This is a genomic window from Collinsella sp. AF20-14LB, assembly GCF_003459505.1.
Taxonomy (GTDB): Bacteria; Actinomycetota; Coriobacteriia; order Coriobacteriales; family Coriobacteriaceae; genus Collinsella.
In genome coordinates, this window is record NZ_QRWD01000001.1 from 134,417 (window position 1) to 249,759 (window position 115,343).

Sequence of the window (115,343 nt, forward strand, 5' to 3'; positions counted from 1 at the left end):
CGTAGGCCTGGGCCACGCGGTCGGCGACTTGATCGACTGTCAGACCCTCAGGGATAGTCAGCGCATTGGAGCCCGCGTTGGGGCCTTCCATGAGCTGCTGAACAACCTTGGTCGCATCCATGAGTGTGGTGAACGAGTAGGTGCCAGGCTTAAGCGACATATCGGCGTTAAGCTTTTTCACCGCCGCGTAGTAATCCTTGGGATTTTCGACGATATGGTTCTCGGAGAGAATCGAGGCGATCGTATCGCCCGAAGCACCGTCGGGAATGGTCACCGTAACTTGCTGGCCAGCAGCGACTTTCGCATCCTCACCGGCAAAGAAGCCCTTAACGGCAGGTACGACAAAGAAAGCGATAGTAGCAAGCGCGATTACGGCCACCACAACGCCGATGATCATAGGAACCGGAGAACTCTTCTTTTGAGCACCGCGACGAGCATGCGTGTTGTAGCTCGAGCGAGTCGCCGGAGCAACGCCATGCGACCCGCGAGCGTGATGCGAATGCGATTGGGGGGCCTGCGTTCGCTGGGTAGGTGCCTGTTGCTTAAAGCGAGCACCGCCTGCAGGCTGAGCCGAACGAGCAGTGGGCTGCTGAGCCGCGTGAGAAGCCGGATACTGAACCGAACGAGCAGAAGGCTGCTGACCCGTCCGTTGAACAGGTTGGGCCGAACGAGAGGAGGACTGCACCGGGCGCGCGGCAGACTGAGCTGCGCGCTGGGTCGGCTGTGCCGGACGCTGGCCAGGCTGGGCAGGGCGCGACGCCGACTGACGTGTACAATTCGGCTGGCGCGGATCGGAAGCGCTAGGCATGCGAAACCTCCTCGTTTTTACGATCAAGCCACGTCTGCAAAAACAGGCTGGCGGCAATCATGTCAATCTTGCCCCTCATCTGCTTTTCGTTGAGGCCCTGCTCGCGCAGGATACGCTTTGCCTCTTGCGAGGACAGGCGCTCGTCCTCAAACTCCAACGGAAGATCGAGCTCGTCGGCAATCTTTTGCGCAACAGCGGCAACGCGCTCGGCCTGGGGACCGGGCTCACCGGCCATGGTCAGGGGACGCCCACTTACCAGGATATCGGGCTCATAGTCCTCAACCAGGTAGCGGAACGTCTTGGCCATACCGGTGACCTCTGCAGCCGGGAGCACCTTGACAGGCATCGCCATCTTGCCATCACGGCTCGAGACGGCGATGCCGATCCTGGTCTCCCCTATGTCCAGCGCAAGCGCGACCACAGCGACTACCTAGATTCTTAGGCGCCGAGCGCGGTCTTAGCGGCCGCGAGGGCATCGGCGATGCCGGCGGCGTTCTTGCCACCGGCCTGGGCCATGTTGGGACGGCCGCCACCGCGACCGTCGACCAGGCCCGCGATCTGCTTGATCACGTTACCGGCGTGGAAACCGGCCTTGACGGCGTCATCGGAGCCGGCGGCGAGCAGGGCCGGGGTGCCCTTCTCGGTCACGCTGGCGACGACGCAGGCGACAGGACCGGCGACCTTCTGGTGCACGGTATCCCAGACGTTGCGCAGGTCGGCAGCCTCAAGGCCCTGGAGCTCAGCGACGACGAGCTTGTAGCCGTCGAGCTCGACGGCGCCCTCGATGGCGCTGGAGATAGCGTCGGAGGAGCCACCGGTCAGTGCCTTCTTGAGCTTGTTGGAAGTCTCGCGCAGCTCGGCCTGCAGGTTCTCCACGCGGGCGGGAACCTCATCCACGCGGCACTTGAGCGCAGCAGCAGCGGCGTCGACGAGCGCCAGACGGTCGGCCATGTAGTCGAGAGCACCCTTAGAGGTCACGGCCTCAATACGGCGGACGTTGGAGCCCGTAGAGGACTCGGAAATGATCTTGAACAGGCCGATCTCGGCGGTGTTGGCGGCATGGGTGCCACCGCAGAGCTCACGGGAGAACGGCTGGTCCTCGGCGCCCACGGAGACAACGCGGACGACGTCGCCATACTTCTCGCCAAACAGGGCGACAGCACCGGCGGCCTTGGCCTCGTCGATGCCCATGACGCGGGTCACGACCGGCTTGGAGGCGAAGATCTGCTGGTTAACCAGGTCCTCGACAGCCTTGAGCTGCTCGGAGGACAGGGCCTCGAAGTGCGTGAAGTCAAAGCGCAGGTGCTCGGGCGTCACCAGCGAGCCAGCCTGGGAGACATGCTCGCCCAGGACCTGCTTAAGCGCGGCGTCGAGCAGGTGCGTGGCGGTGTGGTTGCGACGCAGGAAGCCACGGCGCTCGGCGTCGAGCGCGGCGGTCACGGTAGTACCGACGGTCAGCGTACCCTCGGTGACGTGGGCGACGTGAGCATACAGGCCGTTGTGGTTCTTGGTATCGGAAACGGTCAGCGCAACGCCCTCGGCGGAAAGCTCACCGGCGTCACCCTGCTGGCCGCCCATCTCGGCATAGAACGGAGTGTGGTCGAGCACGACCTCGACATCCTCGCCCGCGGCAGCGGACTCAACGGACTCACCGTTGCGAACGATAGCGACAACCTTGGCGCCCTCGATGACGTCGTTGTCATAGCCGTCGAACTCGGTCGCAGCGACCTTGTCCGAAAGCTCGACCCACACGTCATTGAAGCTGCCCCAGGCATCGCCCTTGGCGTTGGCGCGGGCGCGGGCCTTCTGGTCCTCCATGCAGGCGGTAAAGCCGTCCATGTCGACGTCGTGACCGGCGGCGCCGGCGATCTCGACAGTCAGATCAATGGGGAAACCAAAGGTGTCGTGAAGCTTAAAGGCAACATCGCCCGGAAGGACAGCGCCGTCGGCGAGCGCGGCCAGGGCCTCGTCCAGGTAAACGCGGCCGTTGTCGAGCGTCGTTGAGAAACGCTCCTCCTCGGAGGCGACGATGCCCTTAACGAGCGCGACGTTCTTGAGCAGCTCGGGATAGGCCTCGCCCATCTGGGCGTTGACCTCGTCGATAAACTTGGTCAGGAAGGCGCCCTCGATGCCCAGCAGGCGACCGTGGAACACGGCACGGCGGAGCAGGCGGCGAAGGACGTACTCGCGACCCTCGTTACCGGGCAGGATGCCGTCGGAGATCATAAAGTCGACGGCACGGGAGTGGTCGGCGATGATGCGCAGGGAGCGGCTGGCACCGGAGTAATCATCGGCGTCATAGGTCTTGCCGCTGATCTCCTCACCGAGCTTGATGAGGTGCTGCATCAGATCGCCGTCGTAGTTAGCGGTCTTGTGCTGCATGATGGCGGCCATGCGCTCCAGACCCATGCCCGTATCGAGGTTGCGGTGCGGCAGCTCCGGCATGGAGCCGTCCTCCTGGCGGTCGTACTGGGTAAAGACGAGATTCCAGAACTCCAAGAAGCGGTCGCAGTCGCAGCCGGGCTTGCAGTCGGGGCTGCCGCAACCGACCTCCTCGCCCATGTCAAAGTAGATCTCGGAGCACGGACCGCAGGGACCGGTGGGGCCAGCGGCCCAGAAGTTGTCGTCCTCGCCCAAGCGGGAGATGTGGTCCTCGGCAACGCCCAGGGAGCGCCATACGTCATGGGTCTCGTCGTCCTCGGTAAAGACGGTGAAGTACAGGCGATCGAGCGGCAGCTTAAACTCCTTGGTGATGAGCTCAAAGGCCCAAGCGCAGGCCTGCTGCTTTGAGACGCCGCCAAAGGAGAAGTCGCCGAGCATCTCAAAGAAGGACAGGTGACGGCCGTCCTCACCGATGCAATCGATGTCGTTGGTGCGGACGCACTTCTGGCAGGAGATTGCGCCGATCTCCTTCATGGTCTTCTTGCCCTGGTAATACTCCTTAAACTGATTCATGCCGGCGTTGGCAAGCAGCAGCGAAGGATCGTCGGGGACGAGGGACGAAGAAGGATAGAGCTTAAGACCGCGCTCCTCAAAGAAGTTGAGGAACTTAGAGCGAATCTCGGCCGTAGTCATTGACGGGTAGTCAGCACTCATAGAGGGAATCTCCTCGGTTTCACATCGAAACAGTTCAAACGTAACGATATTACCATCCCGCCGCGCCTGTGCAAAAAAGAGGGTCGCCAAACAGCGACCCTCCAGCGAAAGTGCACGTTATTTAGGACTAAGCAATCCTTTTAAAAAATGTTTTTAGTAAAATACATATAAGACTCACCCGGAAGGAGCGATCGATGAAAAGCAAACGATTTGTCCTGAATGCACTTCTGGTAGTAGCACTTTTAGCGCTCTTGGCCTTCTCCTGCTGGTACGCAAACCAACCAGCATTTGGTTACGTATTGTATGCAGTAATGTCCGGCGATAAGGCATATTTCACTCTACGCGCAATTGACGTTCTCTTTTTCTATGTAACCGGCCCCTTATCAATCGCTTTGCTCGCGTTTCTTGTCATTTATAACTTCAAGAAACGTTAATAGGACCTATTTAGAATCTGAATCGTCCATGGAGCCGTCGATGCCGGTTTTGGTGTCGTCATCCGTGTTGGAATCGTTATCCTTGGCGAAGGGGTTCTTGAAAAAACCTGTCGCGTCGGGCTGAAGACCCGAGAGCTTGATCCAGGGATTATCGAGCTCCGGCTTGGGCATGGCCTTGGCCTCGGGCGCAGTCTCGTTGCCGATGAGCTCGGACTCGTAGATGAAGGTGTCGTCGCCAAGCGCGTCGTAGGCGGCGACCGGGTTGCCATCGGCATCGCGGTACGGTGTGCCCTTAAACACGGCGCCGTCGTATGCCACAAGCTGGCGACCGGTCTCGTTCTCAAAGTAGTAGACGAAAATGCCCTTGAGGGCCGCGCACAGCGGAATGGCGATAACCATGCCGATGGGACCCATGAGTGCCGAACCGATAACGAGAGCCGTCAGGCTCATAACGGGATGCACCTGCACCGAGCTCTTCATGACCTTAGGCGAAATGACATTATCGGTGACGTTTTGAGCCACCATGGTCACGACAAGCGTCCACAACGCCAGCATGGGGCTGAACATAAAGCCGAGCACCGTGGCGATCGCCGCACTCACCCAGGGACCGACAACCGGAACCAGGTGCATAATGCCGGTAAAGATAGCCATGAGTGCTGCATACGGATGGCCGATGATCGTAAAACCAATAAAGGCAAGAAAACCGCCACAGATCGATGTGATGACCATGCCACGCATGTAGCCGCCGACCGAACGCGAAAGGATGGCCACCATAAAGCGGTACGAGGTCTCCTTTTCCTGCCCGATGATGGTGCAGACCTCGTGGTGCATGCGGGGATAATCGCAGGCAAGCCAGTAGGCAAGCACCAGACCCAGGAAGATGACGAACAGCTGCGAGGCCGTGTTGGTAATGAGCGGAAACACACCGCGGCCGAGCTCAGCAGCGATTTGCGAGACGTACTTAGACGCTACGGTAACCAACGAAGAAAGATTGTCGTCCAGATACTCCTTGAGCGGCGTGTTGTTGAGCGTCTTAGCGTGCGAGAGCATCTCGTTGAGATCGCCACCCGCAACACGAAGCTGCTCGGGCAGGCGGCTCAGGACTTCCATGATTTGACCGAGCAAAATAGGCGATAGGATGCAGACGACGCCGACGAGCACGGCAACAACCACAATGAGTGCGATGAGCGAACCGAGGCCACGTCCGACACCGTGATGCTCGAGCCAGTTGGTGATCGGAGACATCACAAAAGCGATGATGGAACCGACAGCGAGAAACTCGATGACCGGTGCCAGGATGCCCATAAGGTTAAAGATGACGGCAGCGATGACAATGCAGCCGACGACGCCCCAAATGCGCAGCGTCAGAATGCGGGTATCGCGAAGCGTGCGGTCGATTTGTTGGGGGTGCTCACTCATGAACGAACCATCACTCCGTCGGGATCAATCTTATCTTGAATCTTCTTAAGCGTGCGGCGCAGCAGGCGCGAGACCTGCACCTGCGAGATGCCAAGCTTCTTGGCAATCTCGATCTGGGTCATGCCCTTAACGAAGCGCAGCTCGATAACCTCGCGCTCGCGCGGCGAGAAATCGCGGATAGCTTCCTCGATTACCAGGCGGTCATCGGTAAAGTCGAGCTCGTTGTCGTCGTCGGCATAGCGATCGAGAATCGAAGGCGCATCATCGGAATCGGACGCACCGGGGGCCTCGATGGGCACCGAGGTGTAGGCCGAGGACGATTCCATGGCTTCGAGCACCTCGTCGACGGTTACGCCAAGGTAATCGGCGATTTCCTCAACCTTGGGCGAACGCTGAAGCTCGTTGGTGAGCTTGTCGGTGGCCTGGTTAACCTTGGCCGAGAGCTCCTGCAGTCGACGCGGCACGCGCACACTCCAGCCCTTGTCACGGAAGTGACGCTTGATCTCGCCCAAGATGGTGGGCGTGGCAAACGTGGTGAACTCGAGTCCGCGCTCAGGGTCAAAGCGGTCGATTGCCTTGAGCAGGCCCAGATAGCCGACCTGCATGAGGTCGTCGAGCGGCTCACCGCGATTCTTAAATTTGTTGGCAAGGAACCTTACCAGGTTCATATGGGACATGACGAGCTGCTCGCGGGCGTCCGGATCACCGGTCTCCTTGTAGCGACGAAACAGCTCGCGGGTTTTCTCCTTGTCCCAAGCGGTCTTGCCGCTCCGGGAACGTTCGGTCATATTAGATATCCGCCTTGAGATCGAGGGAAAGCGTCAGGGGCGCCGCAGTCTTTTCGTAGGAATCGCACACACTCGCCAAAATGAGCTCGGCATACACGGCAGCCTGGTCATCCTCATCGACAGTCGCCTGGTCGCCAAAGGTAAAGGTCATGCCCACATGCGATTCGTCGACATCGAATTTGATCGAGATATCGTCGGAATCAACAGCCGTGCAGCCAAAGATGAAGGCTTCTTCGGCAGCCATACGAATATCCTCGATGCGATCGACGGACATAGAGCACAGGGCGCCGACGTTGGCGGCCGTCATGCGCACCAAGCGCGCGAGACGCGGATCACCGGCAACGCTCAGCGTAATGGGGCAGGTTGCTTCGCTACTCATCGCAGGACTCCTCAGAGGACTCGGCGGGCGTATAGGTGTAATACTGAGCCGGCTTGGCTGCGGGCTTCTGAGCCGCATCCGCACCATCGGCGGCCTCGTCCTCGGCCTCACCGATCAGAACGCGCTCGGTAGGCTGCTCGGCCTCGGCGGCGGCAGCGGCTAGCTTACGATCGGCGTCGGCTGCAGGAGCCTTCACCTTATTGAAGAGCTTCTGCACGGCGCCAGCAGCAGAATCAGTCACGCTCGATACGGCATTGCTGGCCTCGGCCACGCTGCCCGTGACCTCGGAGATGTCGCGAACGACCGCCTCAACCTCAACGAGGTTAGACGTCAGAGCATCAACGGCAGTCTTGCTCGACTTGAGGAGCGGCTCAACCTGTGCCAGCGCGGGGGTGAGCTCATCGACAGCGCCATCGAGCTTTGCCACCACAGGCTGTGCCTCGGCGAGCGTATTGTTAAGGTCACTCACCGTCTTGTCGAGCGAGTCGACGACGGTGCGAGTCTTGCGCAGCGTGAGCGCGAGCTCGACAACAGCCCACACGCCGGCAACGGCGAGCACCAGCAGGGCGATTTGAATGGGACTCATGCAAGCCTCCCGAAGGAATCGAAATACAGACGTTTTTCATGGTACCCCAAAGAAGGGCAAAGATACCCAAAGGGAATGCGCGAGGCGCCAATGGCCTACTTGGGAGCGTTGCCGCTACGGTCGCGCTCGCTTTGCTCCACACGCCACTCTTCCCAACCGCGGCCGGCAGGCTGCCAGAACGCGCCGCGCTCCAACCCCTCGGGCAAATAGCGCTGATCGACCCAGCCTTCGGGATAATCGTGCGGATACTTATACACACCGTATTCATCGCTACCAGGGCGATGGCGATCGCGCAGATAACTCGGCACCTCGCGAAGCCCACTAGAATGAATATCGGCTAGCGCCGCATCGATCGAGGCCTCGCACGCATTGGACTTAGGCGCCAAGCACACATAGAGCGCAGCTTGTGCCAGGTTAATGCGACATTCAGGATAGCCAATAACTTCAGCAGATTTAAAGGCAGCATGCGCCACCAAAAGTGCCTGCGGATCGGCGTTGCCAACGTCCTCAGAAGCCTGAATCATAATGCGGCGGGCGATAAACTTGGGGTCCTCCCCCGCATCGATCATGCGCGCAAGCCAATAGATGGTGGCATCGGGGTCGCTGCCGCGCATGGACTTAATAAACGCACTAATGATGTCGTAGTGCATGTCACCGTTTTTGTCATAGGTAAAGCCACGACGCGGATTGGCAATCTTTACGTCATCCACGGTAATGGGATAGCGCTCCCCCGCCGTCGGTGCAGGCGTACCCTCGGTATCAGGGCGCGTCACGGCGATCTCACTTGCCAGCTCGAGCGTCGTCAGAGCCGAGCGTGCATCGCCCGCAGCCAGCGTGCAGATGGTCTTAACCGTATCCTCATCGGCCGAGAACTTGCCGCCCAAACCCTGCGGCGCCTCGAGCGCACGCTCAATGAGCGTGGCGATATCCTCGTCCTTCAGGTGATCAAGCTCTACCACGCGCCCACGCGACAACAGTGCGGAGTTGACCTCGAAGTACGGGTTCTCGGTCGTGGCGCCAATCATAATGACGGTACGGTTCTCAACCGCATGCAAAAGCGCATCCTGCTGCGACTTCGAAAAACGGTGAATCTCGTCGATGAACAAGATGGTACGGCGGTCATACGTATTCAGGCGCGTCTTTGCCTCGTCGATCACGCGACGCAGGTCCTTCACGGTGCCCGTCACGGCGCTGACCTCGACAAACTCACTCTTGGTATGGTTGGCGATAATATGGGCCAGCGTCGTCTTGCCCGTGCCAGCCGGGCCGTACAGAATCACGCTCGACAGCACGTCATGCTCAATCGCGGCGCGCAGCCACGAGCCCTTACCGACGGCCTTGTGCTGGCCCACATACTCGTCGAGCGAATTGGGGCGCATACGCACCGCAAGCGGCGCATTTTTAAAGGAGCGCTCGCGCGTCGAAGCAGAAAAAAGGTCGTCCATAGCCATCCCGTGCATTAATCAAAATCGTTGTTGACCAACAGTATACCGAAAGGATACGAACTACCGTTCGTTAATATAGGTGCGGTGCGGAAACTTTAGACCTGGGAACAATTTGCTCGTCAGCTCGCAGAAATAACCATCCGTCATGCTTGCGATGTAATCGACGACGGCCTGATCCTTGTCGTCCTGCCAGGCATAGGTGCGATCGTAGTAGGAAAGCTGCTGCTCAATGCGCGAAACATGATGCTTAAAGATGTAAGAGAACTCGTCGCCTTTATTTAGATCCTGCAGGCAACGGTCGTAGAGCTTTTCGAAGGCCTCACGCAACTCTGCCTCGGAATCGCCTTCGATACCGCCCTTGCTATAGATCTTCTCGTAGTTCTCGCGCTTCGCCCGGCGGATCTCCTCAAACAGGTCCTCGCTCATCTCGATACGCGGTTTGCCATAGCTATGCTCAACGATATCGATGGAAGCGTGCGTGAGAATCCAGCTGTTATAGGCGCCGCCCCGACCATCGTCAAAAGCGTCGGGCGACAGCAGGCCCGCCGCAATGGCGTCCTGACGATCACGACCGACGTAGGCGAGGATATCCGAGATACGCACCACACAGCCCTCGAGGGTCATGGGGCGCAGGTGCTCGATCGCGCCATAGCCCTTGGCAATGCAGTCCTCGACGGTACGGTCGAACTGGTCAAACGACGCCATGTCCGAGAGTTCAAAGACACGCTGCTCGTACTCGCCGTTATGGCACAGCACGCCGTCGAGCGTCTGGAGCGACACGTTGCGGCCGTACAGCGCGTCGAGCACGCGGACGGACTGCACGTTATGGAAAAAATAACGACCCGTACGCTCGTGATAGATATCGTTGAGGAAACGCTCGCCGGCATGGCCAAAGGGCGTGTGGCCCAAATCGTGGCCCAGGCCAATCGCCTCGATCAAATCGCAGTTGAGGCCCAGGGCACGGCCGATATCGCGGGCAATGCGCGAGACAAGCTGCACATGAAGGCCGCGCCGCGACAGGTCGTCGTTGCTGCGAAAGCTAAAGACCTGCGTTTTGCCTGCATAACGCGTGTACGCAGGAAGATGAAGAATCTTTTCGGTATCGCGCATAAACGCCGGACGCATGAGCGTGCCCTCGTCTGCGGCTCGATCAACGCGACGGATGACCTGGTCATCGTCGCAACGGTACGGGTTGACATAGCCCGAAGCACGATCTGCGGCAATGCGCTCGACAAGTTCGGGCGATAACGCCGAGGGAATACGGTCCATGCGCGCCTTAATGACGGCCGTTTCTTGATTAGATGCCATGGCATGCTCCTTAAGAAGGATGCGCAATCGGTTACAATGTGCAGCCCACGACCTCGATTATGGCAAAAATCGGCACCAAAAACGGCAGCAAAGGCAGGGAGCGCGATTTTGTGAAGAGGCAGGAGAGGGCAAGGGCCAGGAGCGCGACGGCAAATGCCACGATGCCGCCCATAGGGTCGAGCGTGCAAAGCGCGAAGAGCGCCTTGGCGTCCCCCATGCCAATGCCAGGGACGTGGCGAACACGACGCCAGAGTGACTCAGTAAGCACAAGGGCAAGGTAGACGATGACCGCAAGACCGGCGTGGTCAAACGCCGTGTTAACACCCTTGTCGAGCCAAACGCCTGCAAGCGCCGCCACCGCACACGCGCCGGCAAGCTGATTGGGAAACCGCCGCTCACGGGCATCAATCACCGCGCCGGCAAAGATACAAATCCAAAACGGGATATAGACCATCGTGCACCTCCATGAACAGCTGCTCAAAAGCAAAAACCACCACAAAGGTACAGGCACCTTTGTGGTGGTTTTGATGGTGGTTATTTGGCGCCTTGCATGACCTCGTCGAGGGTAACGTTGACGGCGTGCTGCGTCGGGACCCAGTCGACCTTTAGGAACAGCGCTGCCACCGTGATGGGGATATAGCTGAACATAAAGATCGGGAAGGTAAACAGGTTGGTCACCAGGCGCCACTTTTGCGCACAATGAATGTGCTTGTACTCAAAGATGGTCGTAAGTAGCGCCAGGATAAAGAAGGTCTGGTACATCATCGCGAAGGTCATAATGAGCGAGGCGGCACAAGCCTGCATCTCGACCTCGGTGGCCAAGAAGCCATGCGAAAGCCCGCCCACGATGAGAAAGGTAGCGTTGGCGAGCATGGAGATCAGGGACAGCAGCATGCCCGGAGCGATGGTCATAAACATGTCATATGCGGCAAAGCGATGATAGCGGAACGTCGATTTGACCAGATGCTTACCGTAGGTAAAGAACACCTGGTAGAAGCCCTTGGTCCAACGCATACGTTGCTTCCAGGACGCCTTAAACGTCACGGGCTGCTCGTCAAAAAACTCCGCCGGCGCATAGCCAATACGAATGCCGTGAATAGCGCAGAACGTGGTGAACTGAATATCCTCGGTCAGCGTATGGAACTGCCAGCCGTGCATGCCCTCAATAACGCTAGCCGAGATAAGGTAGCCCGAACCCGATACGGCGCAGGACGTCTTGCAGATGTTGCGCGCGTTGTTGAGGAAACGCGCCTCGCGCAGATACCAAGTGGCATTCGCTGCCGAGATCCACGAGCTTCCGAAGTTCTTGGAGTTACGATAGCTCGTGACCACATGGAAGCCCTGGTCAAAGGCATCATTCATCTTGGACACATAATCGCGGGCGATAACATTATCGGCATCGAAGATAAAGTAACCTTCAAAGGTGTCGGGATACTCGTTAAGGATACGGTCGAAACCAAAGTCCATGACCCAGCTCTTGCCTTTACGGGCCAGGTCGTTTCGCTCGTACACGACAGCGCCCGCCTCGCGCGCGAGCTGCGCAGTGTTATCGGTGCAGGCATCGGCGACCACGAAGACCTCGATGAGCTCGGACGGATAATCCTGGTCCTTGATGGAGCGAACGAGGTTGGCGATAACGGTCTCCTCGTTGTGTGCTGCAATAAAGAAGGCATACCGGTGGAGTTTTTTGGCCTTGGGAGGCGCGACCTCGCCGCGGAGAGCACCGATGACAAAGAAGACCACCTGGTACAAGAAGCAGACCGTGAGCAGCGTGACGACAATCTGGTTGAAGATCACGATGGGTGTGTTGGTTTGTAAAAAGGCGAGCATGCAGGCTCCCAGGAACGCGTTACGTAAACAACCGTATATCTTACCGCAGGCTAGGGGCGTTCAAGAAACCACCTAATACCGACTAGGCTTCGAGAAGACCGAGCTGAGGAACGATCTCGTCGCCGGCAGCAGTGCGACCAAGCGAACGCGGGGCTAAGTCGTCGAGGACGGCGGCGAGATCCCACGGCAGCTCGTCGCGGCACTCAATGCGCTCTCCCGTCACGGGATGATCGAACGCCACGCGCCAAGAATGGAGGAATTGCCTAGTCAGACCCTGATCGGCACGCGCATCGCACTTACCGTAGAGCGGATCGCCCACGCAAGCGTGGTTGATATGGCGCATGTGCACACGAATCTGATGCGTGCGGCCGGTAAAAAGGTGGCACTCGACGAGCGTGTAGCCGTCGTCGAAACGCGTGGAATCAAAGCGCTCGAGCACCTTGAAGGTCGTGATGGCCTGGCGCGCAAAGGGGTCATCAGAAACCGCCATCTTCACGCGGTCGCGCGTTGAGCGGGCAATACCGGTGTTGATAGTGCCCTCGTCCATGGCGATGTGTCCGTGAACGAGCGTAATGTAGCGGCGGTCGAGCGTACGCGTACGGATGAGATTTTGAAGCGCGCGCTGGGTGTCGTCGTCTTTTGCCGCGAGCATAAGGCCCGAGGTATCGCGATCCAGGCGATGCACGATGCCGGGGCGGTCCTCACCCTGCACGGTGCCCAGATGGTCGATACCGCAGTGATAGACCAGGGCATTCGCGAGCGTACCGCTCTCATGACCATGCGCAGGATGGCACACCAGGCCGCGCTGCTTGGAAAGCACGATGAGGTAATCGTCCTCGTAGCGGATATCGAGGGGAATGGCCTCGGGAATCACGTCAGTCGGATCGTGAGGCTCGGGCAGGTCAACCGAGATGCGGTCACCGGCGCGTACGGCATACTTTTTTGACAAACAGGTCTCGCCGTTCACGATTACGGCGCCGCCCTCGATCAGATGCGCGCAGGCAGAGCGCGTAGGGCAGCCGTCATTGGCGCCCAGATAGGCGTCAAGGCGCTGACCAGCGGCATCGTCGGCAACAAGGATATGGATGTCGGCCATTAGCGCTCATTCCTTTCGCGAATCTTGCGGGCACGCTCCCCACGCTGCTTGGCTTTGCGCTTGGCGCGGGCCTCGTCACGAGCGTTAAGCTCGGCGGTCGCATCGACCTCACGGGCCGCGGGGCTCAAGAACATGTAGCCAAAGAGGGCAAGCACGACGCCTACGGTGATGCCGATATCGGCCACATTGAAGACGGGGAAGTCGATGAAGGTGGTGGCAATAAAATCAGTCACGAAGCCAAAGGCCAAACGATCGATAGCGTTGCCAATGGCGCCACCCGCGACCATAGCCATGCCCACCACCTCCAAGCGAGCAAGCTGGGGCGTGCGAAGCAAGTACACGGCAATGGCGACAATGACCGCAAGCGCCAGCAAAGCGAACGCAACACCATGCCCCTCGCCCATGCTAAAGGCAGCACCGATGTTGCGCACGAAAAGGAAGTCAATCACACCGGGGATAACAGTCACATGGAGAGCATCGCCCACGGCACGAACCGCAAGCTTGGTCACCTGGTCAACAAGCAGCACGGCCAACGCCACACCGCCGGCAACACCCAACCGCCAACGCAAAGGCGGCGTCATATCCGCAGAACGACCCAAAGAAATCCCCTACCCTCAAGAACATCGAATTACGTTAAATGCAAGTAATCATCTTATAGTGACAAACGCAAAACGCACGGCATATTCGCCAACGAAAGCGAAATAACCAGCATAAAACGAAAGCGACATTCCGAAGAACGGAATGTCGCTTATTGTTAGCGAAGCAAATGAAGCAAAAGCGCCCCGATCATCCATAAAACGGAAGCGCTACTTTGCTGTAACCTACAGCGCTTCGGCACAACGTTTGCAAATATGCGCGTGGCCGTTGTACTCGCCGACGGTGGTGCGGTAGTTCCAGCAACGGTCGCAGCACTCGCCCTCGGCAGCCTCGATGGCAACGGAGAGCTCCTCGCCCTGGGTCAGTTCAACAGCGGAGACGATGTAGAACTCGGCCAGGTCGACGGCCTTGTCGCCGGTCAGCAGCGCATACATCTCGGCGGGAACGACCGCCTTGACGCGGACCTGTTGGCTCTTAGTGAAGGTGCCGGCGGAGCGGGCATCCTCAAGGGCCTTGGTCACGGCGCTACGGAGCTCGAGCGAAGCCTCAAGCACGCCCTCAAACTCATTGGCCTCGTCGACCGTAATGGGCGACTTATACCAATCGAGCAGCGCGGCGTACTTCTGGTGATCGACGCAGCCGGTGGGTGCATAGGCCATGGCCTCGTCGACCGTGTAGGACAGGATCGGCTGCAGGTCGCGCATGAGCATCGAGAAGAGCTCGGCAAGCACGGTCTGGGCGCTCCGGCGCTCGAGCGAGCCGGGCTTCTCGCAGTACAGACGGTCCTTCAGGGCGTCGAGATACACGTTGGACAGCTCGGTAACCACAAAGTCGTAAAGCGCACGGTAGGCGCGCGGGAACTCGTAGCTAGCGTAGGCGTCGTCGACCTCGGCCTGGACCTGGGTCAGGCGGGCAACCATGAGCTTGTCGAGCGGCAGCAGGTCGGCAAAGGCGACGCCGTCGGTCTCGGGCTCAAACTGACCCTCGAGCTCGGAGAGCAGGAAGCGCAGCGTGTTGCGGAAACGACGGTAGGCATCGGACGTGCGAGCAAGAATCTCGTGGTCGATGGACACGTCGGAGCTGGTATCGACGGAAGCAACCCACAGGCGGATGATGTCGGCGCCCATCTCGTCACAGACCTTGTTGGGGTCGATAACGTTGCCGAGTGACTTGGACATCTTACGGCCCTGGCCGTCGAGGGTGAAGCCCTGCGAGACGACCGCCTTGTACGGAGCGTGGCCGTTGGCGCCCACCGAGGTGAGCAGCGAGCTCTGGAACCAACCGCGGTGCTGGTCAGAGCCCTCGAGGTAGACGTCCGCCGGGTACTCCAGCTCGGGACGGTACTCGCAGACGGCCTTCCAAGACACGCCGGAGTCCCACCACACGTCAAGGATGTCCTTATCAGCCTTGAGGTGATGGCCACCGCACTTGGGGCAGACGCAGGCCTCGCCCAGATAGCTCTCAGGAGCGTCGGTGAACCAGGCGTCGGAGCCCTTCTCGTGGAAGAGCTTAATGACGGCGTCGAGCGTGGCGTCGTTCATGACCTTCTCGCCGCAGTCGGCGCATGTGTAACTGGGGATAGGCACGCCCCAGTTGCGCTGGCGGCTGATGCACCAGTCGGGACGCTGCTCGACCATGGCGCCGATGCGGTTGGCGGCGTGAGCCGGATACCACTTGACGTTCTCACGGACCTCCTTGCCAGCCTGCTCGCGCAAACCGGTCTTGTCCATCGAGACGAACCACTGGTCGGTAGCACGGAAGAGCACCGGGTGCTTGCAGCGCCAGCAGTGCGGATAGCTGTGCGTGATCTTCTTCTCGAGAACCAGGGTGCCGCGCTCGCGCAGGAACTCGATGATGTGCGGGTTGGCCTCATCGGTATCCATGCCGCTGAAGGGGCCGCCGGTGCCAAACTCCTCGCCGGTGTAGAACTTGCCGTCGTCATCGACCGGCATGCAGATGTCGGTGATGCCCTCCTTGAGGCAGGCGAAGTAGTCGTCGACGCCGTGGCCGGGCGAGTTGTGGACGATACCGGTACCGTCATCGACACCGACGTAATCGGCCAGCAGCGCCACGCCCTCAACGCCGTCAAAGATCGGCTGCTTGTAGTGGATGTGGTGGAAGGTCTCGGCGGAAACCACGTAGGGCTTGCCATCGACCATGACCGGGGTGTACTCCCAGCCAAACTCCTCACAACACTTAGGAGCCAGGTCCTCGAGCATGACCTCGGCACGGCCCTCGTGCTCAACGGCGACATAGGCGGCGCCGGGCTTAAGGGAAACGGCCTGGTCGGAGGGGATGGTCCACGGCGTGGTCGTCCAGATGATAAAGTCGACCGGGCCGTCGAAGTTCTCGAGGCCGGCGGGCTTGGAGGTCATCTCAAAGCGCACGAAAATGGACGGGCTCGTCTCGTCGGAATACTCGATCTCGGCCTCGGCGAGTGCGGTGTGGCAATGCTTGCACCAGTGAACCGGCTTGTGGCCGCGATAGATCATGCCCTTATCGAACATGGCCTTGAAGACCTCGATGTCGGCGGCATCATGCTGGTGATAGAGCGTCAGATAGGGGTTGTCCCAGTCGCCGAGCACGCCCAGACGACGGAAGCCGGCCTTCTGCAGCTCGATGTTCTCGACAGCGAACTTGTTGCAGAGCTCGCGGATCTTAGCCGTGGAGGTCTGGTTGAACTTCTCGGTGCCGAGCTTCTCCTCGACCTTGTGCTCGATCGGCTGACCATGGCAGTCCCAACCGGGGACGTAGGGAACCTCATAGCCCTGCATCATCCAGTAGCGGTTGATCATGTCCTTGGAGATCTTATTCATGGCGTGGCCGATGTGGATCGGACCGTTGGCGTACGGAGGGCCGTCGTGCAGCACGAACTTCTTGTGACCCTCGTTCTTCTTCAGAACCTGCTCGTAGACCTTGTTGTCCTGCCAGTCCTTGAGTCGCTTGGGCTCGGACTTGGAAAGACCGGCACGCATGGGAAAACCGGTCTTGGGCAGATTCATCGTCTGCTTGTACTCGTTTGCCACGGTACCCCTTTCATGTCGTGGGCGCGCACGCCCTCTGGGCACCAAAAAAGCGCCCGTCCCTACAAGCTGGGACGAAGCGCCACAAACGGGCTGCACGCCCGCAAAAGCTCTTCGCTTAACCACCCAGCTTAGATGCCCTCGCCCGCGTATTCGCGCGCTCGCATCCGTTACTCGGCTGGTCTGTATCGACGACCATCTCGGCGATGTCTACTAAGACGAACCTACGCGGCACGTCCGTTGGGACCGCAGCTCCGGGGTGATTTTCATCGGTCGCATGCACGGGTTCTCAGCGCTCCCCGCTCTCTGTAGCATGCGGACGGCCGACTACTCGTCCCCATCAACGCTTATACGGAGTATGCTAGCACGTTCCGCACCGGCGAAAAACCCTCAACACTGGTTTTATACGTTCGAAATTTCTTGCGGCCGTGGACCTTCTCTTGGAGCAAAATACCTGTAAGCACTTTATCGAACGAAAGAAGATTGCTATGCGCACGATCGGAATGAGCGACTATACCGTTGGCGAAGACTGCTTTGACGAGCTGCCCGCCGCACTGGCAGAGTACGGAGCGACCAAGGTCGCCATCATTGGCGGCAAGCGAGCCCTGGCTGCGGCGCTGCCGGGTATCGCGGCGGCGCTTGAAGGTACCGATATCGAGGTTCTGGAGACGCGCGTCTATGGCACCAACAGTACGCGTGCCAATATCGCCAAGGTCGTGAACTCCCCTGCCTGCCAGGAAGCCGACGTGCTCATCGCATGCGGCGGCGGCAAAGCGCTCGACACCGTCAAGACGGCGGCCATCGAGCTCAAGAAGATCGTCTTTACGGTACCGACGATCTGCTCCAACTGCTCGGCCGCGACCGCCATTGCCGTTGTCTACAACGACGACGGCTCGCTCGAGGGCTATTCGTACCCCAACCGCCCCGCGCACATCTTCATCAACCCCAAGATCATCGCCGAGGCTCCGGCGGAGTACTTCTGGGCCGGCGTGGGCGATGCCCTGTCCAAGCAGCCCGAGGTCGAATACGCCACGAGCGCCGGCAACCTGGAGCACACCGCCGGTCTTGGCCTGGCGCTCGCACACACCTGCTCCGAGCCGCTGTTTACCTATGGCGTGCAGGGTCTTGAGGACGTTCGCCAGCACCTGTCGACCGAAGCCGTCAAGCAGATCGCGCTCGATATCGTGGTCAACACGGGCTACGTCTCCAACCTGACCAACCAAAACGATTACTACTACAACTCGAGCGTGGCGCATGCGTTCTACAACGCCACCTGCAGCATTCCGCGCGAGGGCACCTACCTGCATGGCGAGGTCGTGAGCCTGGGCGTGCTCGTGCTTTTTGCCTACACGGGCGATACCGAGAACCTTGAGCGCTACTCAGCCTTTAACAAGCAGATGGGACTGCCCGTGACGCTTGAGCAGGTCGGGCTTTCCGAGTCCGATATCCCCGCCCTGTGCGAGTATGCGCACGCCACCAACGAGTGGAAGCAGGGAAACCCCGAGCCCTTCACCGACGAAAAGTTCGCCACCGCCATCAAGGCTGCCGACGCTTACGGCCACACGCTCTAGGACTGGCCCAAAACCACCACAAAGGGGACAGGCACCTTTCTGGTGGTTTTTTATTGCTCCAGCATTCAGTTCGTACTCGAACCCGATTCTTTACGAGAAAGGGTTCGGGTACGTTTTTTGTTTATCGGAAATTCTGCGGAAGGACTACTCGGAACGGTAAACAGAAACGAACAGAGGCAGGGTATCATCGTGGTGATGGTATCCTGCCTTTTGTTTTGCAGGATCAAGGTCGCTTTATGCGAACTTGATCGCCACTTATATGGCGCATTGATGGCAATTGCTTCGTACGTGCATACCGGGAGCCTGTACACCTCTGGCAAGGCGTAGCACACTAGACTTTGTTCCAAAGTCCGTGTGCTAAGGGGGCAGGCCCCTTAGAATTCCTGTGGAGTGTGTACGCACGTACGCAGGAAAACGGCAAAATTTCGCTATATCAGGGCGTTCTTTCATTGGAGAGTATGGTATACACGGCTTAGTTCAACAAATAAGAATTTATATATAAAGGAGAATACTGATGAAACTGTTTTTATGTTCTCACTTTTCAAGTGTAGGAAGTCTGATTAAGGAAGAAGTTGAAAGTAAAAAAGTCGCATTTATTCCAACAGCTTCGCTGCGTGAAGGCTACACCGGTTATGTCGGCTCGGCTCGAAAATTATTCAAAAAGTTGGGAGCAATCGTAACTGAAATTGATATTTCAACGGAGGCTTATTCAACGATACAGTCTCTTTTTGAAGATGCAGATGTGATCTATTTTACCGGCGGAAATTCTTTTTTCCTTATAGACCAGCTCCGTAAAACGGGAACGGATGAGCTGTTGAAGAAAGAATTGGCAAAAGGAAAACTGATGATTGGTGAATCGGCAGGTGCGATTGTATGCGCTCCAAGCATCCAATATATCGAGCAAATGGATGAAAAGCCGGAGGACTACTCACAAGAAGATGATGCAGGGCTTAATTTGATTGATTTCTATGTTCTTCCGCATTTTCTTACAGCACCATTTAAGAAAGTTACCGAGAAAATAATAACTGAGTTTTCGGATTTGAATCTATGCCCAATTAACAATCGTCAGGGAATTGTAATTGATGGTGAAGGTTCAAAGGTTATTTGCAAAGACTAATTTGAAAATTCAAGTTTGCTGTACTCGTTCCTAGCAGAGTTTGGGGCAGGAGGGGCGCAAGAGACGGGAAGGCCGTGTGCGCGTTCCTGCGCGAGGGCCGCGGGGAGGGGCTGCCTGGGTACGGCGCCTGTCAACTCGGTCTACGTCTTTGATGACCGGGTCGTACTCAATATCAACTTCACGGATGATGCCAAAACGGTCACCCGTGAGGAAGTGTTGGGTTCGAGTGCTATGGACAATGTTCCAGCATGCTGGGATCGAACTCGCTAGCCGGAATCACACGGTACCCGTGACGCAGCAGCAGATCGACAAAAACACCGTTGCCCGCGGTGAGCGTACCGCTAAAGGTGCCATCGTAGACGCGACCCGCACCGCACGAGGGGCTACGGTCCTGTAAGACGCACGCAGCGATCTCGGACGGGCCGCCAAAGTGCTCGCACATATCGAGCGCACGCTGGGCACCTAGGCGAAAATCGCGATCGACCGAGGCACCCTCGCAGGTACGGACCTCACCGTCCACAATCTCGGATGGCTTGCGCGGCGTAGGCAGACCGCCAAAAACCTCGGGGCACACCAGCAGGACCTCGGTCCCCGTACGCTCGCAAGCCTCGACCAGCTTGCGATGGTAATTGTCAAGTCCGTTATACTTGCAGCTCTCGCCCATCAAGCAGGCACTCACCACGATCTTCATTTGCATCTCCCTCAAGCAGAACGCCCCATTTGAGATGGACACTCAAATGGGGCGTTCGACACTGCGCAAGCAGCCTTACTGCTGCTTTGGCATCAGCGGATTCTCGCGCGTAAGAAGATTCATAAACTCCTCGCCCGTGATCGTCTCCTTCTTGTACAGATAACGAGCCAGCTCATGGAGCTTGAACTTGTTCTCCTTCAGAATCTGCAGGGCGCGGTCGTGCGCATCCTCGATCAGCTTGGCGACAATCGCGTCCACGCGCTCGGCCGTACCGGGGGCGCAGGTGAGCGACGTGTCCTGATTGAGATACGCGTTCTGCACGGTACCGAGCGCCATCATGCCAAACTCTTCGGACATACCAAAGCGCGTCACCATGTTGCGGGCGAGCTTGGTGGCCTGCTCGATATCGTTGGCCGCGCCGGTCGTCATCTCGCCAAAGATGAGCTCCTCAGCAGCGCGTCCGCCGCAATAGACGGCGAGCTTGTCCAAGACCTCCTGGCGTGTGGTCAAGAAGCGCTCATCCTCCTCGACCTGCATGGTGTAGCCAAGAGCGCCGCTCGTGCGCGGCACGATAGTGATCTTCGTGACCGGCGCAGAGCCCTTCTGGCGAGCGGCAACGATGGCGTGGCCGATCTCGTGGTAGGAAACGACCTGCTTCTCGTGGTCGGACAGCACCGTGGACTTGCGCTGCTGACCGGCGATGACGACCTCCACCGACTCCTCAAAATCGTCCTGCGTGGCGCGCTTGCGACCCTCGCGGACGGCACGCAGGGCGCCCTCGTTGATGATGTTGGCCAGGTCGGCGCCCGAGGCACCGGGCGTGGCGCGGGCAATCGCAGTCAGGTCGATCGGGGGCTGCGTCTTCACGCTCTTGGCATGGAGCTCAAGAATGTTCTTACGTCCGGTCAGGTCGGGCAGCTCAACGGGGATGCGGCGGTCAAAGCGGCCGGGGCGCAGCAGGGCCGGATCAAGGCTATCGGGACGGTTGGTGGCAGCGAGAACGACAATACCCTTGTGGTTATCGAAGCCGTCCATCTCGGTCAGCAGCTGGTTGAGCGTTTGCTCGCGCTCGTCATTGCCGCTAAAGCCGCCGCCGTCACGCTTCTTGCCGATGGTATCGATCTCGTCGATAAAGACGATGCACGGTGCCTTTTCCTTGGCCTGCTTAAACAGGTCACGCACCTTAGCAGCGCCGCGACCAACAAACATCTCAACAAACTCGGAACCCGAAATGCTAAAGAACGGCACGCCCGCCTCGCCGGCAACAGCCTTAGCAAGCAGGGTCTTACCGGTACCCGGAGGGCCAACAAGGAGAGCACCGCGCGGCAGCTTGGCGCCGATCTCCTCGTAGCGCTGCGGCTTCTCCAGAAAGTCGACAACCTCCTTGAGAGACTCCTTGGCCTCTTCCTGGCCGGCGACGTCCTTAAAGGTCACGCCCACGTCCTTGGAAGCGATCACGCGCGCGCCGGACTTACCTAGTCCGCCGCCGCCAAAACCGCCGCCGCCAAAGTTCATCGACGGACCGTCATCGCCCATAGCCTTCTTCATGCGGCGGTTGAGCCACCAACCGATGAGGAAGAAAATCGCCATGGGAAGAATGAGCGTAAGCAGGTAGTAGGTCATCAGACCCGAGTTTTTATCGGGAACGACCGACTCCAGCGAAGCACCAGACTCAAGCACGCGATCGGTAAAGCCCGCATCGTTCGGCACACCGGTCGTCTTATAGGCGATGTTCTCGTCCTCGCCCTTCTTGGTGTAATAAATCGAGTAATCGTCCGTGTTGTATTCGACCTTATCGACGCTCTTCTTATCGAGCGCTTTGACAAACGTCGAGTAATCGGTCTTCGTAATCTGCTGCGTGTGACCGATGTTGGGGAACAGAACGGTCGAGAGCACGAGGTAGACGACGAAGGCGATGAGCACGTAGAGGATCATATTCCGTCTACGTTTGTTGTCATCCATCTCCATCTGCTTGAACTCCATCTACTGGGGTTGATAATGCTATCTAGAATACCCAACCCAGACGGCGATAAACCGACGCCGGGCACGAAAGGACAGAGATGGCATCACTGGAAGTCGGCAAGGTTCAAATCTACACGGGCGACGGAAAGGGCAAAACCACGGCCGCCTTGGGGCTGGCTTTGCGTGCCACAGGTTATGGTCTCAACGTACTCATGCTGCAGTTTGCCCAGAAGCTGCACTGCGCCGAACATGACGCAGCTCCTCGATTGGGGCTACGCATCGTACAAGCCAACCGCGACACACCCGAAGCCTGCGCTGCACAGATCATGGAGCTGGCGCGCGAGCAGATATCACAGGTCGACGTTCTGATTTTGGATGAACTCGGCGAGGCCATGCGACGGGGCTTTGTGACGCGCGAAGATGTCGAAGCGTTGATCGCGATGAAACCAACCACCACGGAGCTCGTGCTCACCGGCCGCGGCCTGCTGCCCCTCGCCGACCTTGCCGACCTAGTTACCGAAATGCGCCCCGTCAAACACTACTTCGACGAAGGCCTCCTAGCTCGCCAAGGCATCGAATACTAGTCATTGCGGACGTCCCCAATGACTAGGCGGTGGCGCGACCGAGCCAGTTGCCGCTGTGATGGTAGACGGTGAACATCGCGGCGGTGATTACCCAGGTCATGGGGTAGACCAGCAGCAGATGCTCGAGCGAGGGGTCGAGCGGCATAATCGCGAACACCCACGCCACGCGGAGCACGACGGTGCCAAAAATCGTGAGCATCATAGGCTGGAAGCTCACGCCAGCGCCGCGGATGGAGCCGGACGCGTTTTCGATAATCGAGAAGATCGCGTAGAACGGCGCGATGAAATGAAGAATCGTCGTGGTGTAGGCCGAAATCGAAGCATCGTCGACAAACAGACGCGACAACGGACCCGAGAACACCAGTAGCACGGCAGACAGGCCACCAATGAGCATAAACGACAGCACAAGCGACGAATGGTAGCCCTTGCGCATGCGCTCGTAGTTGCGCGCGCCAAAGTTCTGTGCCGAGAACGTGGTGATCGAAACGCCAAGCGCCTCGGTAACCATCCAGACAATGCCATCCAAACGGCCCGAAAGACCCCACGCCGTGGTGACATCGGCACCAAACGAGTTGACCGACACCTGAATCAAAACGTTGGAAATCGAATACGCAGCAGACTGAAAGCCAAGCGGCAGACCACACGAGATCATGCTCTTACAAATGCCAGGATCAATGCAGAGTTTGGACAGTGAAAGCCGCCACGCACCCGGAGCGTGCATCATACGAATCACGATCATCGTGGCGTTGGAGCAAATGGTCAGCGCCACCGCGATGCCGCAGCCCAGAGCCTCCATATGAAGCACGGCAACGAAGATGACATCCAGCACCGCATTAACAAGGCAGCCGGATGCAATAATAACCGCCGGACCGCGCGTGTCGCCCACGGCGCGCAACAGCGCCGTCCCCATATTGAGCAGCAGCGCCGCAAACATGGCGGCAAAGTAGCAACGGGCATAGGCCACACCCTCGGCCAGCAGCTCATGCGGTGTATTCATCAACACAAGCATCGGCTCGACAAACACCATGCCCAGAATGGAAATGACAATGCCGCCCACCAGCGCGAGCGTCATAGCCGTATGGACCGATCGGCTCAGGCGCTCGTCATCGTGCTGGCCAAAAAACTGACCCGTGATAACGGCACAACCGGCGCCAACGCCAACGCAAAAACCAATGCAGAGCTCGGTGAGCACCATCGTGGCTTGAATGCCGCCAAGCGCAAGCTTGCCGCCAAACTGACCGACGATATAGGTACCGATAAGCGTGTATGCCTGCTGAAAGAACGAACTAAAAAAGATAGGGACGCACAGCGACAGTAGCTGCTGCCAAATAACGCCCTGCGTTACATCGATAGCCGTAGATTTCTTAGCCACACGCCCTCCCCACCAGCGTACGTCAAACAACAAAACGGCAATTTAAGACCAAAGCCAATACCAGCTTAGCACCGACCGACGTCGGCCGAAACGCCCCGAACCAGAGCCCGGTGCTAACTATCTGCCTAGTGATACAGCCCCGGCTGGTAGTGGTACTCGTTGCTCACATGCGGACACAGCCGCCAAAAGGCAACAGCACTTGCCGCGGCCACGTTGAGCGAATCGACCCCATGCGCCATCGGAATACGCACGGCGCGGTCGCAGCCTGCAATGGTCCTGGCGCCCAAGCCAGCACCCTCGGTGCCCATAAAGATTGCCAGGCGGTCAATCTCCTGGAGCGCGGGATCGTCCAGCGACACCGAATCATCCGTCAGCGCCATGGCAACACACGAAAAGCCGGCATTGTGCAGCGCCGCCAGCCCATCATGCGGCCATACGCGCGCCTCGCTGCCAATGCGCGTCCAGGGCACCTGAAACACCGTGCCCATGCTCACGCGGGCCGAGCGACGGTACAGCGGATCGCAGCACGTAGGGCTCACCAAAATGCCATCGACGTTCAGCGCAGCCGCCGAGCGGAAAATCGCGCCGACGTTGGTGTGGTCGACAATGCCCTCGAGCACGCACACGCGCACAGGGCGCTCCCCCGCCGCCTCGACAACGCCACCCAAGAACTCATCGACCGGAATCTGACGCGGGCGACGAAACGCCGCGAGCGCACCGCGCGTCACGTTAAAGCCCGTCAACTGCTCCATGAGCTCCATCGAGGCCACGAACACCGGGACCGGACCCGCTCCCTCGCGCACAACCAAGCGCTCAAACAGCGGCATCATCTGGTCGAGCCAGCGTTCACCCAAAAGAAAGCTCACCGGCTCGTATCCGGCACGCACCGCACGCTCGATGACCTTAGCGCTCTCGGCGATAAAGATGCCCTTCTGCGGCTCCAGTACGCAGCGCAGCTCACGCTCGGTCAGTCGCACATAGGCATCGAGCCGCTCGTCCTCGAGCGAATCGATTCGCAGCACCTCAACGGCATCAGTCATAGTAGCCAGCCCGCACCCTTCTTACAGCAGCATCTATATCAAACGAGGCGACGCCAAGCGCCGCCCCTCAATCATTCCAACCCGATAATACCGTGGGCAAATAGGAGATTTACGCCTCAACGCGACGATACGTCACGAACTCATAATCGAGGCCTTCGTCACCCTCGCCCGCGGCAATCGTGGCAACCCCTTCGCGCCGCGCAACTTCCCACGCGGGATCGGCGTCCAAGTCGGGAAAGTACGTGTCCACGGGATGGACGCAGTGGTTATGCGTGACCTCGGCCTCCACGCAGTACGGCAAAAACTGCCGATAGACATCGCCGCCGCCGATCACCCAGGCAACGGGCTCATCGGCAACCGCGGCGAGCGCCTCGCCGATACTATGCACCACGTCGACACCTTCGGGCGAAAAATCCTCGTCGCGCGTGAGCACGATATTGCGACGATTCTTGAGCGGACGCCCGCCGGGAAAACTCAGCAGGGTCTTGCGCCCCATAATAACCGGGCAACCTTTGGTGCACGCCACAAAATGGCGCATATCGGAGCGATTGGACACGACCATGTCACCCTCGCACCCAATACCCCAGTCATCGCACACGGCGACAATGGCAGAAAGCTTACACGTCATGCGCGTCACCTACACCGCAATGGGGATGTTCTTGACCTGCGGGCCGTGCTCATAGCCCTCGACAATCAGGTCGTCGGTCGTAAACGCATAGAAGTCATGCACATCGGGGTTAAGCGTTACCTTAGGCGCGGCAAACTGCGGACGCTCGATAAGCTCCCGGACGATATCGACATGACGGTCGTAAATGTGGGCATCGGCAATCACATGCAGCAACTCGCCGGGAATCATATCGACCGACTGCGCGACCATCATCAGCAAAATGGCGTACTGGCACACATTCCAGTTGTTCGCAGCCAAAATGTCCTGGCTGCGCTGGTTGAGAATCATGTTGAGCGTCGGTTTATCATCCTGCGGGCGCTGCGTCACGTTATACGTCACGCTGTAGGCGCACGGATACAGGTGCATCTCGGACAGGTCGCTAAACACGTAGGTATTCGTCATAATGCGGCGGCTGTACGGCGTATTCTTGAGGTCGTACAGCACACGGTCCATCTGATCGAAGTCACCCTCGGCATAATGGCTCTTCTGCCCAATCTGATACCCGTAGGCCTTGCCGATGGAGCCGGTCTCGTCGGCCCACTCATCCCAAATATGACTGTTGAGGTCATGCACGTTATTGGACTTCTTTTGATAGATCCATAGGATCTCATCCATGGCAGATTTGAGGGCCGTGCGACGCAGGGTAAGCGCCGGAAACTCCTCACGCAGGTCGTAGCGGGCCGTGACGCCAAAGTTTTTAATGGTATAGGCAGGGGTGCCGTCCTCCCACACCGGGCGGACCTTTTGGCCCTCGGTAGTGGTGCCATGGTCCAAAATATCGCGGCACATGGTTACAAACTGTTGATCAGCCTTGCTCATTGACCCTCCTGTCAGTTGCCTATAAGCGAGATTCATTGTAGCCCAGACACATGCGGCCCCACAGCCCAAACATAAGCCCACAATTTCTGGCATATGCCAGAAATTCATTCATAAATCTGCGCGTTCGCTATTCTATTGTTGACATATGTCAGATAAGGAGAGCACATGGCAGGAAGACGCGAAAAACTGCGCCGCGTCGGGATCATCCCCGAATACCGCGGCTTTACCACTGACGGCCTAGCCAGCGGAGACGCCATCGACATGACGGTCGACGAACTCGAGGCGCTGCGCCTGTGCGACCTGGAAGGCCTTAACCAAGAGGCAGTCGCACAGCAGATGGGTATCGCGCGCGCCACGGTGGCGGCTATTTGCAGCCGCGCGCATCGCAAGGTGGCAAACGCGTTGGTCAATGGTCGGGCGCTCATCATCGAAGGCGGCAATATTGCGTACTCCCCCATTACCACGGCAACGGCCGTATGGCCAGCAAAGGAGGTCGACACCATGAGGGTGGCAACCACGTACGACAACGGCAACATCTTTATGCACTTTGGCCGCAGCGAGCAGTTCAAGATCTACGACATTCAGGATGGCAAGGTACTCAACGAGCAGGTCGTGGGCACCGACGGCACCGGCCACGGTGCCCTTGCGGGCCTGCTCGCCAACGGTGGCGTGGACACGCTCATCTGCGGCGGCATCGGCGGTGGCGCCATCAACGCGCTTGCCCAAGCCGGCATCACGGTGTACGCAGGAGCTCAGGGCAGCTGCGACGCTTGTGTCGAGGCCCTTATCGCCGGAACGCTCGCACAGAACGGCGAGGCCACGTGCGGCTGCCACGGCCATGACCACGACCACGCCCACGAACATGGCGAGTCCTGCGGCTGCCACGGCCATCACGAGCACGAGGGCCACGAGGGCTGCGGCTGCCACTAACGGCACGGCACCGCGAGCTCGGGGCGCGACGCCAAACGCAATCCAACAATCAAAGCCAACAACAAAGGCCACCCGGTAGCTTCCGAGTGGCCTTTGCCATATCAAGCTGGAATTACAGCTCTATTTGTTATTACGCATCTGCGCTTCCATCTGGCGCAGCAGCTCCATATCGGACTTGGGACCGCCCGTACCCAGGCCGCCCATGCCGCCCAGACCCATAGCGTCCAGGCCAGGGATATTGGGCATGCGTATCTTCTTGCCCTTCTTTCCCTTTTTGCCCTTTTTGCCGCCGGCCTGTGCCTGATTGGCCATCGTGCGCATGCGGCCCATCATCTTATTCATCTCGCCCCACTGCTTCATAAGGCTGTTGACCTCGGTGGGGGTTACGCCGGCTCCCTTGGCAATGCGGGCGCGGCGCTGGCCGTTGATGATGGAGGGACGCAGGCGCTCCTCCTTGGTCATCGACATGATGATGGCCTCGTTCTTATCGAAGATGCCCTCGTCCAAGTTGCCGCCCATCTGGTTGAGCGCGCGCTGACCACCGGGGAGCATGCCCAGGATACCCTTCATGCCGCCCATCTTCTTGACGGCCTTCATCTGGTCGAGCATGTCATTCATGGTAAAGCCCTCGCGCAGCATACGCTCGGCAGCCTCGAGCTGCTCGGCATCGGCTGCCTCCTGGGCCTTCTCAATGATGCCGACGACATCGCCCATGCCCAGAATGCGCTTGGCCATGCGATCGGGATAGAACGGCTCAAGCGAATCGGGTTTCTCGCCCATGCTCACAAACTTGATGGGCTTGCCGGTCACCTGACGCACCGAAAGTGCGCCACCGCCACGGGCATCGCCGTCGAGCTTGGAGATAATCACGCCGTCAAAGTCGGTGCGATCGGCGAAGGTCGAGACGACGTTGACGATATCCTGGCCGGTCATGGCATCGACGACCATCAGCACCTGGTCGGGCTTGACGGCCTTCTTGATGTCGACGGCCTCCTGCATCATCTGCTCGTCGATCTGCAGACGACCGGCGGTATCGACGATGACCACGTCACGCAGGTGGTCGACGGCCTCCTGGATGGCGCCCTTTGCGATGTCGATCGGGTGCGCTCCGTCACCGCGGAAGACCGGCACGCCGATCTCGCCACCGAGCGTGGCCAGCTGGTCGGCAGCGGCGGGACGGTAGACGTCGCACGCGGCGAGCAGCGGCGAGCGGCCCTGCTTCTTGAGCAGGTAGGCCAGTTTCACGGCCGCCGTGGTCTTACCGGAGCCCTGCAGGCCCACGAGCATGATGACATTGGGAATGCGGTTGCTAAAGACGAGCTTGCTCTCGGTTGAGCCAAGCATCTCGGTGAGCTCGTCGAGCACGATCTTGACGACGTTTTGCGCCGGCGACAGCGACTCCATGACCTCGGCGGTCATGCAGCGCTCCTTGGTCTTGGCGACGAACTCCTTGACGACCTTAAAGTTAACGTCGGCCTCGAGCAGTGCCATGCGAATATCGCGCATGGCCGAAGTAATATCGGCCTCGGTCAGCTTACCCTTGCCGCGCAGGCGGTCAAATGTGTCGTTGAGGCGATCGCTCAGGGAATCAAACACTGGTTACTCCTTAGTTGGACTCGCCCACCAGGGCGCGGCAGAAATCTTTGGCGTTAAACTCCTGCAGGTCATCGACCTGCTCGCCCACGCCGATGCGCAGGATCGGGAGCTTGAGCTTCTCGGCCACGGCCATGGCGATACCGCCCTTAGCCGTGCCGTCGAGCTTAGTCATGATAATACCGTCCAGGCCCAGCGCCTCGTTAAACTCGAGCGCCTGGTTCAGACCGTTCTGGCCAGTGGCGGCATCGATTACAAGCACGACCGAGACGGGCATGGGGCCGGCGGCCATATTGGCGGCGCGCTTACGCGTCACGTTGACCACCTTGGCGAGCTCGCGCATGAGCTCGGGGCTCGTGTGCAGACGGCCGGCGGTATCGATGAGCACCAGGTCGCTGCCGCGCTTATCGGCCTCGTCGAGCACGTCATAGCACACGCTCGCCGGATCGGAGCCGCGGTCACGCTTGATAACCGGTACGCCGGCACGCTGGCCCCACACATCGAGCTGCTCGATGGCGGCGGCGCGGAAGGTGTCGGCCGAACCGATCACCACGTTCTTGCCGCGGGCGGCCATGGCGCTTGCAATCTTGCCGACCGTGGTGGTCTTGCCGGCGCCGTTGATGCCGACAAACAGCACACAGCTCGGCGTATCGGAAAACGGATCGCGCTCAACAGGCACAAAATGGCCCTCGAGCTGCTCGGCCAGGGCGCGGCGAAGCTGCGGGGCGGTCTTGAGGTTCTTCTTGGCCGCGGCGTCGCGCAGGTCATCGGAGACCTGAATGGCGACCTCGGCACCCATGTCACCCATGACGAGGGTGTCCTCAAGATCCTCCCAAAAATCCTCGTCGACCTCGCCGCCAAAGTAGAAGACCTCGTTGAGGGCCTCGCGGCTGCGCTCAAGTCCGCGCGAGAGTGCATCAAAGAATCCCATTATGCATTCACGACCTTTCCGGTTTCGCGATCGAGTTTTTGCGAGACGACGCGACTGACGCCGTCGGCTTGCATCGAGACGCCGTAGAGAACGTCAGCATCCTCCATAGTACGGCGCTGATGCGAGATTACCAAGAGCTGCGTATCGGAACGCAGCACATCGAGGGCGCCGATGAGCTTGGACAGGTTGGCGTCGTCGAGTGCCGCCTCGACCTCGTCCAGCACATAGAACGGCACCGTGCGCGTACGGTATACGGCAAAGAGCAGGGCGAGCGCCGTCAGGCTCTTCTCGCCGCCCGACATGAGCATCATCTTGGTGATGCGCTTGCCGCGCGGCTGCGCCACGACCTCGATGCCCGTCTCGGCCGGATGCTCGGGGTCGGTCATCTCCAAATGTGCCTGGCCGCCCGGGAAGAGCATGGCGAAGATCTCGCGGAAGTTCGCATCAACCTTCTCAAACGTCACTAGGAACGCCTTGCGCATCTTGCGATCGATCGCCACGGTGATCTTGGTAAGCGCCTTGCGCGCGCTCTCCAGATCGGCCAGCTGTTCCTCGATGTAATCGGCGCGGCGCTTGAGCTGCTCGTACTCTTCCATGGCAACCTGGTTCACAGGACCCAAGTTGTTGATTTGACGAACAAGCTGGTTGAGCTCGCGCTCGGCGGCATCGCGATCGGTGGGCGCCGGCAGCATGAGCGCTTCCTCGAGCACCGTGGTACCGTCGGCGGTGATGGCCTTGATGGCAGCCTCGACCTGCACCTCGAGCTTGCCGCGCGCCACCTTGAACTCATTTTGCGTCGTGGCGGCAACATCGACCCTCTCTTTGGCGCGGGCGACCTCGGTCTTGGCGTCCTCGATGGTCTTCTTAAGCGAAGCCGAGTCCGCCTCCTCAAGCGATGCCTGATCGCGCAGGCGCGCAGCCCAGTCCGAGGCGCGCTCCAACAGGGCAGAATAGCGCTCATGCATGGGATCGACGCGAAGGCGCAGCAGCTCGAGCGAGCGTGAGGCCTGACGCGTCCCGCGGATACGACGGTCGATACCCTCAAGGCGATGCTCAAGATCGGGCACGCGGCCCTTCAGCGAACGCAGGCGCTCGCTCGTCTGAGCCAGGCGCACCTTAGCGTCGGCGAGCTTACCGGCGGCCTCGGAGTCATCGCGCCGAACGCGATCGAGATCGTCGTTGGCCTCGGCAATCTGCAAGCCCAAGTCACTCGCCTGCGCACGGGCCTCGTCACGTGAACGGGTAAGATCATCCACGCGCGGACGTGCGGCACGTACGGCCTCGGCAGCCTGCTCGCGGCGCTTGGAAATCCGTACCCGCTCGACCTCGGCATTGTTGGCACTCTGCTCCAGGCGGCCGATCTCGGACAGCAGGGAGCGACGCTCGCCCTCAAGGCGGGCAATCTCGCCGGCAGCATCGCCCTCGGCAGCATGGGCCTCCTCAACGGCAGTATTGGCCTCGACGACCTGATCCGAAACATGCTCAAACACGGCAGCGAGATCGGGCTCCAGGCCTTCCAGCTCGCGGATACGACGTTTACGCTCCAAGGCACCCGAAGCCTCGCCGGCATCAAGCCCCACGCGAACCAGGCCGCCACAGCTCACGCGGGCACCATCGGGCGTCACGTAGGTCACACCGTCAACGACGGGCGCGGCCAGCGCGGTGGCCAAATCATCGACCACGTAATAGCCGCCGAGCAGTGCCTCGACAACCGGACCATAACCGGCGCGCACGGACAGGCGGTCAACAAGACGGGTACCGGCGGCACCCTCGGCGGCCGCAGAGCCACTCACGCCGCGCGCCACCAGCAGCGCCTCGCCCGAGGCCATCTTCTGGTCCAGAGCAGCACGACCGGCACGCTCGAGTGCGGCAGCGTTATCGAACAACAGGGCATCGATATCGCCGGCGAGCAATTGCTCAACCAGGCCCTCAAGCTCGCGCGGGACCTCGAGCACGTCGCCCAGACGACCCGAGACATCGTCGCCCAGCGCACCCACCAGGCGGCTCACGAGCGGCGAGCTGTCGGCCATGCGGGCATCGAGTTTCTTTTGACTGGCAAGCTCCGAGCGCACCTCGGACAGCTTGTTGCGTGCCTCGCCCTCGCGGGCACGCAGGTCCTTGAGGGCAGCGCGTGCCGTCTCGGTGGCCTCGCGCGCATCGACCTGAGCCTGGCGAGCTTCCTCAAGAGCGTACTCAAGCTCCTCGGCGCGGTCGCGACGGCTCTCGAGCGAGGCCGTGACCTCCTCGAGCTGCTCGTCAATCTGCTCCAGGCGCGAGGCATACATGTTGTCCTCGACCTCGGCATTGCTCAAGGAATCCTTCACCTTAGCAAGCTCGAGCGCGGCGTTATCGGCCACGCGCTGCACATCGCGTTGCTCGCGCGTAAGCTGCGAAATCTGATTGTCGAGCGCCACGCGCCGCTCGTGGAGCTCAGCGGCGGCAGGACCGGCGGCGTCAACGTCGTCCTGGGCCTGCATGTGCGCACCGGTCACTTCCTCAAGCTGGGCACGCGCGTCCTCGAGCTCCTCGACCACGCGACGACGCTGATGCTCGGAGCTCGAGATCTGACCGCGCATGTCAGACAGGCGCGACACCATGTTGTGGCCCTTTTCCTCGAGCAGGCGCATGTCGGAGTTAATGCGGCCGACCACATCTTGCATATGACGGCGCTGCTCGCCTAGGTCGCCCACAAACAGGCCCTTTTCCTCGAGCATGACCTGGAGCCTCTCGAGCTCGCGCTCCTTTTCGCCCAAGCGGTACTGCGCAAGCTCAAGCTCGGCCGCGCCCTCTTTGGAGCGGCTCTCCAGGTCGTTCCACTGCGACTGCAGCGAACGAAGCTCATCGACGGCCAGCATCTGCGTAAGCTCGTTCGCGCGCGAGGACAGCTCTTTGTACTTGCGCGCGCGATCGACCTGACGCTCCAGCGGTCGCAGCTGACGGGCGATTTCCTTATTGATGTCGCGGGCACGCGTCAGGTGCTCGTCCATCGACTTAATCTTTTTGAGCGCACGCTCCTTGCGGCGCTTGTGCTTGGAGATGCCGGCGGCCTCCTCGATGAGGGCACGGCGCTCCTCGGGGCGGCTCTGCAAAATGGCGTCGAGCTTGCCCTGGCTGATGATGGAATGCGTATCCTTGCCCAGACCCGAATCGTGCAGGATGTCCTGAATGTCCATCAGGCGGCACGGACTCGAGTTGATGAGGTACTCGCTTTCGCCCGAGCGATACATGCGACGGGTGATGGCGACCTCGTCAAAATCGACGGGCAGCATATGGTCCGAGTTATCGAGCACCAGCGTGACCTCGGCGACACCCACCGGCTTGCGCGCTGATGAGCCCGAGAAGATGACGTCCTCCATGGCCTGGCCGCGCAGCTGCTTGGCGCTCTGCTCGCCCAGGACCCACAGGATGGAGTCGGAGATGTTCGATTTTCCCGAGCCGTTGGGACCGACGATGACGGTCAGGCCCGGCTCAAACGTCATATGGGCGCGGTCGGCAAACGACTTGAACCCTTTGAGCGTGAGGGACTTGAGATACACGGTTCCTCGCTTAAACAGGCTTCTTGTTGAGAATCACGCCGTTGGTGGTATAGCCCATGCGGTCAAGTGCCTCGAGTGCAGCGGCTCCCTCGGCTTCCTTCTTTGAGGAGCCAGAGCCGCGACCCTGGCGAATACCATCGATCAACACCACGGCGGTAAAGGTGGGCGCATGCGCCGGGCCCTCGGAGCCAACGAGCTTATACGCCGGGGGTTCGTGACCGTCGGCTTGCACGCACTCCTGCAAAAACGACTTGGGGTTTGCAGGATGCTCGGCACGCTCGGAAGCCAAATGCGGCTTAAGCGTACGATGGATAAAGTCCGCCGCAACATCCCAGCCGGCATCCAGGTACAGCGCACCCACGAGCGACTCGTAGACGTTCTCGAGCGCCGAATGCAGGCCGCGCGCACCGGTACCGGTCTCTGAGGCACCAAAGATGATGATGTCGTCGATGCCCAGCTCGTGGGACACTTCCGACAACGTGGCGCCCGAGACGAGCGACACCTTTAGGCGGGTGAGCTTGCCCTCGTCAAACTCCGGATAGGACTCAAACAGGGAGCGTGCGACCACGGCGCCCAAAATGGAATCGCCCAAAAACTCCAAGCGCTCGTAGCTTGCCGAGACAGGCTGACCTTCGACGGCCGAAGGATGCGTAAGGGCCGCGCGCAGCAGCACCTTATTATTGAACTCGTGGCCCAGAATTTCCTGGGCGCGCGTAAGTCGTTCGGATAAAGCCAAGACCTAGGCCTCCCTGGCGTTTTCAATCGCGTCGACCGCGTCGGCGACAGAGTTGAGCGAGAGCAGGGTCTCGTCATCGATCTCGAGGTTGAACTCGTCCTCGATAGCCGTAACCAGCTGCAGGCGCTCGAGCGAGTTGGCATCGAGGTCGTCAAAGGTGGTCTCATCGCTAATTTCGGCAACATCGACGCCCAGAACGTCAGCAGCGACCTCGGCGATCTTGTCGAAGATTTCGGAGCGGTCCATAGCGCTTCCTCTCATAGTGCATGAATACCAAAAGATTGGCACCGCGCGGGCGGCACCAATACACGGTTTTGATTCTACCCCACGACGTGCGCCGTGAGGCACATAACAGCGCTCTAACTCGCTCTTATAAAACGATACTGTCCATAGAGTTGGCGACATTCTCGACCAGCCCGGCGCGCACGGCTTCGGCCGCCGCGAGCGTACCGTTTTTTACAGCCTCGACCGAGGTGGCGCCATGGCCGATCAGGACCACGCCGCGCAGGCCCAAAAGAATCGCGCCGCCCTTGGCGTCGCCAGAGAGCTTGGCCTTGATCTCGCGCATCTGCTTTTTAATGAGCAGCGCGGCGATCTTGGTGCCAAGCGAAGACATAAAGACGCCCTTGAGCTCCTGCAGCAAAAACTTGGCAGCGCCCTCAGTGGCCTTGAGCGCGATGTTGCCCGACATGCCGTCGGCGACCACGACGTCAAAATTGCCCGACGTAAGATCGGTGCCCTCGCAGTTACCAACAAAGCCGGGAACGGCGGCTTTCATGGCCGGGAAGCAGGCCTTGGTAAAGTTGGAGCCCTTCTCGTCCTCGGTGCCGTTGGCAAGCAGGCCCACGCGGGGATGCTCGATGCCCAGGACGACGCGGGCATAAGCACTACCCATCTGGGCAAAACGTACCATGTCATCGACCTCGACATCGGGGTTGGCGCCCATATCACACAGCACCGTCAGACCGCCGGCGCGATTGGGCAGCGCATTGGTCAGACAGGGACGCACCGGCTGTTTCTTGCCTTCGGCCTGATACCTAAACGGCGTCACGTAGGCGGTGGCAGCGGCGGCCATGGCACCGGTCGAGCCGGCAGAGAAGAACGCATCCGCATTTCCCTTCTTGATGGCGCGGCACGACAGCACGATCGACGACTTGCGTTTGGTCATCACGGCGCGAATGGGATCGTCATCCATGGCGATAACGTCGGGTGCCTCAAGGGCCTCAACACGTGCATGGGAAGCTGCAAAGGGATTGACGATTTCGGCGGGGCCAGCTGCCAAGACCTCGATATCGGAATCGGCGGCAAGCGCAGCCTCGATACCATCTAGAACAACCTGAGGTTTCTCGTCTCCGCCCACAACGTCTACACAAACGCGAACGTTACTCATATACATGCTCCTTATACAAAAATGGCCGACTCATTGAGCCGGCCATTGTGGTTCCATTTGGAACGGCATCGCATCCAGAGTATACCGTTACTCGGTAACGATAACCTCGCGGTCCTTGTAGAAACCGCAGCTGGGGCACACGTGGTGCGGAAGCTTGACAGCGCCGCAACGGGGGCACGTGGACTGAGCCGCAGCCGAGATCTTCATGTTAGCGGAACGACGGGTGTGAGTGCGGATACGACCCTGCTTTTGTTTAGGTACGGGCATAGTGACCTTCCTTATGAACTATCCAGTGTGGCGATTACGCGCAAGTAGCGATACTACCACAGTTTTACTCATCGAGCTTGAGATTCTTCAATGCTGCAAATGGATTTTCCGTGGCTTCGGCCCATTCGGCCTCGGCTTGGGCAGCACAATCGCATTGCTCCACGTTGAGATTGCAACCGCAAGTGGGGCACAGACCGCGACAATCGGGCTTGCAGAGCACCACAAACGGCGTGTCCATGACGACCGCGTCGTTGATGGGCTCACCCAGATCGACGATGCGGTCCTCACCCAGGAGCTCGTAGCCGTCCTCGTAGGCCTCGGGATCCTCGGGCTCCTCAAAGAGGTAGAACTCCTCGATCTCGCCGGCGATATCAAACGAGGCAGGCTCCAGGCAACGGTCGCACTCGCCGGTGGCGTGCGCGCGGACCATGCCCGTGAGCAAGACACCGGTACCGGCATTGGTAAAGACAACGTCGTAGTCGATGCCGTCCTGTAGCTGGTACTCCTTCTCGCCCACCGTGTAGGTGGCAACATCGACCTTGCCGGTCAGCGGATACGAATCACCAGGAAACTCGAGCCGCTCAGAAAGATCGACGGTAACGCTCGGGAACTCAGCCATTACCACTGACCATTCTGTTGGGCGGCACCCTCGTTGAGCTGCTGACGGCAACGGGTAACGGTGCCGGTCAGGCTCTTGAGGTTCTCCTCCAGGTGCGTAAAGACCTGCTCTGCGTAGTCCTCGGCAGCATAACGCGTCTCGCGCTCGTACTGCTGGGCACGATCGCGGATGTCGTCGGCCTGCTGCTGTGCCAAGCGGACGATCTCCTGCTCACCGGCAATGGTGAGGGCCTGCTGCTGAGCGTCGGCGATGATGGAATCGGCCTGAGCGGCGGCGGAAGCCATAAGCTCCTCGCGCTCCTTAAGGATACGGCGGGACTTCTGCCACTCCTCGGGATAGCTCATGCGGATCTCGTCGAGGATGTTGAAGAACACGTCGGCGTCGATGACCTTGAACTGAGCGTTCTTGCCGAAAGGCGGCTTGGCTTCCTCGATCAGCCCTTCGAGCTCATCGACCAAGCTGACGATCCTATCGCCAGGAAAATTCTCGCCCGGCATCCGGTCTCCTTTCATAGGTAACATATCATCGTGCTAGTTTACCACATGCCACCAGGCAATAAAAAACGTCACGAAAAGCGGTGTCTGAGCGCTTCGACCACGTTGGGCGGGACAAACGTCGATACATCGCTGCCGAGCGAGGCGATCTGGCGAACGACCGAACTCGAGATATAGCCGTACTGCGGCGCACTCATGACAAAGATGGACTCCAGCTCGTTATCCAAGCGATAGTTGAGGTCTGCCTGCTGCAGCTCGTACTCAAAGTCGGTCATGGCGCGCAGGCCCTTGACCACGGCCCCCGCCCCCTGCTCGCGAGCGAAGTCGACCAAGAGGCCGGTAAAGGGCAGGACATCGACGCCGTCGATATCACCGAGCGCCTCGCGAGCCAGCGCCACGCGCTCATCCAGCATAAACGTGGTGCCCACACCGTTTTTACCCTGCGACTCGGCGACAGCGACGATCACGCTGGGAAAGATACGGCGGGCGCGGCGGATGACGTCGATATGGCCAAACGTGATGGGATCGAAGGTGCCCGGGACGATCACGCGGTTGATGGTGTCACTCATGGGCGTTCTCCTGAACCGTCATGGCATCGTTGTTGTGAGCATCGGTGCCGGTGCAATCTTCCTCACCATCGTCATCGCCGACCCAACGAAGCAGGTCGACCGAGGTAATGCCGTAGCGCTTCTCGCGCACGATCTCAAAGCCTGCCGGATGCGCGCCCGCATCGGCGGCGGCATGCTCAAACAGGGCATAAGCGCCAGGTGCAAGCAGACCCTGCTGAGCCAGGTTCTGCAGCAGTATCTCGACCGGCTCGGCACCAAAAGCATAGGGCGGGTCGAGCAGGACCAGATCAAAGGGGCCGCCCGGCACACGACCGCGCGAGGCACTCGCCAGCATGTCGCCCGTTACCACGCGCCAACGCGCACGGTCACGGCAGAGCGACTCGATATTCTTGGTAATGAGCCGCGCGGCATTCCGATCGATCTCGAACGTCGTGAGTGAGCGGGCACCACGTGAGAGCATCTCTAACCCTAAGGCGCCGGAGCCGCCAAAGGCGTCCAGCACGCGGACCTCGTCCAGATCGAAGTCGAATGCCGACATGACCATAGATGCGCATGCCTCGCGCACGCGATCGGTCGTGGGGCGGGTGACATCGCGACCACGGGGCTCCTCGATCTTACGACCGCGCCATTCGCCGCCGATGATTCTCATCCTCCGCTGACCTCCTTAAAAATGTGTCGATATCGCATGGCGACCGCATCGCGCAGGGGGCGCGTCGACACGGAGTCAAGGTTGCAAGCATACCGCAAGAGCTCGACTGCGTCCAAATGGGCCCACTCGATCAGCTCCTCGTCGGCATCCAGGTCGACAAAGCGCAGGGTCACCCCGCCATGCTGGCGGTACCCCAGGATTTCGCCCTCGTGGCGCAGACGCAGGTCCATCTGGGCGAGCGTAAAGCCATCCGAGGTCTTTTCGAGCGACTGGAGACGGTCTTGCGCCGCCGAAGCGCCGCCGTTGCCCTTGGAGTGCGTCATGACCAGGCAGGTGCCCGACACGCTGCCGCGGCCCACGCGGCCGCGCAGCTGGTGCAGGGCCGCCAAGCCAAAGCGCTCACCGTTCTCGATGACCATGACGGTGGCGTTGGGCACGTCGACGCCCACCTCGACCACCGTGGTCGAAACGAGCACGTCGATCTCGCCGCGCTTGAAGGCGTCGATCACGCGATCCTTCTCCCCCGCCGGCATGCGGCCGTGAAGACGCTCGATGGTAAGCCCCGGCAACGCCAGGCGTAGGCGGTCGAGCTCGGTTGCCGTATCGTGCAGCGGCACGGGCACGGTTACGCGACCCTCGTCGTCACGGACGATACCGGGCACATCCTCAAGCTCATCGGCCGAGTCGCTCGGCTCCACGAGCGGGCAAATCACGTAGGCCTGCTGACCCTTTTCATGCGCCTCGCGGATGGCGCCATAGGCAAGGTCGCGGCTCGACTCGGTAAGCACGCGTGTCGTCACGCCAGCGCCAGGGACGGGCCGATGACGGATGATGCTCGTGTCCAGATCGCCGTAGACCGAAAGCGCCAGCGTACGTGGGATGGGCGTTGCCGTCATAACGAGCAGATCGGCACCAGGGCCCTTCGCACGCAGGGCGTTGCGTTGGCCGACGCCAAACCGGTGCTGCTCATCGATGACCACGAGCGACAGATGCTTAAACGCCACGTTATCCGAAAGCACCGCATGGGTGCCAAAGAGGACATCGAGCTCGCCCGATTCCAGATGGGCATGAATCCGCTCGCGCTCGGCCGCCGGCGTGGCGCCCGTCAGGAGCGCCCAGGTCATGCCAGCCTGCAAGAGCAAGGGGCCGGTCTTATCGGCATATTGACGCGCCAGCACGCCCGTGGGCGCCATAACGCAGGCCTGCGTGCCGCTATCGGCAGCCACAGCCAGCGCGCAGGCGGCAACGGCGGTCTTACCGGTACCGACATCGCCCAGCAGCAGGCGGTTCATCACGCGCCCGCCATCGCACATATCGCGCAGGATATCTTGGAACGCGGCCTCCTGCTCGTCGCTCAGCGAAAACGGCAGGGCCTGCTTAAGCGCGGCCAGGTGCTCGCCCGCGGCGTGGGCGTAGGGCACCACATCGACCAGGCTGCCGTCGTTGCGCAGGCGCAGCGCCAGCTGCAGGTAGAGGCACTCCTCGTAGGCAAGCCGTGCGCGCGCGATATCGCGCTCAGCCATGCTCGAGGGAAAGTGAATTGATCGAAGCGCACGAGCATTGCTCATCAGGCGACGTTTAACGCGCAAGCGTGCGGGAATCGGGTCGAAGGGATTGCCGACGACCTCGAGCGCGCCACTTACGATGCGGCGCATCCATGCCTGGCTCACGCCGTCACTCACATAATGGACCGGCAAAATGGTGCCCGCAGCACGCCCGTCATCAAGCTTTTCAAAGTGCGGCGAGGCCATCTGCTTAAAACCGTAGGCAAACTCGACCTTGCCCATCACGGCCAGGCGGTCGCCCTGTTTAAGCTGCTGGGCAATCCAAGGCTGACGGAAAAAGGCGACCTGCAGCACGCCCGTCTCGTCAACGAGTGAGACCTCGGTCACCTGCATGCGCGGACGCGGCTTCTTTTGAACGATACGGTCGACCGTGGCGATGATGGTGCACACGGTACCGATGGGCGCCATCTCGATGGACCAGGAGCGCGTAAAGTCCAGGTATCGATGAGGGATATGGAGAAGGAGGTCCCCCACCGTCCGAATTCCCAGACGGCGAAGGGCCTCCTCACGTTTACCCGAAACATATTTGAGTCGCGCGATATCCTCGTCGAGCGCATTGCTCTGGGCAAAGCGATCAGAGACGCGCGGCACGGAGCAGAGCTCGGACATGGGCAGATGCCTACTCGATCGAGAAGATCACGGGATAGAGCGGCTGCTCGCCACGATGGGCGTCGATCTCCAGGTCGGGCTGAGCCTCCTCGATAGCGTCGACGATCTCCTGGAAGGCTTCATCGGACAGCTCCTCGCCGGCCAGAATCGTCAGCGCGTCGCCCTCCTCTTCCTCCTGCATGCGGTTGATGCAATCGAGCGTGACCTGCTTCACGTCGGAGCCGACGACATCGATGGAGCCGGCAATGATGCCCATGACGTCACCGGAGTGAATCGGGGAGCCGTCCGAGGCGCTGGAGTCGCGCACGGCGCGGGTGACCTCGCCATCGCGGACCTCGCTGATGGCGTCGACCATAGCGGCGACGGCATCAGCGAGCTCGGAATCGGGCAGGACCGCGAACAGCGCGGAGAAGGCCTGCGGAACGGTCTTGGTGGGAACGACGGCGACCTTCTTGTCGGTGCAGGCTGAGGCAGCGGCCTCAGCGGCCATGCGGATGTTGCCGTTGTTGGGCAGGATGATGACCGAGGTCGCGTTGACCTGGTCAACAGCACCCAGCAGGTCTGCAGTCGAGGGGTTCATGGTCTGACCACCCGACACGATCACGTCGACGCCGAGGGACTTGAGGATGTCGGCCTCGCCGGAACCGGCGGCAACGGCGACAAAGCCCAGGGCCTTCGCGGGCTCGGCGGCCTTCTCCTGCTCCTCATGAATCTTGGCGGTACGGTCGTGGGCCTCCATCTCCATGTTGTGGATAAAGACCTCGTAGATCTGACCAAGCTGCAGCATGTGCTCGAGCACCAGATTGGGGGTGTTGGAGTGCACGTGAATCTTGTAATCGGGGTAAGCACCCACGAGCAGCTCGCAGTCGCCCATGGAACCCAGGAACTTGAGGCACTCGTCCTCGTCAAAGGGAGCGTCGGCCTTAAAGAGGAACTCGTTGCAGTAGCGGAATTCCGAGCCCTCCCAGTCGTCGTTGGCCTCGATCTCAACACGACCAAGGGCCGCGTCGCGGGCAGAGCAGGCGGAATCAAACGTGGCGGAGAAATCCTCGACAACGGTGCTGCGGCCAAGAGCGGCGGCAACAAAGTTCTCAAGGAAAATAGCAAAGCCAAAGGCGCCGGAGTCGACCACGCCGTTCTCCTTCAGAACGGGCAGCAGGTCGGGCGTGCGGGCGACGGACTGGTAGGCCTCGACGACGATGGCGTCGAGCGCGTCCTCGGCCGAGAACTTCTTCTTTTCGCACTCGTCGGCCTTGGTCGAGACATCGCGCAGCACCGTGAGGATCGTACCCTCGATGGGCTTACGGACGGCCTGGAAGGCAACCTTGACGGCACGACGGAAGGCGAAGGCGATGTTGGCGGACGTAATGGGCTCGTCGGCGGAGACAAGGCCCTCGGCCACGCCGCGCAAGATCTGCGAGGTGATGACGCCGGAGTTGCCGCGGGCGCCCATCAGGGAGCCGTGGGTGATGGCGCCGGCGATGGCCTCCATGTCGGCGTCGGCGGGAAGGGCAGAAAGCTCCTTGGTCACCGAGGCGAGCGTGAGCGACATGTTGGTGCCGGTGTCACCGTCGGGCACGGGAAAGACGTTGAGCTTGTTGATCTCCTCGGCCTTGTCGGAAACGGCAGCCGCAGCGATCGGAAAACAGGTGCGAATGGTCTTTGCAATCATGGGTATTTAAATCTCCGTTTTCGGATGCTAGTTCAGACGGCTCTTGAGCGCGTCGATATGGATGCCGATCTTAAGGCTGGCGGGATCGATCTGGGCGATCTCCTGCAGGGTGAAGGCAACGGAGCTCGAAAGATTGTGGCAGACGGATTTCATGTTGACGCCGTTCTCGAGCACGACGTGAAGATCGACCGTAAGGCCGTTCTCGTCGGCGGAGACAAGCACGCCCTTGCGGAGGCGCTGACCGGCAAGCAGGCGCACGCTCTCGGCGCCTTGGAGCTGCTCAGCCATACCGACGACGCCATAGCACGTCATCGCGGCATAACCGGCAATATCGGCAATAACGTCGTTCGAGACGCTCAGGCTGCCGTTAATGGTCTCAGACACAAGAATCTCCTTATCTGGTGCTCGCGGCACCATGTCGTGGGAGCAATCATTGCAATATTCTACAACGACCGCGCCATGTTGAGGTGGTGGGTCGCGGGATTACATCCTCGACACGAAATGTTGATATGGCAACGTTCGAGTCAAGTGGTCGCGGCATGAAAAAACCCGCCGCATAAGCGACGGGTTTTACAACCTGGCTCCCCGGGTAGGACTCGAACCTACAACAGCGCGGTTAACAGCCGCGTGCTCTACCATTGAGCTACCGAGGAATTTAAAAGCCCAGCGGAATGGGCTGAGAAATTCTGGCTCCCCGGGTAGGACTCGAACCTACAACAGCGCGGTTAACAGCCGCGTGCTCTACCATTGAGCTACCGAGGAATAGGTGCGTGCTCTCAAGCAACGAAGTTTATTATACGGACGAATCAGCTCAGGGCAAGAACTTTTTTAAGAATTTTTCTCCGCCTAGTCATTGGTGACGTTCTTAAACGACTAGTCATTCAAGAACGTCCCCAACGACTACTCATTTAAGTCTGTCCCCAATAACCACCCCCAAACTGTCGCACAACTGACAGCCATAGCAACGCCGCAGATAGAGGACGGACAGCGAAAACCCGCCAGAGCGAGCAAGGTGCCTTGAAACAAGGCGGCATTGACCTTTTGGTCATGCCGCCGAAGTTGAAAGGCAGATTGCCGCTCTGGCGGGTTTGCAGCGTCGGCCAGTTACGGCGTTCGGTAGAACGCCGTAACCCTAAGACTCGATATAGTCTTTGAGCTTGCTGCTGCGGCTCGGGTGACGAAGCTTGGCCAGGGTCTTGGACTCGATCTGGCGGATACGCTCGCGCGTGACACCAAACTCGCGACCGACCTCCTCGAGCGTGCGGGGATGCCCGTCGACAAGGCCAAAGCGCAGCTCGATAACCTTGCGCTCACGATCGGCAAGCGAGTCGAGCACCTGGGTGAGCTGCTCCTGCAGCATGGAGAAGCTGGCGGCATCGGGCGGAACGATAGCCTGGGAGTCCTCGATGAAGTCGCCCAGCTGGGAATCCTCTTCCTCGCCGATGGGGGTCTCGAGCGACACGGGCTCCTGCGAAATCTTCTGGATCTCGCGGACGCGGTCGGCGCTCATGTCCATCTCGGCACCGATCTCCTCAGGGGTCGGGTCGCGACCCAGGTCCTGAAGGAGCTGGCGCTGCACGCGGACGAGCTTGTTGATGGTCTCGACCATATGCACGGGAATACGGATGGTACGGGCCTGATCGGCAATGGCGCGCGTAATGGCCTGACGGATCCACCACGTGGCGTACGTGGAGAACTTAAAGCCCTTCTGGTAGTCGAACTTCTCAACAGCGCGGATCAGACCGAGGTTGCCCTCCTGGATCAGGTCAAGGAACAGCATGCCGCGGCCGACATAGCGTTTGGCGATGGAGACGACCAGACGCAGGTTTGCGCTGATGAGTGCCTGCTTGGCTTCGAGGCCCACGTTCTCAATGCGCGTAAGACGACGCATCTCGGCACGCGTGAGCTCGAGCTCGCCGGCATCGGCAGCCTCGAGCTTCTCGGTGGCCTCGAGACCGGCCTCGATCTTCATGGCCAAATCGACCTCTTCGGAGGCGGTCAGCAGGTCGACCTTGCCGATCTCCTTGAGGTACATACGAACCGGATCGCCGGTCAGCATCACCGTGGAGGCATCGATGCCACGCACGCGGGAGCGTGAACGGGACGTGCGCACGGTGCGCTTCTTCTTGCTCTTGGAAGAACCCATCTCGGCGTCGGCCTGACGGGCCATCTTGAGCTCGTGATCGTCGAGCGAGCCGGAATCGTGCTCGTCGTCGTCATCAAAATCGTCGGTATCGGTATCGTTATCGTCATCGTCGACGTCCATGGGGGCGTCGTCGTTACCGCTCGCGGAGATAATCTGGATGCCGCTGTTGCGCAGCGCGGAATACACCGCGGTGAGCTGCTCGTCAGAAACATCGATATCCTTCAGGGCGACCTGAATCTCGTCCTCGGTTACCGAAGTCCTGTTTGAGCCGTTGCCCATGAGCTTTGCAACGTAGGATTCCAGCCCAGTACCCGTGCTCTCAGTCTTTTTTGGCACAGATTCTCCCTTCATAGTCCACAGGACTCAATACTTTAGCACACACATTGACGTCTATACCCAAAAAGAGGACTGGATATAGGCGAGAATACGCTGGTTGACCACAACATCTAGGCTTGCTCGGTGCCCGCGGCCTCCAGGCCGATCAAACGGAACGGGTCCGCCACGCCGCCGATCGACTTTTGCAGCTCGCGTTGACGCTGCGAATCCTGCGCGGCCTGCACGGTCAGCGCGCGACGGGCCTCATCGTCGAGCGAACGGTCTTGGCGCAGCTTGGCCTGCGCGGCACGCATACGGCGCTTGATGGTGTAGAGCTCGAGCGTATCGAGCATGAACACGATGTTCGTCTCGGTAGGGTGTTTGCTCGTCGCCGAGATGCGCCCGGCGCTCACAAGCGTTGCCGCCTCGGGACACACCGAGCGCGCCGCATCCATGCAGGCTGCAGGATCGGTTCCCGGCGGCGTTGCCAGCACGGCCCATGCGATGGACTCGTGACGTGGGTCAACCCACTCGATGGAGCAGATGCGGTCGGCATACGTGCGGAACAGGTCGGGGTAGCTAGTAAGCATCGTCAACAGCTCGCGCTCCCCTGCCAAGGACTTGCGCTCAAGATCGGTAAGAACCATCGGCGCCGCCGCAGCCGGTGCGCCCGAACCATCAGCCACAGGAACAGCGCCCATACCATCAGGCACGTCGATCGGCGGCAGATCGTCGACGACCTCCACGGGCGCGGCGCCGTAGGCATCGAGCGGGACATAGTCGTACGGCTCCTCCTCGACCGGCGCGAACACCGGCGACGTCGCGCCCGATGCCCAAGCACCGCGAGATGCCCCCTGCGAACCAGACGTCCGACCGCCCGCGCTACCAGAGCGCTCGGCTTGCGCCCGCTGGCGTTCATAGTTCTGCTCACGACGTCGTTCCGCATCTTCGCGCTTGGCGACATCGCGAAACACGCGACCCGAACTCGCGCGAACCGTCTCCAGATCCAAACCCAGCAGATCGGCAATCTGGATAAAGTATGTGTCGATCATATAGCTATCGCGCAGCGGATAGATAAGCGTCAGCGCATCTTCCAGCGCCTTGGCACGACCGCCCGGCGTGGTGATGTCACTCGACTCCTGCAGCGAACGGTAGACAAAGTCCATAAGCGGCTCGGCAGCGTCGATGCGCGCCTGCAGCTCCTGTCCACCATGCGCCGTGATGAACTCCATGGGGTCGTTGCCGTCGGGCAGCACCACGCAGCGCAGATCCATCGAATCCTGCTCGATAAACTGAATCGCGCGGCGGGCGGCCTTCTGTCCCGCCGCATCGCCGTCGAACATGTACACGATGCGCTTAGCAAAGCGGGTGAGCGTCTTGACGTGATGCTCCGTGAGCGCGGTGCCCAGCGTAGCGACAACGTTTTTAATCCCCGCCTCCCAACAGGCGATGCAGTCGGTATAGCCCTCTACCACGATGGCGGTATCCTGCGCGACGATAAACTCCTTGGCCCAATTAAAGCCGTAGAGGTTTCGCTTTTTATGAAACACGCTCGTCTCGGCGGTGTTGAGGTACTTGGGTTGGCCGTCACCCATGATGCGACCGCCAAAGGCGATGTTGTGACCCTGCTCGTCAAAGATGGGGAACATCACGCGGTCGTAGAAGCGGTCGGCAAGCTGCCCGCGCCCTCGACTCACGGCAACGTTGGCGTCGATCATCTCCTGCGGAGTAAAGCCCGCCTGCGACAGATGAGCCACCAGCATATTACGACCCGGCGCAAAGCCCAGGCAGTAGCGGCGGCAGACGTCGCCGCCCATGCCGCGGCTGGCAAAGTACTCACGTGGACGGCCATCCTTACCGCGCATAAGCATGGTGTGGTAGAACTGGGCGGTCTCGGCACACAGATCGTAGATGCGGGCACGCTTGGTACCGCGCTCGCGGCGATCTCCGGTGTCGTGCAGCTCAATACCTGCACGATCGGCCAAATAACGGATTGACTCGGGAAAGCTCAGGTTCTCGCGCTTCATGATATAGGTGAAGACGTCGCCACCCTCGCCGCAGCCAAAGCAATGCCACACCTGTGTGGCGGGGATAATGTGGAAGGACGGCGTCTTTTCGCCATGAAAGGGGCAGCAACCCCAAAACTCATGGCCGCGGGGCTTGAGCTCAACCGTTTCCTGCACGATGGCAACTAGGTCGGACGCAGCGCGTACCTGGTCTTTTTCATCATCGCTAATCACGGATACTCACCCCCTGCTCGCCCAAGTTGTGACGAATATCCTCGATATTACCCTCGACGGTCGAGATCAACTCATCCAGCGATTCGAACACACGCGAGGGACGCAGCCAGCGCGTAAACGCCAGCGAAACGGAAGCGCCGTACAGGTCGCCCGTATAACCAATTAAGTTAGCCTCGAGATGCGATGAAGCGGCATCGTCGGCATACGTCGGCGGCAGGCCGACGTTAACGGCAGCAGGCCATACGGTGTCATCGACGAGCACCAGGCCCTCATACACGCCATCGGCAGGCACCTGAATGCCGTCGGAAACCTGCAGGTTTGCCGTGGGAAAGCCCATGCCAGAGCCCTCGTGACGGCCGCGAACAACACCGCCGCGCAGCATATACGGGCGGCCGAGCAACTCAGCAGCCAGCTCCACATGGCCCTGTCCCAGCTCATGACGGATGCGGGTGGCGCAAATGGCCTCACCGCCCTCGCAAAGCAGATCGTGACCATACACGTCAACGCCGTGCTCGGAACCCCAGACGCGCATCTCGGCAACACCAGAAGTACCGCCACGACCCAGCCTAAAATCGCTGCCAACGCGAATCGAACGAATGTCGACCACGCGTGACAACAGTGTGAGAAAACCAACATGGTCGAGTGCCGCAACCTCAGGCGTAAAGGGAACGGCCACCACTGCATCGACCCCGGTCTGAGCCAAGGCATGTAGACGGTCGGCCGTCGTCATCAGTTTTTGAGCGGGCGAAGGACTCACCACAACGTCCGGATCGGGATCGAAAGTGACCACGACCGCCTTGCAGCCATGGGCACGGGCATCACGGACAAGCGCTTCGATGAGTTCCTGGTGTCCACGGTGCACACCATCGAACACGCCGATGGCAATCGATGCAGCACCCAAGTGCTCGCACTCATCAAACGCATCGGCAGTGACGATGCGGGCCTCGTCCGACTCGCCCTCGAAAAAGATACGCGCGAGCTCACGAGCGGACAACATCATCGAACACCGCCGATTGCCTGCGGAAACACGTGCTCCATGACAAAGCGGCCACTCTCAATGCGGGCAAGCGCCTTGAGTCCCCCATCGAGCACCAACGCAAAAGGCGCCTTCGCGGAATCGAAATCGGCAAGCGCACGCTCAACGGGAATGCGTCGGCCGCAGAGCAGGTCGTCGGCAAGATTGCCCGGCAAGTCAACACGCGTGGCGCCCAAGGCCGCAATGGGATCCAGGGCAAAGCCAGCCGCGGACTCGGGAGAAAGCTCCTCGACCGCATGACAAGCGCCAATGGAAACAACACCGGAGGCCGTGCGGCGCAGCGCGGAAATGTGCGCGGCGCTCTCGCAGGCGCGGCCCAAATCGCGAGCGAGCGCACGGATATAGGTACCCTTGCTCACTGAGAACGCCACGGTCCACACACACGTATCACCTTCGCCTCCCACGGCGATCAGGTCGGCGGCATAGACCTCGACGGGGCGCGGAGGTAGGTCCACCGCATTGCCCTCGCGAGCAGACTTGTAGGCGCGAACGCCATTGACCGAGATAGCCGAAAACGCCGGCGGCACCTGCATCTGCGGACCCAGCATAGCGGCCAAGCGCTCACGGGCATAGGCAGGATCGCGGAGCTCGTTGGCAACAGCCACCGTGCGGACCGCCTCGCCCTCCGCATCATCGGTATTGGTCTCGGCGCCAAACGAAATGTCGGCGACATAGCTTTTGGTATCGAGGGTTAGCATGCCCAGCAGACGGGTGGCCTGGCCCACACCCACCACCATGACACCCGATGCCATGGGGTCGAGCGTGCCGGCATGGCCGACGCGCCGCTCATGGAGGGCGCGTCGGCATTTCGAAACCACATCGTGGGACGTGCAGCCCACCGGCTTATCGACGGCGAGCAGCATATTCAGTTGAGAAGGCGTACGACGAGCCATGTACCATCCAAAAAGTTAAAGCTCGACGGTCACCGAAGCGGGATCCTCCCCCACCAGCTCGGCCAGCATGGGAAGTGCCACGGTAAGCGTCTCGAGAATCGTTCCGTTGTTGGAGAAACCGGCGGCAGCGGGATGTCCGCCTCCGCCAAAGGCAGCAGCGATCTCGGACACGTTGAGGTCGCCCTTGGAGCGCAGGTTGCCGCGCACCTTGGTATCGCCCTCAATGCCCTTCAGGAACAGACAGACCTCGACGCCCATCACCGAGCGCACCACGTCAACCAGACCGTCGCACTCGTCCGAGGTGACACCGCAGGCCTCAAGGTCACTCTGGTACGCGTAGCTATACGCGACGCGCCCGTGGGCCACCGTCTTAATGCGGCCCATAACGATGGACTTGAGGTGCAAAAACTCAACGCGCATGCTCTGGTAAACCTCGAGTGCCACACGCGCCGGATCGGCACCGTGGGCAACCAGACGCGAGGCTGCATGGAACGCGGCTGCATCGGCGTTTTGGTACTGAAAACGGCCGGTATCGGTAACCAAGCCACACAGCAGGCAGGTCGCAACGCCATCACGTGCGACAATGCCGCAATTGTCCAAGAAGCGGTCGATGATCATGGCGCAGGCTGCAGCTTCGACGCGCCTCAGGCTGAGCTCGGCAAACTCCTCGCGCGCCGGATGGTGATCGAAGCACACCACATGCTTGGAGCGACGAAGCACCTCGGCGGAATTATTGAGACGCTCGACGACCGGCACGTCCACCGAGATGAACAGGTCCGGATTGCCGGTATACGCAGATGCCGGTACCAGGCGATCGGAGCCTTCCATAAAGCGGTAGATGCGCGGAACCGGATCATCGTCTGCCAGCAGCAGGGCAATGTCCTTGTTAGGGAAAAACTTCATAAGCGAGAGGCCCAGACCCAACACGGAGCCCAGGGCGTCGCCATCGGGAGAAGTGTGTCCCGAAATCGCAATGGAGGACGCATCCTCGATGAGCTCGAGGATGCGTCGCTGAATATCTGCAGACTCGCACGAGGCGAGGTCGGCGGAATTAGTCATCTAAAGCTGCCTCCTGGGCGGCATCCGCTATCGGATAGCCGTCCTCGTCCTTTTCGATCGCAAGCGTGGCGGGAACGTTTTCCAGCGCACGCGTGATGCGCTCGGCCTCATCGGTCGAGCGATCGATGCGAAAATCGAGCTCGGGCGTAACACGCCAATCGAGCGAGCGAGCCAACAGGCTGCGAATACGGCCCTTGGCGCTTGCGAGCGCCTCCATGACCTCGTCGTAGCGGCTCGCATCGCACGACACGTACACACGCGCGAACGAACGGTCCACCGCGACCTCAACCGCGGTCAAAGTAACCAGGTCGAGACGCGGATCGGAAACCTCAAAGAGCAGGATATAACCAAGCTTCTCGCGAAGCTGCTCGCCCAGACGGCGGGTTGCCTGCGTTTGCTTCATAGCGCTACCCCCTACTCGGTACGGGCAACCTGGTCGATGCGGTAACCCTCGATCTGGTCGCCGGGCTTGATGTCCTGGAAGTTCTCCAGGCCAATGCCGCCCTCGGAACCGCTCTTGAGGCTCTTGGCCTCGTCCTTGTAGTGGCGCATCGAGGCGATCTTGCCGTTGAAGACCACGATGCCGTCGCGCACCAGGCGCACGGAATCGGTCGCGGCGATCTCGCCCTCTTCGACGCGGACACCGGCGGCGATACCGACTTTGGGCACCTTGAAGGTGTCCAGAACGGTCGCGGTACCCGTGGAGACCTCGACCTCGGTGGGCTTGAGCATGCCGATACGGGCAGCGTCGAGCTCCTCGAGGCACTTGTAGATGACGTCGTAGCAACGGATCTCGACGCCCTCGCGCTCGGCGGCGGAGCGGGCCTTACCGTCGGGACGGACGCCAAAGCCGATGATGATGGCGTTGGAGGCGTCGGCCAGGACGACGTCGGTCTCGTTGATGGCACCAACGGCGGAGTGGATCGTGTTGATGCGGACCTCGGACTGATCCATCTTGTCGAGCGAATCCTGAAGGGCCTCGATGGAACCCTGGACGTCGGCCTTGATGATCAGGTTGAGCTCCTTGACCTCGGCGTCGGCAATGGTCTCGAAGAGGTTCTCGAGCGTGACGTGCTTGACGCGGCTCTGCTCCTCGATACGGGCCTTGAGCGAACGCTCGTCGGCGAGGGCACGAGCCTCGCGCTCGTCCTCGAACACGCGGAACTCGTCACCGGCGTTGGGCACGGACTGCAGGCCCAGGATCTCGACGGCGTCGGAGGGACCGGCCTCGGTGACGGCGCGACCCTTGGGGTCGAGCATAGCACGGACGCGGCCGTAGGTAAGGCCGGCGACCAGCGTATCGCCCACGTGCAAGGTACCGCGGGTCACGAGCACGGTAGCGACCGAGCCGCGGCCCTTGTCGAGCTTGGCCTCGAGGACGTTGCCGGAGGCAAAGGTGTCCGGGTTGGCCTTGAGCTCGAGCACGTCTGCCTGGAGCAGCACGGTCTCCAGAAGGTCGTCGATACCGATCTTCTGCTTGGCCGAGATGTTGACGAACATGTTCTGTCCGCCCCACTCCTCGGGGATGACGCCGTACTCGGTGAGCTCCTGGCGCACGCGGTCGGGGTTGGCACCCGGCTTATCGATCTTGTTGACGGCGACGACGATGGGTACGCCGGCGGCCTTGGCGTGGTTGATCGACTCGACCGTCTGGGGCATGACGCCGTCGTCGGCAGCCACAATCAGAATAACGATGTCGGTCACCTTGGCACCACGGGCACGCATGGCCGTAAAGGTAGCGTGACCCGGGGTATCGATGAAGGTGATCTTGCGGTCGTTGATCATAACCTGCGAAGCACCGATGGCCTGCGTGATGCCGCCCGCCTCGCCGGCAGCGACGCCGGTGTGACGGATGGCGTCGAGGAGGCTCGTCTTGCCGTGGTCGACGTGGCCCATGACGGTGACGACCGGTGCGCGCGGCTTAAGGTCGGCGGGATCGTCGTAGAACGAGAAGGTGTTCTCCTCCTCGGGGGTGATGATCTTGATCTGACGGCCCAGGTCGTCGGCAACGAGCTCGACGAGGTCGTCGGACATGGACTGTGTCATGGTGAGCGGCGTACCCAGCAGGAACAGGCGCTTGATGATGTCGTTGGCCGGAACGTCGAGAGCCTCGGCAAGCTCCTGGACCGTAACACCCTGGGAGACCTTGATGGCATCGAGTTCCTCGGGGTTCACGCCCTGGGCCAATGCCTCCTCTATCTTGCGCTCCTCCTGAGCCTTGGCAGCCTCGCGCTCACGCTTCTCCTTGCGCTTCTTGCGGCGACCGGTGGACTCACGAGAGGCCTCCTCGACGGCGGCACGAGCCTCCTCGAGCACCTTCTCGCGGCTGTACTCCTCGGCCTCGCGAGCCATGCGGCTGTAGTGGTCCTCTTCGTTGTTGTGACCGCCCTTGCGCTTCTTGCCCTTGCCCTGCTTATCGGGGTTGGGGAAGTCCATGCCGGCAGCGACGTTGTTGCTGGCGTTGGTGCGATGGCTGTGCGGACGGCTCTCGGAGGCGTTGCGCTCGGAGTTGTTGTCGGAAGCGTTGCGATCGTTACGACGGCCACCGCGGCGGTCGTTGTTGCCGCCACGACGGTTACCGCGATCGGCGGCGCGCTCGGCCTTGGCCTTGTCCTCGGCGTCCTTCTTCTCCTTGAGCACGGTCTCCTGTGCGGCGATCTGGTCGAGCAGCGAGCGGAAGCGCGAACCGGAGTCGGAAGCGGGAACGGCGCGGCGCTGGGCCTCGCGGGCAGCCTCCTCCTTCTCGCGGGCAAGGCGCTCCTGCTCGGCCTTCTTCTTGGCCTCGGCCTCGGCGCGGGCAGCCTCCTCGGCAGCCTGGGCTGCGGCAAACTGGCGGCGCTCCTCCTCGCGGGCCTTCTCGGCGGCGATGCGCTCGCGCTCGGCCTCGGCGGCGCGTGCGGCCTCCTCGGCGGCAGCTGCCTGCTCCTCGGCCTGCTTGGCGGCCTCGACTTCCTGAGCGCGGGCCTCGATCACCGAGGCGAGCTGCTTGCGGACCATGGCGACATAGGCGTCCTCCAAGGTGGAGGAAGCGGACTTAGCGGGAATCTTCATATCGGCGAGATGACCCATCAGTTCCTTGGAGGTCATGCCGAACTCTTTGGCCAGGGTGGACACACGGACTTTTGCCATATGACTTCACCTACCCTTTCTGGCACCTTGGGTGCCTAGAGACTGAACGAGCGTGGGAGACGCGCCGGGACCCGCCCGGCGCGACCGCGCGCTAGATCAGGTCCTCCGCATCATCGAAGGCGTCGGTGTCGTGGACACCGCAGAAACGGGAGCCGGGACGAGCCTGGTTGCGGCACTGGATGCCGTCCTCGGACACGTACTCGCAGCGGCGGACGTCCTCGTCCTCCTCGTCACCGATCAGGTCGGCGGCGGGCTCCTCGTGAACGGGAACGTTCTTGAGGATGTCGGCGGCAAGCGTCTCGGACTTGATGTCGATGTGCCAGCCGGTCAGGCGCGCGGCGAGGCGGGCGTTCTGGCCCTCCTTGCCGATGGCGAGGGACAGCTGGTCGTCGGGCACGATGACACCGGCGTAGGCCTTCTCCTCGTCGATGAGGACGCGGGTGACCTTAGCGGGCGAAAGGGCGTTAGCGACGTAGACGGCAGGATCGGCATCCCACAGGATGACGTCGACGCGCTCGCCACGGAGCTCGCCCACGACAGCGCGAACACGGCTGCCCTTGGGGCCGACGCAGGCGCCCACGGGATCCAGACGGTCGTCGAGCGAGTGGACGGCGACCTTGGAGCGCTGGCCGGGCTCGCGGGCGATCGACTTGATTTGGACGGTGCCCTCATAGATCTCGGGCACCTCCTGCTCAAACAGGCGACGCATGAGCTCGGGGTGGGTACGGGAGATGACAATCGGCGGACGGCTGTGCTCGCCGCGAACCGGCTGCAGGTTGGAGTTGGGGTCGCGAACGTCGATGATCACGGCCTTGATGTGCTGGTTGTGCAGGTAGCGCTCGCCCATCGGACGCTCGTTGCGCTCGTTCTCGTAACGGCGCTGGTCGAAGTGCGGAAGCTCGGCCTCGACGCCCTCGCGGATCTTGACGATCGTGAAGTCGGGCGTGGACTGCAGCACGGTACCGCTGATGAGATCACCGATGCGGCCGGAGAACTCCTCGTAGATCTGCTCGCGGGCGGAGTTGCGCACGATGGCGTTGATCTCGGCCTTGGCGTGCTGGGCAGCGATGCGGCTCGTGTTCTTGGGGGTGACGTCGATCTCCTCGAACTCGGTGAAGTTGCCCTCCTCGTCCATGGAATCGTCGATCGGCTCCAGGCGGTAGACGTAGATCTTGCCGGTGGTGCGGTCGATGGTCACCTTGGCGCCCCACTCAAGATGCAGGATCTCGGCATAGCTCTTGGCGAGCGACTGCTCAAGGCGGTCGATCAGGTAGAGCTGGTCGATGTGCTTCTCCTGGCAAAGCTCCATCAGGGCGGACATCATGTCGGATGCTGCCATCTTACTTTCCTTCCTTCGCGGGCTTGAAGTCGTAGGTGGGCTTCAACTTACACTTTTTAACATCAGAGAAATCGAGGGTAACGGACTCGCCGTCCTCGAGCTCGAGGGTCACGTTCGTCTCGGTGGCGGCGGCAATCTTGCCGGCGTACTTGCGACGGCCCTCGGTGGCGGTGGAGGTGAGCTCGCAGTCCTCGCCCACAAAGCGGGCAAAGTCGCGCGGACGGCGCAGCGGGCGCGCCATGCCCGGGCTCGACACCTCGAGCGTATAGCTCGAAGAGATGGGGTCGAGCTCCTCAATCGCGTCGCCGACCCACTTGGTATTGGCCGTGACGTCGTTGAGCGACAGGCTCTGACCCTCGGCACCCTCGATACGCACGCGCACGCAGGGGGCCTTGGTGGCACCCACGAGCTCAACGTCGACGATGTCGACATCGTGCTGGGGAGCGATGGCCTCGAGCGCGTCGATGATCGCCTGCTCGGTCTTAGTCTTGACCATTGCGGCACCTCCATCCATACAAAAAAGAAGCGGGGCCGAAACCCCACTTCTTTCAATTACAACTTCATTTGCAAGCAAACTATAGCAATACCTGCGAAAACGTGCAAGCACAGTACGAATCTGCAGGTCAGCGTGCGCACAGCTTCTCCACAAGAATAGGACAATTGACCGCGGCCAGGCTAAACAAAACAGGGGACGACCCAACCGGATCGCCCCTCGTCTTTAATGCGTCAGCTAAGCGCGCAGTGCTTACTTGACCACCAGGTTGACCAGCTTGCCGGGCACGCAGATGGCCTTGACGACCGTCTTGCCCTCGAGCCACTTGGCAACGGCGGCCTCGGCGGCAGCCTGCATATCCTCATTGGAGGCATCGCGGGCAACGTCGATGCGGCCGCGGACCTTGCCGAGCACCTGGACGACGATCTGCACGGTGTCCTCAATGGACTCGGCCAGGTCGAACTCGGGCCAGGCGGCGGTGTAGGCGTTGCCCTCGCAGCCGAGGGCCTCGTGCCACAGCTCGTCGGCCCAGAACGGGCAGATGGGCGCAAGGACGCTCACGATATCCTTAGCCACGCCGTAGCACAGCGCCTTGTCGCGGGCGGCACCCTCGGTGGCGTTGAGGTAGGCGCTCGCCGCGTTGACGAGCTCCATGACGGCCGAGATCGCGGTGTTGAACTGGCCGCGATCGAAGTCCTCGGTGCACTTGGCGATGGTGCGGTGACGCTCGCGATAGAGCTTCATCGCGACCTCGTCGAGCGCGGACTTGTCGAAGGCCACGTTGGCGTCGCCGGACTGGACGAGCTGCCAAACGATACGCCAGGCGCGCTTGATGAAGCGGTTGGCGCCCTCAACGGCCTTGGGATCCCAGTCGAAGTCCTTCTCGGGCGGGGCGATAAACAGGATCGCCAAACGCATGGTGTCGGCGCCGTAGGGCTCGATGACCGAGCTCGGAGGCACGACATTGCCCTTGGACTTGGACATGGTGTCGCCGTTCTCGTCCTTGACCATGCCCTGGCACAGCAGGTTGGTGAAGGGCTCGTCCACACTCAGCAGACCCAGGTCACGCAGGGCCTTGGTAAAGAAACGGCTGTAGAGCAGGTGCAGAATGGCGTGCTCGATGCCGCCGATGTAGTTATCGACGGGCATCCAACGGTCGGCGGCTTCCTTGGAGAAGGGCAGCTCGGTGTTGTGCGGGTCGGTATAGCGCAGGTAGTACCAGCTGGAGCAGGTAAAGGTGTCCATGGTATCGGTCTCGCGCTTGGCCGGGCGACCGCAGACCGGGCAGGTGGTCTCGTAGAACTCCTTGCACTCGGCGAGGGTCTCGCCTGCGCCCAGGTCCAGATTCTCGGGCAGCGTCACCGGCAGCTGATCCTCGGGCACGGGCACGATGCCGCAGTGCTCGCAGTGGATGGCCGGGATGGGGTTGCCCCAATAGCGCTGGCGGCTGATGAGCCAGTCGCGCAGACGGAACTCGACCTTACGGCGGCCGCAGCCCATGGCCTCGAGGTCGGCCACGATCGCAGCCTCGCCCTCGGAGTGCTTACCGCCGCGCATGCCGGTGTACTTGCCGGACTGAACGAGCGTGCCCTCGGCAGCGTGGGCGCAATCCCAGTCGACGGTCTCGGCATGGAAGGTGTCGATGGTCTCGCCGCTAGCCTCGACGGCAGCGCGATCCTCATCGTCCAGAATGATCGGCACGATCGGCAGGTCGTACTTGCGGGCAAACTCAAAGTCGCGCTGGTCGCCACAGGGAACGGCCATGACGGCACCGGTACCGTAGTCGGCAACGACATAATCGGCAACCCACACGGGGACCTTCTCGCCATTGACGGGGTTCACCACATAGCGGCCCGTGAAGGCACCGTGCTTCTCGAGGGTGCCCTGGGCACGCTCGACGGCAGAGATATGCTTGGAGTCCTCGACGATCTTGGTGACGGCCTCCTCGTACTGAGTGCCCTCGACGAGCTCGTGCAGACGAGCATACTCGGGAGCCAGGACAAAGAAGGAAACACCAAAGAGCGTGTCAGCGCGCGTGGTGAAAACGGTGATCTTGCCCTCGTCGCCCTCGATGGGCTCGCCATCGGCATCGCACAGGGTAAAGTCGACCTCAGCGCCCTCGGAGCGGCCGATCCAGTTGGCCTGCATCTGCTTGACGCGCTCGGGCCAGCCGGGGAGCTTCTCCAGGTCGTCGAGCAGCTCCTGGGAGTAGTCGGTGATCTTGTAGTACCACTGCTCGAGGTCACGCTTCTCGGGCTCGGTGCCGCAACGCCAGCACTTTCCCTCGGTCACCTGCTCGTTAGCCAAAACGGTCTTGCAGGTGGGGCACCAGTTAACCGGATTCTTCTTACGATAGACCAGGCCTTTTTCCCACATCTTCTCAAAGATCCACTGACCCCAGCGGTAGTAGTCGGGGCTGCAAGTCTTGACCATGCGATCCAGATCGTAGGAGAAGCCCATGCGCTTCATCGTGGCGAGCGCCTGGTCCATGTTCTTATACGTCCAGGCGGCAGCCTGCGTGTTGTGCTTGATGGCGGCGTTCTCGGCAGGCAGGCCAAAGGCGTCAAAGCCGATGGGATGCAGCACGTCGTAGCCGCGCATGCGGGCCTGACGGGCCATGGCATCGCCGATGGTATAGTTGCGCGCGTGGCCCATGTGCAGGTCGCCCGACGGATACGGGAACATCTCGAGCACATACTTCTTGGGCTTGCTGTCGTCGGTGTCGACGGCAAAGAGGTTGGAGTCCTCCCAGGCCTTCATCCACCGGGACTCAATGGCCTGCGCGTCGTAGGCAGGAATCTCGTCCTTATGATCTGTGCAATCGCACATATCAGCTCCTTTAATCTTAGCTGGGGTCGGTCGGCTTAGCTTTGTTCGCTACTACGGACAGTCCTGCGCAAGACGAAGAGCACATTAAGTGCTCTTCTTTGCGTGCGGAACTTGTAGCGAACAAAGCTAAGCCGACCGACCCTAAGGTTAACTTGACTGATGATAGCAAATACAACAAGCGAGATGTCTGCGACTTGCAGGCATCTCGCTTTATCTAAATAACGTGGTTGATACTCAACCTTTATGTGCAACCCGTTCTAGAACGAACGGGTTTTCCAAGTGCCGCAGATTGCCGTGAAAGAGGAGCGACGCGTACTTTGGTACGCGAGCGACGGTTTGAACGGCAAGGTGCGGTGCTTGGGAAAGCCGCTTATCGATAAGATACGGACTGCTGGGAGTCCTTTACGACAACGTCGTGGGCGCCGCCTTCGACGATGGAGGTGGAGCTGACCAGGGTCAGGCGTGCCTTTTCCTGGAGCTCGGGGATCGAGAGGGCGCCGCAGTTGCACATCGTGGACTTGACCTTGTAGAGCGTGCCGCCCACGCCGTCCTTGAGGGAACCGGCATAGGGAACGTAGGAGTCGACGCCCTCGACGAAGCTGAGCTTCGCCGCGCCGCCCAGGTCGTAGCGCTGCCAGTTGCGGGCACGCGCAGAACCCTCGCCCCAGTACTCCTTCATGTACTGGCCGTTGACGTTGACGCGCTCGGTCGGGCTCTCGTCAAAGCGGGCGAAGTAGCGGCCCAGCATCATAAAGTCGGCGCCCATGGCAAGGGCGAGCGTCATGTGGTAGTCGTAGACGATGCCGCCGTCGGAGCACACGGGCACGTAGACACCGGTCTCCTCGTAGTACTCGTCACGGGCGCGGCAGACGTCGATCAGCGCGGTGGCCTGGCCACGGCCGATGCCCTTGGTCTCGCGGGTGATGCAAATGGAACCGCCGCCGATACCGACCTTGATGAAGTCGGCCCCGCAGTCGGCCAAGAAGCGGAAGCCCTCGGCGTCGACGACGTTACCGGCACCGACCTTGACGTCCTCGCCGTAGTTGGCGCGGATCCACTCGATGGTGCGCTTCTGCCACTCGCTGAAGCCCTCGGAAGAATCGATGCACAGGACATCGGCACCGGCCTCGATGAGCAGCGGCACGCGCTCGGCATAGTCGCGGGTATTGATACCGGCGCCGACCATATAGCGCTTGTCGTTATCGAGCAGCTCGTTGGGGTTGGTCTTGTGGCTGTCGTAGTCCTTGCGGAAGACGATGCCCATAAGGTGATCGTTGTCGTCGACGATAGGTAGGGCGTTGAGCTTGTTGTCCCAGATGACGTCGTTGGCAACCTTGAGGCTGATGTTCTTGTCGCCCACGATGAGCTGCTCGCGCGGGGTCATGAACTCGGAGACCTTCTTCTGGTGGTCATCGCGGCTGGGGCGATAGTCACGGCTGGTGACGATGCCCAGGAGCTTGCCCTTGGGAGTGCCATCGTCGGTGACCGGCATGGTGGAGTGGCCGGTCTTCTCCTTGAGCTCGATGACCTGCTCCATGGTCATGTCGGGGGTCAGCGTGGAATCGGACTGAACGAAACCAGCCTTGTGATCCTTAACGGCCTTAACCATAGCAGCCTCGGACTCGGGGGTCTGAGAACCGTAAATGAAGGACAGGCCACCCTCGGTAGCGAGCGCGACGCCCATGTCGACGCCCGAGACGGACTGCATGATGGCGGAAACCATGGGGATGTTCAGGGTGATTGCCGGCTTCTCACCGCGCTTGAAGCGGGTTAGCGGCGTCTTAAGAGAGACGTTGTTGGGGATGCACTGCGAGGACGAGTAACCAGGAACCAGCAGATACTCCGAAAACGTGTGGGACTCACCGGGAAAGAACGTAGCCATGTTTCTCCTTTTTCCATGCGACCGGTCGGCTGCAGGCCTCGTAGGACCCAGCCCAACCTTGGGCGCCCAATACTGGGGAAGTATCTTAACGCACTTTGACTGCTACAATGCATGGTTTAGAAAGAGCACACGAGGGTTTGACGCAGGCTTTGCGTTTGCCCAGCAATCACTTTAGCGGGGAGACGTGGAGCGTATGAAGTACAAGACGACGGCAAAGTTGGTCATTCAAGCGTGCGACAAGGATTTGCCGGGCGTGTTCGGCCATGGCTGCGTCTTGCTGCTGCAGGGTATTGCCCGGGAGCACTCACTCAACCGCGCCGCCAAAAGCATGGGCATGGCGTATTCTAAGGCCTGGCGCATCGTGAACGAGGCCGAAGGGCAGCTGGGATGCAAACTCATCGAGCGCGACGGCGCCCGCGGATCCACGCTCACGCCCTCCGGCGAGCGAGCCATAGCGGTGTACGAGGAGCTGCAGGCCGACATCAACCATGTAATTGCCGCAAAGGCCAACGACCTCATCGCCAGCATCAACGCAGGATAGTCCTTTTGGGACTGAATTGTTGTCCAGCGCGCCCTCGGATTGAGGCTCGCGCCACAAAATGGGCCCATCTACTACGTTTAGTTGAATACCCTAGACCATACCGGGCATTATGAAAATAAAACCGCTGGTAGACAGCTTGGCGATTTTCAAAATAAGCGGGTATGGTCGACCCCTACGGCTTAAACGTAGTAAATAGGCCGTTTTCGTGGCACAGACCCCGATTAGCTACTTGCGGAGGGCGTTGTCTAGGGTGGCGGCCACGATCAGGGGGTTGTCGGTGCCGACGAAGAGGCGGATGGTGCACCCCTGCTTGCCGCGTGGAGCCGAAAGGCGCGTCGTTGCGCCGCCGGCCGGCGATGTACGAAACTCCCCCGGCAAAGCATCGAACAAATCGCCCGCACTGCGCTCGATAAGGTCAAACTCAACTGCCGGACCAAAGCCGTGCTCGAGGATTCCAGTTGCAACCGCATGGTCGGGATGCGAGCTCAGTCCGGGATAGCGCACGGCGTGCACCATCTCATTGACAGCCAAGTACTCGGCCAGCGCACGTGCGCGGTCGAAATGTGCCTGCATGCGGGCATCGAGCGAGTCCAGCCCACGCTCCAGCACGTCGGCCTCCTCGGTAGAAAGGTCGAGCGCCGACGCACCGCAGCCCGCAAACAACGCGTGCACGCATTCAGCCGCGGCATCCACGCGATGGCGCTTGAGCTGCGAGCGCGCCACCGAAGCGGCAACCAGCTTGCGCGGAGCCTTACCGGCGCATACGCGATCGAGCGCCTCGAGCGACAGCGCAGCGCCCAGCCGCAACGGATCGCAGCCAAAGACGCATGCCACGGTGTTGTCCACAACCAGCAGCGCATGGGCCTCACGCGCCGCCCGACCCAGCGTACGCAGATCGGGCACACGCAGACCAAACCCGCCGATGGAGTTGACGAACCACCACAGGTGCGGCCCCTCGGCATCAAACGAAGCATCAAAGCCCTCGGACGTAGCAGCAAACGCCGCAGCCGCGGGCTCCCCCACCATAGCCACGTCGCAGGCATCAAAGCCGCGCGCAAACACATCGGCAAAGTCATTGGCAAACGCAACCAGGCGATCGCCGGGACGTACAATCCCCAACAGAGACAGCGCCGCCGGCACATGCGGCGCTGCAGCAAGACGTGCCTCACGCGCGCCGGCCCTTGCAGCCCAGGCCTCTTCTAGCTGCTGTACATCCACACGGCACCGTCCCTTCATAAGCAAAAACCCACGATGCGGGTGTTCCCCGCATCGTGGGTAACGGCTGCAGTATAGCGCCGATGGGCGACGAAGCGCCTAGATGCTGAGCGTGTGATAGGTCACGCTCGCACCCGGAGCGTCAACGGTCACGCCATAGGCCTCGGGTGGCCAAAAGCGTCTGCAACGTCGAGCATCTCAAAGTTGGCATCCCAGCTGTCAAAGATACGATGCACCAACACCGCGAGTTCCTCGGCACACAGCAGGGGAAACGGCGCATCTGCCGCACCCTGAAGCGCGACCGACCCGCCCGAGCATGCCTCGAACAACTGCACCAAAAATGGGTCGGTTAATGCTGGCGATGCGGTATACAGATACGGCACGCGCAGGACTTTGGCTTGGATGCCGTCGCGCGATGCATAGTAACGGCACAGGTCGTTGGCAGCGCGGGCGATAATGCCCTTGCCCGTCTGGGCGCCACTGGCGGCCGTGGCGTCGTCGTCACATCTGCCAGTGGTGCCCTCTGCACCCGCGGGCCCCGCAATAAACAGCAGCTGCACATTGCGTCCCATACAGGCACGAAACACCGAGCGCAGCAGCCCAATGTCGCCAAAAGTCACGGTATGCGGGGTGAGGTAGGTAGAAAGGTAGACCACGCGCTCAAACTCGTAGGCCTGGTCCAGGTGCTGGAGGAGCTCTTTCCACGAAGCATGGGGCGACGACTCATCGCGGCGCGCGTCCTGCGCGGCTACGACCTACACATGGTCGCCGGGGAACGCCTTGGAGCAAAAGTCATCGTCAACATATGCGGTGTTGCCAACAACCAGCACTTCCACGGCGTTCCCCCTCCCCAAAAATCTACTTTTGCCATAGTCAAACATGCGTATTGTACGCTGTAAAAGCGAGCCAAGGCGCCTTTAAGGCTGTTTTAAGAACTTTTTAGAGGATGTGAGAGCGGCAACTCATTCGACTTAGATTCATCGAGGAAATGCTATTCGCTCTGAAAAGGCACATCGCAATCTGCTGACAGCTCTGCAGGGAGAATGGCAGGCAATGTAAGCGCTCCCATGGGTGAAAGTCCAGTAACAACCATCAAATAGCTCTTTGCATGGGCATATGCCATCGAAATAGCATTTGAAAGAAGGTAGTGACGCGCCTCGTCATCGGGAGAGTTCATTGGCATTTGCGCTGAAACCGAGATGGATACTGTAACGCCAGCGTGAATCTTCTCCTGTGCACCTTCGTCTCTGTCAAGGAGGCTGCCAATTACGCACATCTTTAGACTTGCGCGTGCATCATTACCTTTTTTCGAAAGATGGACATCTTGGTAGCTAACGTCAACTTTTAATTCCATGTTATCCGAGGGCGAATCCTCGATATGGAAATCGGAGTCAACGACGAACAAATGAACGACTTGAATCGGAGCAATAAAATCCCCACTCATGCTGCCAAACCTCCGGAAATCATCTCGAGATTCACATGCGAGGACGGACGCTCGTTCCTAAAAGACCATTGCTCTCGCACGAAATTGTTGGATGAAAGAAACGGTAGCTCTTTAGAATAGCTAACGGTAACCTTAGGAACGATATTGATACCCAAAGCAAGCTCGAACCTAGCGATCGTCTTCAGCGTCATATTGGGCTGAGAATTCAACAGCTTCGAAAGCGACTGAAGGCTCACGCCCATACGCTTTGCCAAATCGCTTTTGCTTAAACCCAGACGCTTCATCTCGCGATGAACAATAAACTCGATATCTAGCGCGTGTTCATAAGCGCGTGTTTCGCTGGTTTCTGTATCGGCGTAAAAATCAGATAAATCTACTTTATTCATTGTGTTCTCCGTTTCGAAAGCCAAGTATAAAAGTCAAGGCTCAGATTCCAGAAGTTGACGTGCTATTCTGGCCGATCATTGTTCGAGCGGTTAATTTCCGCTTAGGGTCTGACAACATTTTCTGGAATTGAGAGTTGTCGGGAGAAGCCGTCAATTCCCAAAACGGTCGACCCTTGAGGTCTCTATATTCGACAAGATCATATCCTTCTGCCAAAGGGCACCTCCCATTTCTAGATGAACTTAACTTATAGGTTAAGTTCATCCATTTAAATACATATAACGAGGTCCAGACAAGATTCCTCTGCCCCAATCGATAAACAAACCAGTCGAGCTTATGCAAAATCCGGAAGTGTGCGGCATATTCTAGACACGTCAACCACACTGGATAGTGGCAACGCTTCTACCTGCGGGTTCTTTTCATGAAAAGGACGATGTGCTCGAGGGTTCCAAAATTTGCCGCATGCTTCCGTCGGGCGTTTCCGGAAGTGCGGTGAAAAACCGAGATCGACAGACCAGACCCCTGTTTTAGCCTTCCGCGACCTGCGGTTTTGTTGCCGAAATTCGGTTTATGCTCGGAGGTTTCCGATTTTTCCCCGCACTTCCGAAAAGCACCCTTAAACCGCGCGTCCCGAAGCGGAAAACCGCCGGATATTTGTTCTCCCCAAATGAGATCCTTGTTTTGCCTGGCCGAATCTTACATCCAAACAAAAAAAGAGGACCGACGCATCAACCCTCTTCAGGTGTCGCCCGAAGGCTTCCAGCGCAATTGATTTAATTCTAATCGATATCACTTGTTTGACCACGATCACGTCAACCAGTAGAAGCCGCCCATGCTCGATCATTCCATTGCCGGGATGGTGCTTGGCTAGTACGTCACACATTGCATACATGAAAAAAGGGCAACACTCTCAATTTGAAAGCGTCACCCTTAAAGCTCCCAAAGAGCTTTTGTATTGCAGGAAGATACTCTACACTATCTTCCCTTGATTGGCGGGTCGAAACAGACACCATTGTGATTTCAAGCAGAAAGCGTTATATTAAGTATGCATTTGCACGTGGTGTTCGCACTATACGCTCAGATGCCATAGTTTACAAAGATGGCCTTCTTCATAGACGCTAGGTGGGATTACTCACTAGTAGCCGATATGTCGAAGGCCTTCTTGTACTTAAGGAAATCATACATTCTAATAAGCCGTTTCAGCTCGCTATTACCGTGGATTATCTTGCGATCGTCTATGATGAGCGCCCTCAGATATTCAAGCAACTTATTTAGATCGATCTCATCTTCTTCAAGTAGCACAAGCTTTTTAAATGCTTCCTCAAAGCCTTCGTTAGCTATAACAGACTGAACCGAGTGTCTAATTCCCGAATGATGATAGCTACCTTTTGCCTTTCGTAGGCTGTTGTTTAGAAAAGCATCTAAATCCTTCTTCTCATCTATTTCCTTTAGCATCCTTGGATTAAGAACTTCCCCTGAATACGCGCTTAAATACTTATACATGGGCAAACCACCCGAGTTAGAAGCAAGCAGCGAAGGAAGGTATTCCTCGACGGCAAGCTTAGGAGCAACATGTTCGTCATCAAACACAACATCACGATATAGAAGTTCGGCTTTGACCATATGCCCGTGCCCTAAAGAAGCATTCACAACACCGATGCCCAGCACAAGGTGCTGTCCCTCCGGAAGTCTCTCGAGGTCGCTAAAACTCGCTTCAACTACCAGAGAGTCATTCGGATCGCCCTCATCAGCCAAGGCGTAGATGCTCCTGCGAAGCTCACGAATGATCCTGGGCGAGAAGGAGCATTTGGATTGTCCAATTGCTTCATACACCGCACCAAAATCGTTCGTCCTAATCTCGGTCATGCTTATCTCGCCAATACCTGGAAAGGTAAACGAATGAGTTGAGGTTGCGTTTTCTCCCCTAGTAAGGAAGATAAAGCGCTTTCTAAGCAACGCAAGATTGTTAGAACCGAGGCAGCGCGAAATCGACATGAGGATAGCTTGGATATCGGGGTCGTTAAGGGAATAACCGATAAAAATAATTGGGTATTCCATAAAAATAGTTAACAACTTGGCAGCCAAGTAATCCTGTGTTTCGGCGAGTTTTGCGTAATCTGCCTCCTCAAGAACCATAGATTCAGGATTATCCATAGAACCGTGGATCTTATAGATTTCACCCATTTCAAAAGATCTGTGAAAGACGAGATCGTCTTGGCCAAAAAAACTTTAAACTCGGGAAATAGCGACTCCAGGAGACAGTCATAGTTGGTTGTTATAACTCCAGAGATACGCCGCCTGCCAACCTCTCTCAATATATCAAGCTCATGCGTCATATATGCAGGTTTGAACGAGGATAACCTCTCGGCCGCCATGATCTTTAAAATAGATTTACGCTGACGAATGTCCTCTACATGATCGTTTCTAAAAGAAGCGAAGCGAGGGTCCTCAAGAACAGCTATGCGCATATCCTTATCAAGCATCGTCGCGGCAGAGGGCAATGCGCTATTGTCAGACTCATCTGGACAACGTGCCAGGTACGAGTCAAGCCGAAAGGGATCATCGGAAAGACGGGAACAGAGGTGCCTTAACAAACCAACCCAATCGTCGGTACCCATGTATCTACGGGAAAACCCCGAGCCAACGAATAAATAGGGGCTACGGCCCACCCCATTTATCAGACGGACAACGCTGTCTACAATGTCATTTCTTCCGACTTCCATCTAGCGCCTCCAAACAAGCTACTTCCATAAGTATAGAACATATGTTTGGATTTTACTAGAATTGCAAGACTTCATCGGAGACAAAGCTGCTCGACAATTGAAAATTCGAACCGCACAGGTGACCCAATATTCAGCAGTGCTCCGACGAGCAAATATTCATTTCGCGCCTCAGGCAATCTAGCGCAGCGGCATCAGTTAGAACGCCATGACTCTCTAGGAGTTCGATAAGTTGAGCGAAAGTCTAAAATTCCATCGCCAAAGTAACTCCTAAAATCAAAGGGCCGTTGCCGATAACAACCGAACAACGACCCTCCTTTGTCATCGCCTCACGTAGAGCCCACGACAACTGCATCACTAACAGGATGGTAACCTAGATGCGCAGTAATTGCGCATCCAAATAAGTTAATCATGTAGCAAATACTCTTCGCGTTGAAACTAATGCGAAGCATTTTCGCGTCCGTGCACGAGAATGCGCAGTCAATATGCGGAAAGGCAAAGATGATTCACCTAGCTAACAACCATCCAGTCACTACCGACAGTACTCGAAATCTTCAAGGAATCGCCGATGCACACGATGGTCGCCGACGCGCCTGGCACGTACTTAACCTCAAGAACGGAAATGCCTTCTTCCTTAAGCCTTGAAGTCGTTTCGGCTATCTGAGACTTGTTCACATCATTTTTGCTGACCAGCTTAACGCCATTGGCATCATTTTCATTCAGGCAGGATACAACCGTATTGTAATCGGACCAATAACAGTACTCTCCAGAAAGCCACCCAAGCTCAGTGGCGCATATCGATCCAGTCGCAGAAACCGTCTTTGGAAGCAATCCGTAACGTTGCCTTTCCTCAAATTCCAGTACATCGCAAAATACGCGATTAGCATTAAGTAATCTCGTTCCACAATAGTCCCCATAAAATGGCGCAAAGTGATTGCGGATAGTCCGCGACAACATCAAGTAGTCGTAGGTGTAATAGCCCATGAAAATTCGCAGACCGTCTCCCCCGGATCCTTCAGCAGAACGACCGAATTCAACAAGGAACTGGTCCCACATGCTCTCAATATAGGGAATTGCGAGTTTAACGCTATCCCTATCAGACAGAGGAGTCTCGCTCTTCTGCTGCATTATCCCCGTAGTATTTGCCAAATGGAAATGAGCGGCCATACGCTCGATCGTTCGGATGAACTCAGGACGATTCCCATCCTCTATAGCCATAATTGCGAAGAAAACACTTCTCAACAGGAGATCATTCGAAAAACGCTGAGGTAAAAGATCACCATATTCACGCTCGTATGCGAATAGCCTGGCTTCGCCCGTATCAATTGAAGAGTAACTAAATACGGAGTACGACGGAACAACATATGACGGAATGACATATGAGCGCACACGGCTACGTTTAATTTGATAACGCTTAAAAAAGGTGGAAATCCAAAAGGTCACAACACCAAATAATGCCAGCTCAAACTCAAAGGCAATACTCGAAGTATCAAGCACATCTAGCCCCTGTCCTCCGAGATAGCCATCGATAACAAAGTGATCGAATGCGACGGACAGCAAAAGATACATGAACGCCTCGAATGAGAAAGGAAGGGTCCGGTACCGCAATTTACCCCTTGCATGCTTGATTACCCCAAGAAACAACCAATAGAAAAGGGTGGGCATGTATCGCAGCGAAGGACCTGGAACTGAAAACGCATCGCAAATCGCAGCCACAATAAACACGGGGAGCTGGCAACAAATTGTTGGAGCGAGAATTTGGTAGGCAACGTTCAACCTGCCTGACTCATCGGAGGGATACAGTTCTTCGACGTTGTATTGCCCTCCAATCGCCAAGGGCCCAGCAAAGCGGACAAGCTGAACGCTCACCAAACCGGTAAAGACATAAAAGACAATCCAAAGAATAGTGACCGATTCCACCTGTAAACAATCTCCTCAAGTCATACGCTTGCGATTAATTGTAGATAGACAGAATTGAACAGGAAGCGACAATATTTGAAACTGTTGTTTTACGCGCCCCGGATCAACCAACATACCCCAGAAAGGTCGCTGATGTTGACTGGGGTTCCCGTAAAACCCCAACAAAATATGTGCGGAGTGCCAGCCTGAAACTGCCTTCGGACCCTATTGGCTGCACACCGAGAGGCTCCGCTATGAAACGCCCCCTTTACCACCAGCTCTTCGCGACCGCGTGCACGTCCATGGTCAACGCGACGATGACTATGGCAGCCATTGCAGAGGCGGTTCAGCCTCAGAAGACCGCCGAGCAGCTGGCGCAAGCCGTGAGGTCGAGCTCAGCGTTGCTTTTAAATGCAGAAAAGCGAGTCCGAACGCAGCGGTGTCCGGTCCTCTTGGCAGGTCCCATCTTGGGTTGATGTCCACAAAACTAGCCCTTGCGGTCGGTTAAACAAGTTTCAACAGCCTTTGATACTCTCCGGGATCACGCATACGCATAATATCCATGTATGTTCTGCTTTTTGCGACCATGATATCGTCGAACTTGGATAGGCCGCGCCCGCTCGCTCTTGTGACAACCATGCGGTCGTCGCAAAAATATGAAAGGAAGGTGTCCTTGCCGGGATGGTGTATCCGTCGGACTTCGAGCACGTTCCGGAAGTCATAGTAAAGTGCGGCGTTTACGGTTTCCTCAAGTTCAGGCAGTCTGTCGATGCCTTCAAAGCGGCAAGGATAAATTAGCAGCAAGTTTTTTGAATGATTGATTGAGCGAAGAAGTACTCGGGCCTCACGGTCTTCTTCACTAAATTGTTTATTACTCTCAATTTTTAGAAGCTCGTCAAGCTTGGCGAGGTTGTAATCCCTGAGAATTGCATGCAGGCGTAAGCCTCTCTGTTCTTTTACATGACTTCTGCAAAGTTGTTCTAAAGTTATTCCGCGACCTGAAACTCGCCTTGACGAAGTGAGACTTACGGCGCGCATCATGGAATTTCCGAAGATGAGCTTGAAATCTAACTGATACGCGTCTGATACCGCATCACACTCCCCATTTGCCTCGGATACGGGCGCATGAAACTCCGCACCTCTGGTCAGTTCCTTGAAAGCGTTAGAGTGGTTGATGAGCTCGCGCGTCCATTCCTCGTATGTATATAACGGACGCCCAGAATAGTCTTGCATGAGGTCCTTAGCAAACAATTCTGGGGTAATCATTGCGGATTTAAGTCTCTCGACTCCGGGAACGGCTTCAATAAGCCTCTTATCTATCACCGTGGCCTCCTCCTTGCGGTAGTTTCACGGATGTTGACGGAAGCCGTTCCAGCAGGGTACGCCAAAGTTGGCCCGAGCGAGCGGCCCGTCCTGGTTCGGAAGGGTCCGTGCCTTCGCCTAGAATACGCCCACCATGTCGCGACCAGGCCGCTTTCGAGACTATCCTGGCCGTCTCCACGGCAACCTCGCGTTACTTCTCGGAGAGGAAGGGGCCGAGTTGCACGACACGGCGCTCCGGAGGGGCACATCGAGCTGTCATGACTGGGCCGAGCTGGAAAAGACCACCAGGAAGATAGTCGAATCCAGCCTTAAGCTTGTCGACAGAATGGGGTCGGCCTAGGATATCGATAGATTCCGAATCCTGGACACAGGGGCCAAAGAGTCCATTACACCAACTTTCGCGACACTACCGTTCTTGTCATATCATTCTGATGTTCGGCTCGAGTTTCAGAGGCATCGTTCCGCGACCGCGTGAAGGCACATCAATTGTTACCTAGTGATCGGAATTGGCCGATATCGATTTAGTATTTATGGCTATGAATAATCCAGCGCTAAAGCCATCGTTTACCGAGCACTCAAGCGTTTAATCTTCCTATAAATCTTAGCCTCGTCGGGGGCAATCGGATCATTTGGAAACGCCTTTTGGGCTCTCGCTACGTAGGAAAGAAAGTTCCCATAGCGAGAAAATGCAGAAGGGTCAGCATCACCCGAGGGGCATAGCCTTCTTCCCTTAATACCGAGTGGTGAATAATGTTGATATAGAGCGGAGACGCGCTTTTTTGATGCGTGTCTCCCCTCTCCCTCATTAGAACGCGCAATCGCAGTGGCCGCCTCACGGAGACGTTTGTGGTACTTTCCAACCGTAGACTGTCGAAGTCTTACAATGCGCCCGTCAAAGTCAAACCCCAGGAAACTGACTTTCTGCGCCGGATGTGCACCGGAATACGAAAGAACCTCACCCGCGCAAACGCTTTCAAAATCAAGCTGAGCAACTCCGTTGCCATCAACCCGGAACACCTTGGTTTTCTCAGATTGCAGTTTAACGGAATCGACATCGGCCATTAGATTGATTGCCTCTACAAGTGCATCAAAGCCAGATTTTGGAACGGCAATAATAAAGTCATCGCAATAACGAAGATACAAGCCACCAACCCGTTCAACGGCAAGCCTGACCTTCATATCGATATCGGTCATATAGATGTTAGCGAGCACTCCACTTGCAGCAAGACCCTGAGGAATGCCGAGATCAATACCCGTTCGCCGCCACGGCCTGGTGATGACTTTACTTTTGTTTGCAAGAAACTCAGACCTTGGCAAGATAACATCCAGCTTATTAAGTTCACGAATAGACTTGAACCGAAGTTCGATAGCCGCTTCATTGATCATTTTCTCCCGAGTAGGATCGATTACTGGCCATGGAAATTCATGTCGAGCAGCCAAATCAGCAATAGGCCAGCACGAATAGCGAAGGACATTTTTAATAACTTGATAGTGATCGTCCGGCAAGCGTCCACTGGGAAACAACGAACGCAACGACGCTATTAGATGGGCATGATTTAGGTTGTCGAAGAAGCTCTCGAAATCACCCGTAAGCACAAAAGCCGAATCTTGCTCACGCATATAGTCGAATGCCTTTTTAGCTGAGGAAATATTGCTGCCAGCAGTTACGGCGCTGTCTGATGAAAGCGAAGAGCGGTACGCTACGGCAACCTCATTAAACTCTTCGGCAATAGCCTTCTTGTTATATAAGTCCGACCACAGATAAGAGTAGTACTGGAAGACGCGGTGATCGAAATGCGAGGCATAAGCGATATTGCGAACTTTGCAGCTTCGCTTACCTCCACGATACCGAACAGTAATGATCTCGTTGGAAATAAGAGGGTAGAACGCATGATGAGAAACGTACCCTGAATCTAAAATCTTGGCCTGAACTTCGGCAAAAGAGGCCCTATGATCGAAATGGGCATATGAACTTTTGGAACTATATCGAGGAATACGAGCGGTATCGAACTCGGCCAAAATACCCCCCAAATAAATCAACCTGTCCGGATCAACAAGCGGCGGCTAACCCTCCCCGGACAGGCTAATCAAAGGCGCAGCAAGTGCAACCAACGCTTTCGCGGCCACCTAAAACAATGCTTGCCTATGGCATACTAGACGAAAGCGAGGAATTGGTACTTATGACCATCGAGGCTCTTATCCAGCTAGCAGCAGGCAACGCTGGTGTCAATGTTGCGAACGTCGGAATTTCGTCGTTTGCGATATTGACGGCAGTAGCGTACCCCATCGCCAGTTCGCGATGGGCAGTTAGCTTTATTCCCCATTCTTGCTTTGCTTAAACAGGTTATAAGAAATCGGCTCATGCAGTTAACAGCGCCTTGATGCACACCCAATTGTCTTGACGGCGGTCGCATCGAAAATGCTGGTGCGCCTCTACGGATACAAGGACTCCTCCATCTAATGCATGCACGCTAATGCATGCACACGGTCCGCGAGACAATATCACCGACAAGACCGTGAAAATCCCGATGTGCATAATCCAGGAGTTTGGATGCACAGACGGGTGGATTGTCATTGTTCAGATTGGTCGCTTCGCGCTCCTCGCCGACGGGCACATCGTTGAGGGCAAAGACATCAGCGCACAGCGAGGCCGAGGACCAACTCCCTCCCCCTCCCCCCAACATTCCCCAGAAAGATCGCTGATGTTGACTGGGGTTCCCGTAAAATAAACCCCAACAAAATATGTGCGGAGTGCTGGCCTGGAGCTGCCTTCGGACCCTATTGGCTGCTCACCGAGAGGCTCCGCTATGAAACGACCCCTTTACTACCTGCTCTGCGCGATCGCGTGCGCGTCCATGGTCGGCGCGACGATGCCTATGGTAGCCATCGCGGAGGCGATTCAGCCTCCGACAACAGCCGAGCAGCAAGCGCAAGCCGACGCCATGAGCAGCGACACAGGCAAGGCTGAAGACGGCACGGACACAAATGCGACAGCAGATACCGTAGAAGACAGCACCGCAACATCCACCGGCACCAGCGCCGTCAACACGGAAGACGCTGACGGTACCCCCACCGCAACCGGCACCCCCACCCCATCCCTCCGCGCCCAGCCCACCCCCACGCCCGAGGCAATCTCCACCACGCCAAAAACCACCTACGCCCACTCCGCCACCGCAACCCAAAACGGCGTCACCTTCACCGTTTCGTGGAACGACGCCCCGCGGGCACCGCGACGACCTTCCACGTAACCCAGACCAACGGCTCGTCCCGGGCCAAGGCGCGCATGGACGTGCCCACCTATTGGGACGGCGGCAGCCAGGAAAGCGTCTGCGACCCGTCGCGCCAGGCATGGGCCAGCTACCACTGCCTGGGCACCGCCGACCACGACTTTACCTTCGACTTCACGGCATCGGGCACGTACCGCATCCACTTCTACTTTATGGACAACGACAGAAACGACCCCCAAAACGACAAGGGGATCTACTACCTGCGCACCACGGCGGAGGTGACCGTAAACGGCACCGTCCGCCCAAGCGTCACGCAGATCGTCAGCAACGCCGTGGACCTGCGCAGGCAAGAGACAAACGGCTCGGAATACGACATGGCGCTGTGGCTCCACGACTGGACACTCGACCAGCTGGAGTACGACCACAGCCTCAACTGGTGTTCGGCCGAAAGCGGCCTCACCCGCCACCAGGGCACCTGCGAGAGCTACCAGCGCATCTACTCCAAGCTCCTTAACGCCGCGGGCATCGCCAACGGCCGCATCACCGGCAACGGCCACACCTGGAACGCCGTAAAGATCGACGACAAATGGTGCCAGATGGACCTAACCTGGGACGACACCAGCGACAACTGGTACGGAGACCTGGAGCAACACCTTGCCGTTGCGCGTGCGGTCTACTCCAGTCCCCCGTGCTCCTGCTCGATGAATGCACATCGGCCCTCGACCCCAAGACCGAGCGAGAAATGCTGGGCCGCATGCGAAATCTCGGCCGTACCGTCATCATCGTCACGCACAGGCCTGCCGCGCTGGAGGTTTGCAATCGAGTTGTAAGCCTTGAACCCAAATGAGGAGTGGATCGCTGCGGTTGTTTTCGACAGCGCTCTCGCCATACTCATTGATGCACGAGACACAAGGTGACTCAATCCCGCACGATGGTATTTGACGGATAGCCGAATATATGGGTCGTAAATCAAGCCCCGAAAGGAGGTAAAGATATGGACGAGACGACTCAGCACTATTTGGACTCGCTGCTTGCAATCGCGTTCCCGAACGGCCAGGCCTTTGTTGAGCGCCAGGACTTGCCTTTGGCAAAAAGGCTTATAGACCTCGGTTTGGCAGTAAATCGAATTGAGTATGCTGACTGCAGCGGAAACCGCTGGATTTGGTTGAACAAGTCGGCAATGAGGCTCTAAGTCGAGACGCAAATTGCTCAAGGCTCAATGAATAGCGGCTCGTCGTGAGTATTTGCTCGCATGAGCACTGCCGAATATCGCGAAATAGCACCGCCGTTATTGCGCTTGGGCACCGGGGCCGACATGGATCCCGGTGCCCATTTATTGCTGACATTCGACGCCGCGGCGCTACCGCATGTTGATCTCGCCCATGACGACCTGCTCGGCGAGCCGTTCTTCGTTAAACGGGTGCTAGGGCGTCACCCTTACACCAACATTTTCGACGCGATCGGCACGGATAGACCGATAGCAACAAAAGGCACCGGGACCAGTGTCGGCCCCGGTGCCCAGGCGCAATATCGGCGGTGCCGCTTCACGATATTCAGCAGTGCTCAAGCGAGCAAATACTCGCGATGGAAACCGCTAAGATCAGACATGACCATTTCGTAAATGGAGAGCTAACCAACCGTTTTATAAATCTCGAGCATTCGACCGACCCAACAGTCGATGCCGTATTGGGCTTCGAGATCGACACGAAGCGCATCGAGCTCATCCTGGGTACGCGAAGTGAGCATATCGACCGAGGCGAGCATGGCTTCCGCGAGTTCGTCAGGATCATCAGCGCGCACCCATTGGATATCCTTTATACCCTTAAGGGAATTCTGGCCAGGAACGTCACTTGCCACGACGCCGCAACCCATGTAGGCCGCTTCGACTACTGCGTAGCCAAACGCCTCAGAGCGCGAAGGCGATAAAAACAGGTCGGTCGAGCTGTAGAGCGAGGCGACATCCTCCACAACGGGTACAATATGAAGCCAAGAAGGTACTTCGCCGCGGATCGCGACCACTTTCTTTACGCATTCACTGGGATTATGCGTAGGAACTGTAAGGATGCACCCCCCCCTGCCCTTCGCTGCAGCAACTTAGCGCAAGCATCCATAGCAATATCGACCCCCTTGCGCTCGAAGTGTGAACCAAAAATGAGCGCCCGAATTGGAAAAGCCGGACGGCCGTGTACTTCGAGCCCACAGTCGGCATACCTGGAAAAGTCGATTGCATTGGGGACGCACTCAACACGAACCTTAGGATACTCGCGACGAATCGCCGACGCGACTGGTTCTGACACGGCTATAAATCGTGCCTTCGAGTAAAAGGTGTTAAACACCGCTTTCTTCACAAGCGAGATTGTCTTGCTCTTCAAACCTATCGGGGCATCGAGCGCCATGTGCCAATGACACAGGACGTTGGGGAATACCTGCGTGACCTCACGCAAGCTAAGCCCTCCGACAAAGTGCGTGTGAACGATAGCGTGATTACCGTACTTTTGCGCTAGCGCAACGCACGCGTTACGAAGTCCCTTCCTGTCAAAAGGTGTAAAACCTGTTTCGTATTCTCCCAATTCATCGAGCCATTTCATGCCTCTAGCCTTTTCGGGCAACAGGAACGAGACATCACCGTCATAGGCGTCCGCAAGCGCCCTCATCGAGCGAATAAAATTCCCCCCATAGCTTGCCGCATAGCACGCAATCAAAATTAGAGGTTTTGACATAGAAATACCCTTCGATCCATTACCTAGCGATCTTTTTGCGAACAAAACTCCAAATGCTCTTGAGTTGAAGGCGGCGCAGAAACACGACCATAGCAAGAACGGGCACTTGGATTAATTGCATACCCCATTGCATTGCCAAAAGAGCCTGGACGATCAAAAACAGAAGCGTTGCGATCTCAGTGCGCCATGAAACCTTAATACGAGCGATATTACGCGTCATCACTACAGTTCTTGTTGACCATGTAACCAAATAACCCACAAGGGTTGCAATGGCGGCGCCAACGGGTCCAATCAATAAAGTTAAGCCAATACATGTCGCAATGCCAACAGCCGCGCCCACAACAGTAGTCCAAGAAACCGCCTTGGTTTTACATGCCGCAGTGAATAGACACCCCTCAAAAAGAGAAAGACCGTTGAGCATCACTCCGACCAGCAGCAAAGGCACATAGCGCCATGCATCGAAGAAGTCGTTCGAGTAAAGAATTTTAGCCAGAGGTATATCCAGCAGCATGATAATCGAGCATGCAATTGCAATAGCGCCGGAATACAACTCATAGGTCTTTCCAAGAAAGCCATCTGAGTCCTGTGAGTCAAACTCTTTAACCGCGGAAATCGCCCATGCGCTATAGAAGATGGACTGCAGCGTGGACAAAATTGAAGGAATCTTATAAGCAACTGCGTAAAGGCCATTCGCCGCTGCGCCGCAAATTAACGTAACAACGTAGCGATCGCTAACATCGTTAATCCACCATGCGATGCTATTTGCAACGAGAGGCGCACTCAATGCAATCATGGAGCGCACGAGACCAGACCGAACTTCGACCCCAAAGCACTGCCACACTTTACCAGCCCAAAACAGGTAAAGCACAGAAAACAAGTAGCCAAGGATCATTGAAAACATGTAGCCGAGCACGCCTATTTTAAACACAACGAGTAGTAGGACCGCAGAGGCGCTCATGATGAACGTGTTGCCCAAGCCGCTTACCACGAGAGAGCGCACATGATCTTGCGACTTCAAATACATTGTCAAAACGTTGGACAACGCAGATAGGTAAAACATCCCCAAAAGGAAAACGCAATAAATCCCACTGACAGGCAAAAGGCCGAGGAAAAATAGCGCGGCGACACCCACGAGCAGGACAGCGCCTCCTGCCGCCACCATGCGGAGACCAACAGAAACAATCTCTTCTGGTCTAGCGTCTTTACCCAAACCGAACCGCAATACAGCGTCCTGAATATTAAGGGTGAGCAGTGGCACCAAGAGGCTAACGGTACTGTTCATGAGGTCAACAGTGCCGTAGTCTCCAGTAGACAGCACGGCCGTGTAAAGCGGCAAAAGTAAAAATGAAATTATCTTTGAACCGAAAGAGCTAATAGCGAAAAGCCCCGCATTAACCGCGAGCTCTTTATTACGCTTTTTCGCCATACACTAACCTCTCTTGAGTATCTTTTTAGCAATCCCCTTTAAGGGATTCAACCGCCTCATAGCCTTTCGCTCTTGTGCAACAGGCATAGCAAATTGATCGCTCATGTCTTGGATGTTAGAAGACGGATCAGATAAAGTGTCAATCAGCGCATCTCGGAACACAGGCATACGGAAGTTCTTGGTCTGCTGGCACTTGATATAGTCAGAGAAGGGCTGTTCAGAAACAGCTCCAGCTTGCCCAAGATCAGCAAGAATCTTCTCGCCCCGCTCAGTCGAAACAAGAAGCATACTAACGCCCGTCTTGTCTTTGGAAAATCGAGGGCCCCAATAATCTGCCATACGAAGATCGGCCGCACTTGTTGCCCTCCAAGGACACTCATAGCACGACTGACCGTAACATTGGCCGGCCTCAAACAACAGGAAGTAAGGATCCTCATGTTGGCTTCGGCAGGATTCAGAGGAACCATCGCTCGTATATATATATCTCTCTCTCCAGCCACGGGGCTTGTATCGAAAATCGATATGCAACTTTTGCTGGTCGAGACCAAAGCAATGATTTAACCAATCTGCGTAACGGTTGAGAAGATGACGTGAAGGAACTCCATGGCAAACAAAGTCGATATAGGTAACGTCGTCACGCCCGCCAAAGAGATTCCGCGCAGCCTGAATCTGACATGGAGTACCGAATACAAATAACGGACCATCGCAGTCGACAGCACGCTTGAGCTCATCGCGTACTTCTTCTTGAGTGTATTTACTTCCTGCAAGACTAGAGAGCCCCTCGGAGTCACCAGGGCTCACCAGCTTGCCAACGGCCCCACAGCCGTCTTCGAAGGCACAACCGAGGACATACGCACCACCAGAGGAAGCAGCCGCGGCAATCGTCGCACCGGCACCACCGCTCGAGGAGCGCATGAGCTGGCCTTCGTCTTGAGTTTTAAATGAATACAGCTTTCCTTGCTCCACGGGCAAGGCGCTCTCGTGGTGAATTAACGGGCAGACCTTACGGCATTTACCACAAGAGATGCATTTATCCTCGTTAATGCTCGCCCTCCAAAAGCCCTCTTCATCAAGCTTCATGGAAATCGCATCAACCGGACAAACGGCCTCACAAGCACCGCAGCCGCAGCAAAGCGAGCGATTTTTCTTAATACTATTTTTAACATCGTCAGCAGCAGGCTCAAGCGCAAGTGCATCTTTTAACCAATTAAGAGAGTTCTCTCGTTGAGCCAAAAGCAGCGTATTGGGATTCGTCCATTCAATTTTGCTAACAAGTTCTTCATTCGAAACATCATCGAGAGCAAGTCTTGCCTGAAGACCCATCTTTTCAAGAATGTTATAAATGCGAGAGTTCTGACTGCCGGAAGTCCCCCGCTTAAATCTTTCAAAAACGCAAAAATCGCGGTTAAGATTTATTGAGAAGGCAACGCCGTGAAAAGAATCGGTACAGACATAGTTCGCGTTCGCAATTAGCGAAACGAACTCTGAGGGGCCAACGGGGTCCGTAATACAGCCTTTTCTTTTAAGGTCTCTCTTAAATACAGGAATAACGCGCACCGGCAAGTCGAGCAAAGAAGCCAACTCGTAGACCCTTTTCCAATGGTCTTTGTTATATCCCAGCATATATGCAAGCAGATAGGGCTCCGAAGGCGCAACAGCTTCTCCGGTGAGACTATTCCAGTCAGAAGAACTCATCAACAAGGTAGGGTCAATTACGGTTTCAACATCCCTCCCCGTAAGCTCAGATACAATTTTGCTGCCAGATTCCTCGCGTGTAGAAAGCGCATCAAACCTGCCGCAGAGCTTCTTCATGCGACGAGCAACGTCCCCGTCTTCAATTCTGGGACATCCCACGCTGGGGGCATAAGCCACCTTCAGTCGATTTTTAGATACATAATCGAAGAAATAACGAGGATTATGCCCGGTAGGGTTCCAAATCTGATCGCTACCACAAACGAAAGTGCTATAGTCATCGTTCAGCTTTTCGAAATCGGACAGCGTTATGCACTTTGTAGTAAAAGTAAGCTGTTCATCAAGAAATTCGTCGAACAGTTTTTCTCGAGAATCCGGGGCATAAACTCTACTCTGAAGCTTATTTAATGCCTTGTTGCATAGCTCGCCGTAAACAGAAGCCGAACCTTTATAAACAGGCCTTTTCACGCAGTTTCCCACGGGAACGTAATTAACAACGTCTACTTCTTTTCCAAGTCGACTTAGCACGTGATATAAAGCAGTAACCTGCAGCGCGGTACCATAGTTGTGATAAGAAAACCATGTCGAAAGCGCGACTTTGTCCTTTGGTAGCATACAAAACAATCCAATCTAAGAGTAAACGTGTGAAATAGAAGATAAGTACAGCCTATAAAGGGATTGAGCTGAGGAGGCTAATTTGGAAGAAATCCTCCTATCAGCAAAATAGCTAATTTGACTTACATGAGCAGCGCACACAGATTGATATCTATTGGGCTATTTCTTTAAGTTGCTGGTTAAAACATCAGTCAAACCAGTAAATCAAAAATAGAAAATCCACTCCGAGATACTTAGCCGATGCAAGTCCGCTCCGGAAATTCAAAAAGGGGCCTGCCTAGAAACAAGTTCACATAGCAAATAGCAAAAGTAAAAATATGTACTTCAGAAAAACCAAGTACCAGCATGATAATCAAAGCCGGTAAAACTCTTCCTGAATCATAGCCTCGCCATCTTGCGCATTTCCATACTGCCCAAACGAACCATAGAGAGAAAGCAATACCGAGAACAAATAAACCTGATGCATAAGCACAGTCAAGAGTTGTGTAATAGTACGTCCAGCCGTTGACGCCAATACTCGTTGATTCAATAAACTTATTGCCGAACAGCGATAAACCCTGATGAACATAACAGGCGTGCCATAGGGAAATTCTGCCCGTTAATAAGCCGCCCAAAGAACTGGTATAAAGAGGTCCCGAAACCAAATAAACGATAAGAAAAGCGCCCAGCGGGAGTAACCCAACTAGTATTCTCGCTTGAGCAGTATCAAATAGTCGAAAGAGTCTCTGTATGACTGAAAGTACAACTAGCAAACATATTAATATCGAAGAAGTTTTCGAGTCCGATAAAGCAAAAACGAACAACGCAATCAGAAGGATTAGGAAATAGTGGATAAATCCAATTCGATTTTGATACAAATATACAAATGCACTACAGGACATTAAAACCATAGCGCCAAACATATTTGGGTGTGAGAAATAAAAGGACCAACGTTTTTTCAAAATTAGACCGCTGTCGGACAAGCGAGTAAAATACTTAATACCCTGAGGGTCACAAACCATCTGAATGGCAAACATAGTAATTACAAACAGCATCAAAGCCACGGAGAGAAATAGCCAGTATCGAACTACACAATCTATATCAGTTATCGAAGCCGTTGAAAGAACGGCTAAAATAACAACAAAAGATGCAGTCTCGCCGGACACTAAATAACTAATGAAACCAATACTGACAGACAAAACAATCAGAGCTATATGCTTGCTATATAGATCAAGCTTAGAAACACAATGAAGCAGAAGAAAAGCGCTGGCGATTAATAGTAGACTTTTATCCAGAGCATCGGGAAGTTCCACGAGCGTTGTTATTGAGAGGACAGAGCGCAAATATAGAACACTGAAACCAATGACATACAAAGCTGGTAACTTCAGAAATGAATGCATTACCGCACTGTCGTTATTCATTTCTGGTTTAGATTCGCTATTAATCTGGCTACAATTTGAACAACAGTTTTTTATCTGAGTTGTTATGGCCATCATTCACCTCCTATTTGTCGGCTGTTTCACGTTATTCTTCGTCAGCTTAATCAAGTTATCCGTACCGGAAATCAAGCCGTTATGCTTAATCTCGGCGATCGTCCTACCTACTATCTGTGCAGCTCGTCTACCAATAAAAGGCGATAATAGGCGGACAATTTTTCCCTTAGTCCTAAATTTAGGTTCAGCCCAAGAAGCAGAATAGTGATGCACACTGTAGGTATCATTTTTAATGTGATACCCGCCAAATCCATATACCGGATTAAATGCAGAGGAAGGAAGCAAAGTCCATTCGCCAACGTTCTGCCCTCGATTCTCGCGTACAAACCCATGAGCCTCGAGAACGCGAGTAAACATCTGATTAACGGTATGATCATTTAGAAAACCTGGGTCGTCACTGAATTGTGTGGAGTCATACGCATCAAGTACTTCCGCAAGCAAAGGGTTATGACGCGGTGCAGCAACTATCAACCCTGTATTCACCGTTTTTGACAATTCTTCAATTGCCGAAAACGGTGAATATGTTTCACAGAGCGAAGTTATGTCACGAACAAGTTCGCTCCCCAGGTCCATGTAGACCCCACCGAAGTTATAAACGGCCCAGAAGCGCACATAATCTGCTACATACGCATATTTACCGGCAGCATAGGCCGCCTTAGTCCACGGCGTTGACTCGATATCGAACAACCGCTCATCGCAACATGTGATGCAATAGCCAGGTGCATATCTTTCCCATGAGAGAAGACATTTCTGAGCAGTCGCAGAAAGCTCCCCATCACCAAACCAACAGTAGTAAATCGTTTTAGGCGTTCTCTCGACCACTAATCCACCAACTCCTTGTAGAGTTGAACAATCGCATCTACATTTCTCTTAACGTTAAATCTTCCCGAAATAGTCGACCTGCCGGCGCGACCGATGCTCAAACGAAGGTCCTCAGAACCCATCAGCGTGCACAACAGCCCTGATAGCTTTGATTCATCATCGACAGGCATAAGGTACCCATTTACTCCATCCCTGATGACCTGTGGAATGCCTCCAACCGAAGTTGCGATCGTCGGAATACCTCGCGCCATAGCTTCGAGCACGCTCATAGGCATGCCTTCGTTTTTCGAGGGCAGACAGTACACAGCAGCGTGCTCGAAAAGGGCCTCACGCTCGTCGCCCGTGACCCAGCCGCAAAACTCACATCGGTCGGCAATGCCGAGGGCCTCAGCGAGCCGTTTATTCTTCTCGACCTCGCCGTCACCGCCAAAGACGACCTTCGTCTCCGGGAAGCGCTTCAGCACTTCCCTTGATGCGCGCAAGAGCACGTCAGGGCTCTTGCGCGCATCAAGACGTCCTAAAAATAGGACGTCTTGATGCGAACAAGGCGAACACGCCTTTGCTGGAACCTTAACCCCGTTATAGACGACATCGATTTTCCCCGGGTCGCAGACGTTTTCAGCGAAGTAATCGCGCCACTCCTCCGAGAGCACCACGACGCGATCCGCTATGCCGAAGGTCTCCCTTACATCGCGGCGGTAGGCGTCATCGCTCTCTTCGAAGGCCTTCTTGAACTCACCGTCATGATCGTGCAATATCACGCGCTTGCCTGCCTTATGGGCTATACGCGCCATGATAGACTTGCGCCTGTAAGAGCCACGCGCGCTGATGTGCAGGTGAACGATGTCATAGGAGGGCATGGTCATCGCGTAATGAGCAAGAGCCCGGGAGAAGGCGAAGGATTTTCCGAGCTTAGAGTGGCCAACCCCTGTCCCCAAGTACTTGAAGGCATCACATGCCTCGGGGAGCCCCCCATCCAGATAACCATGTACGACGGAAACGATTCCGCCATGCAGAGAGAGGTCGGGGCCGACCATTAGAACTTTATAGTGAACCTTATTAACAGTTGAATCCATTGTTATCCTTTAAGCCGCGAACCTAGACAGCGAGCAGGAACCCCCCCCCAGATTGAAAACTCGGGCTCTATGTCCTTGGTCACTACAGCGCCTGCGGCTATGACGCAGTGGTCAGAAACGTGAACACCCTTGAGAATCGTCACTCCGCTGCCCATCCACACATCGTCTCCGATGATGACATCCTGGTCGTTCTCGGGGAGCTTGTCCTCATCGGAGAGCGTCATCATGGGCCGGTCGAGGATATCGGTGCGATGGTCGCCGGAAATCACGGTCAGGTTGGGGCCGCTCATGACGTAGTCACCGATGCGAATCTTCGCGCGGGTCGTGAGCAGCGTGGTCCTGGGGCCCAGGTATACGTCGTGGCCCATGTAAATGTTCCCCGCCCCGGAGACCTCACTGTGTCGACCGAGCGTAACATTATGTCCGCATTCTGCGAAAGAGCGACGAAGCGCGGGTAGCAGGAGCAGCTTATTGTAGGCACGGGAGGCGCCATCGAGAATCCTATAGGCGACACCCATGGCTATGCCTTCCTCCACACCATTTTGTCCACCACGCCGGTGTAGCTTTGGACGATCTTCACGACCTTGGTGCTCACTGTCTCGTCGGCGTAGTCGGGAACGGGCGCCTCGGGGAGCGACCCCTCGGCGTCGAGTTCGACGGCGGTGTGGACTGCCTGCAACAGCCCCTTCTCGGAGATGCCGGCAAGCGTGAAGCACGCCTTGTCCAGTGCCTCGGGGCGCTCGGTGGAGGTGCGGATGCACACTGCCGGGAACGGGTGGCCGATAGAGGCGAAGAAGCTGGACTCCTCGGGCAGGGTACCGGAGTCCGACACCACCGCGAAGGCGTTCATCTGCAGGCAGTTGTAGTCGTGGAAGCCCATGGGCTCGTGCATGCGCACGCGCGGGTCCAGCTTGAAGCCGGTGGCCTCCAGGCGCTTGCGGGAGCGCGGGTGGCAGGAGTACAGGATCGGCATGTCGTACCTCTCCGCCAGGGCATTGATGGCGGTGAACAGGCTCGTGAAGTTCGCCTCGGTGTCGATGTTCTCCTCGCGGTGCGCCGAGAGGAGCATGTAGCGCCTGGGCTCCAGGCCGAGCTCGGAGAGAATGTTCGACGCCTCGATCTTGTACAGGTTGGCGCGCAGGACCTCCGCCATGGGAGAGCCCGTCACGTAGGTGCGCTCCGGGGCGCAACCGGTGTCCTTGAGGTAGCGGCGGGCATGCTCGGAGTATGCCAGGTTGACGTCTGAAATCACGTCGACGATGCGGCGGTTGGTCTCCTCGGGCAGGCACTCGTCCTTGCAGCGGTTGCCGGCCTCCATGTGGAAGATGGGGATGTGCAGGCGCTTGGCCGCGATAGCGGACAGGCAGCTGTTGGTGTCGCCCAGGATCAGCAGCGCGTCGGGCCGCACCTGCACCATGAGCTTGTAGCTCGCGGCGATGATGTTGCCCACGGTCTCGCCCAGGTCGGCTCCCACGGCGTCCAGGTAGACGTCCGGGTCGTCCAGCGACAGGTCGCGGAAGAAGATGCCGTTGAGCGTATAGTCGTAGTTCTGCCCGGTGTGCGCCAGCAGGCAGTCGAAGTGGCGGCGGCACTTCTTGATGACCTCGGACAGGCGGATTACCTCGGGGCGCGTGCCCACGATGATGAGCAGTTTCAGGCGGCCGTCGTCCTTGAATGCGATATCGGAATAGTCCTTGCCCATGCGGCTAGACCTCCTCGTAGTAGGTGTCGGGGCTCTCGGGGTCGAAGGGCTCGTTGGCCCACATGACCGTCACGAGGTCCTCGGTGTCGGACAGGTTGGTTATAGAGTGCGTGTAGCCGGGGATCATCTCCACGGCGCGCATGTCGGAGCCGGAGACGACGTACTCGTCGACCGGGTAGGGGTTGCCCTCGGCGTCCTCCCCCACCTTCCTCAGCCTGATGCTCGCGGTGCCGGAGACCACCAGGAACCTCTCCCACTTGCTCATGTGCCAGTGGTTGCCCTTGGTGATGCCGGGCCTGGACACGTTGACGGAGACCTGGCCGCGCTCCGGCGTGCGCAGGAACTCGGTGAACGAGCCGCGCTCGTCCACGTTGGGCTTCAGTTTGTAGGCGAAATGCCCCGGCTCGTAGTAGGACAGGAACGTGCTCCAGAGCTTCTTGGAGAAGGAGCCGTCGGTGAGGTCGGGGACGGCAAGCGTCTCGCGGCTGTCGCGGAAGCTGCCCAGCAGGTAGACGATCTCGCCCAGGGTCCTCACGTCGGTCCCGGGGACGTAGCAGAACTCCTCGCCCCCTACCCTCTCGAGCCCCTCGTAGCCGCAGCGGTGCTCCTGCCCCAGTAGCGCCCCCAGCATCTCGTCGACGAGGTCGTCGATGTAGAGGAGCTCCAGCTCCACGGAGGGGTCGTTCACGGTGTAGGGGCGGCCGTTCGCGATGGAGTCGCAGAAGGTCGCCACGGCGGAGTTGTAGCGCGGGCGGCACCACTTTCCGTAGAGGTTGGGGAAGCGGTAGATGAGCACCGGGGCGCCGGTGCGCTCCGAGTACCCGCGGAAGAGGCCCTCCCCCGCGAGCTTGGACTCGCCGTAGACGGAGCCCTCGAAGCGGCCCGACAGGCTCGCCTGCGCGGAGCTGGAGAGCATGACGGGGCACGTGTTCCCGTAGCGCTCCAAGGTGCCCAGCAGCGTGGAGGCGAACCCGAAGTTGCCCTCCATGAACTCGGACTGGTCCTTGGGGCGGTTGACGCCGGCCAGGTTGAACACGAAGTCGGCGCGGGAGCAGTATTCCTCCAGCTCCTCGGGCGTCGAGTCGACGTCGTACTCCATGACCTCGAGCGGGAGCAGGCCCGCGTATCTCTCGCGACGGTCCTTGCCGTCGCGGACGTTCTTCAGCGCGCAGCAGAGGTTCCTGCCCACGAAGCCCTTCGCGCCGGTGACGAGTACGCGCACCCTACTGCACCGCCTCGTGCTCGCGGCCCTCCAGGGCCAGCTGCACGTACTCGGCGGTCTTGATCTTGGCGATGGTGCCGGCCACGTCGAGCCTCTCGGTGTTGTGGGAGGTGTAGGACTCGTCTGCCTGGGTCTCCACCTCGCCGTCCACGACGAACTTGTCGTAGTTCAGGTCGCGCGAGTCGCAGGCGACGCGGTAGTAGCCGCCCATGTCCTCGGCGCGCAGGCGCTCCTCGCGGGTCATGAGGGTCTCGAAGAGCTTCTCGCCGTGGCGGGTGCCGATGACCTGGGTGCCCGTGCGGCCGAAGACCTCCTGCACGGCCTCGGCGAGGTCGCCGATCGTGGATGCCGGGGCCTTCTGGATGAACAGGTCGCCGGGGTTGGCGTGCTCGAAGGCGAACTGCACCAGGTCGACGGCCTCGTCCAGGTTCATGAGGAAGCGGGTCATGTTGGGGTCGGTCACGGTGAGCGGCTCGCCCTTGCGGATGCGGTCGATGAACAGCGGGATGACGCTGCCGCGCGAGCACATGACGTTGCCGTAGCGGGTGCAGCAGATGGTGGTGCGGCCGGCGCCGTTGCGGGCGTTGGCGTAGATGATGGACTCCATCATGGCCTTGGACTTGCCCATGGCGTTGATGGGGTATGCGGCCTTGTCGGTGGACAGGCACACGACGCGGTCCACGCCCTCGTCGATGGCGGCGTGCAGGACGTTGTCCGTGCCGATGACGTTGGTGCGGACGGCCTCCATGGGGAAGAACTCGCAGGAGGGCACCTGCTTCAAGGCGGCGGCGTGGAAGATGTAGTCCACGCCGTGCATGGCGTCGCGCACGCTCTGGGCGTTGCGGACGTCGCCGATGAAGAAGCGCACCTTGGAGGCGAGCTCCGGGGACCTCTCCTGCAGGAGGTGGCGCATGTCGTCCTGCTTCTTCTCGTCGCGCGAGAAGATGCGGATCTCTGCCAGGTCGGTATCCATGAAGTGCTTGAGCACGGTGTTGCCGAATGAGCCGGTGCCGCCCGTGATCATGAGGGTCTTGTCTTTAAATGCGGTCGTAGGATTCATTTACTTGCCTTCCTTGCGCTTGGCGCCCGTGAATTGGTAAAAGAGAAATTTGGTATTGGTAACGAGATATCGTTTGAATAGTCGCTTCGGTTCCTGGATAAGTCGGTATAGCCACTCAAGACTCAGGTTCTGCATCCATATCGGCGCCTCCGGCACCACGCCAGCGAGGACATTAAAGGCGCCACCGACGCCAATCATTAACGGCTGTGGCCCTCCTTTGAGCTCGTGCATGAGGACTTCCTGACGAGGGGCTCCGAGGGCAATCCATGCGAAATCGGCTCCAGAGTCGGCAATACGATTGGAAAGCTCAGCCTTTTCGATTTCGCTTAACGAACGGAAAACAGAGGGCTCCATTCCTGCGATGTTAAGATTCGGGTAATCCCTTAGCAGCGTTTGCTTAAGGGCGTCGAGGTTCTTCTGCTCGTTTCCGTAGAAGTAATGACTCCATCCGTATTGACTGGAAATCTCGAAAATCTCACGCATTAAGTCCGGTCCGGTCACGCGATCCATCGAATCGACAGTCTTACGACCAACCACCGACAGGGGCTTACCGTCAGGGACGGACATGAGCGATTCCGCCTGACAGGCCCAATAACTCGGATCGTCATGAGCCATAACGGACGTGTGTGCATTCGAGACGCATATGTACTCGCCATGGAGATTATTGATATGTTCCGCAAGGAAATCGATGCAGTCGGACATGTTTGTCCCGGTGATCGGAACGTCAATCACCGGGACACGATTTAGCTCAGAGTATTTTGAATAGTCCTGAAGCATCTAGCACGCACCCTTGCCGGTGATGACCTCGATCACCGTGAGGACGACGATCTTGAGGTCGGTTATGACGCCTCGGTTGGCGATATATTCAAGGTCACGACGGACCATGCCATCGAACCCTGTCGAGTTACGCTCCGTGACTTGCCACCAGCCGGTGATGCCCGGCTTCACGGCCAGGCGCTGCAGGTCGTACTCCGTGTACTCCGCGACCTCGTTGGGTAGCGGCGGGCGCGGGCCGACGACGGACATCTGGCCCAGGAACACGTTGACGAACTGCGGGAACTCGTCGATGGAGTGCTTGCGGATGAACTTGCCGATCTTGGTGACGCGGGGGTCCTCCCTCATCTTGAACATGGCGCCGGCGATCTCGTTTTGCTCCTTGAGCTCGGCGAGGCGCTCGTCGGCGTCCTTGTACATGGAGCGGAACTTCCACATGCGGAAGGTGGACAGGCTGCCGTCGGGACGGGTCTGCCCCACGCGGATCTGGCTGTAGAACGGGTTGCCCTCGCTCTCCAGGCGGATGGCCGCGGCGAGCACCAGGCTCGGAATGGCGATGACGGCCAGCACGCAGCCGCTGAACGCGATGTCGAACGCGCGCTTGACGGCTCGGTAGCCCAGGCGCGAGCGGTCCCAGTCCATGATGGATTGCATGGCCCTGTAGCGGCCGCCGCCCTCACGCCGGCCCATGGCCTGAGCAATCAGCGCCGCCCCCGCGGGCCCATTACTCTCTGTTAGTTCTTTTTCAGCCACAATAAAACATACGTTCCTGTCCCCAGGAACCCCCCCCCGTCCATGAATTCAAAATGCGAACGAATTGCCGATGCAACGTCTCCCTTACGTTTTGCTAGGTACGTCTAACGGAAGCAGCTCCCTAAAACCGGAGTCGCCTTCGCCCACGTCTACCAGGCACCAGCGCTTGCGACGATCAATCTTGTGCACACGGGCCTCTTGCCCCACCAAGGGCCCCTGCTCTATGTGCAATACACCGTCTTCTATGCGGGCCACACTGTTGCGCACCACGCCGTCATCGTCGAGCACGCTGCGGTACCAGTCCTGTGCATCGTCCGGCATGGGCGCATAGGCCCGCTCCTTGCTGCCGGCAATGCGACAGCCAAAGCTCAACTGGGCCAAAGCTCTATCGAGCAAGGCGGCATCGCGCGTGGCGACGAAGAAATATTCCTTGTACATAGGTTTGGTTTGGAGCGACCAGGCGCCGTCCCGCTTAAACCAGAACTCCTTTTGCATCACAAAAGCGTCCCGCATCAGCTCGTGCGGGATAATGCGGCGGACCTTTTCGCAGGTCTCGCGCTCTTTACCGTTGGGGGTGTGGACCAGATACCAGCGGACGCGGCCGTGCTGGCTGTTGGTAGTGGCGCCACTAAAGGCACCGGGCAGCTGCTCTTGGCGCCGCATTGTCTGTTCCATCTCTCGCCCCCCTTCCTTGCTCCGCGACACACGCGGATGCAGGGGCGTTAAGAACAGGCTTCTCGCTCGCAGCTAGGCGCAGTCGCAAAAGTACAGGTTTTTGTATCTTTCGACGTTGCTCATTATACGAGGAAACTGCTCGCGTTTTCCCAGATTGCACAAAATACGCCGCGAATGGGTGCATCTCCATACGCCTCTACAAAAACCTGTACCTTTTTGCACAACAAAAAAGCCGCACTAACCAGCGGCTTTTCTTCTATAGACAACAAAAAAGGCGACCGCCCTATAGGACGATCGCCTTTGTTAATTCTTGTGTTGTTTATGCTAGGCGCGAGTCTTGATCTCCTCGAGCACCTTGGCCACAAACTCATCAACGCTCATCTGAACGGTCTCGTTGGAGCGGTCGCGGACGGAGATGTTGCCGGCCTCGACCTCCTTCTCGCCAAGGATGAGCATGTAGGGCACGCGGTCGATGCTGCGAGCCTCGCGGATCTTGTAGCCAATCTTCTCGTCGCGGTCGTCACAGACCACACGGATGCCGGCCTCCTCCAGCTTGGCGCACACCTCGTGAGCGTAGTCGCGGCTCTTCTCGGAGACGGGAAGTGCCTTGACCTGCACGGGGGCCAGCCAGGTGGGGAACTTGCCCGCAAAGTGCTCAATCAAAATGCCGATGAAGCGCTCGATGGAGCCAAAGCACACGCGATGCAGCATGATGGGGCGCTTCTTGGTGCCGTCGGCGTCCACGTACTCCAGGTCAAAGTTGAGCGGCATCTGGAAGTCGAGCTGGACGGTACCGCACTGCCAGGTACGGCCGAGCGAGTCCTCCAGGTGGAAGTCGATCTTGGGGCCGTAGAAGGCGCCGTCGCCCTCGTTGACCTCGTAGTCCATGCCCAGCTTCTCCAGAGCGGCACGCAGGCCCTCCTCGGCGCGAGCCCAGTCCTCGTCCGAACCCATGGAGTCCTCGGGGCGGGTGGAAAGCTCAACGTGGTACTTAAAGCCGAACTTTTGGTACACGGAGTCGATGAGGTTGACCACGCCCACGATCTCGTCGGTCAGCTGGTCGGGACGCACAAACAGGTGGGCGTCGTCCTGGTTAAAGCAACGCACGCGGAACAGGCCGTGCAGGGCGCCACGCAGCTCGTGGCGGTGCACCAGGCCAATCTCGCCGGCGCGGATGGGCAGCTCGCGATAGGAGTGCGGCTTGGAGGCGTACACCAGCACGCCGCCCGGGCAGTTCATGGGCTTAATGCAGTACTCTTCGTCGTCGATGACGGTGGAGTACATGTTGTCCTTGTAGTGGTCCCAGTGGCCCGAGGTCTTCCACAGCTGCTTGTTCATGATGAGCGGTGTGGAGATCTCCACATAGCCGGCCTTGTGGTGAATCTCGCGCCAGTAGTCCAGCAGCGTGTTTTTAAGGATCATGCCGTTGGGCAGGAAGAACGGGAAGCCGGGGGCCTCATCGCGCATCATAAAGAGGTCCATCTCGCGGCCGATCTTGCGGTGATCGCGCTTCTTGGCCTCCTCCAGCATGTGCATGTGCTCGTCGAGCTCTTCCTTGGTGGCAAAGGCGACGCCGTTGATGCGGGTGAGCATCTTGTTGTCCTTGTCGCCCTTCCAGTAGGCGCCCGAGACGCCGGTGAGCTTAAAGGCCTTGAGCGCCTTGGTGTAGCAGATGTGGGGGCCGACGCACATGTCGATGTAGTCGCCCTGCTGATAGAAGGTGATGCGGGCGTCGTCGTCCAGGTCGCCGATGTGCTCGACCTTGTACTTCTCGCCGCGCTCCTCCATAAGGGCGATGGCCTCGGCACGGGGCTTCTCGTACACGGAAAACTTGAGGTTCTCCTTGACGATCTTTTTCATCTCGGCCTCGATCGCGGGGAAGTCGTCCTCGCTGATCTTGACGCCCTCGGGCAGGTCGACGTCGTAGTAGAAGCCGTTGTCGGTCGCGGGACCGTAGGCAAAGTCGGCCTCGGGGTACAGGCGCTTGATGGCCTGCGCCATGATGTGCGCGGCGGAGTGACGGATGACGTGCGTGACCTCGTCCTGCGGGAGCTCGGCCACCGAACCGTCATTGTAGAGTGCCTTCATGGGTATGTTTTCTCCTCTCGGATGCCTAGCGCAAATGCGTGCGATGCGCTCGGCGTTTTTGACTTGCATCATTATAGGCAGGTTGCCTTGGTATACAAGCGCCCGCCGCACCTTAATGGCACGGCGGGCGATTTTCTACGCATGCTTCATCGTGTGGGGCGGCGCGGGGCGCGTGGCGGCCGTGGGATGCGCGGGGTGCGCGGAGCCCGTGGCTTGCGGCCGGCCCGGCGATGGATGCGTTACTGGATGCGAGTTCGGCAGTAGGGGCAGACCTTCCAATGCGCATCGAGCGGGCGATGGCAGCTGGGACACACGTTGCGAACCTGGGTATCGCACACCGGGCAGACGACGAAGTCCTTCTCGATGGGCGCGCCGCACTGCGGGCAGGTGCCGTACTGGGCAAGCTGGCGCTCGCGCAGGGCCATGTCCAGCTCCTGCTCCTCGCGGTCGGACGCGTAGGAGTGCGGGCGCAAGACCAGGTAGGCGATGAGGCCTACAAACGGGATGAGGGCGATGATGCCCCATGCCACGTAGGCGCTGGCGCCGCGGCGGCGAGCGTCGATGAACACATAGACGACCGACAGCACATACAGGGCGATGATAAAGCCAACGAAGGCATAGACGACGCCCATAAGCTGCGGCGACATGAGCTCGGAGATGTACTTGGACATTACGGGTACCTTTCGGGGTAGTTACAGCTCGAGTTAGTGTAACACGGGGGTTAACGATTTGGCAGGTCGCAGGCATGGTCGGATAGAAACATCTCAATCTGTAACGGGTGGCGGCATCGACCGCGAGCTTGGGTGGTGTTGCCCGCGGTCTAACGAGGTCGACATCCGTGCCGGGTCTCACCTCGTCTGCCGTTGGCGGGTGTTGCGGGGCTGTTCGCCGCATTGCCGCCGCACTGGGGGTGTGCAGACCGTAGGATAGTCGTATTGACAGCCTGTCAACTCGTCTGGGAGGCACTGTGACAGAAACGTTTGATATCGCGATTGTGGGCGCGGGCATCACCGGATGCGCCATCGCGCGGCAGCTCGCGCGGTTTGACCTGTCCATTTGCGTGGTCGAGGCGGCTAACGATATTGCGCTGGGCGCGTCGAAGGCCAATGGCGGCCTGGTGCACGCCGGCTACGATCCGACACCGGGCACCGTAAAGGCGCAGGTCAACGCCCGTGGCTGCGAGTTGTACGGTACGTGGGCGCAGGAGCTGGGCTTTCTGTTCTGCCGCACCGGGTCGATGGTGTTGGGCTTTAACGACGAGGACCGCGCGCATCTGGAGCAGCTACGGTGCAACGGCCTGGCCAACGGAGTGCCCGAGCTGTCGATCGTCGGACCCGACCGCATCCACATATTAGAGCCGCGCGCCAGTGCCAATGCAACGTGCGCGTTATGGTGCCCATCGACTGGGTTTGTCGACCCGTTTGAGGTTGCCATCGCCGCGCTGGAGAACGCAGCTGCCAACGGCGTGACGTTTATGCGGTCTGCGCCGGTGGAGGCAATTGAAGTTGCCGGCTCGGATGACGGAGCCACGCGCTTTACGCTGGCGACGCCCGCCGGAGACGTGCGCTGCCGCTACCTGATCAACGCCGCGGGCAACGGAGCCGCCGACATCTCGCATATGGCAGGCGCCGAGGAGTTCCAGATGGTCTGGCGTCAGGGCAACATCGTGGTGCTGGATAAGGAGCCGCGCACGCTCATGCCGCTCTACCCCGTACCCACGCCGGTGTCCAAGGGCGTTATCGTGACAGGCACTGTGCATGGCAACACCGTGATCACCGCCACGGCTGCCGTGCGCGAACCGGGCGACACGCAGACCTATGCGAGCGATGTGAACGCGCTGCTGACCGGCGCGCGCAAGCTGGTGCCCGACCTGGACACGCGCCGCGTGGTGCGCGCGTTCGCCGGCGGGCGCCCGGTCATTCAAGGTACGAACGACTTTTTTATTGGGCAGTCGGCCGTGGTGCCGGGCCTGTTCCAGGCGGCGGGCATTCAGTCGCCGGGCGTGGCGAGCGCGCCGGCCATTGCCGAACGCATGGAACAGGTGCTGCGCAATGCGGGCGTGACCCTGCGCGAACGTGCCGATTGGGACCCGATCCGCCTTGCGCCGGACGACTTTGACCGCGCGCCGCTTGCGCGCAAGGAAGAGCTCATTGAGTCCGATCCTGCGTGGGGGCAGATTGTCTGCCGCTGCGAGACGGTGCCCGAGGCCGAGATTGTGACCGCGATCCGACGTCGCCCGGGCGCAGTTTCGGTCGAGGGCGTTAAGCGCCGCTGCCGTGCCGGCATGGGTCGGTGCCAAAGTGGCTTTTGCCAGAGCCGTGTGGTGGCGATCCTTGCCCGAGAGCTGGACTGCGACCCCAGCGAGGTATTACTGGAGGACGCCGGATCTTGGCTGGTTGAGGGACCGCTGAAGGGGGTGCGCTAGGATGGCGGAATTCGGATCGAGCACGATTGATTGCGGCGTCGTAGAAGCCGTACAAACGCAAGTCTTTGACGTGGTCGTTATCGGCGGCGGCCCCTCCGGCATGGCGGCCGCGCTGGCCGCGCATAAGGCCGGAGCGCGCGTGGCCATCGTGGAGCGCGAGCAGCACCTGGGCGGCATCCTCCGCCAGTGCATCCACCCCGGCTTTGGCCTGTCGCACTTTAAACAGGAGCTCACCGGTCCTGAGTACGCGCAGCGCTTTATCGACCAGGTGCACGCAACCGACATTGCGCTGTTCCTGAACAGCATGGTGCTTGGGATTGATTCAGGCGAGCCTGCGGAAGACACTGCGGTCCATGCCGTCACGCTCATGAGCCCTGCCGGCATGCTGCAGCTCACCGGGCGCGCGGTCGTCCTTGCCATGGGCTGCCGCGAGCGCACCCGCAGCGAGATCAAGATTCCCGGTAGCCGTCCCGCCGGCGTATTTACGGCCGGCTTGGCGCAGCGATACATCAATATCGAAAACCTCAAACCCGGCTCGCGCGCCGTCATTTTGGGTTCGGGCGATATCGGGCTTATCATGGCACGTCGCTGCACGCTCGAGGGGATTTCGGTCGAGGGCGTGTACGAGCTCATGCCGTACGCCAACGGCCTGCGCCGCAATGTGAAGAACTGCCTGGACGACTTTGACATTCCGCTGCACCTGTCCACCACGGTCACGCGCGTGATCGGGCACGACCGCGTGGAGGCCGTCGAGGTAAGCCAGGTCGACGAGCGCCTGGCGCCCATTCCGGGGACCGAGCGCGTTGTTCCGTGTGACACACTGCTGCTTTCGGTGGGATTGATTCCCGAGAACGAGCTTTCGGTTGCCGCGGGCGTGGAGCTTGACCCACGCACGCGCGGCGCCGTAGTTGACCAGAGCCTCCAGACAGGCGTGCCGGGCATCTTTGCCTGTGGCAACGTGCTGCACGTGCACGACCTGGCCGACAACGTGACGACCGAGTCCGAGCACGCCGGTGCAGCCGCGGCGGCGTACGCGCTGGGTGGCGGGGCCGAAACGAACGCGGTCGCGGACACGAGCTGCGAGCTCACGGTCTCCCCTGCCGGCATTGCGGGCTACGCGCTGCCGGGACGCATTACGGCTGTGGCGCTCACCAAGCTCAACTTCCGCGTACGCCGGCCGGTCGATACCGCTCGAGTACGCATCTTGGCCAACGGCGAAGAAGTGTTTGCGGGCAAAGTCCGCGCGTTTAAACCGAGCGTCATGGAAAGCTTCCCGCTGCCGGCTAAGGTGATTCAACGCGCACTCGACCTGGGTGCCAGCGAAATCGTCCTGTCCGTCGATCCCGTTGAGGAGGCATAGCTCATGAGTACGAATGTGACCGAGACGCTGCAGTTCAACTGCACCACCTGCCCATCCGAGTGCCTCCTGACCGTAGAGGTGGAGCACGACGCCAATGGCACCGTGGTGGAAGTGCGCTCCGTAACCGGTAACAACTGCCCGCGCGGCGATACGTTCGCACATCAGGAGCTCACCTGCCCCATGCGCGTGCTCACAACGACCGTGGCCGTCTCCGGCGGCGACGAAGCCCTACTCCCCGTCCGCACGGCCGAAGCCATCCCGCTAGAACTCCACGCCCAAGCCATGAACCTCATCCGAGGCCTAGTCGTCAACGCCCCCATCCGCATGGGCGACGTCGTGCTGGAAGATCTTCTCGACACCAACATTGACCTAGTCGCCAGTATGGACATCGACCCAGCCTAAGAAGCAAATTTGGGACGGGCTCTTTTAGCTGCTTTTGCAAGGAGTGTCCCGAAGTGCCGGCATAAAAGGAACGTCCCTATGTGCCGGGCTTGGGATACCATGGTGGCAGCCTAGCGAAAGGATGTTTCATGGCACATGTCGATGACCAGCGCGTGGCGCGCGTGCTCGATGCGCTCGAGGCTCAGCACCCCGGTGCGCAGCTGCTCGTGAATGACCCGTGGTCGATCTATTACCTAACCGGCTTTTATGCCGATATGTTCGAGCGTTTTTGCGGCGTGCTGCTCGCGCGCGGTGCCGAGCCGGTGATCCTAGTCAACGCCCTGCACCAGCTGCCAGAGTATGACAATGCCCGCGTTGCCTACCACACCGATACCGACGTCGTGACCGACGCCATCACTCGCGAGGTCGATCCGACCAAACCGCTCGGCATCGACACCGTCATGCGCTCCGGCTTTTTGATGCCGCTCATGGAGCGCCACGCCGCCAGCGAGTTTTTCCTGGGTGACTTTGCCGTCACCGCCGCACGCACCTACAAAGACGCTACCGAGCAGGAGCTTATGCGCGCGTCCTCGGCCGCCAACGACGCCGTGATGGCCGACGCCATCAAGCTCGTCCATGAAGGCGTGACGGAGCGCGAAATTGCCGATCAGATGCTCGGTCTGTACCGCAAGCACGGCTGCGAGGGCTTTAGCTTTCCGCCCATCGTGAGCTTTGGCGCCAACGCCGGCGACCCGCATCACGAACCCGACGACACCGTGCTCAAGCGCGGCGACGTGGTGCTGTTCGACATTGGCGGACGCCGCTGCAACTATTGCTCGGACATGACGCGCACGTTCTTTTGGGGCGAGCCGGACGAGGAAACCGCACGCATCTACGATATCGTGCGCCGCGCCAACGAGACCGCCGAGGCGCTCATCGCACCGGGCGTGCGCATGTGCGACCTGGACCGTGCCGCGCGCGACGTGATTGAGGACGCGGGCTACGGCGAATACTTTACGCATCGCCTGGGTCACTCGATCGGCCTGCAGGACCACGAGCCGGGCGACGTCTCGCTCGTCAACGAGCAGGTCGTAGAGCCGGGCATGACGTTCTCCATCGAACCGGGCATCTACCTCCCCGACCGCACCGGCGTCCGCATCGAGGACCTGGCCCTGGTGACCGAGAACGGCGTCGAGATTCTCAACGCCTACCCCCACGACCCAGTCCGCCTAGACTAGCCCCTTCCCAATAGCCCCTCAATAAGTTGCGGTGGAATAGTTCCCAGATGGGCCCACGTAGGCAAAATCCAGGAACTATTTCACCGCAACTGCCAAGGGGGCAAGTCGATCAATTTGAAAGCCTAGAGCTGCGCCACGAAAACGGCCTATCTACTACGTTTAACCCGCATGGGTCGACCATGCGGGTCTTTTTTGAAAATCTGCAAGACTTCTACCTGCGGTTTTAATTTCACAAGTCTCGGCGTGGTCGAGGGCAGTCGATTAAACGTAGTAAATAGGCCCATTTCCTGGCGAGCAGCCCAAATTAGCTACCCACGGGTGGGGTTAGCGCAGCAGCCTCGCCACTTCGCCGGCTAGGGTGATTGTGCCGGCGGCTACGAAGGGCTCGCCCGCGGCATCGAAGGCGGCGAGAGTCTCGGATACACTAGGGTACACACCTGCGAGCTTATCGGCGTCCACCAGGGCAGCGAGCTCCTCTGCCGGTAGGGCGCGATCGGAATCGGTCTGCGTTACGACTACACGCGGGAAGGCCGGAATCAGCACGTCAACGATACCCGCCACGTCCTTGTCGGCAAGCGCGGCGCACAGCAGCGTGGGGCGATTCTCCACGCACGGGTCGATCTCATCCAGTGCGCTCACAAAGTTCTCGCAGCTCTGAGGGTTATGGCAGGCATCAATCAGCTTGAGCGGATCGGTTCCCAGCACATCAAAGCGACCCGGCGTGGGGCAGCCCATAAGCGAAGCATCCAGTGCCTCGTGGTCGAGCTCGCGACCCAAATACCCCTCGCACAGCATAATCGCGCACGCGGCATTCTGCGGCTGATAGGCCGGCTTGACCATGCTCGACGTATAAATCGCGCGCGGCGTGGTGCAGCTAAACTCAACCGTATCGCCCACATGCGCCGGCACCTTGGTCGTGGCGTGGCTCACCACGAGCGGCACGACGCCGCACTCGCGGCAACGGGCATCCATCACGCGCTGAACGCTCGCCTCGTGCGTGCCCTCGCCCAGCACAACCAAGCGCCCGGGCTTGATGACCGCGGCCTTCTCCCCCCCAATTGCCTCGAGCGTGTCGCCCAAAATGCGCGTGTGGTCGAGCCCGATGCCGGTGATGGCAACGGCGACGGGATCGGTCGCACTCGTGGCGTCCCAACGGCCGCCCATGCCAACCTCGAGCACAGCAACATCTACCGCGGCCTCGGCAAACACCACCAGTGCGGCAGCCGTCAGCAGGTCAAACGGCGTGATGGTATAGGCGCGCTCCCCCGCCGCTACACGACGAGCATTCACGCGATGCCCCGCCTCGACGGCGGCAGAAACGCCACGGGCAAAGGCCTCGTCGCTCACAACGCGCCCATCAACCTCCATGCGCTCGGGATAGCGCACAAGCTGCGGAGACGTATACAGTGCGGTCTTTAACCCCTCACCACGAAGGATGGCAGCCGAAAAACGCGTGGTCGAAGTCTTGCCATTGGTACCGGCAACCTGAATGCAATCGAAATACTCGTCCGGACGTCCCAGCTCATCGAGCATATCGACAACCGTCTCAAGCAGAGGCCCAGCATCCCCAGAAATCCGCCCCGTATCAGCAGCAAGCCCAACAGCCTCATCAAACGAAAGCAAATCAAACTCAAAAGGAACGGTATACAAGCCAGAACGCTTAGGCATTTTTAGAACCGCCATTCATAGAAAAATAAAACAGTATAGGTTGAGGATAGTCAGCGAAAACGCCTCTGATGAGCCAAGGTGCCGTGAAACAAGGGCGCATAGGGCTTATGCCCATGCGCCCGAAGTTGAACGGCAGATTGGCCATCAGAGGCGTTTGCAGCGTCGAGTCAGCCGCCGTTCGTTAGAACGGCGGAATAGGTGTCCGCAGTAGCGAGCAAAGCGTCGGGACGCGCCCCCGAGTAAACCTTACGAGAAGTCAGCAACCTGAGCAGTCAGCGCCGCCAGGATCTCCTTGAGCTCAGCTGCACGGTCCCTCTTCTTCTGGACCACCGCGGGCGCGGCCTTAGCCACAAAGCCCTCGTTGGCGAGCGTCTTCTCGCAGCCGGCAAGCTCCTTCTGGGCCGCGGCGATCTCCTTCTCCAGACGTGCCTTCTCGGCCGAAAGGTCAACCTTGCCCTCGAGCACCACAAAGACCTCGACGCCGCTGTCGACCACGGCAATGCTCGCGGCCGGCTTCTCAACGTCAGTGCCCATAACCAGCGAAGCCGTGTTGGCCAGCGGCTCAATCGTGGAGCGCAGGCTCTCGAGCTTCTCGATATCCTCGGCGCCGGCGCGCACGACAACGTCGAGCTCCGCCTTGGGGCTTAAGCGATAACGCGAACGGGTGGCACGGGCGGCAGACACGACGGCACGGCACAGCTCAAACGCGCGCTCGGCGGGCTCGTCGACGTACTTGGCGTAGTCGGCGGGCTCGGGCCACTTGGCGATCATGAGCGCCTCGGCGCGGTCCACGTTGCCCTCGGCGTCCAGGTCGAGCACACTCGCCGGCATGTTGTCCCAGATCTCCTCGGTGACAAACGGCATGAGCGGGTGCATCAGACGAATGGAGGTATCGAGCACAAAGATCAGGTTGCGTTGAGCCTGCAGACGCCCCTCGCCCTTCAGGCGGGCCTTGGTGACCTCGACGTACCAGTCGCAGACCTCGTTCCAGAAGAACTGCTGCACGCCGCGGGCCATGTCGCCAAAGGTGTAGTTCTCGATGCCCTCGGTGACCATCTTCACGGCCTTGGCCAGGCGGCTGAACATCCAGGCGTCGGCCGGCGTCTCCACGACGGGCTCGCCGGGCGTGTAGCCCTCCATGTTCATGAGCAGGAAGCGGCTGGCGTTCCAGATCTTGGTCACAAAGCTCTTTGCCTGGTCGGTACGCGGGCTGTCGATGAGCTTCTTGGTCTTCTTGTCGATGTTCGCGTCGAACTTAACATCCTGGTTGTTGGTACACAGCGTGAGCAGGTTGTAGCGCATGGCGTCGGCGCCGTACATGCCAATGAGGTCCATGGGGTCAACACCGTTGCCTTTGGACTTGGACATGCGGCTGCCGTCCTTGGCCAGGATCGTCGGGTAGATGACGACGTCCTTAAACGGCACCTCGTCCAGGAAGTACAGCGAGCTCATGACCATGCGGGCGACCCACAGCGCGATGATGTCGCGTGCGGTGACGAGCGCCGTCGTGGGATGATGGCCCTCGAGCAGCTCCGGCTTTTGCGGCCAGCCCTGCGTGGCGAAGGTCCACAGCTGCGAGCTGAACCAGGTGTCCAGCACGTTCTCGTCCTGATGGACGTGATGGCCGCCGCACTTGGGGCACACGTCGGTGTCCTCGGTAAGGGCGTCCTCCCAGCCGCAGTCCTCGCAGTAGAACACGGGGATGCGGTGGCCCCACCACAGCTGGCGGCTGATGCACCAGTCCTTGAGGTTCTCCATCCAGGTGGTGTAGGTCTGCGTCCAGCGCGCGGGGTGGAAGGTGACCTTGCCGGAGTTAACGGCGTCGAGTGCCGGCCCCTTGAGCTTGTCGACGGCCACAAACCACTGCTCGGACAGCCACGGCTCCAGCGCGGAGTCGCAACGGTAGCAGTGCATGACGGAGTGGTCGAGCTCTTCGACGTGGTCGAGCAGGTCGTGCTCCTCGAACCACTTGATGACCGCCTCGCGGCACTCGTCGCGGTTCATGCCGGTGAACTCGCCATAGCCCTCGACGACCACAGCGTGCTCGTCGAAGATGTTGATCTGCGGCAGATCGTGGGCCTGACCCATGGCGTAATCGTTGGGGTCGTGGGCCGGGGTAACCTTGACAAAGCCGGAACCGAAGTTGGCGTCGACATGCCAATCCTCAAAGATGGGGATCTCGCGGTCGACGATGGGGAGCTTGACGGTCTTGCCCACGAAGGCGGCCTTCTCGGGGTCCTTCGGGGAGACGGCAACGCCCGTGTCGCCGAGCATGGTCTCGGGGCGCGTGGTGGCGACGACGATGTAGTCCTGGCCGTTGACCGGCTCGGTCAGCGGGTAGCGCAGGTGCCACAGGTGGCCCTTCTCGTCCTTATACTCAGCCTCGTCGTCCGAGATGGCGGTGGTGCAGTTGGGGCACCAGTTGACGATGCGCTTGCCGCGATAGATCAGGCCGTCATGGTACCAGTCACAGAAGACCTTACGCACAGCCTGGGCGTAATCCTCGTCCATGGTGAAGCGCTCGTTGTCGAAGTCGACGGAGCAGCCCATGCGCTTGATCTGCTCGACGATGATGCCGCCGTACTCGTGGGTCCAGTCCCAGCAGGCGTCGACAAACTTATCGCGACCGATCTCCAGGCGGCTGATGCCCTCGCTCTTGAGCTTCTTGTCGACCTTGGTCTGCGTGGCGATACCGGCGTGATCGGTGCCCAGCACCCAGCGCGTGGACTTGCCGCGCATGCGGGCCATACGGACGATGGCGTCCTGGATGGAGTCGTCGGTAGCGTGACCCATGTGGAGCTTGCCGGTCACGTTGGGAGGCGGAATGGTGACGGTGCAGTCGCCCACGCCCTCGCGGCGCTTGTAGTAGCCGCCGTCGAGCCACTTCTGCAGGATCGCCGGCTCGTTGGTCGACGGATCGTAGTTCTTGGGCATCTCTTCCATATATCTCTCCCTGTCCCGCCGGGGAGGAATGTAGGCCCGCCAGGGTCTGCATTCCTCCCCTTAGGTATCGATTACTTCAGTCTGATATGACTTCGCTGAGGCTTAAACAAACACACAGAATAACACAGGTAGTTGGGGTTATTGCGTATATATAAAATAGCCTCCGACCGCGGATGGTCAGAGGCTATTTGCAAGCACGTTTTTGGCTGGTTTAGCCGTAGATGCGCTGGGGCTGTTCTTCGCCCTTTACGGAGGCTTCGGTTACGACGACCTTGGCTACGCCTTCCTCGCTGGGGAGGTCGAACATCGTCTGCTGAAGCACGTCCTCGCAAATGGAACGCAGGCCGCGGGCGCCGGTCTTGCGGGCGAGCGCCATACGGGCGATCTCATGAAGGGCCGCGGCCTCAAACTCAAGCTCAACGTCCTCGAGCTGGAACATCTTGCGGTACTGACGCACCACGGCGTTCTTGGGCTCGGTCAGAATCGACACCAGGTCGTCCTCGTCGAGCGCCTGCGTCTGGGTGACAACGGGCGTACGGCCCACGAACTCGGGGATCATGCCAAAGGCGTTGAGGTCCTGCGGGAGCACCTGACGCAGCAGGTCGTTCTCGTCGACCGAGGTGGGGCCGGCGATCTCGGAGTTAAAGCCCACGCCCTTGTTGCCCACGCGGTCGGCGATGATCTTGTCCAGACCCACAAAGGCACCGCCGCAGATAAACAGGATGTTAGTCGTGTCGATCTGCAGCAGCTCCTGCTGGGGATGCTTGCGGCCACCGGTAGGCGGAACGCTGGCCACCGTGCCCTCAAGAATCTTAAGCAGCGCCTGCTGCACACCCTCGCCCGAGACATCGCGGGTAATGGAGAGGTTCTCGGCCTTGCGGGCAATCTTGTCAATCTCGTCCACGTAGATAATGCCCACCTGAGCGCGCTCAATGTCGCCATCGGCAGCATTGATGAGCTTGAGCAGGATGTTCTCCACGTCCTCGCCAACATAACCAGCCTCGGTGAGCGCGGTGGCATCGGCGATGGCAAACGGCACCTCGAGGATGCGCGCGAGCGTCTGGGCCAACAGGGTCTTGCCGGTACCGGTGGGACCGAGCAGCAGGATGTTGGACTTGGCGAGCTCCACCTCGTCCATGTCATCGTCAAGCTGCGAGTCCAAACCGTCGTCAAAGGCCGAAAGCGCAGCACCGCCCTCGATGACGCGGCGGTAATGGTTGTACACGGCAACCGACATGGCGCGCTTGGCGTCCTCTTGGCCCATGACATAAGCCGAAAGCTCGTCATAGATCTCGTGCGGCGTCGGCACGTGCGTGATGACCTGGCGGTCGTCCTCGAGCTCAAAGCCCTCGGCCTCGGGGTCCACGGCGGGCTGACCGGCAGCCTGGCCGTGATCGTTGAGGAAGCCCGGCAGCTTGCCGTTGCGGGCAGCGTCCATAAAGTCCGAAGCCAGCGACTCCTCCAAGATCTCAGAGCAAGCGGCGACGCACTCGTCACAGATAAAGATGTTGGTCGGACCCTTTACGAGGCGACGGACCTGCCCCTGCTCTTTTCCGCAGAAGGAGCAGCGGATGGGGTTGCCATTCTCGTCAAAGTTGTCCTGCATGTTTCCTGCCATCCTAGGCGTCCTTCGCGGCGAGATCGCGCGAGGTGACGATACGGTCGATCAGGCCGTAGTCGAGGGCCTCGGCAGCGGTCAGGTAGTTGTCGCGCTCGGTATCGGCCTGGACCTTCTCGATGGGCTGGCCCGAGGCATCGGACAGGATCTGATTGAGCTCGCGGCGGGTCTTCTTGATCTCCTCGGCAACGATCTCGATCTCGGTCTGCTGGCCCTGGGCACCGCCGCTGGGCTGGTGAATCATGACCTTGGAGTGCGGCAGGCAGAAGCGCTTACCCTTGGCGCCAGCCGAAAGCAGCACGGCGGCCATGGACGCAGCCATACCGACGCAGATGGTGGAGACCTGCGGCTTGATAAAGTTCATGGTGTCAAGAATCGCCAGGCCGGAGTAAACCTCGCCGCCGGGCGAATTGATGTAGAGCGAGATATCCTTCTCGGCATCCTGGCTCTCAAGATGCAGCAGCTGGGCAACGACCAGGTTGGCGCTGACGGAGTTGATCTCCTCGCCCAAGAAGATGATGCGGTCGTTGAGCAGGCGCGAATAGATATCGTAGCTGCGCTCGCCGCGCGGCGTCTGCTCGATAACGTATGGCACGAGGGCGGAATCGAACTTAGCGATCATACGTATCTCCATTTCTCTCTTGCGGACCAAATTGGTTCTAGATAAACGTACGGTGCCCGCATGCTATGCATTGGCTGGCACCGTACGAAGCAACCGGATAACCGGTGTATAACTTTACCCCATCACAGGCGCACGCATGCGCTCGCGGGCAAGGTGGCGAGAATTACTCGGCGTCCTTGGCGGTCTCGTCGACCTCGGTCACCTTGGCGTTCTCGACCAGGTGGTCGACGGCCTTGGAGCGACGGATGGACTCACGGACGGCAGGCATGCGACCATCGGCGATGAACTCGGCCTTGGAAGCCTCGACGTCCTTGACGCCGGCCTTCTCGAACTCGGCGTTGATGTCGTCCTCGGTGACCTCAATCTTGAGCTCACGGGCGAGGGCGTCGAGCGCCAGGGACTCACGGGCAACGTCGTTGGCCTGCTTGTGCAGGTCGCCGATGAACTGCTCCATGGTCAGGCCGGAAGCGGGCAGCCAGGTGTCCAGCGTCATGCCGCGGGCAGCGAGGTTGGACAGGAAGTTCTGGCCAAGCTCCTCAAAGACGGACTGCTCGTAGTCGGCATCCATCTCGTCGAGCTGCAGGCGCTCGGCGAGAGCGGAGACGCAACGGTTCTCCTTCTCGGCCGGGAGGCGGGAAGCCTTGTCCTGCTCGATCTCGATCTTGATGGCGTCGCGCATAGCGTCGATGCTGTCGAAGCCAAAGTCGGACTTGACGAGCTCGTCGGTGAGCTCGGGGGTGTTGCGGACCTTGATGCCCTTGACGGTGACCTCGACGGTGTGGGTCTCGGCCTCCTCGCCCTCCTCGGCCTCGTCGGTCCAGGTGACGGACTTGACGTCGTCAACGTTGGCGCCGATCAGAGCCTCGTTGAACTCGGCGGGGTTGCTGTCGCTACCGGCGATGAGCATACGGCCCTCGGCGGCGAAGTTATCGGCGTTCTCGACGGCCTTGAGGTCGACGGTGACGTAGTCCTCGGCCTCGACGGCGCGACCCTCGACGCCCTCGAAGGTGGCACGGTAGTTGAGAAGCATCTCGACCTGGTTGTTGATCTCGGACTCGGTGACCTCCGCGGGAGGCATCTCGATCTCGACGGCGTCGAAGGAGGAGAGCTCGGCGGCGGGACGCAGAGAGAACTCGACGGTGTAGGTGTAGTCCTCGTGATCCTTGGCGAGGTCGAGCTCCTTGTAGTCACCGTTCTTGGTGGGGACGATGTCCAGCTCGTTGAGGACGGCGGGCTCGTTGGCGGCGATCAGGTCGTTGGTGGCCTGAGCGAGGGTAGCCTCGGCGCCAAGAGCGGAGTCGATGACCGGACGGGGAGCCTTGCCGGCACGGAAGCCCGGGAAGCGGTACTTCTTGGCGGTGTCCTTGTAGGCCTTCTTGATCGCGGCGTCGACGTCGGCGGCCGGGATGGTGACCGTAGCGGTGAGCTTGGCGTCCTTGACGTCAGAAGCGGTGATGTTCAACACGTTCCTCCTCATACTGCCCAGCTTATCTGAGGTGCTGGTACCTTTATGCAACAAAGAGTCGCGACGGCCGAAGCCGACGCAGATGCGTTGGTGCGGGCGAAAGGACTCGAACCTTCACGGGAATCCCACCAGAACCTAAATCTGGCGCGTCTACCAATTCCGCCACGCCCGCATGAGCGCACAGATTAGGAATGATAGCAGATACGAGCGGCAAGCGCACGCACACCTTTTACAGGCTCACGACCTCACCACGAGTGCAAAAGGCGGGGCGAGTTGTCCCGTCCCGCCAACTACGACTTGTTCGCTGACCCGCTACTCCCCCAGCAGAGCCTTCTCGGGCGTGATCGGCAGCGAGCGAACCTGGTTGCCGGTGGCGTGTGCCACGGCCGAGGCAACGGCGGCGAGCGGCGTGTTGATGACGACCTCGCCGATCGACTTGGCGCCAAACGGGCCCGTCGGCTCGTAGCTCGGCTCAAAGGCCACGCGAATGCTGCCGATATCCAAGCGCGTGGGCAGCTTGTAGCTCATAAAGTTGCCGGTGCGCAGGCGGCCGCGGTCGTCGTGCTCGACAATCTCGTAGAGCGCGTGGCCGATGCCCTGGGCAATGCCGCCCTCGGCCTGGACGCGCGCGAGCGCCTCATTGATCACGGTGCCGCAGTCGACGGCCGCCGCATAGTCCACCACAGTCACCTTGCCGGTGGCCTTGTCGACCTCGACCTCGGCAATGCCGGCCATAAACGGCGGAGGCGAAACGGGCAGGCAGGCAGAGGCATGCGAGGTCAGCGCGTCGCCTCCCGCGATGTTCTTGACGCACAGGTTGGCAAAGTCACGCAGCGTGAGGTAGCGGTTCTGCTCGCGCGCGGCACGCTCGTCGGACAGGCGCACGTACTGGCCATCAAAGACCACGTCGGCGGCGTCCACGTCCCACATCTGGGCGGCCTTAGCGCAGATCTTCTCGCGCAGCTCGGTCGCGGCGTTCTTGGCTGCCAGGCCCGTCACGTACGTACCCGAGCTCGCGTACGAGCCGGCATCGAACGGCGACACGTCGGTGTCCACGCCGCGCACCACAATGAGCGAGCTCTCCACGCCCAGCTCCTCGGCGGCAATCTGCGCCAGGATCGTGTCGACGCCCATGCCGTTATCGGTGGCGCCGGTGCCGATGGAAATGAAGCCGTCCTCTTCCAGGCGCATGTCGATGCCGGCGATATCCACGTTGGAAATGCCCGAGCCCTGCATGGTGAGCGCACAGCCCAGAGCACGCACGCGGTCGCCCAGGTCGACGGCCAGCGGCTTGTCGCGCCAACCGATCATGTCCATCGCGCGCAGCAGGCAGCGGTCGAGTGCGCAGGCGTTGAGCTTTTCGTTGTAGTACTGCGTCATGATCTCGCCCTCGCGCACGATGTTCTTAAGGCGCAGGTCGGCGGGGTCCATGTGCAGCATGTCAGCGAGCTCGTTGACGGCACTCTCCACGGCAAACTGGCCCTGGGTGGCACCGTAGCCGCGATACGCGCCGCCGCGGTTGGTATTGGTGTAGACAGCGTCCCAGCTAAAGCGGCTCGCCTTCACGTGGTTGTAGATGGGCAGGCTTTTGTGGCCCGAAAGGCCGATCGTCGTGGTGGCGTGCTCGCCATAGGCGCCGGCGTTGGACAGCGTGTGCAGGTCGATGGCCGTGATGGTGCCGTCGTTCATGGCGCCCAGCTTAACGGTCATCTGCATCTGGTGGCGCGAGTTGCCCGCAGTGATGGTCTCCTCACGGGTGTAGCAGCAGTAGCTCGGACGGCCGGTCTGCTGCGTCACAAACGCAACGAAGATCTCGCAGCAGCCCGTCTGCTTGGAGCCAAAGCCACCGCCGATGCGCGGCTTAATGACCTGCACCTGCGACTGCGGAATGTCGAGCGACTGCGCGACCATGCGGCGCACGTGGAAGGGCACCTGCGTCGAGGTGGTCACGGAGATGCGCCCAAACGCGTCGGTCGTCGCGAAGGCGCGGAAGGTCTCCATGGGCGCGGTCTGCGTGGCCTGGCTGGTGTAGGTGCGCTCAAAGACGATGTCGCTCTGGGCGAAGGCCTCGTCCAGGTCGCCAAAATCGCTGGTACCGCTGCACACCAGGTTGCGCGGGACATCGCCGCCCTGCGGGAACATAAAGGTCACGTCGCCCTCGGGGTGGACCACGATATCGTTATCGAGTGCCTGGGTAAAGTCGAGCAGGGGCTCGAGCACCTCATAGTCGACCTTGATGAGCTTGAGCGCCTTGTCGGCAGCCTCCTCGGTCTCGGCAGCGACGATCGCCACCTCCTCGTTTTGGTAGCGCACAAGGTTCTCGAGAATCAAACGGTCGTAGGGACTCGGCTGCGGATAGCTCTGACCGGCGATAGTAAAGCGGCGCTTGGGCACGTCCTCGTAAGTGTAGACGCCCACGACGCCGGGCACCTTCAGGGCGCGCGACGTATCGATGGAGCGGATCTTGGCGCGGGCATAGGGGCTGCGCTTGAGTTTGACGATCAGGGCCCCGGCGGGCACCATATCGCCCGTGTAGACGGGACGGCCCTCGAGCAGCGCCTTCGAGTCCTTCTTGGGCTGCTTATGGGTGATCTGCTTGTACGAGACACCGTCGCAGCTGGTGTCGTTGACCGGCAGTTCGGGCATCTCAAAGCCCACCTGCACGCCGGACTCGTTGAGGAAGCGGACAATGGCGCGCAGCTGGCTCTCGTAGCCGCTGCAACGGCAGAGGTTGCCGGCGAGCTGGCGCGACAGCTCCTCGCGCGTGGCGACGAGGCTCGGGTCCTCCTTGGCGGCGCGGGCAAGCGCCAGCACGTTCATGATAAGGCCGGGGGCGCAAAAACCGCACTGCTCGGCGCCTTCGGCAGCCATCGCGCGGGCAAGCGCCTCGGACTCGGCCTTGAGACCCTCGAGCGTGGTGATGGTGTGGCCCTCAACGCGGGCGGCGGGAACCGAGCAGCTCAGCACCGGGTCGCCGTCGAGCCACACCGTGCACAGGCCGCAGTTGGTGGTCTCGCAGGCGCAGCGCACCGACGCACAGCCCTGCTCGCGCAGCAGCGCAAAGAGCATAGTGTCGGGGGCAATCTGAACCTTGACCTTACGGCCGTTGAGCGTAAAGGAAAGATCGATGAGTTTGGTAGCCATTAGCGCACCTCGCTAGAATCGACGCCGGGCACGCGGCGGCAGGAATACTCGTCCGTGGCAAACTTAGGAATCTGCACGGTCTCGAGCTCGCGGGCAAGCGCGGCAGAAAGCTCGATGCCGGCGGCACGACGCACGGCCTGGACGGCGAGCGGTGCCGAGATGCGACGGCGGTACTCGACCGAGCCCCACAGGTTGGTTCCGTAGCTCAGGGCACGCACGGATGCAGCAAGGGCGCGAAGCTCGTCCTCGGAAGGATGCTCGTTCACCAGGCCGCACGCCTCGCCCTGCAGCAGAGTCGCGCGCAGCGGGCGGGCGCCCACGGTGACGTGCCAGGTGCTGTCCCACCAGGCGGCGGTGACGTTCAGCGAGGGGAAGTCGGTCGCGGCCTTGCGCACGGCCTCGTAGCTCGCGCGGTAATCATGCTTGACGACCACGACGTGCTCGATCACGTCGCGCACATAGCCCATATCCACGAACTCCGCGAGCGGCACGCGACCGGCGCCCGTCAGCTCAACATAGGAATCGAGCGCGAGAAAGGCGGAGAGAACGTCCGAGAAGCCAAAGCGGCCGTAGATGCTGCCGCCCACCGTGGCGGTGTTGCGCAGCTGCACGCCCACGATGTCGTGGACGGCGAACTCAAAGACATTATTGACAAGCGCGTTGAGCCCGGCATGACGCTCGAGCTGGCGCAGGGTGCACATGGCACCGATGCGAAACTCGGTCTCGGTCTCCTCGATATGATCGAGTCCGCAGGCCGAAAGGTCAATCGCCGTCGCCACACGACGCGAACCCAGGCGCATCCAGATGCCGCCGCCCACAATCTTGTTGTTGCGGTTCTTCTGCAAGAGCTCATAGGCTTCGGCCGCGTTTCCAACACGGACGTAGGTACCGAACTTGAGCACGTTCTCCCCCATCTCTTCACTTGTCCAGTACCTTTAAGTGTACCAAACGAGGGGGCACAGCTCGTGTCGGGACAAAATGAACCGTTTTCCTCCGTCGCATGCGGATCAAAAAAAGGCTCCCAGCCAAGATGACTGGGAGCCTTCTGCGATGCTATGTCGAGCGACAATTTAGCAGACGCCCTGGGCGAGCATGGCGTCTGCGACCTTCAGGAAGCCGGCGATGTTGGCGCCCATGACGAAGTTGCCCTCCTCGCCGTACTCCTTGGCGGTGTCGTCCACGTTGTGGAACATGCCGCGCATGAGCTGCTCGAGCTTGCCGTCGACCTCCTCGAAGGTCCAGGACAGGTGCTCGGCGTTCTGGCTCATCTCCAGGCCGGACACGAGCACGCCACCGGCGTTGGCAGCCTTGCCGGGCATAAAGGCGACGCCGTTCTCCTGGAAGTAGGTCGTGGCCTCGATGGTCGTGGGCATGTTCGCGCCCTCGCCGACCACCTTGCAGCCGTTGGCGACGAGCGCCTGGGCGTCCTCGAGCAGCAGCGTGTTCTCGCGAGCGCAGGGCAGCGCGATGTCGCAGGGAAGCTGCCACACGCCACGGCCGTCGCCCTCGTGCCACGTGGCATTGGGCTTCTCGTCGACGTACATAGCGAGCGTGACGCCCTTGTCGTGGCCAGAGCGCTTCTTGTTATAGACATGCTCGAGCACGGTGTAGTCGATGCCGTCGGGGTCCTCGACCCAGCCGTGGGTGTCGGAGCAGGCCAGCACCTTGCCGCCGAGCTGGGCGACCTTCTGGACCGCGTAGATGGCGACGTTACCGGAGCCGTGAACGACGACGTTCTTGCCCTCGAAGGACTCGCCGCGGCTCTTGAGGTACTCGTCCACAAAGTAGACCAGACCGTAGCCGGTGGCCTCGGTACGGGCGAGCGAGCCGCCAAAGGAGAGGCCCTTGCCGGTAAGGACGCCGGTCCACTCGTTGGTCAGGCGCTTGTACTGACCGAACATGTAGGCAACCTCGCGGCCGCCAACGCCCAGGTCGCCGGCGGGAACGTCGGTATTGGGGCCAATATGGCGATAGAGCTCGGTCATGAAGGACTGGCAGAAGTGCATGATCTCGTTGTTGGACTTGCCCTTGGGGTCAAAGTCGGAGCCGCCCTTGCCGCCGCCCATGGGAAGGGTGGTCAGGCTGTTCTTGAGGATCTGCTCCAAGCCCAGGAACTTGAGCATACCCAGGGTGACCGTCGGGTTAAAGCGCAGACCGCCCTTGTAGGGTCCAATGGCAGAGTTGAACTCGACACGATAGCCGCGGTTGACCTGGACCTTGCCCTGGTCATCGACCCAGGGGACACGGAACATAACGATGCGCTCGGGCTCGACGAGGCGCTCAAGCAGGGCGGCCTCCTCGTACTCGGGATGGGCGTCGAGCGCCGGCTGGATGGTGCCGAGGATCTCGGTCGCGGCCTGGATGAACTCAGGCTGCTCGGGATAGCGGGCCTTGAGCTCGTCGAGAACTTTCTGCGTGTAGCTCATGCTTCCTCCAATGATAGGAAACGAAAAGTGTCGGTCGCGGCACCCTGTGCGCCGCGAACTTTATCGTGTATGGATAATATCGCACTGTTGCGGGAAAGTTTCGCATAAGCAGACGAGCAGATGTTTCGTTTTGATTACGATGCAGGTAGAGGCGTTTTTGAGTGCCTGACGTGCAAAACCCGTGTTTCAAACCTGTTTCGTCCACGTGGTCCATACCACCACAAAGAGGACGGGCACCTTTGTGGCGGTTGGCAGGATGCGTTGGCGGGAACGTATGTGAATCGAACACATCCAAGACGTTTTGCACGCCTCACAACGGTTTTGAGGACCGCGGGGCCCACCGGAGCCCATCCGTTCCCAAACGTGGCGGTATTTTACCAAACGCGCAGTGTCGCGCCACGAAAACGGCCCATCTACTACGTTTAACCAGCAAGGGTTAACCATACCCACTTTTTCGTAACATCGGCAAGTCGTCTACCTGCGGTTTTACTTTTACAATTTTTGGTATGGTCGAGGGTAGTCACTTAAACGTAGTAGATAGGCAGGTTTTGTGGCGGACAGTGATACGACAACCCCTAACGAAGCGATCTGAGGCCGCCGGCCTCCTTGTCGAGCGTCGTAAAACGCACCGCATCCAGATGCTCCAAGATGCTGATGGCTCGTTTGCGCGACACGCCTAGGGCCTCGCGCAGCACACTCGTCGTGGCAACGCCGCCAGCAGCCTCGATAGCCGCGGCGACGACCTCACGTGCATGGGCCTCGGCGGCGGCAGACAAGGCAACGTCGCGTTCGATCTTAACGATCGCGCGGTTGAGCGAAAGCCCGCGCAGGGCACGCGTCATGGTGTCGCGATCGAGCTGCAGACGCTCACCCACCTCGGGCAGCGTCGCCGCACCGAGACCCGCCTCGTCGAGGGCGGCCACGATGCGCTGGCTCGCCTCGCGCACCACACGTATCGCCGCAGCGGCAGAGTGCGGGTCGAACACCTCGGCACCGTCGACGGTGCACACGCCGCGCGCACAGCCCTCGAGAACGAGCGCGGACGCGACGTCTTCGCCCGCTGTCGGCCAGGCGGCATGCGCGACCTCGCCCGGCGTGAAACCCGTCTGCTTGGGCGCGGCCCCGTGCATGGCGGCCAGCGTGACGGAGAGCGTGGCGAGGGCGGCATCGAGCACAGCGGGGGCGGCATAGAGCTCCTCGGTCGAGCGCTCGGCACGAAGCGCCACGGCGTGACCCGAGGAAACCGCCCCGTGCAGGAGCGCAGCCGCCTCGGCACCCGAAAGATCGAGAGCACGGGCTGCGGCCGCGGCAGGCACGGGCAGGCGCTGCAGCCCCAACCATGCGGCAACGGCGGCGGCGCGGTCGTCGGCATCCAGGGCCCCGAGCAGCGCACACTCGCCCGCGGAGAGGACGCGCGAGCGGCGACACCGCGAAAGAAGAACACGACCGCCGCCGATAAGCACCACCGGCGAGAACGCGAGCACAATGAGGCCGTCGCCCGATCGCACGGGAAGGCGCTCCTCCAGACGGACCTGCACGATGCGGGTCTCGCCAACCTCAATGGGTCCCTCACCCTCCATGAGCATGATACGGCCAAGGACCTCCGCCGTACCCGCCATCACATGAACGCGCGTACCGGACCCGAAGGGCGCGGGCTTGGTGCCCTCGCGCCCCAGATACGTGAAGCGGGCGATGAGCCTGAGCGTCGAGCCCTCAGCACCAGACCCGCAGAGGACCTCGCCACGCGGAAGGTCGCCCGCACCGTCGCCCACGATGTTGAGCGCCGCGCGCTGTCCGGGCAACGCCCGAGGAGTATCACCATGCACCTGAATCGCGCGCACGCGGCAGCGCACGCCCGCGGGACATGAGACGAGCTCGTCGCCCACCGCTACGGGGGCATCGTGAAGCGTGCCCGTGACGACCGTCCCGGATCCCTTGATGGTGAAGCAGCGGTCGATGGGCAGGCGCGGGGCCAGACCGGGGCGCACCGGGCGGGATGCGGCATCGGCCAGGAAAGAGTCGATGGCGGCATCGAGGGCAAGGCGAACGTCCTCGATGCCCACGCCCGTGCGCGAGGAAACAGGCACCACGGGCGCATCGGCAAAGACGGTATCGCTGAGGAAGTCCATCACGTCGAGCTCGGCGAGCTCCGCCGTCTCGTCATCGGCCAGATCGCGCATCGTGAGCGCCACCACGAGGTGTCTCACGCCCAACAGCTCCAGCACGTGAACGTGCTCGCGGGTCTGCGGCATCACGCTCTCAACGGCAGAAACAACCAGCAACGCAACGTCCACGCCGGTGGCGCCCTGCACCATGGCGCGCAAATAGTGCGCATGCCCGGGCACGTCAACCAAGCCGACAAGCTTGCCGCTGGGAAGCTCGAGCTCGCCAAAGCCGAGCTCAGTGGTCATGCCTCGGCGCCGTTCGACCTCCAGACGGTCGGGATTTTTGCCGGTCAGCGCCTCGATAAGGGCCGACTTTCCGTGGTCGACGTGTCCTGCTGTTCCAACGACAACGGGACACTCGACAAGCTCAAGCGCGGTCATCAACGCAAACCCGCCCGCACGGCATCCACCAACGCAGACGCACACAGGTCAAGGTCGGTGTCGCGCAAAAGCGTGCGAACGTCAAAAAGTACCTGGCCATGCTGCACGCGCGTCACGACCGGCGTATCGGGCTCCTGTACCATAGCGCGCTTTAGGCCATCGGCGGACAGGCACCCATCGGCGGGGCAAACGGCAACGCAAAAAGTTGGGAGCTCGACAGTCGGCAGCGAACCGCCGCCGGGAGCAGAGGCGCCCTCGACAACCTGCAGCTCCACCGCCTCCTCGAACTGAGAGTCGCGAAGCTTGCGCAGCATGCGGTCATGCAGGCGCTTGGCCTGACGCTCGAGCGGAGCCGGCGCAGCGGAAAGCATGTTGAGCACCGGGATCTCACGATGTGCCGTATCGGGACCGGCCACATACAGACGCAGGGTGGCCTCGAGCGCCGCGAGCGTGAGCTTACCGGGGCGAAGCGCGCGCATAAGCGGATGAGAGGCGCAGGCGGCAATTGCCTGGGCGCTGCCGAGAATAATGCCTGCCTGCGAGGCGCCGAGCAGCTTGTCACCCGAGCACGAGACGACGTCAACGCCGGCGCAAAGCGAGGCGGACGTGGGCTTCTCCCCCGCATCGGCGAGCACCCCGTCTGCAAGCAAAGCGCCCGAGCCCTGATCCTCGTACAGCAACAGCCCGTGCTCATGCGCCAGCGCAGAAAGCTCCGCCACGGAAACCTCCTCGTGGAAGCCCTCGATACGGTAGTTGGAAGGATGGACTTTGAGGATCATCGCCGTGTTGGGCGTAATGGCGCTTCGATAATCGTCCAGATGCGTGCGGTTGGTGGAGCCCACCTCGACAAGCTTGGTACCCGAAGCCGCCATGATGTCGGGGATACGGAAACTGCCTCCCACCTCGACAAGCTCGCCGCGGCTCACGATGACCTCTTTGCCGAAGGCATGCGCGGCAAGCACCAACAGCACCGCGGCGGCATTGTTGTTGACAACTAAGGCGTCCTGCGCCCCCGTGAGCGTGCGCAGCAGACGCGCGGCATGCTCTTTTCGGCCCCCGCGAGCGCAGGTTGAGACGTCATACTCAAGCGTGCTGTAGCCTCGGGCGACATCGGTCACCGCCTGCACCGCCGCGGGAGCGAGCGGAGCGCGGCCCAGATTGGTGTGAATCACAACGCCCGTCGCGTTGACGGCAGGGCGCAGGGTCGGCAGCGACAGGCGATGGGTCCGCTGCTCAATTGCCAAGGCGAGCTCGCGCTTGTTCCTTGCAGGGGCGCCGGAGCGAATCGCCGCGCGCTCGGCATCGAGCTCGGCGTCAATCGCCTCGCGTACCATCGTGTCGCCTGCATCGCCAGCAGCCTTCATGACCGGCCACTCGGCAAGCAGCTCGTGAACGGCGGGAATGGAACGCAGGCGGCCGCGCACCTCGGCAGACATGGATTCGCAGTCGCTCATGAAAAGCCTTTCGACATGTTCAATAAAAAGCTGGTCCCCCGCGATCGTCATCGGGCAAATAAATACCGGCGCGCACGCAAAAGGGACAGGTCCATTATGGCAGCTCGTGACAAGACGTCGAAGCGCCTCGTCTAAAACCTGCCAAAATAAACCTGTCCCTTTTTGGTCGGTTATGGCTTGGTGGCTTTAGGCCTCCTTATTGGCGTAGATAAACCAGTAGCCCAGCGCCACGATCAGGGCGCCACCCACGATATTGCCCAGCGTGGCGACCGTAAGGTTGAGCGCCAACCCGGCAGCGTTGAGGGCATCGGCGCCAGCGACATCGGCTCCATAGCCGCAGGAGTGCATCAAAATGCCCATGGGCAAAAAGTACATGTTGGCAACGCAGTGCTCAAAACCGCAGGCTACAAAGGCAGCGATGGGCAGCAAAATGCCCACGACCTTGTCGACCACGGTCTTGCCGGCAGTGCCGATCCATACGGCCAGACACACAAAGATGTTGCACAGAATGCCGCGGAAGAAGATGGTAACGGCGCCGATCGTAACCTTACCGGCGGCGACACTCACCATGGTGTTGGCGACGGCCTCGCCGTTGAGTTTGTAAATGGCTGCCATGTAAATCAAAAAGACAACGAACAGGGCGCCGGCAAAGTTGCCGATCCACACAATAGCCCAAGCCTTGAGCATCTGGACGAGCGTGATCTTTTTGCTCTTAAGCGCGCAGACCATAAGCGAGTTGCCGGTAAACAGTTCCGCGCCGCAAATGAGCACGAGCACCAGTCCCAGGCAAAAAGCAAGACCGCCCACGAAGCGCTGGGCGCCCCAGCCAAGCGTGGGATCGCTCAGAAAGACCGTGAAGAACAGGCCGCCGAAGGCGATGAACGCGCCGGCGAACATGGCGAGCAAAAAGGCCTTCGAGACCGGCAGGTTGGCCTTGGTAACGCCTGCGGCCTCGGTCTTCGCCTCGATCGCGGCGGGCGCCAGGCAATCGGAGGTGGGGTATTCTGCCTTGCTCTGTGCCATGGAAATCACTTCTTTCTTACGATTCGGGACAAACGCTCCTGGTTCATTTGCCCCGCGAGGTCGGACGGTATAAAAATAAACGCGAGCCAAATTAGCATATTGGCCTGCGATTATATAGCTTGGAGCGGGCGACGGGAAGTCCAAGGATTTGCTTCGCTGCGGGCCTTCGGCCCTTGCGTGCTGCGCTGGAAAATGCTCACGCATTTTCTCAGCTCCGCACCCTGGCGGATTCGATTCCCGTCGCCCGGCGCGTAAACGAAAACAGCTCTGATCCCCAAAGGAAACCAAAGCCGTTAAAACAATTCTTATGGAGCGGGCGACGGGAATCGAACCCGCGTCATCAGCTTGGAAGGCTGGGGTTCTACCATTGAACTACGCCCGCAAGATATGGTCGGGACGACAGGATTTGAACCTGCGACATCCTGCTCCCAAAGCAGGCGCGCTACCAAACTGCGCCACGTCCCGAAGGTGTTGAGCAGCTAAGGTCTAAACCTTGCGTGTCCCAAAGCGAAGGAAATTATAGGGGAGACTCCCCGCCTGTGCAAGCGACGATACCCTAGCTCCTCGAATGTACGACAAACCAGCTGTGGAGCAGGCCGATCACAAACGCCACCACGGCAACCGGCG

At 59.2% G+C, this 115,343-nt stretch carries 96 protein-coding genes, 6 tRNA genes and 1 pseudogene (2 of these 103 running past the window's edge); 14 read left to right on the forward strand and 89 right to left on the reverse strand.

All coding sequences use genetic code 11. The annotated features are described in order from the left end of the window. The 3 genes in view from mltG to alaS are tightly spaced (at most 17 nt apart) and all read right to left on the reverse strand, a layout consistent with a single transcriptional unit that may run on beyond the window. A protein-coding gene (gene mltG / locus DWX63_RS00610; protein WP_231500808.1) for an endolytic transglycosylase MltG crosses the window boundary here: on the reverse strand, nt 1–808 show its 5' portion. 626 nt of this gene lie to the left of the window's left edge; 808 of the gene's 1,434 nt are visible here — the first part of the coding sequence; it begins with the start codon at nt 806–808; its stop codon lies beyond the left edge, outside the window. Then, nucleotides 801–1,229, reverse strand: coding sequence for a Holliday junction resolvase RuvX (gene ruvX / locus DWX63_RS00615; protein WP_035138185.1), 429 nt, complete (start codon nt 1,227–1,229; stop codon nt 801–803). Before ruvX ends, mltG begins: the two co-directional genes overlap by 8 nt. Nucleotides 1,230–1,246: 17 nt before the next feature. After that, a complete protein-coding gene (alaS, locus tag DWX63_RS00620) occupies nt 1,247–3,904 on the reverse strand; it encodes an alanine--tRNA ligase (protein ID WP_117842480.1) in 2,658 nt (885 codons plus the stop codon). A gap of 194 nt (nt 3,905–4,098) precedes the next feature. On the opposite strand from alaS, the gene DWX63_RS00625 reads away from it, so the two are divergent. Beyond that, nucleotides 4,099–4,338, forward strand: a complete 240-nt coding sequence (locus DWX63_RS00625; RefSeq protein WP_117842481.1) for a hypothetical protein — start codon at nt 4,099–4,101, stop codon at nt 4,336–4,338. A 6-nt stretch (nt 4,339–4,344) separates the two neighbouring features. Here DWX63_RS00625 and DWX63_RS00630 read toward each other — a convergent pair whose 3' ends face one another. The 11 genes from DWX63_RS00630 to ileS all read right to left on the reverse strand — a co-directional run bounded on the left by DWX63_RS00630 (nt 4,345) and on the right by ileS (nt 16,788). Continuing rightward, nucleotides 4,345–5,757 (reverse strand): AI-2E family transporter, encoded by a 1,413-nt coding sequence (locus DWX63_RS00630; RefSeq protein ID WP_117842482.1) that lies wholly within the window; start codon nt 5,755–5,757, stop codon nt 4,345–4,347. Then, the gene (locus tag DWX63_RS00635) at nt 5,754–6,545 is read right to left on the reverse strand and encodes an RNA polymerase sigma factor SigF (protein WP_117842483.1); all 792 of its coding nucleotides are present in this window, start codon (nt 6,543–6,545) and stop codon (nt 5,754–5,756) included. The genes DWX63_RS00630 and DWX63_RS00635 overlap by 4 nt, the downstream gene beginning before the upstream one ends. A 1-nt stretch (nt 6,546) precedes the next feature. Further along, nucleotides 6,547–6,924 (reverse strand): ATP-binding protein, encoded by a 378-nt coding sequence (locus DWX63_RS00640; RefSeq protein WP_117798324.1) that lies wholly within the window; start codon nt 6,922–6,924, stop codon nt 6,547–6,549. Continuing rightward, nucleotides 6,917–7,510, reverse strand: a complete 594-nt coding sequence (locus DWX63_RS00645) for a hypothetical protein (RefSeq protein WP_117842484.1) — start codon at nt 7,508–7,510, stop codon at nt 6,917–6,919. Before DWX63_RS00645 ends, DWX63_RS00640 begins: the two co-directional genes overlap by 8 nt. 95 nt (nt 7,511–7,605) lie before the next feature. Then, on the reverse strand, nt 7,606–8,955 hold the full coding sequence (locus DWX63_RS00650) for a replication-associated recombination protein A (RefSeq protein ID WP_199411049.1): 1,350 nt from the start codon (nt 8,953–8,955) through the stop codon (nt 7,606–7,608). A gap of 60 nt (nt 8,956–9,015) precedes the next feature. Next, entirely contained in the window at nt 9,016–10,263 is a 1,248-nt protein-coding gene (locus tag DWX63_RS00655) for a deoxyguanosinetriphosphate triphosphohydrolase family protein (protein ID WP_117842486.1), read from the reverse strand. Nucleotides 10,264–10,294: 31 nt separating this feature from the next. Next, a complete protein-coding gene (locus tag DWX63_RS00660; protein ID WP_117790369.1) occupies nt 10,295–10,717 on the reverse strand; it encodes a prepilin peptidase in 423 nt (140 codons plus the stop codon). Nucleotides 10,718–10,797: 80 nt separating this feature from the next. Next, the gene (locus tag DWX63_RS00665) at nt 10,798–12,093 is read right to left on the reverse strand and encodes a glycosyltransferase family 2 protein (RefSeq protein ID WP_117842487.1); all 1,296 of its coding nucleotides are present in this window, start codon (nt 12,091–12,093) and stop codon (nt 10,798–10,800) included. Nucleotides 12,094–12,175: 82 nt separating this feature from the next. Further along, nucleotides 12,176–13,189 (reverse strand): RluA family pseudouridine synthase, encoded by a 1,014-nt coding sequence (locus DWX63_RS00670; RefSeq protein ID WP_117629305.1) that lies wholly within the window; start codon nt 13,187–13,189, stop codon nt 12,176–12,178. Further along, on the reverse strand, nt 13,189–13,758 hold the full coding sequence (lspA, locus tag DWX63_RS00675; protein WP_233514421.1) for a signal peptidase II: 570 nt from the start codon (nt 13,756–13,758) through the stop codon (nt 13,189–13,191). The genes DWX63_RS00670 and lspA overlap by 1 nt, the downstream gene beginning before the upstream one ends. Nucleotides 13,759–14,010: 252 nt before the next feature. Continuing rightward, on the reverse strand, nt 14,011–16,788 hold the full coding sequence (ileS, locus tag DWX63_RS00680; RefSeq protein WP_370445861.1) for an isoleucine--tRNA ligase: 2,778 nt from the start codon (nt 16,786–16,788) through the stop codon (nt 14,011–14,013). Nucleotides 16,789–17,297: 509 nt separating this feature from the next. Here ileS and DWX63_RS00685 point away from each other — a divergent pair. Together DWX63_RS00685 and DWX63_RS00690 are read left to right on the forward strand one after the other, a co-directional pair. Further along, nucleotides 17,298–18,380, forward strand: a complete 1,083-nt coding sequence (locus DWX63_RS00685) for an iron-containing alcohol dehydrogenase family protein (protein WP_117842489.1) — start codon at nt 17,298–17,300, stop codon at nt 18,378–18,380. Nucleotides 18,381–18,894: 514 nt separating this feature from the next. Further along, nucleotides 18,895–19,497 carry a Type 1 glutamine amidotransferase-like domain-containing protein gene (locus DWX63_RS00690; RefSeq protein ID WP_117842490.1) on the forward strand — a complete coding sequence of 201 codons (603 nt, stop codon included), beginning with the start codon at nt 18,895–18,897 and terminating at the stop codon, nt 19,495–19,497. A 229-nt stretch (nt 19,498–19,726) separates the two neighbouring features. Here the strand turns inward: DWX63_RS00690 and DWX63_RS00700 are convergent, their stop codons facing one another. Together DWX63_RS00700 and ftsH are read right to left on the reverse strand one after the other, a co-directional pair. Further along, the gene (locus tag DWX63_RS00700; protein WP_117842492.1) at nt 19,727–20,188 is read right to left on the reverse strand and encodes a DUF523 domain-containing protein; all 462 of its coding nucleotides are present in this window, start codon (nt 20,186–20,188) and stop codon (nt 19,727–19,729) included. 75 nt (nt 20,189–20,263) lie between these two features. Beyond that, nucleotides 20,264–22,156: an ATP-dependent zinc metalloprotease FtsH gene (ftsH, locus tag DWX63_RS00705; RefSeq protein WP_199411057.1), complete on the reverse strand. Its 1,893-nt coding sequence runs from the start codon at nt 22,154–22,156 to the stop codon at nt 20,264–20,266. A 92-nt stretch (nt 22,157–22,248) separates the two neighbouring features. Between ftsH and DWX63_RS00710 the strand changes: the two genes are divergently transcribed. Further along, a complete protein-coding gene (locus DWX63_RS00710) occupies nt 22,249–22,734 on the forward strand; it encodes a cob(I)yrinic acid a,c-diamide adenosyltransferase (protein WP_117842494.1) in 486 nt (161 codons plus the stop codon). Between the two features lie 22 nt (nt 22,735–22,756). On the opposite strand, the gene DWX63_RS00715 is transcribed toward DWX63_RS00710, so the two are convergent. From DWX63_RS00715 to thyA, 4 genes are all read right to left on the reverse strand, one after another. After that, complete coding sequence (locus DWX63_RS00715; protein WP_117842495.1) at nt 22,757–24,106, reverse strand: MATE family efflux transporter; 1,350 nt, start codon at nt 24,104–24,106, stop codon at nt 22,757–22,759. 125 nt (nt 24,107–24,231) lie between these two features. After that, nucleotides 24,232–25,146, reverse strand: coding sequence for an RNA methyltransferase (locus DWX63_RS00720; protein ID WP_117842496.1), 915 nt, complete (start codon nt 25,144–25,146; stop codon nt 24,232–24,234). Nucleotides 25,147–25,255: 109 nt separating this feature from the next. Continuing rightward, nucleotides 25,256–25,774, reverse strand: coding sequence for a dihydrofolate reductase (locus tag DWX63_RS00725; protein ID WP_117842497.1), 519 nt, complete (start codon nt 25,772–25,774; stop codon nt 25,256–25,258). A 9-nt stretch (nt 25,775–25,783) separates the two neighbouring features. Next, on the reverse strand, nt 25,784–26,632 hold the full coding sequence (thyA, locus tag DWX63_RS00730; RefSeq protein ID WP_117629294.1) for a thymidylate synthase: 849 nt from the start codon (nt 26,630–26,632) through the stop codon (nt 25,784–25,786). Between the two features lie 165 nt (nt 26,633–26,797). Between thyA and DWX63_RS00735 the strand changes: the two genes are divergently transcribed. Further along, nucleotides 26,798–27,562, forward strand: coding sequence for a DUF134 domain-containing protein (locus DWX63_RS00735; RefSeq protein WP_117842498.1), 765 nt, complete (start codon nt 26,798–26,800; stop codon nt 27,560–27,562). Between the two features lie 120 nt (nt 27,563–27,682). Here DWX63_RS00735 and ffh read toward each other — a convergent pair whose 3' ends face one another. The 27 genes from ffh to DWX63_RS00870 all read right to left on the reverse strand — a co-directional run bounded on the left by ffh (nt 27,683) and on the right by DWX63_RS00870 (nt 59,553). Further along, complete coding sequence (ffh, locus tag DWX63_RS00740) at nt 27,683–29,158, reverse strand: signal recognition particle protein (protein WP_117842499.1); 1,476 nt, start codon at nt 29,156–29,158, stop codon at nt 27,683–27,685. A gap of 10 nt (nt 29,159–29,168) precedes the next feature. After that, on the reverse strand, nt 29,169–30,086 hold the full coding sequence (gene ftsY / locus DWX63_RS00745) for a signal recognition particle-docking protein FtsY (protein WP_117564147.1): 918 nt from the start codon (nt 30,084–30,086) through the stop codon (nt 29,169–29,171). Further along, the gene (smc, locus tag DWX63_RS00750) at nt 30,086–33,622 is read right to left on the reverse strand and encodes a chromosome segregation protein SMC (RefSeq protein WP_117842500.1); all 3,537 of its coding nucleotides are present in this window, start codon (nt 33,620–33,622) and stop codon (nt 30,086–30,088) included. The genes ftsY and smc overlap by 1 nt, the downstream gene beginning before the upstream one ends. A 10-nt stretch (nt 33,623–33,632) precedes the next feature. Beyond that, nucleotides 33,633–34,358: a ribonuclease III gene (gene rnc, locus DWX63_RS00755; protein WP_117765703.1), complete on the reverse strand. Its 726-nt coding sequence runs from the start codon at nt 34,356–34,358 to the stop codon at nt 33,633–33,635. A gap of 3 nt (nt 34,359–34,361) precedes the next feature. Then, the gene (locus DWX63_RS00760; protein ID WP_055309519.1) at nt 34,362–34,604 is read right to left on the reverse strand and encodes an acyl carrier protein; all 243 of its coding nucleotides are present in this window, start codon (nt 34,602–34,604) and stop codon (nt 34,362–34,364) included. A 124-nt stretch (nt 34,605–34,728) separates the two neighbouring features. Then, on the reverse strand, nt 34,729–35,748 hold the full coding sequence (gene plsX, locus DWX63_RS00765) for a phosphate acyltransferase PlsX (RefSeq protein WP_117842501.1): 1,020 nt from the start codon (nt 35,746–35,748) through the stop codon (nt 34,729–34,731). An 87-nt stretch (nt 35,749–35,835) separates the two neighbouring features. Next, a complete protein-coding gene (rpmF, locus tag DWX63_RS00770; protein ID WP_022094017.1) occupies nt 35,836–36,015 on the reverse strand; it encodes a 50S ribosomal protein L32 in 180 nt (59 codons plus the stop codon). A gap of 64 nt (nt 36,016–36,079) precedes the next feature. Further along, entirely contained in the window at nt 36,080–36,634 is a 555-nt protein-coding gene (locus DWX63_RS00775; RefSeq protein WP_117842502.1) for a DUF177 domain-containing protein, read from the reverse strand. After that, nucleotides 36,634–37,131, reverse strand: coding sequence for an ATPase (locus tag DWX63_RS00780; RefSeq protein ID WP_040358176.1), 498 nt, complete (start codon nt 37,129–37,131; stop codon nt 36,634–36,636). Before DWX63_RS00780 ends, DWX63_RS00775 begins: the two co-directional genes overlap by 1 nt. A gap of 68 nt (nt 37,132–37,199) precedes the next feature. After that, the gene (gene coaD / locus DWX63_RS00785) at nt 37,200–37,697 is read right to left on the reverse strand and encodes a pantetheine-phosphate adenylyltransferase (protein ID WP_117842503.1); all 498 of its coding nucleotides are present in this window, start codon (nt 37,695–37,697) and stop codon (nt 37,200–37,202) included. Next, entirely contained in the window at nt 37,690–38,346 is a 657-nt protein-coding gene (gene rsmD, locus DWX63_RS00790; RefSeq protein WP_117842504.1) for a 16S rRNA (guanine(966)-N(2))-methyltransferase RsmD, read from the reverse strand. The genes coaD and rsmD overlap by 8 nt, the downstream gene beginning before the upstream one ends. After that, entirely contained in the window at nt 38,343–40,520 is a 2,178-nt protein-coding gene (gene recG, locus DWX63_RS00795) for an ATP-dependent DNA helicase RecG (protein ID WP_117842505.1), read from the reverse strand. The genes rsmD and recG overlap by 4 nt, the downstream gene beginning before the upstream one ends. Nucleotides 40,521–40,530: 10 nt before the next feature. After that, nucleotides 40,531–42,192 (reverse strand): DAK2 domain-containing protein, encoded by a 1,662-nt coding sequence (locus DWX63_RS00800; protein WP_117842506.1) that lies wholly within the window; start codon nt 42,190–42,192, stop codon nt 40,531–40,533. A gap of 27 nt (nt 42,193–42,219) precedes the next feature. Further along, a complete protein-coding gene (locus DWX63_RS00805) occupies nt 42,220–42,609 on the reverse strand; it encodes an Asp23/Gls24 family envelope stress response protein (RefSeq protein ID WP_187361832.1) in 390 nt (129 codons plus the stop codon). A 161-nt stretch (nt 42,610–42,770) separates the two neighbouring features. Continuing rightward, a tRNA-Asn gene (locus DWX63_RS00810) sits at nt 42,771–42,845 on the reverse strand. A 34-nt stretch (nt 42,846–42,879) separates the two neighbouring features. Continuing rightward, a tRNA-Asn gene (locus tag DWX63_RS00815) sits at nt 42,880–42,954 on the reverse strand. 370 nt (nt 42,955–43,324) lie between these two features. Beyond that, nucleotides 43,325–44,674, reverse strand: coding sequence for an RNA polymerase sigma factor RpoD (gene rpoD, locus DWX63_RS00820; RefSeq protein ID WP_055286388.1), 1,350 nt, complete (start codon nt 44,672–44,674; stop codon nt 43,325–43,327). A gap of 110 nt (nt 44,675–44,784) precedes the next feature. Next, complete coding sequence (dnaG, locus tag DWX63_RS00825; RefSeq protein ID WP_089571698.1) at nt 44,785–46,893, reverse strand: DNA primase; 2,109 nt, start codon at nt 46,891–46,893, stop codon at nt 44,785–44,787. Then, a complete protein-coding gene (ribF, locus tag DWX63_RS00830; protein ID WP_233514422.1) occupies nt 46,886–47,893 on the reverse strand; it encodes a riboflavin biosynthesis protein RibF in 1,008 nt (335 codons plus the stop codon). Before ribF ends, dnaG begins: the two co-directional genes overlap by 8 nt. Beyond that, nucleotides 47,890–48,822: a tRNA pseudouridine(55) synthase TruB gene (truB, locus tag DWX63_RS00835; protein WP_089571697.1), complete on the reverse strand. Its 933-nt coding sequence runs from the start codon at nt 48,820–48,822 to the stop codon at nt 47,890–47,892. The genes ribF and truB overlap by 4 nt, the downstream gene beginning before the upstream one ends. Nucleotides 48,823–48,837: 15 nt before the next feature. Further along, complete coding sequence (locus tag DWX63_RS00840) at nt 48,838–49,881, reverse strand: bifunctional oligoribonuclease/PAP phosphatase NrnA (protein WP_089571696.1); 1,044 nt, start codon at nt 49,879–49,881, stop codon at nt 48,838–48,840. Next, nucleotides 49,874–50,284 carry a 30S ribosome-binding factor RbfA gene (gene rbfA, locus DWX63_RS00845; protein ID WP_006234038.1) on the reverse strand — a complete coding sequence of 137 codons (411 nt, stop codon included), beginning with the start codon at nt 50,282–50,284 and terminating at the stop codon, nt 49,874–49,876. Before rbfA ends, DWX63_RS00840 begins: the two co-directional genes overlap by 8 nt. Before the next feature lie 11 nt (nt 50,285–50,295). Further along, complete coding sequence (infB, locus tag DWX63_RS00850; protein WP_117842507.1) at nt 50,296–53,010, reverse strand: translation initiation factor IF-2; 2,715 nt, start codon at nt 53,008–53,010, stop codon at nt 50,296–50,298. Between the two features lie 91 nt (nt 53,011–53,101). Continuing rightward, on the reverse strand, nt 53,102–54,349 hold the full coding sequence (gene nusA, locus DWX63_RS00855) for a transcription termination factor NusA (protein ID WP_006234042.1): 1,248 nt from the start codon (nt 54,347–54,349) through the stop codon (nt 53,102–53,104). Nucleotide 54,350: 1 nt separating this feature from the next. Then, on the reverse strand, nt 54,351–54,845 hold the full coding sequence (gene rimP, locus DWX63_RS00860; RefSeq protein WP_117842508.1) for a ribosome maturation factor RimP: 495 nt from the start codon (nt 54,843–54,845) through the stop codon (nt 54,351–54,353). A 249-nt stretch (nt 54,846–55,094) separates the two neighbouring features. Next, nucleotides 55,095–57,671 (reverse strand): leucine--tRNA ligase, encoded by a 2,577-nt coding sequence (gene leuS, locus DWX63_RS00865; protein WP_117842509.1) that lies wholly within the window; start codon nt 57,669–57,671, stop codon nt 55,095–55,097. 370 nt (nt 57,672–58,041) lie between these two features. Next, nucleotides 58,042–59,553, reverse strand: coding sequence for an IMP dehydrogenase (locus DWX63_RS00870; RefSeq protein WP_089571691.1), 1,512 nt, complete (start codon nt 59,551–59,553; stop codon nt 58,042–58,044). Between the two features lie 193 nt (nt 59,554–59,746). On the opposite strand from DWX63_RS00870, the gene DWX63_RS00875 reads away from it, so the two are divergent. Next, nucleotides 59,747–60,094, forward strand: a complete 348-nt coding sequence (locus DWX63_RS00875; protein WP_117842510.1) for a winged helix-turn-helix domain-containing protein — start codon at nt 59,747–59,749, stop codon at nt 60,092–60,094. 225 nt (nt 60,095–60,319) lie between these two features. On the opposite strand, the gene DWX63_RS00880 is transcribed toward DWX63_RS00875, so the two are convergent. The 9 genes from DWX63_RS00880 to DWX63_RS00925 form a co-directional block, all read right to left on the reverse strand. After that, nucleotides 60,320–61,312 (reverse strand): PLP-dependent transferase, encoded by a 993-nt coding sequence (locus DWX63_RS00880; protein ID WP_158559577.1) that lies wholly within the window; start codon nt 61,310–61,312, stop codon nt 60,320–60,322. A gap of 146 nt (nt 61,313–61,458) precedes the next feature. Further along, nucleotides 61,459–61,965, reverse strand: a complete 507-nt coding sequence (locus DWX63_RS00885; RefSeq protein WP_117842512.1) for a hypothetical protein — start codon at nt 61,963–61,965, stop codon at nt 61,459–61,461. Between the two features lie 99 nt (nt 61,966–62,064). Continuing rightward, nucleotides 62,065–62,190 carry a hypothetical protein gene (locus DWX63_RS11595; protein WP_255413223.1) on the reverse strand — a complete coding sequence of 42 codons (126 nt, stop codon included), beginning with the start codon at nt 62,188–62,190 and terminating at the stop codon, nt 62,065–62,067. A gap of 110 nt (nt 62,191–62,300) precedes the next feature. Beyond that, nucleotides 62,301–62,753, reverse strand: a complete 453-nt coding sequence (locus DWX63_RS00890) for a hypothetical protein (protein ID WP_117842513.1) — start codon at nt 62,751–62,753, stop codon at nt 62,301–62,303. Continuing rightward, nucleotides 62,750–63,139 carry a helix-turn-helix transcriptional regulator gene (locus DWX63_RS00895; protein WP_117758172.1) on the reverse strand — a complete coding sequence of 130 codons (390 nt, stop codon included), beginning with the start codon at nt 63,137–63,139 and terminating at the stop codon, nt 62,750–62,752. The genes DWX63_RS00890 and DWX63_RS00895 overlap by 4 nt, the downstream gene beginning before the upstream one ends. A 1,126-nt stretch (nt 63,140–64,265) precedes the next feature. Continuing rightward, nucleotides 64,266–65,321 carry an SIR2 family protein gene (locus DWX63_RS00900; protein ID WP_117842514.1) on the reverse strand — a complete coding sequence of 352 codons (1,056 nt, stop codon included), beginning with the start codon at nt 65,319–65,321 and terminating at the stop codon, nt 64,266–64,268. 1,046 nt (nt 65,322–66,367) lie between these two features. Further along, nucleotides 66,368–67,777: a hypothetical protein gene (locus tag DWX63_RS00905; RefSeq protein WP_117842515.1), complete on the reverse strand. Its 1,410-nt coding sequence runs from the start codon at nt 67,775–67,777 to the stop codon at nt 66,368–66,370. Nucleotides 67,778–68,260: 483 nt separating this feature from the next. Next, a complete protein-coding gene (locus DWX63_RS00915; protein ID WP_117842517.1) occupies nt 68,261–69,079 on the reverse strand; it encodes a hypothetical protein in 819 nt (272 codons plus the stop codon). A 564-nt stretch (nt 69,080–69,643) separates the two neighbouring features. Further along, nucleotides 69,644–71,098 (reverse strand): reverse transcriptase domain-containing protein, encoded by a 1,455-nt coding sequence (locus DWX63_RS00925; protein ID WP_147336043.1) that lies wholly within the window; start codon nt 71,096–71,098, stop codon nt 69,644–69,646. 788 nt (nt 71,099–71,886) lie between these two features. On the opposite strand from DWX63_RS00925, the gene DWX63_RS00935 reads away from it, so the two are divergent. The 4 genes from DWX63_RS00935 (at nt 71,887) to DWX63_RS00950 (ending at nt 73,927) form a co-directional block, all read left to right on the forward strand. Continuing rightward, complete coding sequence (locus tag DWX63_RS00935) at nt 71,887–72,327, forward strand: hypothetical protein (RefSeq protein WP_117842521.1); 441 nt, start codon at nt 71,887–71,889, stop codon at nt 72,325–72,327. Next, complete coding sequence (locus DWX63_RS00940) at nt 72,285–73,136, forward strand: transglutaminase domain-containing protein (protein ID WP_158559578.1); 852 nt, start codon at nt 72,285–72,287, stop codon at nt 73,134–73,136. The genes DWX63_RS00935 and DWX63_RS00940 overlap by 43 nt, the downstream gene beginning before the upstream one ends. Before the next feature lie 164 nt (nt 73,137–73,300). Continuing rightward, the gene (locus DWX63_RS00945; RefSeq protein ID WP_117842523.1) at nt 73,301–73,498 is read left to right on the forward strand and encodes a hypothetical protein; all 198 of its coding nucleotides are present in this window, start codon (nt 73,301–73,303) and stop codon (nt 73,496–73,498) included. Nucleotides 73,499–73,558: 60 nt separating this feature from the next. Continuing rightward, complete coding sequence (locus DWX63_RS00950; protein WP_117842524.1) at nt 73,559–73,927, forward strand: hypothetical protein; 369 nt, start codon at nt 73,559–73,561, stop codon at nt 73,925–73,927. 8 nt (nt 73,928–73,935) lie between these two features. Here the strand turns inward: DWX63_RS00950 and DWX63_RS00955 are convergent, their stop codons facing one another. The 16 genes from DWX63_RS00955 to DWX63_RS01025 all read right to left on the reverse strand — a co-directional run bounded on the left by DWX63_RS00955 (nt 73,936) and on the right by DWX63_RS01025 (nt 91,074). Beyond that, nucleotides 73,936–74,325 carry a glycosyltransferase gene (locus DWX63_RS00955; protein WP_255413224.1) on the reverse strand — a complete coding sequence of 130 codons (390 nt, stop codon included), beginning with the start codon at nt 74,323–74,325 and terminating at the stop codon, nt 73,936–73,938. Between the two features lie 5 nt (nt 74,326–74,330). Then, a complete protein-coding gene (locus tag DWX63_RS00960) occupies nt 74,331–75,026 on the reverse strand; it encodes a hypothetical protein (RefSeq protein ID WP_117842526.1) in 696 nt (231 codons plus the stop codon). Nucleotides 75,027–75,045: 19 nt separating this feature from the next. Beyond that, the gene (locus DWX63_RS00965) at nt 75,046–76,452 is read right to left on the reverse strand and encodes an oligosaccharide flippase family protein (protein WP_117842527.1); all 1,407 of its coding nucleotides are present in this window, start codon (nt 76,450–76,452) and stop codon (nt 75,046–75,048) included. Between the two features lie 3 nt (nt 76,453–76,455). Next, nucleotides 76,456–78,759 (reverse strand): polysaccharide pyruvyl transferase family protein, encoded by a 2,304-nt coding sequence (locus DWX63_RS00970; RefSeq protein WP_117842528.1) that lies wholly within the window; start codon nt 78,757–78,759, stop codon nt 76,456–76,458. A gap of 233 nt (nt 78,760–78,992) precedes the next feature. After that, complete coding sequence (locus tag DWX63_RS11090) at nt 78,993–80,051, reverse strand: hypothetical protein (protein ID WP_158559580.1); 1,059 nt, start codon at nt 80,049–80,051, stop codon at nt 78,993–78,995. Between the two features lie 183 nt (nt 80,052–80,234). Further along, nucleotides 80,235–81,053 carry a glycosyltransferase family 32 protein gene (locus tag DWX63_RS00975; protein WP_117842529.1) on the reverse strand — a complete coding sequence of 273 codons (819 nt, stop codon included), beginning with the start codon at nt 81,051–81,053 and terminating at the stop codon, nt 80,235–80,237. Next, entirely contained in the window at nt 81,053–82,129 is a 1,077-nt protein-coding gene (locus tag DWX63_RS00980) for a glycosyltransferase family 4 protein (protein WP_117842530.1), read from the reverse strand. Before DWX63_RS00980 ends, DWX63_RS00975 begins: the two co-directional genes overlap by 1 nt. A 2-nt stretch (nt 82,130–82,131) precedes the next feature. Further along, a complete protein-coding gene (locus DWX63_RS00985) occupies nt 82,132–82,497 on the reverse strand; it encodes an acyltransferase (RefSeq protein WP_158559581.1) in 366 nt (121 codons plus the stop codon). A 152-nt stretch (nt 82,498–82,649) separates the two neighbouring features. After that, nucleotides 82,650–83,831: a non-hydrolyzing UDP-N-acetylglucosamine 2-epimerase gene (wecB, locus tag DWX63_RS00990; RefSeq protein ID WP_117842532.1), complete on the reverse strand. Its 1,182-nt coding sequence runs from the start codon at nt 83,829–83,831 to the stop codon at nt 82,650–82,652. Nucleotides 83,832–83,835: 4 nt separating this feature from the next. Next, nucleotides 83,836–85,053 (reverse strand): NAD-dependent epimerase/dehydratase family protein, encoded by a 1,218-nt coding sequence (locus tag DWX63_RS00995; protein WP_117842533.1) that lies wholly within the window; start codon nt 85,051–85,053, stop codon nt 83,836–83,838. A gap of 1 nt (nt 85,054) precedes the next feature. Continuing rightward, nucleotides 85,055–86,113 carry a polysaccharide biosynthesis protein gene (locus DWX63_RS01000; protein WP_117842534.1) on the reverse strand — a complete coding sequence of 353 codons (1,059 nt, stop codon included), beginning with the start codon at nt 86,111–86,113 and terminating at the stop codon, nt 85,055–85,057. Next, nucleotides 86,114–86,890, reverse strand: coding sequence for a WecB/TagA/CpsF family glycosyltransferase (locus DWX63_RS01005; protein ID WP_117842535.1), 777 nt, complete (start codon nt 86,888–86,890; stop codon nt 86,114–86,116). Next, nucleotides 86,891–87,577, reverse strand: coding sequence for a sugar transferase (locus DWX63_RS01010; RefSeq protein WP_117842536.1), 687 nt, complete (start codon nt 87,575–87,577; stop codon nt 86,891–86,893). A 147-nt stretch (nt 87,578–87,724) separates the two neighbouring features. Then, the gene (locus DWX63_RS01015) at nt 87,725–88,315 is read right to left on the reverse strand and encodes a hypothetical protein (RefSeq protein ID WP_117842537.1); all 591 of its coding nucleotides are present in this window, start codon (nt 88,313–88,315) and stop codon (nt 87,725–87,727) included. A 324-nt stretch (nt 88,316–88,639) separates the two neighbouring features. Then, nucleotides 88,640–90,403 (reverse strand): threonine--tRNA ligase, encoded by a 1,764-nt coding sequence (gene thrS / locus DWX63_RS01020; RefSeq protein WP_117842538.1) that lies wholly within the window; start codon nt 90,401–90,403, stop codon nt 88,640–88,642. A gap of 239 nt (nt 90,404–90,642) precedes the next feature. Then, nucleotides 90,643–91,074: a zinc ribbon domain-containing protein gene (locus DWX63_RS01025; RefSeq protein WP_055251579.1), complete on the reverse strand. Its 432-nt coding sequence runs from the start codon at nt 91,072–91,074 to the stop codon at nt 90,643–90,645. Between the two features lie 296 nt (nt 91,075–91,370). Between DWX63_RS01025 and DWX63_RS01030 the strand changes: the two genes are divergently transcribed. From DWX63_RS01030 to DWX63_RS01045, 4 genes are all read left to right on the forward strand, one after another. After that, nucleotides 91,371–92,828 (forward strand): NAD(P)/FAD-dependent oxidoreductase, encoded by a 1,458-nt coding sequence (locus DWX63_RS01030; protein ID WP_117842539.1) that lies wholly within the window; start codon nt 91,371–91,373, stop codon nt 92,826–92,828. 1 nt (nt 92,829) lies between these two features. After that, nucleotides 92,830–94,188: an NAD(P)/FAD-dependent oxidoreductase gene (locus tag DWX63_RS01035; protein ID WP_117842540.1), complete on the forward strand. Its 1,359-nt coding sequence runs from the start codon at nt 92,830–92,832 to the stop codon at nt 94,186–94,188. Between the two features lie 3 nt (nt 94,189–94,191). Next, nucleotides 94,192–94,590 carry a DUF1667 domain-containing protein gene (locus tag DWX63_RS01040; RefSeq protein WP_117639243.1) on the forward strand — a complete coding sequence of 133 codons (399 nt, stop codon included), beginning with the start codon at nt 94,192–94,194 and terminating at the stop codon, nt 94,588–94,590. A gap of 128 nt (nt 94,591–94,718) precedes the next feature. Next, nucleotides 94,719–95,807: a Xaa-Pro peptidase family protein gene (locus DWX63_RS01045; protein ID WP_117842541.1), complete on the forward strand. Its 1,089-nt coding sequence runs from the start codon at nt 94,719–94,721 to the stop codon at nt 95,805–95,807. Nucleotides 95,808–96,131: 324 nt separating this feature from the next. Here DWX63_RS01045 and DWX63_RS01050 read toward each other — a convergent pair whose 3' ends face one another. The 17 genes and pseudogenes from DWX63_RS01050 to brnQ all read right to left on the reverse strand — a co-directional run. Further along, a complete protein-coding gene (locus tag DWX63_RS01050; RefSeq protein WP_117842542.1) occupies nt 96,132–97,475 on the reverse strand; it encodes a folylpolyglutamate synthase/dihydrofolate synthase family protein in 1,344 nt (447 codons plus the stop codon). Nucleotides 97,476–97,721: 246 nt separating this feature from the next. Next, complete coding sequence (locus DWX63_RS01055) at nt 97,722–100,418, reverse strand: valine--tRNA ligase (protein ID WP_117842543.1); 2,697 nt, start codon at nt 100,416–100,418, stop codon at nt 97,722–97,724. Between the two features lie 211 nt (nt 100,419–100,629). After that, nucleotides 100,630–102,036: an ATP-dependent Clp protease ATP-binding subunit ClpX gene (gene clpX / locus DWX63_RS01060; protein ID WP_117842544.1), complete on the reverse strand. Its 1,407-nt coding sequence runs from the start codon at nt 102,034–102,036 to the stop codon at nt 100,630–100,632. Nucleotide 102,037: 1 nt separating this feature from the next. Further along, nucleotides 102,038–102,658 carry an ATP-dependent Clp protease proteolytic subunit gene (locus DWX63_RS01065; protein ID WP_022095182.1) on the reverse strand — a complete coding sequence of 207 codons (621 nt, stop codon included), beginning with the start codon at nt 102,656–102,658 and terminating at the stop codon, nt 102,038–102,040. Between the two features lie 163 nt (nt 102,659–102,821). Beyond that, nucleotides 102,822–104,123 (reverse strand): trigger factor, encoded by a 1,302-nt coding sequence (gene tig, locus DWX63_RS01070; RefSeq protein ID WP_233514423.1) that lies wholly within the window; start codon nt 104,121–104,123, stop codon nt 102,822–102,824. 88 nt (nt 104,124–104,211) lie between these two features. Then, nucleotides 104,212–104,295 (reverse strand) — tRNA-Leu (locus tag DWX63_RS01075). Between the two features lie 140 nt (nt 104,296–104,435). Continuing rightward, nucleotides 104,436–106,646, reverse strand: a complete 2,211-nt coding sequence (locus tag DWX63_RS01080) for a xanthine dehydrogenase family protein molybdopterin-binding subunit (RefSeq protein WP_370445862.1) — start codon at nt 106,644–106,646, stop codon at nt 104,436–104,438. Nucleotides 106,647–106,823: 177 nt separating this feature from the next. After that, nucleotides 106,824–107,267, reverse strand: a pseudogene (locus DWX63_RS11650) ((2Fe-2S)-binding protein); the annotation flags it as partial. Further along, the gene (locus tag DWX63_RS01085; RefSeq protein ID WP_199411050.1) at nt 107,267–108,169 is read right to left on the reverse strand and encodes a xanthine dehydrogenase family protein subunit M; all 903 of its coding nucleotides are present in this window, start codon (nt 108,167–108,169) and stop codon (nt 107,267–107,269) included. The pseudogene DWX63_RS11650 and the gene DWX63_RS01085, both read right to left, overlap by 1 nt. Nucleotides 108,170–108,337: 168 nt before the next feature. After that, nucleotides 108,338–109,693, reverse strand: a complete 1,356-nt coding sequence (gene gdhA, locus DWX63_RS01090) for an NADP-specific glutamate dehydrogenase (protein ID WP_117842548.1) — start codon at nt 109,691–109,693, stop codon at nt 108,338–108,340. Between the two features lie 262 nt (nt 109,694–109,955). Beyond that, a tRNA-Sec gene (locus tag DWX63_RS11180) sits at nt 109,956–110,052 on the reverse strand. Between the two features lie 216 nt (nt 110,053–110,268). Further along, complete coding sequence (gene selB, locus DWX63_RS01095) at nt 110,269–112,239, reverse strand: selenocysteine-specific translation elongation factor (RefSeq protein ID WP_117842549.1); 1,971 nt, start codon at nt 112,237–112,239, stop codon at nt 110,269–110,271. Continuing rightward, nucleotides 112,239–113,693, reverse strand: coding sequence for an L-seryl-tRNA(Sec) selenium transferase (selA, locus tag DWX63_RS01100; protein ID WP_158555287.1), 1,455 nt, complete (start codon nt 113,691–113,693; stop codon nt 112,239–112,241). Before selA ends, selB begins: the two co-directional genes overlap by 1 nt. 186 nt (nt 113,694–113,879) lie before the next feature. After that, nucleotides 113,880–114,716 carry a formate/nitrite transporter family protein gene (locus DWX63_RS01105; protein ID WP_117800322.1) on the reverse strand — a complete coding sequence of 279 codons (837 nt, stop codon included), beginning with the start codon at nt 114,714–114,716 and terminating at the stop codon, nt 113,880–113,882. A gap of 308 nt (nt 114,717–115,024) precedes the next feature. Further along, a tRNA-Gly gene (locus DWX63_RS01110) sits at nt 115,025–115,098 on the reverse strand. Nucleotides 115,099–115,104: 6 nt separating this feature from the next. Next, a tRNA-Pro gene (locus tag DWX63_RS01115) sits at nt 115,105–115,181 on the reverse strand. Nucleotides 115,182–115,272: 91 nt separating this feature from the next. Beyond that, nucleotides 115,273–115,343, reverse strand: partial view of a branched-chain amino acid transport system II carrier protein gene (gene brnQ / locus DWX63_RS01120; RefSeq protein ID WP_117842551.1) — the 3' portion only. The gene runs 1,288 nt beyond the window's last position; only the last 71 of its 1,359 coding nucleotides appear in the window; its start codon lies beyond the right edge, outside the window — the gene reads right to left on this strand; it ends in the stop codon at nt 115,273–115,275.

Excerpts from the sequence above, each read along its gene's own strand:
- ribF (WP_233514422.1), bottom strand. The coding sequence starts at position 47,893 with ATGATGTTGTCCGCTCGTGAGCTCGCGCGTATCTTTTTCGAGGGCGAG.
- DWX63_RS00635 (WP_117842483.1), bottom strand. The coding sequence starts at position 6,545 with ATGACCGAACGTTCCCGGAGCGGCAAGACCGCTTGGGACAAGGAGAAA.
- DWX63_RS01015 (WP_117842537.1), bottom strand. The coding sequence starts at position 88,315 with ATGGAACAGACAATGCGGCGCCAAGAGCAGCTGCCCGGTGCCTTTAGT.
- DWX63_RS00945 (WP_117842523.1), top strand. The coding sequence starts at position 73,301 with ATGGACGAGACGACTCAGCACTATTTGGACTCGCTGCTTGCAATCGCG.
- DWX63_RS01105 (WP_117800322.1), bottom strand. The coding sequence starts at position 114,716 with ATGGCACAGAGCAAGGCAGAATACCCCACCTCCGATTGCCTGGCGCCC.
- DWX63_RS00685 (WP_117842489.1), top strand. The coding sequence starts at position 17,298 with ATGCGCACGATCGGAATGAGCGACTATACCGTTGGCGAAGACTGCTTT.
- DWX63_RS00800 (WP_117842506.1), bottom strand. The coding sequence starts at position 42,192 with ATGATTGCAAAGACCATTCGCACCTGTTTTCCGATCGCTGCGGCTGCC.
- DWX63_RS00935 (WP_117842521.1), top strand. The coding sequence starts at position 71,887 with ATGAAACGACCCCTTTACTACCTGCTCTGCGCGATCGCGTGCGCGTCC.
- DWX63_RS01045 (WP_117842541.1), top strand. The coding sequence starts at position 94,719 with ATGGCACATGTCGATGACCAGCGCGTGGCGCGCGTGCTCGATGCGCTC.
- plsX (WP_117842501.1), bottom strand. The coding sequence starts at position 35,748 with ATGAGTAACGTTCGCGTTTGTGTAGACGTTGTGGGCGGAGACGAGAAA.
- DWX63_RS00780 (WP_040358176.1), bottom strand. The coding sequence starts at position 37,131 with ATGCCGGGCGAGAATTTTCCTGGCGATAGGATCGTCAGCTTGGTCGAT.
- DWX63_RS00670 (WP_117629305.1), bottom strand. The coding sequence starts at position 13,189 with ATGGCCGACATCCATATCCTTGTTGCCGACGATGCCGCTGGTCAGCGC.
- selA (WP_158555287.1), bottom strand. The coding sequence starts at position 113,693 with ATGAGCGACTGCGAATCCATGTCTGCCGAGGTGCGCGGCCGCCTGCGT.
- DWX63_RS01080 (WP_370445862.1), bottom strand. The coding sequence starts at position 106,646 with ATGGTGCCCGCCGGGGCCCTGATCGTCAAACTCAAGCGCAGCCCCTAT.
- DWX63_RS00650 (WP_199411049.1), bottom strand. The coding sequence starts at position 8,955 with ATGGACGACCTTTTTTCTGCTTCGACGCGCGAGCGCTCCTTTAAAAAT.
- DWX63_RS00660 (WP_117790369.1), bottom strand. The coding sequence starts at position 10,717 with ATGGTCTATATCCCGTTTTGGATTTGTATCTTTGCCGGCGCGGTGATT.
- recG (WP_117842505.1), bottom strand. The coding sequence starts at position 40,520 with ATGTCCGAGCTCTGCTCCGTGCCGCGCGTCTCTGATCGCTTTGCCCAG.
- gdhA (WP_117842548.1), bottom strand. The coding sequence starts at position 109,693 with ATGAGCTACACGCAGAAAGTTCTCGACGAGCTCAAGGCCCGCTATCCC.
- DWX63_RS01010 (WP_117842536.1), bottom strand. The coding sequence starts at position 87,577 with ATGGGCCGGCGTGAGGGCGGCGGCCGCTACAGGGCCATGCAATCCATC.
- alaS (WP_117842480.1), bottom strand. The coding sequence starts at position 3,904 with ATGAGTGCTGACTACCCGTCAATGACTACGGCCGAGATTCGCTCTAAG.
- leuS (WP_117842509.1), bottom strand. The coding sequence starts at position 57,671 with ATGTGCGATTGCACAGATCATAAGGACGAGATTCCTGCCTACGACGCG.
- DWX63_RS00645 (WP_117842484.1), bottom strand. The coding sequence starts at position 7,510 with ATGAGTCCCATTCAAATCGCCCTGCTGGTGCTCGCCGTTGCCGGCGTG.
- coaD (WP_117842503.1), bottom strand. The coding sequence starts at position 37,697 with ATGAGTGACACCATCAACCGCGTGATCGTCCCGGGCACCTTCGATCCC.
- DWX63_RS00725 (WP_117842497.1), bottom strand. The coding sequence starts at position 25,774 with ATGACGTGTAAGCTTTCTGCCATTGTCGCCGTGTGCGATGACTGGGGT.
- DWX63_RS00640 (WP_117798324.1), bottom strand. The coding sequence starts at position 6,924 with ATGAGTAGCGAAGCAACCTGCCCCATTACGCTGAGCGTTGCCGGTGAT.
- DWX63_RS00775 (WP_117842502.1), bottom strand. The coding sequence starts at position 36,634 with ATGGCTGAGTTCCCGAGCGTTACCGTCGATCTTTCTGAGCGGCTCGAG.
- DWX63_RS00950 (WP_117842524.1), top strand. The coding sequence starts at position 73,559 with ATGAGCACTGCCGAATATCGCGAAATAGCACCGCCGTTATTGCGCTTG.
- DWX63_RS01040 (WP_117639243.1), top strand. The coding sequence starts at position 94,192 with ATGAGTACGAATGTGACCGAGACGCTGCAGTTCAACTGCACCACCTGC.
- DWX63_RS00625 (WP_117842481.1), top strand. The coding sequence starts at position 4,099 with ATGAAAAGCAAACGATTTGTCCTGAATGCACTTCTGGTAGTAGCACTT.
- DWX63_RS01000 (WP_117842534.1), bottom strand. The coding sequence starts at position 86,113 with ATGAATCCTACGACCGCATTTAAAGACAAGACCCTCATGATCACGGGC.
- DWX63_RS00630 (WP_117842482.1), bottom strand. The coding sequence starts at position 5,757 with ATGAGTGAGCACCCCCAACAAATCGACCGCACGCTTCGCGATACCCGC.
- DWX63_RS00840 (WP_089571696.1), bottom strand. The coding sequence starts at position 49,881 with ATGACTAATTCCGCCGACCTCGCCTCGTGCGAGTCTGCAGATATTCAG.
- wecB (WP_117842532.1), bottom strand. The coding sequence starts at position 83,831 with ATGGGCAAGGACTATTCCGATATCGCATTCAAGGACGACGGCCGCCTG.
- DWX63_RS01025 (WP_055251579.1), bottom strand. The coding sequence starts at position 91,074 with ATGTCCAAGTACATCTCCGAGCTCATGTCGCCGCAGCTTATGGGCGTC.
- DWX63_RS00735 (WP_117842498.1), top strand. The coding sequence starts at position 26,798 with ATGGCAGGAAGACGCGAAAAACTGCGCCGCGTCGGGATCATCCCCGAA.
- thyA (WP_117629294.1), bottom strand. The coding sequence starts at position 26,632 with ATGAGCAAGGCTGATCAACAGTTTGTAACCATGTGCCGCGATATTTTG.
- truB (WP_089571697.1), bottom strand. The coding sequence starts at position 48,822 with ATGGCTCGTCGTACGCCTTCTCAACTGAATATGCTGCTCGCCGTCGAT.
- nusA (WP_006234042.1), bottom strand. The coding sequence starts at position 54,349 with ATGGCAGCATCCGACATGATGTCCGCCCTGATGGAGCTTTGCCAGGAG.
- DWX63_RS00870 (WP_089571691.1), bottom strand. The coding sequence starts at position 59,553 with ATGGCTACGTTCTTTCCCGGTGAGTCCCACACGTTTTCGGAGTATCTG.
- DWX63_RS00980 (WP_117842530.1), bottom strand. The coding sequence starts at position 82,129 with ATGGATTCAACTGTTAATAAGGTTCACTATAAAGTTCTAATGGTCGGC.
- DWX63_RS00900 (WP_117842514.1), bottom strand. The coding sequence starts at position 65,321 with ATGGGTGAAATCTATAAGATCCACGGTTCTATGGATAATCCTGAATCT.
- DWX63_RS00805 (WP_187361832.1), bottom strand. The coding sequence starts at position 42,609 with ATGGTGCCGCGAGCACCAGATAAGGAGATTCTTGTGTCTGAGACCATT.
- DWX63_RS01005 (WP_117842535.1), bottom strand. The coding sequence starts at position 86,890 with ATGCTTCAGGACTATTCAAAATACTCTGAGCTAAATCGTGTCCCGGTG.
- ftsY (WP_117564147.1), bottom strand. The coding sequence starts at position 30,086 with ATGGGATTCTTTGATGCACTCTCGCGCGGACTTGAGCGCAGCCGCGAG.
- infB (WP_117842507.1), bottom strand. The coding sequence starts at position 53,010 with ATGGCAAAAGTCCGTGTGTCCACCCTGGCCAAAGAGTTCGGCATGACC.
- rimP (WP_117842508.1), bottom strand. The coding sequence starts at position 54,845 with ATGGTCAAGACTAAGACCGAGCAGGCGATCATCGACGCGCTCGAGGCC.
- rpmF (WP_022094017.1), bottom strand. The coding sequence starts at position 36,015 with ATGCCCGTACCTAAACAAAAGCAGGGTCGTATCCGCACTCACACCCGT.
- DWX63_RS00690 (WP_117842490.1), top strand. The coding sequence starts at position 18,895 with ATGAAACTGTTTTTATGTTCTCACTTTTCAAGTGTAGGAAGTCTGATT.
- DWX63_RS00965 (WP_117842527.1), bottom strand. The coding sequence starts at position 76,452 with ATGGCGAAAAAGCGTAATAAAGAGCTCGCGGTTAATGCGGGGCTTTTC.
- DWX63_RS00985 (WP_158559581.1), bottom strand. The coding sequence starts at position 82,497 with ATGGGCCACGACGTATACCTGGGCCCCAGGACCACGCTGCTCACGACC.
- DWX63_RS01035 (WP_117842540.1), top strand. The coding sequence starts at position 92,830 with ATGGCGGAATTCGGATCGAGCACGATTGATTGCGGCGTCGTAGAAGCC.
- thrS (WP_117842538.1), bottom strand. The coding sequence starts at position 90,403 with ATGAAGGCACTCTACAATGACGGTTCGGTGGCCGAGCTCCCGCAGGAC.
- DWX63_RS00710 (WP_117842494.1), top strand. The coding sequence starts at position 22,249 with ATGGCATCACTGGAAGTCGGCAAGGTTCAAATCTACACGGGCGACGGA.
- rbfA (WP_006234038.1), bottom strand. The coding sequence starts at position 50,284 with ATGAAGCAAACGCAGGCAACCCGCCGTCTGGGCGAGCAGCTTCGCGAG.
- ftsH (WP_199411057.1), bottom strand. The coding sequence starts at position 22,156 with ATGGAGATGGATGACAACAAACGTAGACGGAATATGATCCTCTACGTG.
- ileS (WP_370445861.1), bottom strand. The coding sequence starts at position 16,788 with ATGAATCTGCCCAAGACCGGTTTTCCCATGCGTGCCGGTCTTTCCAAG.
- DWX63_RS00720 (WP_117842496.1), bottom strand. The coding sequence starts at position 25,146 with ATGACTGATGCCGTTGAGGTGCTGCGAATCGATTCGCTCGAGGACGAG.
- clpX (WP_117842544.1), bottom strand. The coding sequence starts at position 102,036 with ATGGCAGGAAACATGCAGGACAACTTTGACGAGAATGGCAACCCCATC.
- DWX63_RS00895 (WP_117758172.1), bottom strand. The coding sequence starts at position 63,139 with ATGAATAAAGTAGATTTATCTGATTTTTACGCCGATACAGAAACCAGC.
- DWX63_RS00890 (WP_117842513.1), bottom strand. The coding sequence starts at position 62,753 with ATGAGTGGGGATTTTATTGCTCCGATTCAAGTCGTTCATTTGTTCGTC.
- DWX63_RS01055 (WP_117842543.1), bottom strand. The coding sequence starts at position 100,418 with ATGGAAGAGATGCCCAAGAACTACGATCCGTCGACCAACGAGCCGGCG.
- DWX63_RS00760 (WP_055309519.1), bottom strand. The coding sequence starts at position 34,604 with ATGGACCGCTCCGAAATCTTCGACAAGATCGCCGAGGTCGCTGCTGAC.
- DWX63_RS00655 (WP_117842486.1), bottom strand. The coding sequence starts at position 10,263 with ATGGCATCTAATCAAGAAACGGCCGTCATTAAGGCGCGCATGGACCGT.
- DWX63_RS01050 (WP_117842542.1), bottom strand. The coding sequence starts at position 97,475 with ATGCCTAAGCGTTCTGGCTTGTATACCGTTCCTTTTGAGTTTGATTTG.
- DWX63_RS00960 (WP_117842526.1), bottom strand. The coding sequence starts at position 75,026 with ATGTCAAAACCTCTAATTTTGATTGCGTGCTATGCGGCAAGCTATGGG.
- selB (WP_117842549.1), bottom strand. The coding sequence starts at position 112,239 with ATGACCGCGCTTGAGCTTGTCGAGTGTCCCGTTGTCGTTGGAACAGCA.
- DWX63_RS00875 (WP_117842510.1), top strand. The coding sequence starts at position 59,747 with ATGAAGTACAAGACGACGGCAAAGTTGGTCATTCAAGCGTGCGACAAG.
- rsmD (WP_117842504.1), bottom strand. The coding sequence starts at position 38,346 with ATGAGAATCATCGGCGGCGAATGGCGCGGTCGTAAGATCGAGGAGCCC.
- DWX63_RS01065 (WP_022095182.1), bottom strand. The coding sequence starts at position 102,658 with ATGATCGCTAAGTTCGATTCCGCCCTCGTGCCATACGTTATCGAGCAG.
- DWX63_RS11595 (WP_255413223.1), bottom strand. The coding sequence starts at position 62,190 with ATGTTTGACTATGGCAAAAGTAGATTTTTGGGGAGGGGGAACGCCGTG.
- DWX63_RS00970 (WP_117842528.1), bottom strand. The coding sequence starts at position 78,759 with ATGCTACCAAAGGACAAAGTCGCGCTTTCGACATGGTTTTCTTATCAC.
- DWX63_RS00665 (WP_117842487.1), bottom strand. The coding sequence starts at position 12,093 with ATGCTCGCCTTTTTACAAACCAACACACCCATCGTGATCTTCAACCAG.
- DWX63_RS00700 (WP_117842492.1), bottom strand. The coding sequence starts at position 20,188 with ATGAAGATCGTGGTGAGTGCCTGCTTGATGGGCGAGAGCTGCAAGTAT.